General features: G+C 37.1%; 95 protein-coding genes, 3 tRNA genes and 1 riboswitch. Of the genes, 57 read left to right on the forward strand and 41 right to left on the reverse strand.

Annotated elements, in window-relative coordinates; translation table 11 throughout:
• From N9Y32_03655 to N9Y32_03665, 3 genes are all read left to right on the forward strand, one after another.
• The coding region (locus N9Y32_03655) for an FMN-binding glutamate synthase family protein (GenBank protein ID MDB2590108.1) at positions 1 to 1,435 on the forward strand (1,435 nt) is incomplete at its 5' end.
• Positions 1,432 to 3,069, forward strand: a complete 1,638-nt coding sequence (locus N9Y32_03660) for an acetolactate synthase large subunit (GenBank protein ID MDB2590109.1) — start codon at positions 1,432 to 1,434, stop codon at positions 3,067 to 3,069. The genes N9Y32_03655 and N9Y32_03660, both read left to right, overlap by 4 nt.
• A gap of 7 nt (positions 3,070 to 3,076) precedes the next feature.
• On the forward strand, positions 3,077 to 4,456 hold the full coding sequence (locus N9Y32_03665) for an aldehyde dehydrogenase family protein (protein MDB2590110.1): 1,380 nt from the start codon (positions 3,077 to 3,079) through the stop codon (positions 4,454 to 4,456).
• Here N9Y32_03665 and msbA read toward each other — a convergent pair.
• Complete coding sequence (gene msbA / locus N9Y32_03670; GenBank protein MDB2590111.1) at positions 4,453 to 6,174, reverse strand: lipid A export permease/ATP-binding protein MsbA; 1,722 nt, start codon at positions 6,172 to 6,174, stop codon at positions 4,453 to 4,455. The two genes, N9Y32_03665 and msbA, sit on opposite strands and share 4 nt — an antisense overlap.
• A 78-nt stretch (positions 6,175 to 6,252) precedes the next feature.
• Between msbA and N9Y32_03675 the strand changes: the two genes are divergently transcribed.
• Complete coding sequence (locus tag N9Y32_03675; protein MDB2590112.1) at positions 6,253 to 7,893, forward strand: CTP synthase; 1,641 nt, start codon at positions 6,253 to 6,255, stop codon at positions 7,891 to 7,893.
• A complete protein-coding gene (locus N9Y32_03680; protein MDB2590113.1) occupies positions 7,894 to 8,223 on the forward strand; it encodes a hypothetical protein in 330 nt (109 codons plus the stop codon).
• A gap of 5 nt (positions 8,224 to 8,228) precedes the next feature.
• On the opposite strand, the gene der is transcribed toward N9Y32_03680, so the two are convergent.
• From der to rpsF, 12 genes are all read right to left on the reverse strand, one after another.
• On the reverse strand, positions 8,229 to 9,638 hold the full coding sequence (gene der, locus N9Y32_03685) for a ribosome biogenesis GTPase Der (GenBank protein MDB2590114.1): 1,410 nt from the start codon (positions 9,636 to 9,638) through the stop codon (positions 8,229 to 8,231).
• Positions 9,639 to 9,651: 13 nt separating this feature from the next.
• Positions 9,652 to 10,266, reverse strand: coding sequence for a tetratricopeptide repeat protein (locus N9Y32_03690; GenBank protein ID MDB2590115.1), 615 nt, complete (start codon positions 10,264 to 10,266; stop codon positions 9,652 to 9,654).
• A complete protein-coding gene (gene hisS, locus N9Y32_03695) occupies positions 10,263 to 11,531 on the reverse strand; it encodes a histidine--tRNA ligase (protein MDB2590116.1) in 1,269 nt (422 codons plus the stop codon). The genes N9Y32_03690 and hisS overlap by 4 nt, the downstream gene beginning before the upstream one ends.
• 62 nt (positions 11,532 to 11,593) lie before the next feature.
• On the reverse strand, positions 11,594 to 12,481 hold the full coding sequence (locus tag N9Y32_03700) for a nucleoside recognition protein (protein ID MDB2590117.1): 888 nt from the start codon (positions 12,479 to 12,481) through the stop codon (positions 11,594 to 11,596).
• Positions 12,478 to 13,380: a 5'-nucleotidase gene (locus N9Y32_03705; protein ID MDB2590118.1), complete on the reverse strand. Its 903-nt coding sequence runs from the start codon at positions 13,378 to 13,380 to the stop codon at positions 12,478 to 12,480. The genes N9Y32_03700 and N9Y32_03705 overlap by 4 nt, the downstream gene beginning before the upstream one ends.
• On the reverse strand, positions 13,365 to 13,820 hold the full coding sequence (locus tag N9Y32_03710) for a DUF1249 domain-containing protein (GenBank protein ID MDB2590119.1): 456 nt from the start codon (positions 13,818 to 13,820) through the stop codon (positions 13,365 to 13,367). The genes N9Y32_03705 and N9Y32_03710 overlap by 16 nt, the downstream gene beginning before the upstream one ends.
• Entirely contained in the window at positions 13,811 to 14,509 is a 699-nt protein-coding gene (locus N9Y32_03715) for a metallophosphoesterase (protein MDB2590120.1), read from the reverse strand. The genes N9Y32_03710 and N9Y32_03715 overlap by 10 nt, the downstream gene beginning before the upstream one ends.
• Positions 14,502 to 15,548: an alanine racemase gene (gene alr / locus N9Y32_03720; GenBank protein MDB2590121.1), complete on the reverse strand. Its 1,047-nt coding sequence runs from the start codon at positions 15,546 to 15,548 to the stop codon at positions 14,502 to 14,504. Before alr ends, N9Y32_03715 begins: the two co-directional genes overlap by 8 nt.
• A gap of 6 nt (positions 15,549 to 15,554) precedes the next feature.
• Entirely contained in the window at positions 15,555 to 17,000 is a 1,446-nt protein-coding gene (dnaB, locus tag N9Y32_03725; protein MDB2590122.1) for a replicative DNA helicase, read from the reverse strand.
• A gap of 70 nt (positions 17,001 to 17,070) precedes the next feature.
• Positions 17,071 to 17,523, reverse strand: a complete 453-nt coding sequence (rplI, locus tag N9Y32_03730) for a 50S ribosomal protein L9 (protein MDB2590123.1) — start codon at positions 17,521 to 17,523, stop codon at positions 17,071 to 17,073.
• A gap of 11 nt (positions 17,524 to 17,534) precedes the next feature.
• Positions 17,535 to 17,789, reverse strand: a complete 255-nt coding sequence (gene rpsR / locus N9Y32_03735; protein MDB2590124.1) for a 30S ribosomal protein S18 — start codon at positions 17,787 to 17,789, stop codon at positions 17,535 to 17,537.
• 9 nt (positions 17,790 to 17,798) lie between these two features.
• A complete protein-coding gene (gene rpsF / locus N9Y32_03740) occupies positions 17,799 to 18,146 on the reverse strand; it encodes a 30S ribosomal protein S6 (protein ID MDB2590125.1) in 348 nt (115 codons plus the stop codon).
• A gap of 268 nt (positions 18,147 to 18,414) precedes the next feature.
• On the opposite strand from rpsF, the gene N9Y32_03745 reads away from it, so the two are divergent.
• From N9Y32_03745 to N9Y32_03790, 10 genes are all read left to right on the forward strand, one after another.
• Positions 18,415 to 18,993: a transglycosylase domain-containing protein gene (locus N9Y32_03745; protein ID MDB2590126.1), complete on the forward strand. Its 579-nt coding sequence runs from the start codon at positions 18,415 to 18,417 to the stop codon at positions 18,991 to 18,993.
• 4 nt (positions 18,994 to 18,997) lie between these two features.
• Entirely contained in the window at positions 18,998 to 19,657 is a 660-nt protein-coding gene (tsaB, locus tag N9Y32_03750; GenBank protein MDB2590127.1) for a tRNA (adenosine(37)-N6)-threonylcarbamoyltransferase complex dimerization subunit type 1 TsaB, read from the forward strand.
• 26 nt (positions 19,658 to 19,683) lie between these two features.
• Positions 19,684 to 20,424 (forward strand): heme ABC transporter permease, encoded by a 741-nt coding sequence (locus N9Y32_03755; protein ID MDB2590128.1) that lies wholly within the window; start codon positions 19,684 to 19,686, stop codon positions 20,422 to 20,424.
• The gene (gene ccmD, locus N9Y32_03760) at positions 20,424 to 20,585 is read left to right on the forward strand and encodes a heme exporter protein CcmD (GenBank protein MDB2590129.1); all 162 of its coding nucleotides are present in this window, start codon (positions 20,424 to 20,426) and stop codon (positions 20,583 to 20,585) included. The genes N9Y32_03755 and ccmD overlap by 1 nt, the downstream gene beginning before the upstream one ends.
• 1 nt (position 20,586) lies before the next feature.
• The gene (gene ccmE, locus N9Y32_03765) at positions 20,587 to 21,003 is read left to right on the forward strand and encodes a cytochrome c maturation protein CcmE (GenBank protein ID MDB2590130.1); all 417 of its coding nucleotides are present in this window, start codon (positions 20,587 to 20,589) and stop codon (positions 21,001 to 21,003) included.
• A 2-nt stretch (positions 21,004 to 21,005) separates the two neighbouring features.
• On the forward strand, positions 21,006 to 21,545 hold the full coding sequence (locus N9Y32_03770; protein ID MDB2590131.1) for a DsbE family thiol:disulfide interchange protein: 540 nt from the start codon (positions 21,006 to 21,008) through the stop codon (positions 21,543 to 21,545).
• A 131-nt stretch (positions 21,546 to 21,676) separates the two neighbouring features.
• A complete protein-coding gene (locus tag N9Y32_03775; GenBank protein ID MDB2590132.1) occupies positions 21,677 to 21,952 on the forward strand; it encodes an HU family DNA-binding protein in 276 nt (91 codons plus the stop codon).
• 59 nt (positions 21,953 to 22,011) lie between these two features.
• A tRNA-Val gene (locus N9Y32_03780) sits at positions 22,012 to 22,087 on the forward strand.
• Between the two features lie 12 nt (positions 22,088 to 22,099).
• Positions 22,100 to 22,176: transfer RNA gene (locus N9Y32_03785), tRNA-Asp, on the forward strand.
• A 154-nt stretch (positions 22,177 to 22,330) separates the two neighbouring features.
• Entirely contained in the window at positions 22,331 to 24,175 is a 1,845-nt protein-coding gene (locus N9Y32_03790; GenBank protein MDB2590133.1) for a SurA N-terminal domain-containing protein, read from the forward strand.
• A 103-nt stretch (positions 24,176 to 24,278) separates the two neighbouring features.
• Here N9Y32_03790 and N9Y32_03795 read toward each other — a convergent pair whose 3' ends face one another.
• Positions 24,279 to 25,061 (reverse strand): enoyl-ACP reductase, encoded by a 783-nt coding sequence (locus N9Y32_03795; protein MDB2590134.1) that lies wholly within the window; start codon positions 25,059 to 25,061, stop codon positions 24,279 to 24,281.
• An 83-nt stretch (positions 25,062 to 25,144) separates the two neighbouring features.
• Here N9Y32_03795 and N9Y32_03800 point away from each other — a divergent pair, with 83 nt between their 5' ends.
• The 13 genes from N9Y32_03800 to N9Y32_03860 all read left to right on the forward strand — a co-directional run bounded on the left by N9Y32_03800 (position 25,145) and on the right by N9Y32_03860 (position 39,670).
• Positions 25,145 to 26,611, forward strand: coding sequence for a hypothetical protein (locus tag N9Y32_03800; GenBank protein ID MDB2590135.1), 1,467 nt, complete (start codon positions 25,145 to 25,147; stop codon positions 26,609 to 26,611).
• Positions 26,608 to 27,081 (forward strand): signal peptidase II, encoded by a 474-nt coding sequence (gene lspA, locus N9Y32_03805; GenBank protein MDB2590136.1) that lies wholly within the window; start codon positions 26,608 to 26,610, stop codon positions 27,079 to 27,081. The genes N9Y32_03800 and lspA overlap by 4 nt, the downstream gene beginning before the upstream one ends.
• Positions 27,078 to 28,067 (forward strand): FAD-dependent oxidoreductase, encoded by a 990-nt coding sequence (locus tag N9Y32_03810; protein MDB2590137.1) that lies wholly within the window; start codon positions 27,078 to 27,080, stop codon positions 28,065 to 28,067. Before lspA ends, N9Y32_03810 begins: the two co-directional genes overlap by 4 nt.
• Complete coding sequence (locus N9Y32_03815) at positions 28,057 to 28,608, forward strand: DUF1566 domain-containing protein (GenBank protein ID MDB2590138.1); 552 nt, start codon at positions 28,057 to 28,059, stop codon at positions 28,606 to 28,608. The genes N9Y32_03810 and N9Y32_03815 overlap by 11 nt, the downstream gene beginning before the upstream one ends.
• A complete protein-coding gene (recJ, locus tag N9Y32_03820; protein MDB2590139.1) occupies positions 28,598 to 30,292 on the forward strand; it encodes a single-stranded-DNA-specific exonuclease RecJ in 1,695 nt (564 codons plus the stop codon). The genes N9Y32_03815 and recJ overlap by 11 nt, the downstream gene beginning before the upstream one ends.
• A 295-nt stretch (positions 30,293 to 30,587) precedes the next feature.
• On the forward strand, positions 30,588 to 32,651 hold the full coding sequence (locus N9Y32_03825; GenBank protein ID MDB2590140.1) for a BspA family leucine-rich repeat surface protein: 2,064 nt from the start codon (positions 30,588 to 30,590) through the stop codon (positions 32,649 to 32,651).
• A gap of 71 nt (positions 32,652 to 32,722) precedes the next feature.
• Positions 32,723 to 34,627, forward strand: a complete 1,905-nt coding sequence (gene thrS, locus N9Y32_03830) for a threonine--tRNA ligase (protein MDB2590141.1) — start codon at positions 32,723 to 32,725, stop codon at positions 34,625 to 34,627.
• On the forward strand, positions 34,624 to 35,160 hold the full coding sequence (gene infC, locus N9Y32_03835; GenBank protein ID MDB2590142.1) for a translation initiation factor IF-3: 537 nt from the start codon (positions 34,624 to 34,626) through the stop codon (positions 35,158 to 35,160). Before thrS ends, infC begins: the two co-directional genes overlap by 4 nt.
• A gap of 121 nt (positions 35,161 to 35,281) precedes the next feature.
• Positions 35,282 to 35,479 carry a 50S ribosomal protein L35 gene (gene rpmI, locus N9Y32_03840; GenBank protein MDB2590143.1) on the forward strand — a complete coding sequence of 66 codons (198 nt, stop codon included), beginning with the start codon at positions 35,282 to 35,284 and terminating at the stop codon, positions 35,477 to 35,479.
• A gap of 13 nt (positions 35,480 to 35,492) precedes the next feature.
• The gene (rplT, locus tag N9Y32_03845) at positions 35,493 to 35,870 is read left to right on the forward strand and encodes a 50S ribosomal protein L20 (protein MDB2590144.1); all 378 of its coding nucleotides are present in this window, start codon (positions 35,493 to 35,495) and stop codon (positions 35,868 to 35,870) included.
• A 134-nt stretch (positions 35,871 to 36,004) separates the two neighbouring features.
• On the forward strand, positions 36,005 to 37,018 hold the full coding sequence (gene pheS / locus N9Y32_03850; GenBank protein MDB2590145.1) for a phenylalanine--tRNA ligase subunit alpha: 1,014 nt from the start codon (positions 36,005 to 36,007) through the stop codon (positions 37,016 to 37,018).
• Between the two features lie 4 nt (positions 37,019 to 37,022).
• Entirely contained in the window at positions 37,023 to 39,386 is a 2,364-nt protein-coding gene (gene pheT / locus N9Y32_03855; GenBank protein ID MDB2590146.1) for a phenylalanine--tRNA ligase subunit beta, read from the forward strand.
• A complete protein-coding gene (locus N9Y32_03860) occupies positions 39,386 to 39,670 on the forward strand; it encodes an integration host factor subunit alpha (GenBank protein MDB2590147.1) in 285 nt (94 codons plus the stop codon). Before pheT ends, N9Y32_03860 begins: the two co-directional genes overlap by 1 nt.
• A 103-nt stretch (positions 39,671 to 39,773) precedes the next feature.
• Here N9Y32_03860 and N9Y32_03865 read toward each other — a convergent pair whose 3' ends face one another.
• The 3 genes from N9Y32_03865 to N9Y32_03875 form a co-directional block, all read right to left on the reverse strand.
• On the reverse strand, positions 39,774 to 40,244 hold the full coding sequence (locus tag N9Y32_03865) for a hypothetical protein (protein MDB2590148.1): 471 nt from the start codon (positions 40,242 to 40,244) through the stop codon (positions 39,774 to 39,776).
• A gap of 93 nt (positions 40,245 to 40,337) precedes the next feature.
• A complete protein-coding gene (locus N9Y32_03870) occupies positions 40,338 to 41,414 on the reverse strand; it encodes an AI-2E family transporter (GenBank protein ID MDB2590149.1) in 1,077 nt (358 codons plus the stop codon).
• A gap of 1 nt (position 41,415) precedes the next feature.
• The gene (locus tag N9Y32_03875) at positions 41,416 to 42,120 is read right to left on the reverse strand and encodes a DNA alkylation repair protein (GenBank protein ID MDB2590150.1); all 705 of its coding nucleotides are present in this window, start codon (positions 42,118 to 42,120) and stop codon (positions 41,416 to 41,418) included.
• Positions 42,121 to 42,161: 41 nt separating this feature from the next.
• On the opposite strand from N9Y32_03875, the gene msrA (N9Y32_03880) reads away from it, so the two are divergent.
• From msrA (N9Y32_03880) to radA, 6 genes are all read left to right on the forward strand, one after another.
• Positions 42,162 to 42,677, forward strand: coding sequence for a peptide-methionine (S)-S-oxide reductase MsrA (gene msrA / locus N9Y32_03880; protein ID MDB2590151.1), 516 nt, complete (start codon positions 42,162 to 42,164; stop codon positions 42,675 to 42,677).
• Entirely contained in the window at positions 42,670 to 43,413 is a 744-nt protein-coding gene (gene moeB, locus N9Y32_03885; GenBank protein ID MDB2590152.1) for a molybdopterin-synthase adenylyltransferase MoeB, read from the forward strand. The genes msrA (N9Y32_03880) and moeB overlap by 8 nt, the downstream gene beginning before the upstream one ends.
• A gap of 179 nt (positions 43,414 to 43,592) precedes the next feature.
• Positions 43,593 to 43,775 (forward strand): hypothetical protein, encoded by a 183-nt coding sequence (locus N9Y32_03890; protein ID MDB2590153.1) that lies wholly within the window; start codon positions 43,593 to 43,595, stop codon positions 43,773 to 43,775.
• Positions 43,776 to 44,123: 348 nt separating this feature from the next.
• Positions 44,124 to 45,380: a serine hydroxymethyltransferase gene (locus tag N9Y32_03895; protein ID MDB2590154.1), complete on the forward strand. Its 1,257-nt coding sequence runs from the start codon at positions 44,124 to 44,126 to the stop codon at positions 45,378 to 45,380.
• Positions 45,381 to 45,422: 42 nt separating this feature from the next.
• Complete coding sequence (nrdR, locus tag N9Y32_03900) at positions 45,423 to 45,875, forward strand: transcriptional regulator NrdR (protein ID MDB2590155.1); 453 nt, start codon at positions 45,423 to 45,425, stop codon at positions 45,873 to 45,875.
• 13 nt (positions 45,876 to 45,888) lie between these two features.
• Positions 45,889 to 47,250, forward strand: coding sequence for a DNA repair protein RadA (gene radA, locus N9Y32_03905; GenBank protein MDB2590156.1), 1,362 nt, complete (start codon positions 45,889 to 45,891; stop codon positions 47,248 to 47,250).
• 20 nt (positions 47,251 to 47,270) lie between these two features.
• Here radA and N9Y32_03910 read toward each other — a convergent pair whose 3' ends face one another.
• Genes N9Y32_03910 through N9Y32_03920 form a run of 3 tightly spaced genes read right to left on the reverse strand, consistent with a single transcriptional unit; the run spans position 47,271 to position 51,111 of the window.
• Entirely contained in the window at positions 47,271 to 49,835 is a 2,565-nt protein-coding gene (locus tag N9Y32_03910; GenBank protein MDB2590157.1) for a hypothetical protein, read from the reverse strand.
• Positions 49,825 to 50,490: an ABC transporter ATP-binding protein gene (locus tag N9Y32_03915; GenBank protein ID MDB2590158.1), complete on the reverse strand. Its 666-nt coding sequence runs from the start codon at positions 50,488 to 50,490 to the stop codon at positions 49,825 to 49,827. Before N9Y32_03915 ends, N9Y32_03910 begins: the two co-directional genes overlap by 11 nt.
• On the reverse strand, positions 50,491 to 51,111 hold the full coding sequence (locus N9Y32_03920; protein MDB2590159.1) for an arylesterase: 621 nt from the start codon (positions 51,109 to 51,111) through the stop codon (positions 50,491 to 50,493). It abuts the gene before it with no gap.
• 206 nt (positions 51,112 to 51,317) lie between these two features.
• On the opposite strand from N9Y32_03920, the gene msrA (N9Y32_03925) reads away from it, so the two are divergent.
• Together msrA (N9Y32_03925) and N9Y32_03930 are read left to right on the forward strand one after the other, a co-directional pair.
• Positions 51,318 to 52,568, forward strand: coding sequence for a peptide-methionine (S)-S-oxide reductase MsrA (gene msrA, locus N9Y32_03925; GenBank protein MDB2590160.1), 1,251 nt, complete (start codon positions 51,318 to 51,320; stop codon positions 52,566 to 52,568).
• Positions 52,569 to 52,737: 169 nt separating this feature from the next.
• Positions 52,738 to 53,133, forward strand: coding sequence for a hypothetical protein (locus tag N9Y32_03930; GenBank protein ID MDB2590161.1), 396 nt, complete (start codon positions 52,738 to 52,740; stop codon positions 53,131 to 53,133).
• Positions 53,134 to 53,204: 71 nt separating this feature from the next.
• Here N9Y32_03930 and cobO read toward each other — a convergent pair whose 3' ends face one another.
• From cobO to N9Y32_03945, 3 genes are all read right to left on the reverse strand, one after another.
• On the reverse strand, positions 53,205 to 53,813 hold the full coding sequence (cobO, locus tag N9Y32_03935; GenBank protein ID MDB2590162.1) for a cob(I)yrinic acid a,c-diamide adenosyltransferase: 609 nt from the start codon (positions 53,811 to 53,813) through the stop codon (positions 53,205 to 53,207).
• A gap of 8 nt (positions 53,814 to 53,821) precedes the next feature.
• Positions 53,822 to 54,403, reverse strand: coding sequence for a hypothetical protein (locus N9Y32_03940; protein ID MDB2590163.1), 582 nt, complete (start codon positions 54,401 to 54,403; stop codon positions 53,822 to 53,824).
• An 88-nt stretch (positions 54,404 to 54,491) separates the two neighbouring features.
• On the reverse strand, positions 54,492 to 56,258 hold the full coding sequence (locus N9Y32_03945; GenBank protein MDB2590164.1) for a TonB-dependent receptor: 1,767 nt from the start codon (positions 56,256 to 56,258) through the stop codon (positions 54,492 to 54,494).
• A 12-nt stretch (positions 56,259 to 56,270) separates the two neighbouring features.
• A riboswitch (cobalamin riboswitch) is annotated at positions 56,271 to 56,407 on the reverse strand.
• A gap of 130 nt (positions 56,408 to 56,537) precedes the next feature.
• Between N9Y32_03945 and serC the strand changes: the two genes are divergently transcribed.
• Genes serC through aroA form a run of 5 tightly spaced genes read left to right on the forward strand, consistent with a single transcriptional unit; the run spans position 56,538 to position 61,905 of the window.
• Complete coding sequence (gene serC, locus N9Y32_03950) at positions 56,538 to 57,617, forward strand: 3-phosphoserine/phosphohydroxythreonine transaminase (GenBank protein MDB2590165.1); 1,080 nt, start codon at positions 56,538 to 56,540, stop codon at positions 57,615 to 57,617.
• Complete coding sequence (gene pheA / locus N9Y32_03955) at positions 57,610 to 58,689, forward strand: prephenate dehydratase (GenBank protein ID MDB2590166.1); 1,080 nt, start codon at positions 57,610 to 57,612, stop codon at positions 58,687 to 58,689. The genes serC and pheA overlap by 8 nt, the downstream gene beginning before the upstream one ends.
• Positions 58,686 to 59,750, forward strand: a complete 1,065-nt coding sequence (gene hisC, locus N9Y32_03960; GenBank protein ID MDB2590167.1) for a histidinol-phosphate transaminase — start codon at positions 58,686 to 58,688, stop codon at positions 59,748 to 59,750. The genes pheA and hisC overlap by 4 nt, the downstream gene beginning before the upstream one ends.
• Positions 59,747 to 60,598, forward strand: coding sequence for a prephenate dehydrogenase/arogenate dehydrogenase family protein (locus tag N9Y32_03965; protein ID MDB2590168.1), 852 nt, complete (start codon positions 59,747 to 59,749; stop codon positions 60,596 to 60,598). Before hisC ends, N9Y32_03965 begins: the two co-directional genes overlap by 4 nt.
• 5 nt (positions 60,599 to 60,603) lie before the next feature.
• Positions 60,604 to 61,905: a 3-phosphoshikimate 1-carboxyvinyltransferase gene (gene aroA / locus N9Y32_03970; GenBank protein MDB2590169.1), complete on the forward strand. Its 1,302-nt coding sequence runs from the start codon at positions 60,604 to 60,606 to the stop codon at positions 61,903 to 61,905.
• 68 nt (positions 61,906 to 61,973) lie between these two features.
• On the opposite strand, the gene N9Y32_03975 is transcribed toward aroA, so the two are convergent.
• On the reverse strand, positions 61,974 to 62,300 hold the full coding sequence (locus N9Y32_03975; GenBank protein ID MDB2590170.1) for a TusE/DsrC/DsvC family sulfur relay protein: 327 nt from the start codon (positions 62,298 to 62,300) through the stop codon (positions 61,974 to 61,976).
• A gap of 89 nt (positions 62,301 to 62,389) precedes the next feature.
• On the opposite strand from N9Y32_03975, the gene lepB reads away from it, so the two are divergent.
• Positions 62,390 to 63,274: a signal peptidase I gene (gene lepB / locus N9Y32_03980; protein ID MDB2590171.1), complete on the forward strand. Its 885-nt coding sequence runs from the start codon at positions 62,390 to 62,392 to the stop codon at positions 63,272 to 63,274.
• A gap of 22 nt (positions 63,275 to 63,296) precedes the next feature.
• Here lepB and N9Y32_03985 read toward each other — a convergent pair whose 3' ends face one another.
• Genes N9Y32_03985 through N9Y32_03995 form a run of 3 tightly spaced genes read right to left on the reverse strand, consistent with a single transcriptional unit; the run spans position 63,297 to position 66,259 of the window.
• Positions 63,297 to 64,145: a ParB/RepB/Spo0J family partition protein gene (locus tag N9Y32_03985; protein ID MDB2590172.1), complete on the reverse strand. Its 849-nt coding sequence runs from the start codon at positions 64,143 to 64,145 to the stop codon at positions 63,297 to 63,299.
• A 5-nt stretch (positions 64,146 to 64,150) separates the two neighbouring features.
• Positions 64,151 to 64,921, reverse strand: a complete 771-nt coding sequence (locus N9Y32_03990; GenBank protein MDB2590173.1) for an AAA family ATPase — start codon at positions 64,919 to 64,921, stop codon at positions 64,151 to 64,153.
• 3 nt (positions 64,922 to 64,924) lie between these two features.
• Positions 64,925 to 66,259, reverse strand: a complete 1,335-nt coding sequence (locus tag N9Y32_03995) for a S41 family peptidase (GenBank protein MDB2590174.1) — start codon at positions 66,257 to 66,259, stop codon at positions 64,925 to 64,927.
• A gap of 97 nt (positions 66,260 to 66,356) precedes the next feature.
• Here N9Y32_03995 and N9Y32_04000 point away from each other — a divergent pair, with 97 nt between their 5' ends.
• Together N9Y32_04000 and N9Y32_04005 are read left to right on the forward strand one after the other, a co-directional pair.
• On the forward strand, positions 66,357 to 67,007 hold the full coding sequence (locus tag N9Y32_04000; GenBank protein ID MDB2590175.1) for an ABC transporter substrate-binding protein: 651 nt from the start codon (positions 66,357 to 66,359) through the stop codon (positions 67,005 to 67,007).
• A 32-nt stretch (positions 67,008 to 67,039) separates the two neighbouring features.
• Positions 67,040 to 67,354 (forward strand): metalloregulator ArsR/SmtB family transcription factor, encoded by a 315-nt coding sequence (locus N9Y32_04005; protein ID MDB2590176.1) that lies wholly within the window; start codon positions 67,040 to 67,042, stop codon positions 67,352 to 67,354.
• Between the two features lie 241 nt (positions 67,355 to 67,595).
• Here the strand turns inward: N9Y32_04005 and N9Y32_04010 are convergent, their stop codons facing one another.
• The 3 genes from N9Y32_04010 to N9Y32_04020 form a co-directional block, all read right to left on the reverse strand.
• Positions 67,596 to 67,772 carry a hypothetical protein gene (locus tag N9Y32_04010; protein MDB2590177.1) on the reverse strand — a complete coding sequence of 59 codons (177 nt, stop codon included), beginning with the start codon at positions 67,770 to 67,772 and terminating at the stop codon, positions 67,596 to 67,598.
• 133 nt (positions 67,773 to 67,905) lie between these two features.
• On the reverse strand, positions 67,906 to 68,082 hold the full coding sequence (locus tag N9Y32_04015; GenBank protein ID MDB2590178.1) for a hypothetical protein: 177 nt from the start codon (positions 68,080 to 68,082) through the stop codon (positions 67,906 to 67,908).
• Positions 68,083 to 68,102: 20 nt separating this feature from the next.
• Positions 68,103 to 68,291, reverse strand: coding sequence for a hypothetical protein (locus N9Y32_04020; GenBank protein MDB2590179.1), 189 nt, complete (start codon positions 68,289 to 68,291; stop codon positions 68,103 to 68,105).
• A gap of 288 nt (positions 68,292 to 68,579) precedes the next feature.
• Between N9Y32_04020 and N9Y32_04025 the strand changes: the two genes are divergently transcribed.
• The 5 genes from N9Y32_04025 to N9Y32_04045 all read left to right on the forward strand — a co-directional run bounded on the left by N9Y32_04025 (position 68,580) and on the right by N9Y32_04045 (position 71,122).
• Positions 68,580 to 68,912: a hypothetical protein gene (locus tag N9Y32_04025; GenBank protein MDB2590180.1), complete on the forward strand. Its 333-nt coding sequence runs from the start codon at positions 68,580 to 68,582 to the stop codon at positions 68,910 to 68,912.
• A gap of 163 nt (positions 68,913 to 69,075) precedes the next feature.
• Positions 69,076 to 69,152: transfer RNA gene (locus N9Y32_04030), tRNA-Arg, on the forward strand.
• Positions 69,153 to 69,164: 12 nt separating this feature from the next.
• Positions 69,165 to 69,938 carry a prolipoprotein diacylglyceryl transferase gene (lgt, locus tag N9Y32_04035; GenBank protein ID MDB2590181.1) on the forward strand — a complete coding sequence of 258 codons (774 nt, stop codon included), beginning with the start codon at positions 69,165 to 69,167 and terminating at the stop codon, positions 69,936 to 69,938.
• Positions 69,935 to 70,789 (forward strand): thymidylate synthase, encoded by an 855-nt coding sequence (gene thyA / locus N9Y32_04040; GenBank protein ID MDB2590182.1) that lies wholly within the window; start codon positions 69,935 to 69,937, stop codon positions 70,787 to 70,789. Before lgt ends, thyA begins: the two co-directional genes overlap by 4 nt.
• Before the next feature lie 3 nt (positions 70,790 to 70,792).
• On the forward strand, positions 70,793 to 71,122 hold the full coding sequence (locus tag N9Y32_04045; GenBank protein ID MDB2590183.1) for a zinc ribbon domain-containing protein YjdM: 330 nt from the start codon (positions 70,793 to 70,795) through the stop codon (positions 71,120 to 71,122).
• Between the two features lie 66 nt (positions 71,123 to 71,188).
• Here N9Y32_04045 and N9Y32_04050 read toward each other — a convergent pair whose 3' ends face one another.
• Together N9Y32_04050 and cas6 are read right to left on the reverse strand one after the other, a co-directional pair.
• Positions 71,189 to 72,220 carry a thioredoxin fold domain-containing protein gene (locus N9Y32_04050; GenBank protein MDB2590184.1) on the reverse strand — a complete coding sequence of 344 codons (1,032 nt, stop codon included), beginning with the start codon at positions 72,218 to 72,220 and terminating at the stop codon, positions 71,189 to 71,191.
• Positions 72,221 to 72,287: 67 nt separating this feature from the next.
• On the reverse strand, positions 72,288 to 72,956 hold the full coding sequence (gene cas6, locus N9Y32_04055) for a type I-MYXAN CRISPR-associated protein Cas6/Cmx6 (protein MDB2590185.1): 669 nt from the start codon (positions 72,954 to 72,956) through the stop codon (positions 72,288 to 72,290).
• 37 nt (positions 72,957 to 72,993) lie between these two features.
• Here cas6 and rnc point away from each other — a divergent pair, with 37 nt between their 5' ends.
• Genes rnc through acpS form a run of 6 tightly spaced genes read left to right on the forward strand, consistent with a single transcriptional unit; the run spans position 72,994 to position 77,319 of the window.
• On the forward strand, positions 72,994 to 73,662 hold the full coding sequence (rnc, locus tag N9Y32_04060) for a ribonuclease III (protein MDB2590186.1): 669 nt from the start codon (positions 72,994 to 72,996) through the stop codon (positions 73,660 to 73,662).
• Positions 73,662 to 74,546 carry a GTPase Era gene (era, locus tag N9Y32_04065; protein ID MDB2590187.1) on the forward strand — a complete coding sequence of 295 codons (885 nt, stop codon included), beginning with the start codon at positions 73,662 to 73,664 and terminating at the stop codon, positions 74,544 to 74,546. The genes rnc and era overlap by 1 nt, the downstream gene beginning before the upstream one ends.
• A 9-nt stretch (positions 74,547 to 74,555) precedes the next feature.
• The gene (locus tag N9Y32_04070) at positions 74,556 to 75,476 is read left to right on the forward strand and encodes a metal-dependent hydrolase (protein MDB2590188.1); all 921 of its coding nucleotides are present in this window, start codon (positions 74,556 to 74,558) and stop codon (positions 75,474 to 75,476) included.
• Positions 75,477 to 75,478: 2 nt separating this feature from the next.
• Positions 75,479 to 76,168 carry a DNA repair protein RecO gene (recO, locus tag N9Y32_04075; GenBank protein MDB2590189.1) on the forward strand — a complete coding sequence of 230 codons (690 nt, stop codon included), beginning with the start codon at positions 75,479 to 75,481 and terminating at the stop codon, positions 76,166 to 76,168.
• A 6-nt stretch (positions 76,169 to 76,174) separates the two neighbouring features.
• Complete coding sequence (gene pdxJ, locus N9Y32_04080; protein MDB2590190.1) at positions 76,175 to 76,900, forward strand: pyridoxine 5'-phosphate synthase; 726 nt, start codon at positions 76,175 to 76,177, stop codon at positions 76,898 to 76,900.
• Positions 76,897 to 77,319: a holo-ACP synthase gene (acpS, locus tag N9Y32_04085; GenBank protein ID MDB2590191.1), complete on the forward strand. Its 423-nt coding sequence runs from the start codon at positions 76,897 to 76,899 to the stop codon at positions 77,317 to 77,319. The genes pdxJ and acpS overlap by 4 nt, the downstream gene beginning before the upstream one ends.
• Here acpS and N9Y32_04090 read toward each other — a convergent pair.
• The 4 genes from N9Y32_04090 to N9Y32_04105 all read right to left on the reverse strand — a co-directional run bounded on the left by N9Y32_04090 (position 77,316) and on the right by N9Y32_04105 (position 79,327).
• Positions 77,316 to 77,621 carry a hypothetical protein gene (locus N9Y32_04090; GenBank protein MDB2590192.1) on the reverse strand — a complete coding sequence of 102 codons (306 nt, stop codon included), beginning with the start codon at positions 77,619 to 77,621 and terminating at the stop codon, positions 77,316 to 77,318. The two genes, acpS and N9Y32_04090, sit on opposite strands and share 4 nt — an antisense overlap.
• A 75-nt stretch (positions 77,622 to 77,696) precedes the next feature.
• The gene (ubiG, locus tag N9Y32_04095) at positions 77,697 to 78,395 is read right to left on the reverse strand and encodes a bifunctional 2-polyprenyl-6-hydroxyphenol methylase/3-demethylubiquinol 3-O-methyltransferase UbiG (protein ID MDB2590193.1); all 699 of its coding nucleotides are present in this window, start codon (positions 78,393 to 78,395) and stop codon (positions 77,697 to 77,699) included.
• Positions 78,392 to 78,841, reverse strand: a complete 450-nt coding sequence (locus tag N9Y32_04100) for a peroxiredoxin (GenBank protein ID MDB2590194.1) — start codon at positions 78,839 to 78,841, stop codon at positions 78,392 to 78,394. The genes ubiG and N9Y32_04100 overlap by 4 nt, the downstream gene beginning before the upstream one ends.
• A 36-nt stretch (positions 78,842 to 78,877) precedes the next feature.
• A complete protein-coding gene (locus N9Y32_04105; protein ID MDB2590195.1) occupies positions 78,878 to 79,327 on the reverse strand; it encodes a peroxiredoxin in 450 nt (149 codons plus the stop codon).
• A 44-nt stretch (positions 79,328 to 79,371) separates the two neighbouring features.
• Here N9Y32_04105 and lepA point away from each other — a divergent pair, with 44 nt between their 5' ends.
• Positions 79,372 to 81,159 carry a translation elongation factor 4 gene (gene lepA / locus N9Y32_04110; protein MDB2590196.1) on the forward strand — a complete coding sequence of 596 codons (1,788 nt, stop codon included), beginning with the start codon at positions 79,372 to 79,374 and terminating at the stop codon, positions 81,157 to 81,159.
• A gap of 13 nt (positions 81,160 to 81,172) precedes the next feature.
• Here the strand turns inward: lepA and ccsA are convergent, their stop codons facing one another.
• Positions 81,173 to 81,958: a cytochrome c biogenesis protein CcsA gene (ccsA, locus tag N9Y32_04115; GenBank protein ID MDB2590197.1), complete on the reverse strand. Its 786-nt coding sequence runs from the start codon at positions 81,956 to 81,958 to the stop codon at positions 81,173 to 81,175.
• Positions 81,959 to 82,021: 63 nt separating this feature from the next.
• On the opposite strand from ccsA, the gene ffh reads away from it, so the two are divergent.
• Entirely contained in the window at positions 82,022 to 83,443 is a 1,422-nt protein-coding gene (gene ffh, locus N9Y32_04120) for a signal recognition particle protein (protein ID MDB2590198.1), read from the forward strand.
• A gap of 321 nt (positions 83,444 to 83,764) precedes the next feature.
• Here the strand turns inward: ffh and hisD are convergent, their stop codons facing one another.
• The 4 genes from hisD to N9Y32_04140 all read right to left on the reverse strand — a co-directional run.
• Complete coding sequence (gene hisD, locus N9Y32_04125; protein MDB2590199.1) at positions 83,765 to 85,057, reverse strand: histidinol dehydrogenase; 1,293 nt, start codon at positions 85,055 to 85,057, stop codon at positions 83,765 to 83,767.
• Positions 85,054 to 85,671 (reverse strand): ATP phosphoribosyltransferase, encoded by a 618-nt coding sequence (gene hisG / locus N9Y32_04130; protein MDB2590200.1) that lies wholly within the window; start codon positions 85,669 to 85,671, stop codon positions 85,054 to 85,056. The genes hisD and hisG overlap by 4 nt, the downstream gene beginning before the upstream one ends.
• An 11-nt stretch (positions 85,672 to 85,682) precedes the next feature.
• Positions 85,683 to 86,942, reverse strand: coding sequence for a UDP-N-acetylglucosamine 1-carboxyvinyltransferase (murA, locus tag N9Y32_04135; GenBank protein ID MDB2590201.1), 1,260 nt, complete (start codon positions 86,940 to 86,942; stop codon positions 85,683 to 85,685).
• Positions 86,942 to 87,144, reverse strand: a 203-nt coding sequence (locus N9Y32_04140; protein MDB2590202.1) for an ABC transporter substrate-binding protein, incomplete at its 5' end; no start/stop codon positions are given. The genes murA and N9Y32_04140, both read right to left, overlap by 1 nt.

Raw genomic sequence — 87,144 nt, forward strand, 5'->3', positions numbered from 1 at the left:
TGTATTTGCTATTATCTTAGTAACCTTTGTATTTGACATAAGTCAAAGTAAGAATGCCATTTTAAGAAACTATCCTGTTGTCGGGCATTTTCGCTATTTATTCAGTAATTTAGGAGAGTTTTTTCGTCAATATTTCTTTGCGATGGATCGTGAAGAGATGCCATTTAATCGAGCTGAGCGTCAGTGGGTTAATCGAGCCTCAAGTGATAAAGATAATACGATTGCCTTTGGATCCACTAAAAATCTCAATATACCAGGTTCGATTATTTTCATTAACTGCCCATTTCCAATGCTTGATAGTGATGCCGTTCAAACTAGAGCTATAACAATTGGTGAAGGTTATAGTAAGAATCCTTATAAAGCTAGTTCAATCTTCAATATCTCAGGCATGAGTTATGGCGCTATTTCTAAACCTGCAGTGTTGGCTTTGTCTGGCGGTGCAAAAAAAGCAAATTGCTGGATGAATACAGGCGAGGGCGGGCTAAGTCCTTATCATCTTAAAAGTGGTGCAGATCTTGTGTTTCAAATTGGTACCGCCAAATATGGCGTAAGAAATGATGATGGTAGTTTGAATGATCAAAAATTAGCTGATATCGCTCAATATGATCAAGTAAAAATGTTTGAAATTAAAATATCACAAGGTGCCAAGCCAGGCAAGGGTGGAATTTTGCCAGGTATTAAGGTTAACACCGAAATTTCAAAAATTCGAGGCATACCAAAAGGAGAAGATTCTATTTCTCCAAATCGTCATATTGAAGTTTCCAATACTATTGAATTGCTCGATATGATTAACCATGTTCGAGATGTTACCGACAAACCTGTCGGCTTTAAAACAGTTATTGGTGACATCAAATGGTTAGAAGCTTTATTGTCTGAAGTCAATAAGCGCGGCGCGGCATCAGCACCTGATTTTATTACGATTGATGGTGGTGATGGTGGAACCGGTGCAGCACCTATGGCACTAATGGATAATGTAGGCTTACCACTAAAAGAAGCTTTACCGCTAGTGGTAGACAAAATTATTCAGCATGGTTTGGAGGATAGAATTAAAGTCATTGCTTCTGGCAAGATGATCACACCTTCAGATGTGGCTTGGGCAATTTGTGCTGGTGCCGATTTTGTGACGTCAGCACGCGGCTTTATGTTTGCAATTGGTTGTATTCAATCACTAAAATGCAATAAAAACACTTGTCCAACTGGTATTACCACGAACAATAAGCGTTTACAAAAAGGCTTAAATCCCAAAAATAAGGCAGCTAAAGTTGCAAATTATGTTGATAATATGACTAAAACAGTTGAAATTATTGCCCATTCTTGCGGCGTTAAAGAGGTACATCTCTTAAATCGAACGCATGTTAGAATTGTACAACCTGATGGTAAATCCATCTCTATGAACGAACTATGTCCACTATGTGTTGAAGGAGAAGCAGAATGAAAGCGTCAGACTTATTTATAAAAGCTTTAGAGAATGAAGGAGTAGAGTATATATTTGGTATTCCAGGTGAGGAAAATCTTGATTTCTTAGAGTCGTTACGTGATTCAAAAATAAAGTTTATTCTAACGCGTCATGAGCAGGCAGCAGCATTTATGGCCGCAACATATGGTCGTCTAACTGGTAGAGCCGGTGTATGTTTATCAACCCTGGGTCCAGGTGCTACTAATTTTGTAACTGCTATTGCTTTTGCTCAATTAGGCGGTATGCCACTTGTAGTTATTACAGGACAAAAACCAATTAAAGCAGGCTTGCAAGGAAAATTTCAAATCTTAGATATTGTTAGGATGATGGAGCCTTTGGTTAAAAATTCAGAACAGATTATTTATGGAAGGCAAATTCCTTCATTGGTTCGTAATGCATTTCGTATTGCAGAAACAGAGCGACCTGGTGCAGTGCATTTAGAATTACCAGAAGATATTGCTGGTGAAGAAGTGGCAGATGATAGGGTTTTTCCTAGGCAGACCATTCACCGTGTGTTTGCTAGTGATCGTGCCATTGAAAAGGCAGTAAATGTGATTAAAGCTGCTAAAAGACCTTTATTATTAGTGGGTGCAGGCGCCAATCGTAAACGGATAAGGCAGCCGTTGTCTGATTTTGTTAAAAAGACAGGCATTATGTTTTTTAACACTCAAATGGGTAAAGGTGTATTAAGTGGCGATGAGTCTAATTTTATTGGAACCGCAGCATTTTCTTCAAAAGATTATGTACATGAAGCTATTAAAAAAGCAGACTTAATTATTAATGTGGGTCATGATATTATTGAAAAGCCACCATTTATTATGAAAGGTGACGAACAAAAAGTAATCCATATTAACTTTCATGCCGCACAAATCAATGATATCTATTATCCACAGGTTGATGTGGTTGGTAATATTTCCAATTCAATAGACCGAATTAATGAATCCCTTGACGAATGCCATGCTTGTGATCGTGAATGGGTAGAGTCCATTCGTGAAAAAACTCGCAAAGCTATTCATTCTTTAGATAACGATACATCATTTCCAATGTTGCCACAACGTGTCGTTGCAGATGTTAGAAAGGTACTTAAAGATGATGGTATTGTAGCATTAGATAACGGCATGTTTAAACTTTGGTTTGCCAGGCATTATCATGCATATCAACCTAATACTTTGCTACTAGATAATGCATTGGCAACTATGGGGGCTGGACTTCCATCTGCGATGGCCTGCGCCCTTATGTATCCAGATCGTCAAGTAGTAGCAGTATGTGGGGATGGTGGTTTTATGATGAATTCCCAAGAGTTAGAGACAGCAGTAAGGCTTAAGCTTAATTTGATTACTGTTATTTTTAATGATAGTGGTTATGGCATGATTAAATGGAAGCAAAAAGGGCAAGATCTGCCTGATTTTGCTCTTGATTTTAACAATCCAGATTTTGTTATGTATGCAAATAGTTATGGTGCCATTGGGCATAGAATCTCTTCTAGTGAAGAGCTTATTCCCACTATGGAAAAAGCATTTGCCGATGGCGGTGTGCATGTGATTGATTTACCGATTGATTACTCTCAAAATACCAAAACTCTATTGGATGATTTAAAACAATTTCAAAACTAGGCTAAATATGTCAAATTTATTACAGGTTAAACAGGCTTATACAGGTGAAGTATTAAAAGAACTTCAAATGCATGATGGCCCCCAAGTAGATCAAATGCTGTCTATTGGGCAAAAGAAACATCTTGAAGGTGCGTTGCCGATTTATGAGCGTATCAACATTCTAAGAAATTTAGCAGATTTAGTGGCTAATGAGCATGAACAATTTTCACAACTGATTGCCAATGAAGGTGGTAAGCCAATTCGTGATGCACGAGTTGAAGTGACGCGCGCAGTTTGCGGTATTCATATCGCTATTACTGAAATTCAAAGTATTCAAGGCTTTGAAGTACCTATGGATTTGAGTGCTGCAGGGAGTGGACGCAAAGCCTTTACAATTTTAGAGCCAATTGGTCTAGTGGTGGCGGTGAGCGCTTTTAATCATCCGTTGAATTTAGCCATTCATCAGGTTATTCCTGCAATCGCAGCAGGTTGTCCTGTCATTATTAAGCCAGCTGCAGTCACTCCTTTGTCGACATTACGACTAGCAGAGCTTATTTTACAAGCTGGCCTGCCAGAGGGTTGGGTGCAAGTTGCTCTGACTGATAGAAAAAATTCTGAAAAATTGGTGACAGATCCACGTGTTGCTTTTTTTAGCTTTATTGGCTCTGCTAAAGTAGGCTGGTATCTTAAATCAAAACTTGCACCTGGTACTCGTTGTGCTTTAGAGCATGGTGGCGTAGCGCCACTTATTTTTGATCAGTGTTCAGATGAAGAGGCATTTGCTAATGGTGTTGTTAAAGCTAGTATGTATCACTCAGGACAAGTTTGTGTATCTGTTCAACGTGTGTATGTGCCACAAAGCCGAGCAATTGAACTAGCTCAGAAAATTGCTGATATTGCTGCCAAGCAAGTAGTTGGCGATGCAATCAATGAAGATAGTGACTTAGGCCCTCTTATCCTACCTAAAGAGACTGATAGAATAGAATCCTGGGTTAATGAGGCAGTTGAACAGGGTGCGCAAGTGATAACAGGTGGGAAGCGAATTAACGATGTAAGCTATGAACCGACTGTTTTACTTAATCCCTCTAAAACATCTAAGGTATCGACCAGTGAAATTTTTGGCCCTGTTGTTTGTATATATGGCTATAAAGATATTAAAAATGCAATCTCAGATGCTAATAGCTTAGATGTTTCATTCCAAGCATCTGTGTTTAGTGACGATATATCTAAAGCAATGGATATTGCTAAGAGCTTAGAGGCTTCCGCAGTGATGATTAATGATTACACAACTTTCAGAGTAGATTGGATGCCATTTGCAGGTCGCAAACATTCAGGCTATGGAATCGGTGGTATTGGCTATAGTATGAAAGATATGCTTGAACACAAAATGCTGGTAATTAAAGGCTAGCTTTTAAATTGGTGATTATAGAGCGAAGCATATTCACCTTTTTGATCTAGTAATTCTTGATGAGAGCCTTGCTCAATAATATTACCTTGACGTAAAACAATAATTCTATCGGCCTTTTGAATAGTGCTTAGCCTATGTGCTATGATAATAGTAGTTCGATCTTTTTGCATTTCATCAATAGCTTCTTGAACTTGTTTTTCAGTGGCAGAGTCTAGTGCGGAAGTTGCCTCATCTAAAATTAAAATGGGACTGTCTTTAGCGATTGCTCTGGCAATAGCCAAACGTTGGCGCTGTCCACCAGAAAGTTTAGTGCCATCCTCACCAATTTCAGTATCAAAACCGTCTTCCATTTGCTCAATAAATACAGATGCATTGGAAACATCAGCAGCATGCTTAATCTTTTTATCACTCATTACTTGAGTTTGTCCCAGTGCAATATTACCTTTGACAGTGTCATTAAATAAACGTACATTTTGATCAACAAAAGAGATTTGAGAGCGTAATGAATCAATATCAAACTTTTTAATATCAACACCATCAATACTAATAGATCCCTGTGTTGGACTGTAAAAACGAGTTATTAATTGAATAATAGTAGTTTTCCCGCTACCAGTTGAGCCAACCAATGCAATGGTTTCACCAGGAGTGATATCTAAGTTGATTTTATTAAGAACAGTTTTTCCACTCTGATAGCCAAACGAAACATCGCTAAATTTAATACCACCTTTTGAATTCGATAAAACTTTCGATCCTTGATTTGGCTCTTCTTGTTCATCAAGAAGTTCAAACACACTTTCACCAGCAGCCATAGCAGTTTGCAAAGGTTTGTTAATATTTACCAAACTTTTAGCTGGCTTGTTTAACATAGCCATGGCAGTAAAGAACGATAAGAATTCACCAGCAGTCATCTGCAAAGAGGTTGATGAAAAATATACAACACTGGCCAAAGATAGCCCCAATAAAGTATTGACAAAACTTGTATTAGAAGCACTTGACATGTCTACTTTAAATCGCTGTTGGCGAATATTTTTAATTAGATTACTAAATTTATTACTCTCCTGATTTTGCGCATGATAAATTTTAACCAATGAAGAGCCTGAAATATTTTCATCCAAAAGGTGCGTCATGTTACCCATGGATTTTTGTACTTTGATGCTCGCTCCTCGCATACGATCTGATGATAATTTAACAATAAAATACACCAAAGGTAAAACTATAATTAAGCTTAAGCTAAGTTGCAAATTTTTATAAAATAAGTAGCTAATGAGAATAATTACTGTTATTGATGATTTAATAAACTCTAGCCAAATAGTGGAGGCAGTAGCAGCAATTTGTTCTACATCAAAAGTAAGCTTTGATAAAGTTTTTCCTGTGGGGTGCTGGTCAAAATAGGAATTAGGCAATTTAAGTAATTTAGCAAACATATCTATTCTTAAATCAGCGATAACCTTGTTGGATACCCATGAGCTAGTTGCTATTGATATTAGTGAAAAAATAGAGCTTAAAGCGAAAATACCAAATAATACTAATGCATAAATAAATGCTAAACTTTCGCTTCTCTCGCTGACAAATAGCTCGTCAACAATTTGTCCAGTAATTTCTGGAATCGAGGTCTCTAGAGCAGTTGCCAAAATCATCACAACAGAAGTAAAGATGAGCTTGCCAATGTGCTGTTTTAAGTAGAAAAATAGGCGGGAGACAAACTGTTTATATTGCATTGATAATAAATTGATTTCGACAGCTCCATATTCTACACAGTTTTGTGTATCATAACCATTTCAACTTTGCTACTTTTCATGGCAACAAAATACATCTTTATTACAGGCGGCGTTGTCTCTTCTTTGGGCAAGGGAATCGCTTCAGCCTCATTGGCTACTATCTTAGAATCTCGCGGTCTTAATGTGACCATGCTTAAACTTGATCCTTATATTAATGTTGATCCTGGTACCATGAGTCCGTTTCAACATGGTGAGGTTTTTGTTACCAATGATGGTGCTGAAACCGACCTTGACTTAGGTCATTACGAGCGTTTTATTCGTCAACAGCTAGGTAAGAAAAACAACTTTACAGCAGGACGTGTTTATCAAAATGTAATTGAGCGAGAGCGTCGTGGTGATTACCTTGGCGCTACTGTTCAAATTATTCCACATATTACCAATGAAATAAAAGCCTTAGCTCAAGCGGGTGCTCAAGATGCTGACGTTGCTCTTGTTGAGATTGGTGGAACTGCAGGTGACATTGAGTCCCTACCTTTCTTAGAAGCAATTAGACAAATGAGCCTTGAGTTGGGCCGTGAAAATACGCTGTTTATTCATTTAACCTTGTTGCCTTATATTAAAGTAGCAGGCGAGTTGAAAACTAAACCAACTCAGCATTCAGTTAAAGAGTTGCGTGGAATTGGTATTCAGCCTGATATCCTAATTTGTCGTTCAGAATACCCACTCCCTGATGCAGAGCGTGAAAAAATTGCACTTTTTACTAATGTGCCAGCTAATTCAGTATTTACTTCTTTAGATGTTGATACGATTTATAAAGTTCCTGGAGCTTTGCATGAGCAAGGCTTAGATGAGGTAGTGATTAAAAAATTGCAGATTAATTGCAAGCCAACTGATCTTAGTGAATGGGATAGGGTTATTGAAAAACTAAACACCCCTAAATCTAGTGTTGATATTGCCATGGTAGGTAAATACATCGATCTAACAGAGGCGTATAAATCTCTTTCTGAGGCATTATTGCACGCAGGTATTAATACCAGTACAAAAGTATGTATTCATTATTTTGATTCTGAAGAAATTGAAAAAAATGGCGCTGGCTGTTTAAGTGAAATGAGTGCTATATTAGTGCCAGGTGGCTTTGGTAATCGAGGCGTTGAAGGTAAGATTGCAACAGCTCAATATGCTCGTGAAAACAAAATTCCTTATTTGGGGATTTGTTTGGGTATGCAAGTTGCAGTTATTGAATACGCACGAAACGTGGCTGGAATGAAAGAAGCTAATAGTACTGAATTTAATGAAAATACGCCTTACCCGGTTGTTGGTCTTATTACCGAATGGCAAGATGAAGATGGCAGTTTTCAAACTCGTGATGAAGATTCTGATTTAGGCGGCACTATGCGTCTTGGCGGTCAAGAATGTGCTATGGTTAGTGGCACTAAATCTAGAAATATTTATGGCCAAGATGTTATTATAGAGCGCCATCGCCATCGTTATGAAGTTAATAACACATTAATAAAAAAAGTTGAAGAGGCAGGTTTGATTATTTCTGGAAAATCTATTGATGGTAGCTTGGTTGAGATGGTTGAAGTTAAAGACCATCCTTGGTTTGTTGCGTGCCAGTTCCATCCAGAATTTACATCAACCCCTAGAGATGGTCATCCATTGTTTGAGAGCTTTATTCAAGCAGCTAATGAAGCGCATAATTTAATTCTTTCTTCTTAAATGTTTAAAGAGGCGCTAGAGCACTGGGATGATGATTTTTCTCAGTATTTTAAGCATACCTTTGACACTTTAAACCTCGACGATATACCTCTTTCTCAGCACTGCTCTCACAGTGGCGTTATTTATAAAGAAAGTATCGAGATCACCATTCTGTCCAAAACAATGAATGAGCAGTTTGCTAGCCTGACAATAGGTGTATTCTTTTGTGAAATAGTATCAGGTTGTGCTTGTAGTGATGACCCTTCACAAGCGATGATTCATGAAAATTCGTATGCAGAGCTCCACATTACGATCGAGCTTGCCGATGCACGTATAAAGTTTTTAGATTAAGCGCTTTAGCGCTTTTTTCTTTTCTTAATAAATTGCATTAAGCGACGCCTTTTAGTTAGCTGTCGTGCGTTTAATTCATTCTTATTATCTTTAAAAGGGTTCTCGCCACTCTTATATTCGATTCTTAAAGGTGTATTAGTTAACTTTAAGGCATTGATAAAGAAATTCTTTAAGTAACGATCATACGCATTTGGGACGCTTTGAAGGTGGTTCCCATGAAAGGTAAGTGTCGGCGGAAAGACATCTGTCTGATTAACGTATTTAATTTTTAAACGTCTGCCTTTAACAGGTGGCGGCTGATGACCATGATTAGCCGCTTCCAAAATTTTGTTCAAGGTTGAAGTTGAATGCTTAGTACCTGCATTTGTATATGCTCTAACAATAGGTGCAAATAGTTTTCCAACACCTGATCCATGAAGGGCAGAAATATAATGCACACTGGCATAATTAACAAACGAGAGTTTAACGTCTAATTTTCGTTTAACTTCTAATTTTTGATACTCATCTAAGCCATCCCATTTATTCAGCACAATAAGTAATGCTCGGCCTTTATCAGAAATCATGCCTAGTAACGTTGCATCTTGTTCAGTGACACCTTCACGAGCATCTAGTACTAAAATAACCACATGTGATCGATCTAATGCATCAATGGCCTTAATAATTGAGAAGATTTCTATTTTTTCATGAGTAGAACGCTTTCGTCGAATACCAGCGGTATCTATTAAAGTATATTTTTGATTTTCACGCTCAAATGGAATATAAATACTATCACGCGTAGTACCCGGCATGTCAACTGCCATTACTCTCTCTTCACCTAAAATTCGGTTGATAAGTGTTGATTTCCCAACATTAGGCCTACCAAGAACAGCAACAGCAATACCATCAACCTCCACTTCCTCTTCATCGATTTGTGACTTAGGCAGAAGGGGTAAGGTGTGCTCAATTAATTCTGCAATACCTTGGCCATGCTCTGCTGAAATCAGCCTAGGGGTTCCAAGACCTAATTCATAAAATTCAGCTGCTTTGACTTCATCTAAACCTTCAGATTTATTACAGACAAGAATTATTTCTTTTTTGAGTCGTCGTAAGCGTGAAGCAATTTCTAGGTCTAAACCAATGACACCATCACGACTACTGACAATAAAGTAGATAACATCAGACTCTTCAAGTGCATTTAAAACCTGACCCTCGATACCACTATCAATGATATTATCTTCGTTAGTTAGGCCGCCAGTGTCAATAATAGTGGCAAATGTTTCACTATCATCATCTAGCAAAACTTCTGCATATTGTCGATCACGAGTTAAACCCTCAAAGTCAGATACTAGTGCCTGACGAGAGTGACTTAAGCGATTAAATAAGGTTGACTTGCCGACATTTGGGCGTCCAACAAGAGAAATAGTGGGTAGGCCCATGGTATTTTTATAATTAGTTAAGGTCGGCTAGTTTAATGCTAATTAAACTTTGTAATTCTGAATCTCTAGAAATTTGACTCAAAGCAAGTTTGTATTGCTCTTTGGCTTTATCAATCTGATTATCAGCAACATAAATGTCACCTTTTAATTGACTATATAAGCCGTTAAATTCACCGGGTGATTTACTATCGAGTGTACTAATCGCCTCTTTAAACTTGCCCATCTCAAGTTGAATGCTAGCTATTCTCATGTTGGCGACGATAGCAATTAAATCATTATCAGCATTTACTAGGGTTGATAGATGTTGTAAAGCTGATTCATAGTCTTGTTTTTTAACAGCATTTTTTGCTAGTATTAAGCCAGCTTGTTGCGTGTATCCACTGTCAGAATGACTAGAACTTAGCGCTTCAAAAGCAGCCTCACTATCTGATGAGGCAGTATTTAGATACAAAGACCTTGCTTGAATAGATTGTTCATTCTGGTATGTTTTATAAGCGCCTAGCCCCCAAATTCCACCCAGTCCAAGAGAGATGCCAACAACAATTTGAAGACCATTTTCTTTAATCCATTTTTTGATTTGTTGAGCTTGCTCGTCTTCCGTCTTACCTACTTCAATAAAATTTTTCATGTGTAATCCTTAAAATACTTAATCGCCTCATCTAGGCTTAGGGCTTGTTGTGACTCATGAGATTTTAATGGTTTAATGCTAACTTGACCATTATTTAGCTCTTCTTCACCCAAAATTAGAGCAAAGTCGGCATCGGCTTTATCTGCTTTTTTAAATTGACTCTTGAAACTGCCCAAAGAGATATCATTATAGATAATTACATCTGCAATAGCATCATGAAGTGAGCTGGCTATTTGCATAGACTTAAGTTGAGCATCATCACTTGGCGTTATGATGTAAATAGAAATCTGCTTTGTTTTAATAGCTATTGCCTGCTCTTCTATTAATAAAATAAGGCGCTCTAAACCAATGGCAAGTCCAGCAGCTGTTGTTGGTTTGCCACCCATTTTTTCAACCAAACCATCATAGCGACCACCGGCACATATTGTTCCTTGTGCGCCAAGATCATCTGTGGTCCATTCAAAAACTGTACGATTGTAATAATCAAGGCCTCGGACTAAACGAGTGTTAATGACAAAATCAATATCTAAGGCTTTTAAATAGGCTTTGAATTGTTCAAAATGCTGTGCAGATTCAACATCTAGGTGTTCCATGAGTTTAGGTGCGTCATTAATTAAAGACTGCATATCTTTATTTTTACTATCAAGAATTCTTAATGGATTGGTTTCAAGGCGTCTAAGACTGTCTTCGTCTAGCTGGTCTTTATGCGCAGAAAAATACGCCACTAAAATCTCTCTAAAGCTTTTTCTTGCCTCATTAGAGCCTAGAGTATTAATTTCAAGAGTGACATTTTTCAAACCTAATTTTTGCCACAGGCTATGTGTCATCATCATTAGTTCAGCATCTACTTTCGCATCTGAGGCGCCAAACACTTCAAGACCAGCTTGATGAAATTGGCGGTAACGTCCTTTTTGTGGACGCTCATGTCTAAACATAGCGCCTTGATAAAAAATTTTCTGAATGCCTTCGCGAGGAAGATTATGTTCAATCATCATACGCACACAACCAGCAGTACCTTCTGGGCGTAAGCTCAAAGAATCACCATTAGCTTCATTCCAAGAGTACATTTCTTTTTCAACAATGTCAGTTGCTTGACCAATCGCACGACAAAAGGTGTCAGTTTTTTCAACCACAGGAGTGCGAATATTCTTATAGCCATAAGAAATAAATAAATCAGCAATTGTACGTTCTACAAACGTCCAAAGATCAGAGTCTTTGGGTAGTAGATCGTTCATGCCACGAATGGCCTGGATTTTTTTGCTCATTTTATTATTTGAGATAATATTAAAGGGTTATTTTACCGATAATTACTTGGACTCACTCTGTATTAAGTGTTACTTGGTTTGTAATAAATTGAGATCGCAAAAAATACCAAAATAGCAAAAAATAAGCGAATTCCTATGAGCAAGAAAATATCAGCGCCAAAAAATACAAACAGTAGGGTGTCTTCAATAATAGCGTGCGCCACCATCAAAAAATAACACACTGAGATCACTTGTTTTTTACTCATATAGCGAGCTTCTTTGAGAAGCACCCCTGCACCATAAGTAATGCCAATTAGTAGACCGGTAACTAGCGCCATAACTGTGCTAAGATGGTGATCAAATTTTTGTAAAATTTTTAAACCTTTGATAATCGTTACAACAAAAATAACCAAACTGACTAAGATAATAATCTCAACCGCCAGTAAAGCGGCCTCATAACTTTTTTGCAATATAAAGTCGGTGAAATTATCCGCCACTACTAATGTAGGCTGATATAGGGCACTGGCAATTTGATCTGGATTGTCAAATAAAAGCTCTGTTGGGATAATGATTAGCGGCGTCAGCACAACAAAGGCCATGGCCAGTCTAAAACCAACTGAGTGTAGCCAATCAATACCCAATTTCTTCATAATTGCTGATTCGACAGGAATAGAATGAAGTACGCCTAAAAATAAACCCAGTACCGTCCAATCGTAAACACTTAATCCCAATGGTGCGGCAAAAGCTATGGCGGCATATAAATTTAGAAAAACACCAGATGCTAACGCTAGCGCAGCCTCTGGTGGTAGATTAAGCAAAGTGGTAAAAGGCTCAAACACTTGAGCAATAATGGGCATTAACTCAAAATACATGAGCAATTCAGCCAGTAAAAAATAAGGAATAACTGTAAATACAATAATTTTAGCAGTAGATAGGGAGCTACTTAAAAAAGCTTTAGTATCAAAATTCATGAATTACTAATACCATTAGGGACGTGCCCAGTAGGGACATATTGAGAAGCAGATTTACAATGCGAGTGTTGATCATCAAAAAAAATATCTGCACTAAATTCTTTCAAGAAAACGCCCTTATCCAGCCCACCTAAAAAGAAAGACTCATCAATACGTATCCCCCATTCACGCATGGTATGAATAACACGCTTATGAGAGGGTGCAGAGCGCGCAGTAACTAGCGCCGTTCGAATCGGGTTATTTTCAACAGGAAAGGCCGATTGAATTTTGTGCAATGACTTTAAAAAACATTTAAAAGGGCCAGCCTTTAATTCAACATTAGCAGATTTTCTTTCATTCTCTTCAAAGGCATCAATACCTTTTTCCCGAAATATCTTTTCAGATTCATCAGAAAAGATAACTGCATCACCATCAAAAGCAATTCTAAGTTGAGTTTCGTGAGAATCTTTAGAGCTTGAGCCAACAATAGAGGCAGCTGCAAAACCAGATTCCAATGCCTTTTGTACATCTTGATAGTTGCTTGATAAAAATAGATCAGCTTCAAAAGCGCCTACTAAGTTATGAGTACTTTCACCACGTGTAAAAGCTGCGCGAGAAATATTTAAACCATAATGCTCAATAGAATTAAAAATACGCAAACCTGTATCTGCGCTATTTCTAGACAGTAAGATGACATCAATTGGATTTTTCTTAGTATTAAGGGAGAGTAATTTCTTGACTAAAGAAAACCCTACACCACGAGGCAAAACAACCTCTTCATTCTCCTCTTGATGCTTGGCATAAGCTTCAACACCTTGTTGCTTGAAAATTTGGTGTGATTCGTCTAAATCAAACAAGGCTCTAGATGAAATAGCAACCACTAATTTTTCTTTTGCTTTTGGATCTACAGCGTCTGCCACGATTCTCCCTGATATTTGTCTAAACAATAATCTAGCCACCTTTCGATGAATAGATTTAACTCCCATTGTATATCCATATCTCCACATCGTGCTAAATATGGATGATCATTATTTAAAACGCTCTCATTGCAAACTGAGAGCACCTCAACAAGCTGCGCATCAAAATATACTTTAAATTTAATATCTGGCTTTTGAACGTTATCACCAAGAATGTGGGTTAAGGTAAAAATACCAGTATAAGCAAAGCGTTCTTCCACAATTAAGTGAAGGTCTGGATACTTAGCATGTTTAATAATACTATTATGTGCAGTTTGTTTAATAAGCGGAATAAGCTTTGTGAGTTTTTGATAATTTAGTTCAAATAATTGCGATACGTCACTGTAAGTCTTTGATTGACGCAAATTGTATAAATTATTTAAATACTGAGATTCTAAATCCATTGTGTTTTTAAGTTAATCGTTCCGTTTTTGTGTAGCTCAAACTCATTAAAGCCAATTCTTGTTTCTTGGTTAAATTGTAAGGCGGTAGAGGGACATGAGATGATTCTTTTTCCAAGTCGAAAAAATTCACTTGCTTCATGTGCATGGCCAAATACAATGCTACGTATTTTAGAGTGTTTGTCTAATACTTTAAATAAATCTTGAGAATTTTCAAGTGACAATTCGTCATCCCAGCTACTATTCATTGGCACAATAGGATGGTGTAGAACCACCATAACATGATCTGCATTAGAATTTAAACAAGTATCATCAAGCTCTAGTAAAGCAGCTTCACTCGCTAAGCCACTAGTTTTTCCTGTTTGTACAGAGTCAATACTAATAACTTCCCAATTATCCAATCTAAAAGTTTTAAATAAGTTATCTTTAAAAACTTGCCCTAGATTTTCCGCATCATCATGATTGCCTTTAATGACAAAAATTGACCGCTTAATAGGTGACAGTATTTTTTTCAAAATTCGATAAGAATTCAATGTGCCATGATGAGTTAAATCGCCACTAATTAATAAAGCATCAGACTTAACAGTTTGAATATACTCAATAATAGATTGAAGATTTTTTTGAGAATCAACCCCCATGGCTAAACGCTGATCATCAATATGACAATCACTAATTTGAATAAGTTTAGGCACGTTGGATAAAGGATACTCGTGAACTTACACCCGTTAAAAGCTCATAACTAATGGTATCACTATAAGAAGCAACAGTTTCGACACGAAGTTTACTATTACCCCACAAGATAGCGATATCACCGACATTAACCTCTAAATCTCCAATATCAGCACAAATAAGATCCATGGACACGCGCCCTGCTAATGTACATAAAGTGTTGTTGATCATTACCGGCGTACCAGTTTTAGCATGGCGAGGGTAGCCATCACCATAGCCAATACCAATAGTAACTATACGTGAGTCTTTTTTGGCTGTCCAAGTTGCGCCATATCCAACACTCTCACCAGCTTTAATTGTTTTCAAACTAAGAATCGGAGCGGATAGCTCCATGGCAGGCATTAGTTGTTCATTAATGTTTGAAAATGGTGAAGCGCCATAAAGCATAATGCCGGGGCGCACATAGTCAAAGTGCGATTTATCTAGGCTCATAATCGCTGCTGAATTTGCCATAGAACGAGAATAATGCTGAATATTTAGATTACTAAAGGCTTCAAATTGCTGAGAATTTTTAATATGAGCAGGTTCGTCAGCACAAGCAAAATGAGTCATAACACATTCAATATGAATATTTGAATTATTCTTCAGCTGATTTAAAGTCAGGTCTAATTCGTTAATTGGAAGACCCAATCGATGCATACCCGTATCAACTTTAATCCATAGATTAATGGGATCTTTGCTGTTCTTGATAACTGTTAGTTGAGATAAATCATGAAAAACAAGATGGCAATTCAGCTTAATAGCTTCTTGTAGGTCAACTTCATTAAAAATACCAGGTAATAGCAAGATAGGCTTATTAGTCAGTTTTCTAAGTGAACGCACTTCACTAAGCTCGCTTACTGCAAGAATGTCAGCTTGCAGTAAAGGCTTTACTAAATCAAGATGATGGCCATAAGCATTAGACTTAACCATACTAATAATTTTTGAGTTAGGTGCATATGAGCGAACAACCGATAAGTTGTGGGCAAGTGCTGATTGTGAAATAGCTGCTACAGCGTGCATAAAAAACTAGAAGGGCTCTTGGTCAAAGTTAGATAAATTGTTGTTATAAGCTGCATTTATTTGGTCATCAGGCATTCCTTGGAACTGATCTTCATTGGCTAGATTTTCAAAGCGTGCATACTCACCAATAAAGGCAAGTTTAAGTCTACCAGTTGAACCATTTCTGTGTTTTGCAATTTGCAGATCTGCCTTGCCAATTTCCTCAGGATTTGAATAAGAATCATCATGATATTGTTGATCACGATAGATAAAAGCAATAATATCTGCATCTTGCTCAATAGAGCCAGATTCACGCAAATCAGACATCTGTGGCATGCGACCTTTGCCTGCTTTAGGTCGAGATTCTACACCGCGATTGAGCTGAGATAATGCAATAACAGGTACGTTAATTTCTTTAGCTAGCGCCTTGAGGGATCGAGAAATTTCTGAAATTTCTTGTACTCTGTTTTCACCCTTACCATTTACAACCATAAGTTGTAAGTAGTCCACCATAATCAGAGCTAAATCAGGATACTGACGTTTAAGGCGACGACATTTTGCGCGAATTTCGGTTGGGGTGATAGAAGGTGTTTCATCAATTAAAACAGTTGATTTTTCTAACGCTAAAACTGCATGATTAAAACTATTCCAATCTGTTTCAGTCATGGTGTCTTTAAGGTTTTCACCTTTAATATGACCAAAAGAAGTAATCATTCGCATCACTAAAGCTTCTGTCGGCATCTCCAAGCTAAAGACCGCTACAGGTTTAGGCTCTTTAGCAGTAATAGCGACATGCTCAACAATGTTCATTGAAAAAGCAGTTTTACCCATGGAAGGGCGACCGGCAACAATGATAAGATCACCATTTTGAAGTCCTGAGGTGAGTTTATCTAGCTCGCTAAAGCCAGTTTCCAAACCGGTAACACCTTCAGTTTCTTGCATTTCATGAACACGATTAACAACATCCTTGATGATATCTTTAACATTAACAATATCTTTTTTACCACGAGTTACTTGCTCGGCAATTTCAAAAATTTTCTTTTCAGAAAGATCAATAAGTTGTTGAACTTCCATTTCTTTTGGATTATAGGCAGTATCTGCAATCTCATGACTGGCAACAATAAGTTGACGATAGACACTTAGTTCACGAACATGTTTGGCATAAGCTTCAATGTTTGAAATACTGGGCGTGTTTTCAGCAATTTGAGCCAAATAAACAAAACCACCAATGGTTTCCTCATTGCCTGTTTTTTTAACATGTTCTTTAACGGTAAGAATATCTGCTGGACGATCATGATGAAGTAGGGTGGAGATAGCCTCAAAGATAATTCGATGAGAGGCATTGTAGAAATCAACCTCAGTTAAAATGTCGGCGACCTGATCCCAAGCGTCATTATGCAACAGAAGTCCACCTAAAACAGCCTGCTCTGAGTCGAGTGAGTTAGGTGGAATTTTTATGTTTTCGATGTTCATAGGTTTGCCTAAAAAATAAAAAACCCTCTTACGAGGGTTCTTAATTTTAACTCAATTTTAAGCTAAATTTTTACTCTTCTTCTTGCGCTTCAACGACTACTTTAATAGCAACTGAAATTGAAGAATGTAGAGTAACACTAATATCATACTCACCTGTGTGGCGAATAGCCTCAGGCATGTTTACGTTACGCTTCTCAACTTCAAAACCCGCACTAGCCAAACTAGCTGAAATATCAGCTGTTGTGATAGAGCCGAACAATTTACCTTCGTCTCCTGCATTAGCGCTAATCGTACAAACTGTACCAACCATTTTAGTTTCAATAGCCTTTGCATCCTTAAGTGAAGCAGCTTCTTTAGCTTCTAAACCTGCTTTTAATACTTCAAATTCAGCTAAGTTAGCTTTTGTTGCTGGCTTAGCCTTACCTTGAGGGATTAAAAAATTACGTGCATAACCTGCTTTAACGTTAGCTAGCTGGCCTAAAGTGCCTAATTTTTGAATTGTTTCTAATAAAATTACTTGCATGATCAGGTCTCCTATTTCTTGTGCTTATCAGTGTAAGGAATAAGAGCTAAAAATCTAGCTCTCTTAATGGCAGTCGTTAACTGACGCTGAAATTTAGCGGCCGTACCTGTCATTCTTGATGGAGTGATCTTACCACTTTCATCAATATTCTTTAATAATGTATCAACATCTTTATAGTCAATCTTAGTAACACCTGCCGCTGTAAAACGACAAAAAGAATTAACTTTAATTAGAGGTCTACGCTTTCTCTTTTGTTGCTTAGCCATAATATTCTCCTATTTTCTAACTGGTTTTTTATCTTCGTCTTTAGCAGTCATCATAATTGAAGGCTCAGTGATCGCTTTATCTTCAGAAAGGATTAAGTTTCTAAGGATTGCATCGTTAAAACGGAAGTTATAGTTAAGCTTATCTAGCGTATCTTGATCACATTCAATGTTCATTGATAAGTAATGCGCTTTATAAATTTTGTTGATTGGGTAAGCTAGGTGCTTACGGCCCCAGTCTTCTTCTCTATGAATTTGCCCACCACCTGTTGTGATGATTTCTTTGTAGTTATCCATCATTGTACTTACCTGAGCCGATTGGTCAGGGTGCACAATAAGTGTAATCTCATAATGTCTCATGAGTTGTATCTCCTTATGGTTATTAATAATAGCCTGCCACACCATGTGATCAAGCAAGGGAACTGCGTATTTTATACTAGTTAGGTGTTTTCCACAATTATTAAGTCTATTTTTATTAATACTCGTAAAGTGACTACAATCAAGAGTTTTTGTTAAAATTCAATGAATATATCAAAAAAGAATAATGCAATTGTTTAATAATTTCAATTTTAGCCGATGGATTAAGTATTTGATATTCATAGGAGGTTTTTTATTTTCTGGGTATTTGTTGTATCTTAATAACTTGGTTAATGATCATTTTTCTAACTTTAATAAAGCTGATGAAATTAGTTATGAGCAGCAATCTAGGGTGGCGATTAATATGCTTTTATTAACGGAAGATCAGTCATTTTTTGAACATTCAGGTGTAGATTTTCAAGAAATTGCAAGGGTATTGCGTGATTACTGGATGTACGACAAGCCGCTTCGAGGTGCCAGCACATTAACTCAGCAGTTGATTAAAAATTCTCTATTAACTCGAGAGCAAACTATCGAGCGTAAGCTTAAAGAAGGTTTAATGGCGATATTATTAGAGGTTTCTTTCGATAAGGAGTTTATTCTTAATCGCTATATGAACAGTGTTTATCTAGGGCAAAAGGGTTCTCAGCCAGTCTATGGGTTTAGGGATGCGGCGCAATTTTATTTTAATAAAAAAATAGCTTTATTAAGTCCAGAAGAGATAGCAACATTAGTGGCTTTGGTGAAAGGGCCAAGCTATTATCATCCAGTTAAACATCCACAAAGATTAGCCAAGCGAAGAGAGTTGGTTTTGCACTTATACAATAAGTATAAAAAGATTGTAAAATAAGCCTATGAAAAATATTCTCGCTATTGATACTTGTACGGAAGTTTGCTCGGTTAGTTTGTATAGTCAATCAAATAAAACATCAAGATTCTTAAAGGATTTGTCTAAAAGTTCAGGTTTAATCCTGCCTTTATGTGATGAAGTGCTTGATGAAACGGGGTTGAGTGTTTCGGACATTGATTTGATTGTTTATACGAAAGGTCCAGGCGCATTTACCGGTGTTCGAATGTGTGTGAGCGTAGTACAGGGAATGTCTTTAGCTTTTGATATTCCTACTTTAGGTGTTTCTACACTTGAGCTGGTTGGTTATGGCGCCAGCAAAAAATACCAAGTTAATAAAGTCGCTGTGGCACTTGACGCTCGCATGAACGAGGTTTATTGGGGGCTTTATGATCAAGGTATCTTTGCTAATGAAGCGCTAAGCAAGCCTAGTGAGGTTTCACAGCTTGACTCTAGCTATATTGGGGTGGGAACTGGTTGGGGTGCTTATGAGCAAGAGTTAACCGATGCAACAGGAGTGGATACTTATTATGCTGATTTTTATCCTAAAGCAGAAAATTTAATTGATTTAGCATTGGCACACATTAAAAGTGGAGGATCGTTGGATAGTAATTTACCATTACCGACTTATTTACGCAACAATGTAGCTAAAAAATCCTTAAAATAATTCGCAACTTTTAATTATTAATTATTATGTGGAAATGGATTCAGGCATTTGCCTCCCCTAAAAATTTCTATCAAACTAGCGCCAAGATTATTTCTTGGTTTCTGTATCCTTTTATCGGCTTAACGTTAGTCGGTTTATATTGGGCTTTGATTGCTTCTCCTGCAGATTATCAACAAGGTGAAAGTGTCCGAATAATGTATGTACATGTACCCGCTGCGTGGATGAGTTTATTTATTTATATCGTGATGGCAATTGCTGGCGCTATTGGCCTTATTTGGCAAATTAAACTGGCTAATATTGTGGCTAAAGTTTCTGCTCCGATTGGTGCTGTTTTTACATTTTTGGCACTGGTAACAGGCGCTGTATGGGGTAAGCCTATGTGGGGCACTTGGTGGGTTTGGGATGCGCGTTTAACTTCAGAGCTTATTTTGTTGTTTTTATACCTAGCCTTTATCTCTCTTAATAATGCCTTTGACAACCCAAAAACCGCCTCTAAAGCCAGTTCTGTTTTAGCGATTGTAGGTTTGGTTAATATTCCTATTATTTATTATTCAGTCGAGTGGTGGAATAGCCTACATCAAGGCGCCTCCATTGGCGTTAATAAAGTATCAATGCAAATAGATATGTTTATTGCATTAATGCTTATTAGTTTTGCCTTTAAATTTTTGTACGGTGCTTTGGTATTAATGCGAGCACGAGATGAAATATTAACCACAGAGCAAAACTCAACCTGGGTAAAGAAGTTAATTATGAAAGGTGAGAAATGATGGAAATATTTACACTTTTAGCCTTTGACAAATACGCTAGTTATATTTGGTTTTCATACGGAATCACATTTATTGCGATTGCACTGCTTTTTATAAGAACTAAAAGTATTCATCGTGATACGATCAAACAATTACGTTCTAAATATTTAAGGGATTTATAGTATGACTAAAAGACAAAATAGAATGGTATTAGTGGCTTTACTGTTGGCAGGTGCTGTGTTGGCTATCACTTTGTTGCTTCAAGCATTGGGCAGTAATACGAATTATTTTTATTCACCTACTGAAGTAGCCGAAGGAAAAGCACCAATTGGTAAGACTTTTCGTTTAGGTGGTCTGGTTGCTAAAGGCAGCGTGATACGAAAAGATATGATGGTTAGTTTTGATGTAACAGATAATAAGAATAAATTTACAATCGAATATACGGGCATCTTGCCAGATTTATTTAGAGAGGGTCAGGGTATTATTACAACAGGCTCACTAGTAGGTGAAATCTTTATAGCAACTGAGGTTTTAGCGAAGCATGATGAAAACTATATGCCGCCAGAAGTGGCTGATGCATTAGAGAAAAGTAAAAAGTAGTTATGGGTAAATTTCTGCCACTAGCCATCTTTGTTATCCTTGCTTGGTTTTTGTATGATGGACTAGGTCGTGATACCAAAAAACTACCTTCACCTTTAATTGGAAAAGCCTTTCCAGATTTAATCGTAGAAGACTTTAACTCAGATGAAAAATACTCCACTCAATCCCAATTAACAGGCAAAATTACGCTGGTTAATGTTTGGGCTTCATGGTGTGTAACCTGTCGAGCTGAACACCAAACTTTGATGAATATTGCCCAATCTAAATCTGTATATATGATTGGTATTAATTACAAAGATACACGTAAAGAAGGTCAAGTTTTCTTAGATAGATTGAAAAACCCTTATGACCAAATTATTTTTGACGAACAGGGGAAGCTAGGATTGGAGCTCGGTGTTTATGCAACACCTGAAACTTTTGTAGTCGATAGCCAGGGAATTATTCGATTTAAGCGCATCGGGCAATTAACCCCAGAGATCTGGGATATGCAAATTTTACCGTTAATTCAACAGCTTAAAATATCAGCAAAAACTAATACATAAAGTTTTTTGTTTTTTTTTAAAAATCCGTTGACAGTATGGGTATTTAATGGATAATTCATCCAAAGCAGTGTTATAAATGCTTAGCAAATTTTAATAATGAAACATGATTTACGAAATAGGAGAATAGAGTAATGAATAAGTCAGATTTAGTAGCAGCAATTGCTGAGAATTCAGGTTTAACAAAAGCTGATGCAGCTCGCGCATTAGACGCAACAACAGGTGCAATCACTACAGCATTGTCATCAGGCGATAGCGTAGCAATTACAGGTTTTGGTAGTTTCTTAGTAAGAGACCGTGCAGCACGCACTGGCCGTAACCCACAAACAGGCGCAGCGATTCAAATCAAAGCATCTAAAGTACCTGCATTTAAAGCAGGTAAATTACTTAAAGAATCAGTTAACTCTTAAGATTTTTTCAGTATAATATGCCCGGTGCTTAATCTTAAGTGTTGGGCATATGTTTTTTTGGGCGATTAGCTCAGTTGGTAGAGCGTCGCCCTTACAAGGCGAATGTCACAAGTTCAAGTCTTGTATCGCCCACCAAAAAAACATTTCGGAGTGGTAGCTCAGCTGGTTAGAGTGCCTGCCTGTCACGCAGGACGTCGCGGGTTCGAATCCCGTCCGCTCCGCCATTACTTTTTCAAGTATTGGCCCCCTAATTCAAATCAAATTTAAATAATCTAAAAACACCCTTTTTTTTTATAAACTTTTTCGTTTATAATCTTTGTTTTTCATGATTTAAATTTTGACGCTTGTTTTTCAAGCATCAATCCCCCTCTTATTATTATGCTTAGTTCTATTAAAAACAAAACCAAAGGCTGGGTAGCCTATTTAATTGTCGGTTTAATCACTGTTCCTTTTGCCTTATTTGGTGTTAATGAATATTTTACTGGTGCCTCTAATATCGTCGTTGCTTCGATTGATGATGATGAAATTTCAAAAGAAGAGTTTTTAGCTGAATTTAATCCACAAAAAAGACGGCTTCAGCAAAAATTAGCTGAAAAATACGATACAGATTTCGATACGGTTTTAAAGCAATCAATTGTTAATCAAATGATTGATAAGCGCCTACTTAATCAGTTGGCTGAAGATATGTCGCATGCGACGAGTGGTTCAGAGTTAAACGCTATTATTCAAACTAACGACTTGTTTCAAGAGCAGGGTCGTTTTTCACTAGAAAAATATAAAAATTTATTAAGGCTAAATGGTTATACAGCTGCTGAGTACGAATCTGTTAGATCGAAAGAGTTGACACAAAATCAAATTAAATATAACTTACTAGACTCTGCTTTTATGTTGCCTTCACAACTAGAAAGATTGCAAAACCTTAATGATCAGCAGCGCGAGTTTGCTTATATAAAACTTAATGCTGATGATTACACAGCCAAAGTGAATGTGAATGAAAAAAGTATTGAGGATTATTTCAATAATCAAAAAGAATCATTCTTTGCACCTGAGCAGGCCAAAATTGAATTTGTTGAGCTTTCTTTAGCTCAAGTCGCCAAAACTATCAAAGTCACAGAAGATGAGTTATTTAACTTCTATGAGGATGAGCAAGCTCGATTCACAACAGAAGAAGAGCGTCAAGCGCAGCATATCCTATTAGCAACTGAAGAAACTGCTAACAAGGTATTAGACTTACTTAACCAAGGTGGTGATTTTTCAAAGTTAGCAGCTCAATATTCTCAGGATACAGGCTCAAAAGATACTGGCGGTGATTTAGGCCTGTTCGGCCGTGGTGTGATGGTTGGTGCTTTTGAAGAGAGTGCATTTTCTATGCAAGAAGGCGATCTAAGTGGCTTGGTCAAATCTGAGTTCGGATATCATATTATTAAATTAAACAAAATTAAGGCCGGCATCGTCAAGTCTTTTGATAGTGTTAAATCAGAGTTAACACAACTTTATACAGAATCTCAAGCACAGAAAGATCTATACAACTTAAGAGAGCAATTGGCCAATCTTTCTTATGAAGCCAACCTGGAAGAAGTATCTAGTCAAATGTCACTTAAGATAAATACGAGTGATTTCTTTGATAGAGAGGACACAAAGCTCGACGCTAAAATTGTTGCAGCAGCATTTAGCGATGTTGTCCTTAATAAGGGTGAAAATTCAGAAGTTTTAGAGTTAGATAAAAATCGTTTTGTTGTGGTTCACTTGAAACAAAAACTACCTCAGCGTCAAAAAACATTTAAAGAGGTTAAGGGTGAAATTAACACCCATTTAACACGTCTTTTAGCTAAAACTTTTGTTGATAATATTGCTACTCAAATTGTTACTTCTTCTAAAGTTGGTGATATGAAGTCTGTAGATCAGTTAATGAGTAAAAACTCACTTAAGTGGGAAACTATTGGCTGGGTTAAGCGCGATACCACTAAAGCTAATACCTCAATTGTCAACAAGGTATTTGCATTACCAAAACCAAAAACTGATCCGGTCTTCAGCGCTCAGAGTCTAGATAAAAGAAATGCACTTGTTATTAATTTAACCGGTGTAAAGGTTTCTAAGTCTAAAGCTTCAAAAGCTAATCTTGAAAAGATATTGCTAGGTTTTGAATCTAATGAAGTTTTTGTGAATATCTTGCAAGCACTTAGATCTAAAGCTGAAATCAAAGTGTTTAATTCAAAACTATAAATTGCTTGGAGTTATAAAGGGCTTAAGATAAAAAGATACAAATAGACACAAAAAAGCCTTGAATTTTCAAGGCTTTTTTTGTTTAATAAAATTTTTTCTATCTTTATTCTGGACCTTTATCATAAAAACTGTAACCAGAGTCGATATAGGTTACTTCACCTGTAATACCAGAAGCTAAATCAGAACATAAGAAGGCTGCTGCATTACCTACTTCTTCAGTAGTTACGGTACGCTTAAGTGCTGAAGAGTCTGCTGCATAGTCAAGTAGCTTGCCAAAGTCTTTAATACCAGAAGCAGCCAATGTCTTAATCGGACCAGCAGATACAGCATTAACACGAATACCGCGCTCAGGTCCAAGTGCAGCAGCCATATAACGCACATTTGCCTCAAGTGATGCCTTAGCAACACCCATGACGTTGTAGTTAGGGATGGCGCGAATAGCACCTAGATAGCTAACAGTTAGCAGAGCACCATTATCATTTAGCATGGATGAAGCATATTTAGCAAGGGCTGTAAAGCTGTATGAACTAACGTCATGCGCTGCTGCAAAATTTTCACGGGTAGTCACTTCGACATAATTTCCATTCAGTGCTTCACGAGGAGCAAATGCCACTGAGTGCACGATAATGTCAAAATTATCCCAGTGGCTTTTAAGCTCTGTAAAGGTTTGCTGAATGCCTTCATCTGTGGCGACGTCACATTCAATAACAATATTGGAGTTACATACTTCAGCACATTTATCAACACGTTTTTTTAATTTTTCGTTTTGATAAGTAAGCGCAATCTCACATCCTTGTTTAGCCATCGCTTCAGCAATACCCCAAGCAATCGAGCGATTAGAAGCAACACCAACAATCAATGCCTTTTTTCCAGTCATGAAACCCATAAAATCTCCAATTTGTCATTAATAAAAAACAAATTATAACCTACACAGCACCTATAATAACGATCTGTTCTTGTAATTATTAAATGTCAATGTTAGATATCTTCTTAACCCCAATTCGTGCATTTAGACTTAGATACATCCCTTTACTGTTGATTTATTTTTCATATGGTAGTGGTGTTTTTACAGCGATTGCTGAAAACTTTTGGGTCAAAGACACGTTGGATATGACGGCAGCAGATTTAGCCGAGCTAGGTATTTGGCTAACTGTCCCGTGGACGGTTAAAATGATTTTTGGCTCATTGGTTGATAGTGTTAATATTTTTGGATCTAATCGAAAATCCTATGTTTATATAGGCGCAGTTCTTATTACAATTAGCTCGTTGATGATGATAGCCGTGGTGGGTGACTACTCAATTATCCAAGATTTCTCTAAAAAATCTGTCTATGTTTTTGCCAGCGTAATTGCGGTGACGGGCTTTGTCATGCAAGATGTTGTAGCTGACACAATGACTACAGAGGTGGTTGATAAAAATCAGTCTCAAGAAAAAATAAACCAAGAGTTGGCTACCATTCAAGTTTTAGCTCGCCTATCTTTGGGTTTTGCAATTTTTATTACCGGTTGGATTGGTGGAGAACTGGCAGATGTATTTCATGATAATCGTGAGATTGTATTTCAGATTGCCTTATTTGTACCTTTACTTTCTATTTTGGGTGTGAGCTTAGTCAAGCTTAATCCTGTGCCCATTTCTCCAATTAATAAGCAAGTGCTATTTGGAGGCCTGATCTTTGCAGTATTTATTGTTCTTATGGGTTATAACGACGTACCTTATTCACAAGAAATTATTTTTGTTATTTCATTATCGGTCGTTCTATATCTACTTTCTGATCTAATTAATGACTTAGATGCACGCACTATTCGTCATATCAAAATGGCGATGATTATCATCTTTGTCTATCGCGCCATGCCATCAGTTGGTGCGGGTTTGAGCTGGTGGGAGATTGACGTTTTGGGTTTTGATGAATCCTTCTTTGCTAAGCTATCTGCTATTGGCGGTGGTATTGCTCTGGCGGGTATGTGGTTCTCAGCTAAGTTTATTATCAAGCGAGATATCGCCGAAGTGCTCATCTTTTTAACCATTATTGGCACATTGCTATCATTGCCAATTGTGGCTATGTATTACGATGTTCATACTATGTTAGGCTTTGATGCACGAACTGTGGCTTTGGTTGATACCGCCATGGCTTCTCCGTTCGATTATATCGCCCAAGTGCTGATGCTAACCCTGGTGGCTATTTATGCACCCGAAGGTAAAAAGGGCACTTGGTTTGCATTGATGGCAAGTTTAATGAATATAGCACTGAGTGCTGGCGGTTTGTTCACCAAATACTTAAATCAAATATTTGTTGTTAGTCGTGAAATAGTAACAGATGGCGTCGTTACCACTGCTCAAGATTATTCAGCTCTGGGAGATTTATTGTGGATTGTGGTTGTCATTGGTTTTGTGGTACCTATAGTCACCATTATTAAATACAATCCTAATAAAGCATGAGCCAATACAAGTATTACTTCCTGTCTTTAATATTGGTGATAGCAGATCAGCTTACTAAGTTAATGGTGTTCAACTCTTTAGAGTTATATGAATCAATTGAAATAACGAATTTTTTCAGTTTAACCCATGTGCATAATTATGGTGCTGCATTTAGTTTTTTGGCTGATGAAGATGGTTGGCAGCAATATTTCTTGGTAAGTGTCTCTGCAATAGCCAGTATTGTGATCATCCTATGGATGAGAAAAATTAGCACAAAGCAGCCTTATAAACTTATAGCGCTTAGTCTTATTTTATCTGGGGCTATCGGTAATTTAATTGATCGAGCAGTGTTTGGATTTGTAATAGATTTTATTAATCTTCACTATCAAGACTTTTATTGGCCAGTATTTAATGTGGCCGATATGGCTATTACTTTGGGCGTTATATTGCTATTATTAGTTGATTTTAAAAAAGACAGGGCTAAATCATGAGTGATTGTTTAATCATCGGTGGTGGTGTAATCGGCATGATGAGCGCTCGCTCTCTTGCGCTGTCTGGCGCAAAAGTTACCTTGATCGATCAACAAGCCTGTGCTCAAGAATCTTCTTGGGCAGGTGGCGGTATTATTTCAACGCTTTACCCTTGGAAATACAATGACTTAACTAACGAACTAAGTTTGGCTTCTCAGGTTGTATATGAGCAATTGTGCGCTCAAATACTAGAAGATACTGGGCTTGATCCACAGTATATAAAATCTGGATTATTGATGATGGATGAGTATGATTCAGACGAGGCAATAGCATGGTTGAAGCGCCATGGCTTAAAGTATCAGCCTCATCAGCAAGGCGCTTTATTTAGTGAGATTGCTCAAGTGCGTAATCCCCGCTTACTCAAAGCACTCAAAGCCGATATCATCAATAAAGGCGTTAAGATTATTGAGCATGTCAAAATTGAAAAATTATTAATTAAAAATGATAAAGCATTAGGTGTGGTGAGTGATAATCAAACCTATTTGGCAGATTATGTTGTAGCTTGTTCAGGCGCTTGGAGTTCTCAGTGGTTGGATTTAAAAGAAGAAATATTTCCTATGAAAGGTCAAATGATTGTGCTCAAATCCAAACCAGATACTGTTGAGAACATAGTTTTGGATCAAGGACGATATATCATTCCTCGTCAAGATGGGCATATTCTAGTAGGATCAACCATGCAAAATGTTGGTTTTGACCGTTCAACTGATGATCAAACGTGCAAAGAATTGCATGAGTTTGCTAGCAAAAGATTTAGCGCACTTGCCGATGCCCAAGTCGAGCATCATTGGTCAGGTTTTAGGCCAGCAAGTAAATCCGCCAAAGTCATGCTCGGCAAACACGCCGAGTTTGATAATGTATTTATAAATACCGGTCATTTTCGCAATGGCCTTAATATGGCGCCAGAAAGTGCCAAAAGAATTACACAATTAATCAATCATGAAATTTAGCCTTATATTTTTATTTCTAACCTCAATCATAAGTGCTGCTAATGCTCAGCTTTTTAAAGTATCTGATCGAGGTGGCATATTAAAGAACACCTCTTCAGAGCAAAGATGCGTCCTAGACGATCGGTCAAAATTGGTATGGGAAGTTAAGCTAACCACCAAAGGTTTGCAAAATACCCAAAATACCTATACTTGGTTTAACACTAAAAGCGGCATCCAAAATGGCGACTACTCGCATAATTGCCATTGGTCTGAATCTTGTAATACTCAGGCGTATGTCAAAGCACTTAAAGATATTAAGCTTTGTCAGCAGTTAAATTGGCGCTTACCAACGCAAGCTGAGCTTAAAACACTTTTGGTATACGGAGATAATGATTTATTAATTAATCAAAATTTTTTCCCAAATACCCAGCTTAAGTCTTACTGGAGTTCTGATGAATTAAGTACTAATATCGCCATTGATGTGCCGTTTTATTATGGCGGCAGTCAAGGTTCAGATAAATCATTTGATGCCTATGTTCGCCTGGTGAGTGATGCTAACTAGAGAACTCGATCAGACCTTACTCGCAAGCTATTCGGATGATATTCCCAATTTTTTAAAACATATTTATGCAGCTCGCGGCGTTAGCGAATCTCAATTATCATTAGGCTTATCAAATTTACTCACGCCTAATTTTGACCATCTAGATCGAGCCCTAGATTTATTAGAGCAAGCTTTATTAGAGCAAAGACGTATTTTAATCATTGGTGATTTTGACTGTGACGGCGCAACTGCCTCGGTGGTGGCGGTTAAATCATTACGCATGATGGGTGCTAAATATATTGATTTTTTAGTACCAAATCGATTTGAGCATGGTTACGGGCTTTCGCCAGAAATTGTAAAGCTTGCTATTAAAGAAAAACAGCCTGATTTAATCATTACGGTTGATAACGGCGTCTCAAGTTTTGATGGCGCCAAGCTGGCTAAAGAATCAGGTATTAATGTCATTATCACCGATCATCATCTGCCTAGTGACTCACTGCCAGAAGCTGATGCCATTATTAATCCAAATCTTAAGGGTTGTGAATTTTTAAGTAAAAATCTAGCCGGTGTTGGTGTCTGTTTTTATTTGTTTTCAGCGCTTAGAACTCACTTACAAAAAATTCAATATTTCACTAATAATAATATCTCATCGCCAGATCTACGCATTGTGCTTGATTTAGTTGCACTTGGAACGGTGGCTGACGTGGTGAAGCTTGATCAGAACAATCGTATTTTGATTGACCAAGGCATTAAGCGCATTCGCGAAAAACAATGTTCACCTGGTATTTTGGCACTGTTAGAAATTGCTAATAGACCCCCAGAAACCTTGCAAGCCAGTGATTTGGGATTTGCAGTTGGACCTCGACTGAATGCAGCAGGGCGCCTGAGTGATATTTCCCGCGGTATTAAATGCCTGCTAACAGATGATATGAATGATGCTAGACGCTATGCCAAAGAGCTAGAAGAATTTAACCAAAAGCGTAAAGAAGAGCAAGCGCGTATTCAAGATGAGGCGCAAGTCATTGTCGATATGCAAGAGCTGTCCGAAGGTAAATTTGCCCTCAGCCTATTTGATCCGTCTTGGCATGAAGGTATTGTTGGTATTGTTGCGGGTAAGCTTAAAGAGGATTATCACTGTCCAGTGGCGGTATTCGCTAAATCTGGAGATTTCTTAAAAGGCTCTATTCGCTCAATCCCCGATGTACATATTAAAGATTTACTTGATTTAGTTGATCGAAAAAATCCAGGCTTAATTCTTAAATTTGGTGGTCACGCTATGGCGGCAGGGTTAAGCATAAAGCTAGAAGGATTTTCATCTTTTAAACAAGAGTTTAACAAAGCAATTAAAGCTCACCTTAACAACGAAATACCTAAAGTCGAATTATTAACAGACGGCAAACTTGAGCCGCGTGATATTTCACTAGACAATGCACAAATTTTGCAACAAGCAGGGCCTTGGGGGCAAAGCTTTGAGGAGCCTATCTTTTTTGGTGATTTTGAAATTGTTGAGCAAAGAATCGTGGGTGAAAAGCACTTAAAATGCCGATTAAAAGCTATTAATAGCAATCAAGTGTTTGATGCCATTGCATTTTTCCAAGCCCCACTGGATTCAACACAAGTGAGTGTTGCTTATAAACTCTCAATTAACATTTGGCGTGGAAGTACTTCTTTACAACTCATGGTTGAACAGATAAACCCTATTTAATTAGAGTTTAAAATTTCTCAAATTATGTGAATGGCACTTATTTTTGATTTTTTGTCATATTTTTAGCTAAAAAACCACGAATAAGCGCCTTATTTCTCCTAAAGCACCCCTATTTATATTGATTTAAGCCTTAATATTGCTATTTTTTAGCCGATTTATCATAGTTAGGTAATTTTAAATAAAAATTTGGCGAAATATTAAAATTAATTTTTTTTTAAACTGTTTTTTTGACTTATATCAATAATATACAAATACTTATATAATTTGACCATATTATTTTCAGTAGGGACTTTTAATGAATTTTAAGCATCAAGCTATCCGCACTTTTATTCAATTTTTTTTGTTATTTTTAGTTGCAAATAATGTTTATGCAGGGGCGATACCAAGCAATAGTGCCTTTACAACTGCTATAGCTAGCTGCCTAGCTGAACAGCCTGTGACTGGTGCCTGTACAACATATGGCTCTTCATCTGGATATGGCACAATGTCTAATTGGGATACGAGTCTAGTTACAGATATGTCTGCAGCTTTTTATGGTAAAGACACTTTCAACGGTGATATTAGTAATTGGGATACGAGTAAGGTCACGGATATGAATTCTATGCTCTATGGAGCCAGGGAATTCAACCAAGATATAAGTTTATGGGATACGAGTTTGGTCCAGGACATGGAGTGGATGTTTGGTGAAGCCTGGGAATTCAACCAAGCTATTAGGAGTTGGGATGTATCAGATGTATCTAATTTCTATGGCATGTTCCACAACGCAACTGCTATGATATCTAACTACAGTGCACCATATACTCCAACTAATGCATGGTTTGACTCTACCGCCCCAACAAACCAAAACACCGTTTTTGCCACAGCAGCTAGTGCGTCAGGCGGTGATACAGTAACTATTGTCTCATCAGGCGATTCAACTAACGATGTCTGGTTTGCACCAGCTGGCACAACCACATTTACTGCTGGCGCTACAATGACTAAAGCAACTAATGGTGTGGCAACCTCAATACTTGCACCAGCAACAGATGGTACTTACTACCTATACGTATTAGACTCTATAGGCAACATATCAACTGCGTCAACTGCTGCTTTAACGGTATCTTCTGCATTACCATCACCCCTTAACAAAACCGACGTCACCGACAGCATCAAAGCAATGAGTGGTATCGCTATTGACACCGTACAAATGAACTTCACTGCTGTTGATAGTAGAATCGCTTGGTTAAGCTCTAACATCAGTAGCAATAAACTCTCTCATCAAGGCGTTAGACTTAGTTTTGCCAATCCTACTATTGATAAACTAATGAACACTGCTTATGTTGAACCTGGCAAGCTTAGTCCTACCAATAAACTATTAGAGTTACTACGTAACAACCTAGCTGATGACACACCAGATACTATGGCTATGACTGAAGACACTAAAGCCCAACTTAATAGTGCTGCCTTTAATGAAGCGGCTAAGCTTAGAGAAGAGACAATTGGCAAAGTACTTAACGCCACTGGTGGCTCAGTAATGGGTGACTGGAACGTCTGGACAGAGGGACGTATTACCGTGGGTAAGACTTACTCAACTGACACCACATCAGAGCAAGACTCACAAACCCAAAACATCTCATTAGGCTTTGATAGAATCATCAAAGATGATAATCAATCTTTAGAGAGTGCTGGACATATTGTTGGTGTGGTTCTAGGTATTGGTAAGAGTGATGCTGATACCACTAATAACTCCACCGTAGATGCTGACAGTTACTCTATATCAACGTATGGCGTTATTAGACAAGATGATAAAGAACTAGTCCAAGCCCAAATAGGCTATGGTCATATTAAAGTAGACAAGACTCGTATTGATGGTTCAGACACCCTAACAGGCTCTCACAATGCCAATCAGTTCTTTACCTCGCTAATGGTTAAAAGAGAAACAATGAGTGTTGGTAGCTTCTCCCTCTCGCCTTATGGCAAGATACAAGCCTCACGCACTTGGTATGATGGCTATAGTGAATCAGGTGGTGCAACTGCACTCACCTATGGTGAGCAAACCATTGACTCAACCGTTCTCTCAGCAGGTGTTGATGTTGATTATATGATTCCAATACACAAAGGCAACATAAGACCTTTTGCTAAGTTTGAGTATGGTGCAGATGTGTCAGGCTCATCAACCGTTAATATGCATTACAACAATGAAGTCACTAACTACCAACTACAACTAGACAACAAAGCAGACAGTAATTGGAAGTTTGTTTTAGGCGCAGATATGTATACCAGGGAAGAATGGGACTCATCAATCAGCTATGAGAGAACTGAGGCAGTTAATGCTGGATATTCGGATAGCTTGGCGGTTAAGGTTGGGTTGAAGTTTTAGGTCTTACAACAACTGCCAAATAAGCGCCACATCAAGGTAAAATACAGCCTTTTATTTTTAACAAAATTAACATGCCGGTAATCACTCTACCTGATGGGTCTGAAAAATCTTTTGATCAAGCGCTAAGCGTTTTTGAAGTTGCAAAATCTATCGGTTCTGGTTTGGCCAAAGCAACCCTTGCAGGTAAAGTAAATGGTGAGATGGTTGACGCCTCTTATTTAATCGAATCTGATGCCAGTGTATCAATTATTACCGCTAAAGACGATGAAGGGCTTGAAGTAATTCGCCATTCTACTGCACATCTTTTAGCGCAAGCTACCCAAATGCTTTATCCTGAAGCTCAAGTAACCATTGGCCCGGTGATTGATAATGGCTTTTTCTACGACTTCGCTTATAAAGATGGATTTTCAGAAGGTGATTTAGCCAAGATTGAAAAAAACATGAAAAAGCTGGTCAAGCAAAGCCTTAAGATTGAGCGCTCTGAGATGAGTCGTGATGAGGCTATTGAGTTCTTTAAGGCGAAAGGCGAGCATTATAAAGCAGAGATTATTGAATCAATCCCAGCTGACCAAACATTGTCTTTGTATAAGCAGGGCGATTTTATTGATTTATGTCGTGGTCCGCACGTACCCTCTACTTCAAGACTTAAAGCTTTTAAACTGATGAAGCTTGCAGGTGCCTATTGGCGTGGTGATAGCAAAAATGAAATGCTACAGCGTGTTTATGGCACAGCTTGGGCAACTAAAGAAGATCTTGAGGCACACTTACACAGAATAGAAGAAGCTGAAAAGCGTGATCATCGTAAAATTGGAAAAACTCAAGATTTATTTCACATGCAAGAAGAAGCGCCTGGCATGGTGTTTTGGCATGAGAAAGGCTGGACTTTGTATCAAATCGTTGAGCAATACATGCGCTCAGTATTTAAAGATAATGACTATAAAGAGGTGCATACGCCACAGCTAATTGACAGAACACTTTGGGAAAAATCAGGCCATTGGGATAAGTTTGGCGATGCGATGTTTACCACGAGTAGTGAAAATCGTGATTACGCAGTAAAGCCGATGAATTGTCCGGCGCATATTCAGATTTTTAACCAAGGCCTTAAGTCTTACCGTGATTTACCATTGCGTTTGGCAGAGTTTGGCTCTTGTCATCGTAATGAGCCATCAGGTACGTTGCACGGTATTATGCGTGTGCGTAATTTTGTACAAGACGATGGGCATATTTTTTGTGCTCCTGAGCAAATTCAATCAGAAGTATCTAATTTTATTGATTTAACCTTTGATGTTTACAAGCACTTCGGCTTTGAAAATGTTGATATTAAGCTTTCAACCCGTCCTGAAAATCGTGTGGGTTCTGACGAAGTTTGGGATAAGGCCGAAGCAGCACTTGCACAGGCGCTAGATGCTAAAGGTATTAAGTGGGACTTACAAGAGGGTGAGGGTGCATTCTACGGCCCTAAGATTGAATTTGTACTTAAGGATTGTTTAGATAGAGAATGGCAGTGTGGCACATTGCAAGTAGATTTCTCCATGCCAGAGCGCTTAGATGCACACTTTATTGCTCAAGATAATTCAAAGCAAACACCGGTTATGTTGCATCGTGCTATTGTTGGATCGATCGAACGATTTGTTGGAATTTTGATCGAACATTATGAAGGTGCATTCCCTTCTTGGTTGGCACCAATTCAAGCAGTAATTATAAATATTTCTGAAAAACAGCTGGATTTTGTTAAAGAAGCTAACAAAAAGTTAAAAAAACAAGGACTTAGAGTGATTTCAGACTTGCGTAATGAGAAGATAGGCTTTAAAATACGCGAGCATTCCATGCAACGTTATCCGTATATTTTAGTAGTCGGCCAACGTGAAATGGAAAATAACGAAATTTCAGTACGTAAACGCGGTGGTGAGGACTTAGGTTCTATGTCAATTGAAGCGTTTGTAGAAATGACACAAAAAGAAGAAATAGAGGAATAATTATTAAAAAACCAAATAAGATAAAAATCCGAGTTAATGACTATATTAAAGCTTCAGAAGTTCGATTAATTGATGCAGAAGGTGGACAAGTTGGTATTGTTGATACCAGCGAAGCAAAACAAAGGGCAAAAGAAGTTAACTTAGATTTGGTAGAGGTATCTCCAAATGCCGTACCACCTGTTTGTAAGATCATGGATTTTGGTAAATATATTTATGAATTAAAGCAACAGCAGAAAGAAGCTAAAAAGAAACAAAAGAAAACCCAAGTTAAAACCATTAAATATCGTCCAGGCACAGAAGAAGGCGATTACCAAATTAAATTTAGGAATTTGGTCAAATTTTTAGACAATGGTGACAAGGTTAAAGTAAGTATTTGGTTCCGTGGTCGCGAGATGCAACACAGAGAGCTAGGCATGGAAATGCTCGACAGAATTGAGAAAGATACAGAAGAATTTGCTAATGTAGAACAAAAAGCAAAGATGGAGGGTCGTCAGCTAGGCATGATGCTGGCACCCAAATCGAAAAAGAGGTAATGAAACATTAAATTAGACTTTGTTGTTCAGTCTTGTCTAATTTACACTTCATTGCTTCTTTGAAATATAACAAACTATTCATAAGAATAGTTAAATATGTCCAAAGGACAAGGAGAAAATTATGCCGAAGTTAAAAACCAATAGAGGTGCTGCAAAGCGCTTCAAAAAAACCGCGAGTGGCGGTTATAAGTGTAAACACTCTCACTTACGTCATATCTTGACTAAAAAGAGTACTTCTAGAAAACGTAGCTTACGTTCACCGGATACTGTAGAAAAAGCAGATGTACCGATGGTTCGTAGAATGTTACCGTATAGTTAAGGGAGTATAGAAAATGGCAAGAGTATCAAGAGGTGTGCAAGCGCACGCAAGACACAAGAAAATTTTAAAGAAAGCTAAAGGCTATTACGGCGCTAGATCAAAAGTCTACCGTGTTGCTAAGCAAGCAGTTATTAAGGCTGGTCAATATGCCTACCGTGACCGTCGTCAAAAGCGTCGTCAGTTCCGTAGACTTTGGATTGTCCGTATTAACGCAGAAGCGCGTAACTGTGGTTTAAGCTACTCAAGATTGATTGATGGCTTAAATAAAGCAGAGATCGTCATTGATCGTAAAGTTTTATCAGATATTGCAATTTTTGATAAACCTGCTTTCGCCAAGATTGCAGATCAAGCAAAAGAGGCAATAGCGAAAGCGGCTAAAGCAGCCAAATAGCTAAAACTAAAGCCATGATTTATCATGGCTTTTTTCATACCAAACTACAATAAACATCTTTAAAAATTCATGATAACTTGTAAAAAGCGATTATATAAATTATCATGCATTCTTAAAGATGTCTTAAAAACTTAATGATTAAACCAATTCTTGAAAAAGCAAAATTAGCAATTGCTGATGCGCAAGACTTAAAAGCACTTGATGAGATTCGAGTTACCTTTTTGGGTAAAAAAGGCGAGTTAACTGCTTTATTGAAAAGCCTAGGAACACTCTCAAAAGAAGAGCGTCCAAAAATGGGTGAAGCAATTAATCAGGCTAAGACAAATGTCCAAACGTGGCTTACTGATAGAAAAAATCATTTAGAAACCATTGAATTAGAAAAGCGTCTATTAGAAGAGCAGGTTGATGTTTCTCTTCCAGGCCGTCATAGTGAAATGGGTGGATTACACCCGGTCACAATTACTTTAAAACGCATTCAATCATTGTTTGCAAAAAATGGATTTGAAGTGGCAACGGGCCCTGAAATTGAAGATGATTTTCATAATTTCACAGCGCTTAACATTCCAGAACATCATCCTGCTCGTGCTATGCATGATACTTTTTACTTTAATGAAAGTACCGTTCTTAGAACGCACACCTCTCCTGTGCAAATTCGTACACTTGAAAAGCAAAAACCACCTGTTCGTGTTATTGCGCCGGGTCGCGTATATCGTTGTGACTCTGATATTACACACACACCTATGTTTCATCAGGTTGAAGGCTTAATCGTTGATAAAAATGCAAATTTTGCACAGCTAAAAGGCTTATTGATTGACTTCTTGCGTGCTTACTTTGAAAAAGAAGATTTACAAGTGCGTTTTCGCCCCTCTTACTTTCCATTTACCGAGCCTTCTGCTGAAGCAGATATCGAGTGTGTGATTTGTGGTGGTGAAGGTTGTCGTGTTTGTAAAAAAACTGGCTGGCTAGAAGTTCTAGGTTGTGGCGTTGTACATCCAAACGTGCTTAATTCTGTTGATATTGATTCAGAAGAGTTTACTGGCCTAGCGTTTGGTATGGGTGTTGAGCGTTTAGCAATGTTGCGTTACGGCGTTAATGACTTAAGATTATTCTTTGAAAACGATATACGTTTTCTAAAACAATTTAAATAAACATATGAATATTTCAACATCATGGTTACGTGAATGGATCTCACCTGTTGTTACGGATGAGATATTGGCCGAACAATTAACAATGGCTGGCCTAGAAGTCGACGGTATTGAAACTGTTGCACCGGCTTTTAGTAAAGTTGTTGTTGGGCATGTTGTATCTTGTGAAAAGCATCCAGATGCAGACAAGCTAAACCTTTGCCAAGTTGATGTTGGTGAAGCTGAGACTGTTCAAATTATTTGTGGTGCTAAAAATGTACGTACAGGTCTTAAAGTCATGGCTGCTTTGGTCGGTGCTAAGCTACCAGGCGATTTTAAAATTAAAAAAGCTAAGCTTCGTGGCGTTGAATCATTTGGCATGATTTGTTCTGAATCAGAGCTGGGCATTAGTGATTCCTCTGAAGGTATTGCTGAGCTAGATTCACAAGCAATAATTGGCCAAAATGTTAGAGAATATTTAGATCTTGATGATCATATTATTGAGCTTGATATCACTCCTAATCGTGGTGATTGCTTTTCAGTATTAGGTGTGGCTCGTGAAGTGAGTGCTAATTACAATATGGCATTTGTTATGCCAGATATTGAAATAAGCGCTTTGGGCAAATCTAGTGTTGCGACCAGTGTCAGTAATACTAGCGCTTGCCCTAAATACCTTACAAGATCAATCAAAGGTATTGACAACTCTGTGCAAACACCACAATGGATGGCTGATAAACTAAAACGCTCAGGTCAGGCTACACATTCGCCAGTCGTTGACGTGACTAACTATGTTTTGATGGAGTTAGGTCAACCTATGCATGCGTTTGATTTAGACAAGATTCAGGGCGATATTCAAGTTAGAAATGCTAAGTCAGGTGAAACAGTGGACTTGTTAAATGATTCAACCGTTGAGCTAACAGACAATACATTGGTAATTACTGATGCAAAATCTATCCTTGCTATTGCAGGCGTTATGGGTGGCGAGGCTAGCTCCACTCAAACGTCAACAACAGACATCTTACTAGAAAGTGCATTTTTTGAGCCAGTCTCAATTGCCGGAAAAGCAAGAAATTATGGACTACATACAGAGTCATCGCTTCGTTTTGAGCGTGGTGTAGATTTTAATATTACTGAGCTAGCACTTGATCGTGCTGCTCAATTGGTCTTAGAAATTTGTGGCGGTGAAGCAAGTGAAATAACAAAAAGTGTTGATGAATCAACCTTGCCAAAGCTAGAGCCTATCACTATTACACAAGAAAAAATTCAGAAAATATTAGGTTTTGAATTAGACAGTAGCTGGATTGAGGAAAAATTCATCAATTTAGATTTTGAGATTAGCGACAAAACTAGTAATTCATGGACAATTATTCCACCAAGTTTTAGATTTGATATTCGTATTCCTGCTGATCTTATTGAAGAATTAGCAAGATTATATGGCTATGACAAACTCCCTGTTCAAAAATTATCATTAGATGCTAATATCAATGTGATTAAAGAAGCGCAGGTTGATAAGTATGACATTATGCAATCTTTGATTAGTCGTGGCTATCAAGAAGTTATTACTTATAGTTTTATATCTGAAAAGTATCAAGATTTAATCGATCCGCTGGCTCAAAAAATTACACTAACAAATCCAATTTCAGCAGATATGTCCACCATGCGTTCTTCGCTTTGGGCAGGCTTATTGCAAACGGTAGAGTCTAATCAAAGACGCGGTCATACAGATGCACGATTCTTTGAAATTGGCTTGTGTTTTGGCGGTGTAAAAGCTGACGAGCAATCAAACAAGTTGGCTGGTATTGTTTCGGGCAATCGATTTGATTCCCAGTGGTCAAGTGAGCTTCAGCCACTTGATTTCTTTGATGCAAAAGCTGATCTTGAATCATTGTTAAGCTTTACTTCTGCAACGTTTGATTTTGAAGCTGCAGAGCATCCTGCATTACAAAAAGGACAAAGTGCTAAAATCAGCCTAAATGGTGAGCAAGTAGGTTGGATTGGCGCATTATCTCCAGCGGTTCAAAAAGAATTATCACTGTCTAAGTGTTATTTATATGAGGTTGATTTAAACGCAATCTTAACTGGAAAAATTGCCAAATATGAGGCTTTCTCGTCTTATCAGCAAGCACAAAGAGATATTGCACTTGTGGTTGATCAAGCTACGCCAGTTGCCGCCTTAACTAAAAGTATTAATGAGTTAAAACAAGCCCATTTTGTGGGTGTTAGCTTGTTTGATGTATATGCCGGTGAGCATATTGAGACTGGAAAAAAGAGCATTGCATTAAGTTTAACTTATCAATCATTAGAAGCAACTTTGGCTGACGATGAAGTGAATGCAAAAGTAGATGAAGTATTAGTTCTAATGAAAGATAAATTTTCAGCCACACTAAGATAATGTCGCTAAGTAAAAAAAATATCGCTGATGAACTTGTACGTGAGTTGGAAATGACTCATGCACAAGCTTTGCAATTAACCAATGATTTCTTTGACCAGATTCAGGCAACTCTAGCCACGGGCGAAGAAGTTAAGCTATCTAGTTTTGGTAATTTTGTTATTAGAGAAAAAGCCGCACGCCCTGGAAGAAATCCAAAAACAGGTGAATCTGTAGAAATATCAGCTCGAAAAGTTGTTAGCTTTAAGGCCGGGCCAAAACTTAAAAAATTGACCCAAATAGGCTAGCTTTATAATTAGTTAATCGCTAATAGTATTCACACCCCACAAGGAGGTACAAGTGATAGGGTTGGATGCTAACAGGTATTGTTAAGAACAATAGGGTTGTCTTTTAGTCACTTACAGCATTCATAAAACCCTTTAATACCGGCATAACCTTGTCAACGATTTGCTGATTCTTTTCAGCATTATGAACATGGCCATCAATAATTTTATGAGTTTCCACTAACGATGTTTGATAATCATCGTCAATTTCAAAATTAATAAAGTAGAAGCCTTTAGCTTTATCTCTAACCGATCTTACTGATAAGAAGTCAGTTTCCCAAGCAAGTTCAGCGGTATAGACGGCATTAGATTCTGTTGTATCTTTTTGCAATAAGATAATAGTACTGCCAAAATGAAAAATAAAATGATTAGCGCCACAGCTTGAAGAAGGTGTGCTTTTCAGCTCACCACTCTCTAGTGCATCAGCAATCTGCTTTAATTGGGCATTGTTAAGTTGGATGTATTTAGCATCTAGATAGGCGTCAACATTCGTATCTGGATGATTGTTTTTAATATATTCAACTAATTTATTTAACATATGAATTCTTTTGTAAATTAAAAAGAGAGATTATACCTGATTACGATTTTATCGCTAGAGCGCTCTTTAGTGCTTGTCCGTCTGGACTGTAGTTTATCGCTTGTCTAGCGAGTCTGCGTATTTAATAGCATAAACATCAAAAATACTGATAGCCATAGCAGCAATAATTGGACCAATAAACAAACCTAAGACACCAAATTGAATGATGCCAGCCAATGTTGATAATACGGTAATTAAAGTATTGTCTAGCGCACTAGATTGGTGACTGGTCTTGGTAAATTTTTGGATAATTAAAGGTCTGACAAAGTTATCAATAATAATGCCAATAAAAATAGCGCCAAATAAAACAATGATGAGTGCATCACTAGTTTGACCTTGTGCATAAAGATATATACTGAGTGGTAGCCAGATAATCAAACCACCAAGCACCGGAATAAAGCTCGATAGTGCCATTGCGATACCAAAATACAAAGCAGGCAAGCCTACTATCGTTACAGCGATAGAGAATATTACCCCTTGTAAAATAGCAATACTAAATACACTTCCAACCAACGTAACAGAGAGACTTGAAAATTGATTTAGTAGGATGTCGTCTAAGCGATTTTCTAAAGGTGAAAGATCTTTAATGCGCTGAATGATGCTCTTACCATCAATATAGAAGTAGTAAAGTGCAAAAACACTAATCACCAAGAAAAATACAAAATGAGAAGATAAAGACAGAATACTACTCAAAATCACCACTGAGAAGTCTTTAACACTTAACAGTAAGCCTTCTAGATTATTGTTAATAGTGGCAATTAGTGTTGTTTTTATGGATTCAGAAAAAGGCAGGCCTAAAATGGTTTGTTCGAGAATTTGATGGCTTTTTTCAATACTAAAATCCGTATTAATAGTTTGAATAAGGGTAGATACTTCCAGACCACTTACAAGCAAAATATAGCTTAATGGTAAGATCAAAATTGTCGTCACTAATAGTGTCATCGACAGCGCTGCATAAGAAGCCGATAATCTATTTTTGAGTTTACTGTATTGATCAAAAGTTGCGATAGCGATTAACAATGCTAAAAATAAAGCGGGAATAAAGGGTGTAAATAACCAGATTAATCCAGCGATAGCGATGAGCAATAAACTCAGCATATATCCATGTTCGTACGGGGCTTTTTGGGTCATTTTAAAAAGTTCCTTTTAAATAAGCTTTTCTATCGATCTCAGGCATGCGTTCAATCGCATATCTTAAAGTAGTTCTGGGTAGTTGTACATAGTTTTCTCTTAAGAAGGCTGTGCAAATGTTTAAGTCTTTTTTATAAACTTCTCTTAACATCCAGCCAACCGCTTTATGTATTAAATCTTCTTTGTCTTTTAGTAGTATTTTGCTGATAGACAAAGTAAGTTTAAATTGATTTTGTCTAATAAAAGCAAACGTAGCGACAATAGCAATCCGTCTTTTCCATAAATCATCTGAGTTAGCCCATTTAAAAAGAAGTGCAGTTTTTGTTGAGTGATTAAGCAAGTAATCGCCAATAATAGCAGGCACAGTAGTGTCAACCAAATCCCAATTATTAACAGAGCTAATATTTTCTAAATAATAGTTAAAAACGATTTCTTGATTATTTGTTTGATACAGATTCATTAATATAATCAGTGCGCAAAAACGTACTTCATGAATAGGGTGAATGATCAATTGATCAATTTCACTAAATTCAATTCGCTTGAAATGTTGTTTTGCAATAAGGCGAATTTGCGGAACTCGAACACCTATAAATTGGTCATGCTCTGAATACTGCCCAGGACCTGTTTTAAAAAATCTTTCATTGATTTTCTTACGTTCCAGGTTCGCGAAAGATTGAAGTTGTACTATTACTTCTTTGGCACTCATCGACTATACTATCATTTTTTGAATTAATAATTTAATCATACATGCAAACAGCTTATTTTGCCGGCGGATGTTTTTGGTGTGTTGAAGCCGTCTTTCAACGAATTCAAGGTGTGTTAAGTGTTGAGTCTGGATATTGTAACGGCTTAACCCAAAACCCAACCTATGCAGATATATGTACTGGGTCATCGGGACATGCTGAAGTGGTCAAAATTAATTTTGATGAATCTCGAGTAAACTTTGAGCAATTACTTGTTGTCTTTTTTGCAACGCACAACGCGACTACACTAAATCAACAGGGTAATGACAGAGGTACGCAATATCGCTCTGGCGTTTTCTACACTAATGATGCACACAAAAATCTAGCCAATGCTTACATCCAAACCCTGGGTGATAATATTGTGACTGAAGTCAGTGCGCTGGATGTATTTTATCCAGCAGAAGCATATCATCAAAACTACTTTAATAACAACTCTAATCAGCCTTATTGCCAATTATTAATTGCACCAAAGCTTGACAAATACTTTAATCAAAATACGAAAGAAGATAATAATGAATGACCAGGAGCTGCTTAGGTATTCTCGTCAAATTATGCTGCCACAGGTTGGCATTGAAGGTCAGCAGTGTTTGTTAGATTCTACCATGTTGTTAATCGGCTTAGGTGGGTTGGGCTCGCCAAGCGCTCTTTATTTGGCAGCAGCAGGTGTGGGGCATATCATTATTGCAGATTTTGACAAGGTTGAATTGTCAAATCTTCAGCGCCAAGTTGTTCACCATACTCAAGATATCGACGAATACAAAGTAGACTCCGCACAAAATAAAATGCTGGCCATTAATCCGAATATTAAAGTAACCACACTTAAAGATCTGAGCGAAGACAACCTTAAGACTTGGGTGAGCAAAGCAGATGTCGTCTTAGATGGTACGGATAATTTCGAGACACGTTTTAAGATAAACGCAGCTTGTGTGCAAGAGAAAGTAGCCTTAGTATCTGCTGCTGTTGTTCGCTTTGAAGGTCAGTTGTCAGTATTTAAAGGCCATGAGTCAGACCAGCCGTGTTATCAGTGCTTATATCCTAAGGAGGGTGAGAATAATGAAAATTGCTCAGAAAATGGCATCCTTGCACCAGTTGCAGGTGTTATGGGGACATTGCAAGCACTACAAGCTATTAAGGTTGTTTTAAATCTAGGTGATCAGCTGATTGGAAAGCTGATGATAATGGATGCTCTAAATCTTGATTTTAGAACGGTTAAGATTAGCAAAGATACTCATTGCTCAGTTTGTAACGCTTTATAAATATTGCTAATTATTAAGATGATATTTAAATCTATTTAATAAGATAATTTTTTGATAAAAATTGAACTATTGACATCCATCACTGTATAATAATATTAGATTATAAATTTTATTGATTAAAGTATTTTTTAGCTGTAGTTTCTTACAGTGGATGCTTTAAGTTTTTTTAGGAGTAGAATATGAGCGGACAAATGCAAAGACCTGCAGTTCCTACAGGTGTAGTTGGTAAAGAAGGTTTCAGAGTTACAACAACTCAAAAAACTGTAGATGGTAAAGTACCTGCAGGTTTTCACGTTGGTTACACAACTGAATGGGATTCAGTACAAACAGAAGTGCCATACCAAACACCTAAGAAGCCATAATTTATAACTAAATTATTGGAATAAAAAAAGCCGCAAACTGAGCAATTAGTTTGCGGCTTTTTTATGTTTAGTCACTTTTGGCTTTCAATTCTTAAAATTTCCTAAATTTTTTATCAAATTGTCATTAAGTGGATATTTTTAACTATAAAACAGCGTTTAATACTTATAAATGGCAATTTATAAGTATTTTTTAGCCAAAACTAAGCTTTAAAGTTGCATATTTTGATTGATTTTCATAATTCCCTTATTTTTACAACATAGGCAATTACTTTTATCGTTATATTTATAATTATGAGTTAAAATTATTAAATTAAAAACCAAAAAAAATATTAAAAAAAGGAGAGGCCTATGTTCAATAAATCCCAAACTTTAGCCGTTGTTGATTCTGAGATTTATGATGCAGTGATTGCAGAGACAGCTCGTCAAGAAGCGCACATTGAGCTCATTGCCAGTGAAAACTACACATCACCTGCAGTGATGGAAGTACAAGGCTCGCAGTTGACCAATAAGTATGCTGAAGGTTATCCTGGAAAGCGTTACTATGGTGGTTGTGAGCATGTGGATGTGGCTGAACAATTAGCTATTGATCGTGCTAAAGCTTTATTTAATGCAGACTATGCTAACGTTCAGCCTCACTCAGGCTCGCAAGCGAATGCAGCTGTTTTCCAGGCGCTATTAGTACCGGGCGATACTATCTTAGGTATGAGCCTTGCAGATGGCGGGCACTTAACTCACGGCGCAAAACCTTCTTTTTCTGGCAAAAATTTTAATGCTATCCAATATGGCTTAGTTGACGAGACAGGCGAGATTGACTATGACCAAGTTGAAGCTTTAGCACAAGAGCATAAGCCAAAAATGGTTATCGCAGGTTTTTCTGCTTATTCACGTGTAGTTGATTGGCAGCGTTTTAGAGACATTGCTGATTCGATCGGTGCTTATTTACTAGTCGATATGGCGCATGTTGCAGGTTTGGTTGCAGCGGGTGAATATCCGTCTCCAGTAGGTATTGCAGATGTAACCACCACTACAACGCATAAAACACTTCGAGGCCCTCGTGGTGGCTTGATTCTTGCTAAGTCTAATCTTGACATTGAGAAAAAATTAAATTCAGCAATTTTTCCAGGTATTCAGGGCGGACCTTTGATGCACGTTATTGCTGCTAAAGCAGTGTGTTTTAAAGAAGCAATGAGCGATGAATATAAAATCTATCAAAAGCAAGTTAAGATTAATGCACAAGCAATGGCGAATGCATTTATTGAGCGAGGATATGATGTTGTTTCTGGCGGTACAGATGACCATTTATTTTTAGTCAGTTTTATCGATCAAGGTTTAACCGGTAAGGCAGTTGATGCAGCATTAGGCAGTGCACATATTACAGTGAATATGAATGCCGTACCAAACGACCCTCAGTCTCCATTTGTGACTAGTGGTATTCGCGTTGGTACACCGGCAGTTACTACTCGTGGATTTGGCGAGCAAGAGTGCCGTGATCTTGCAGGTTGGATATGTGATATTTGTGACGATCTTGGCAATGAATCAGTGATTGATGAAGTTAAAGTAAAGGTTGCTGAAGTTTGCGCTAAGCATCCGGTTTACTCTTTTTAGTATCCACTTGATGGGTGCAAATAACTAGCATTAAGGGGGAGAATGCGCTGTCCATTTTGTCAGTCTGACGATACCAAAGTATTAGATACACGTTTAATTGATGACGGCTCGCAAGTTCGTCGACGTCGTGAGTGCACGTCTTGTAGTGAGCGCTATTCAACCCGTGAAACGGTAGATCTTAACCTTCCAAGGTTGATTAAAAGTGACGAATCTAGAGAATCTTTTAGTGAGGGAAAGCTGCGTTCTGGCTTGTTAAAAGCGCTAGAAAAACGCCCTGTTAAAACCTCACAAATTGAAACTTCAATTCAGCGCATTGGGCACAAACTCATGACTCAAGCTGAGCGCGAAGTGCCTTCTAAAAAAATTGGTGAATGGGTTATGCAAGAGCTTAAAGAGCTTGACGAGGTGGCTTATATTCGTTTTGCTTCGGTTTATCGACAATTTCAAGATATTGAAGCTTTTAAAAATGAGATTGATAAACTCATGAATAAATAGCGATAGTATAAAAATGGCAAAAACAAAAATTGAATTCGTTTGTCGGGAATGTGGCGCTTCTCACCATCAATGGGCTGGCCAATGTCTTGATTGTAAAGCTTGGAATTCTTTAGAAGAAGTTGTTTTGTCTCAAGCGACTTCTTCGAAACCTGAAAGTTTAAAAGATCTTCCACCTTCTAAAGTTCAAAATTTATCAGCTATTAAATCTGAAAATAGGACTAGGCTCAGCTCTGGACTTAGTGAGCTTGATCGGACTTTGGGCGGTGGCTTAGTAGATGGCTCTGTGGTGTTAATCGGTGGTGATCCCGGTATTGGAAAATCCACATTAATTTTGCAAGTGATGGCGGCTATTAACAAAACTGACACCACTTTGTATGTCAGTGGTGAAGAGTCAGCTGAGCAAATTGGTGATCGAGCAATTCGCTTAAGCATTAAAGAAGATATCTTACTTTTGAGTGAAACTCATTTAGAAAAAATTATTAAGCTGGCTAAAGAGGTTCGACCTAAGGTTATTGTGATTGATTCAATCCAAACCATGGTCACTGACGGTTCATCTTCTGCACCAGGTTCAGTTACGCAAGTGCGTGATTGTGCAGCGCAACTGACCCAATATGCCAAACAAACCAACACAATATTACTAATGATTGGTCATGTAACCAAAGGCGGCGCTTTAGCGGGCCCCAGAATACTTGAACATATGGTAGATACAGTGCTTTATTTTGAGGGCGATGCAGGCGGGCGCTATCGTATTATTCGCGCGGTAAAAAATCGCTTTGGTGCTGTTAATGAAATTAGTGTTTTCGCAATGGGTGAAACAGGCTTAAAACAAGTTGAAAATCCGTCGGCTATCTTCTTGTCTAATCAGGCTAAGCCATCACCAGGGTCTATGGTAATGGTAACGCGAGAGGCAACTCGCCCGCTAATGATCGAAATACAAGCTTTAGTTGATCAAGCAAGTGGCAATCCCAAGCGTGTTTGTGTAGGATTGGAGCAAAATCGTCTAGCTTTGCAGCTTGCTGTGTTACATAAACATGGTGGCGTTGCCACTCATGATCAAGATGTATTTGTAAATGTAGTTGGCGGCATTAAAGTGAATGAAACTGCCTCTGATTTGGTAGTGATGCTGGCGATTATGTCGAGTCTTAGGGATAAGGTAATCCCTAATGATTGGATTGCTTTTGGTGAAGTAGGCTTAACAGGAGAGATTCGTCCTGTTTATAATGCGATTGAGCGTCTATCAGAGGCTCAAAAACACGGTTTCAAGGTGGCTATCATACCAAAGGGTAATTTACCTAAAAAAGCCCCTAAAGGCTTAAAAATAGTCCCCGTGGAATATTTATACCAAGCTTTGCAATACATGAGCGAGAACACCTAATTTTTAAGAGTAATTCTAAGTCAAGACTGATCATCACGTAAATTTTTTAAAGGTTTAATTCTAGATACATAGCCACCAACCAGCCAAGCCATCATCATAATTAAGATGGTAGCCAAGAGCAAAACAATTGTTAGTGCATCGAAATGAACTTCAAAAATTCGTTCAAATGTTAAGTATGAAAAGGCAAACGAAACTACAATGCTTAACATTACTCCAATAAATACCGCAATAATTGCAGGTAAAGAAAACTCAATTAGCACAAGTTTTTGTAAAGATGATGAAGACATTCCAAGAGTTTTTAGTAGCGACAACTCTGTTTTTTTCTCATAAGCACGCATAATAGAAATTGAAAAAACCACCATCATTCCAGACAGGAAGGTAATAGTTGCTAAAAATAGAATTAACTCTAAAGCTTTTGCACCAATACTTAAAGTAGAGTCAATTAATTTTTGAATGTCAATTGCTGAAATATTTGGATACATTTCTATTAATTCTTTTCTAAACTGAAACTTGTTTTCACCTTTAATATTAGGAATATTGGCAATATAGGTTTTTGGTGCCAATATCAATGCTTGAGTTTGAAATAACACAAAAAAATTAGGCTGAAAACTATTCCATTTAACGCTGCGTAAATTTTGAATGACACCTTTTAGGGAAACACCCTGAATATCAAAAACTAAACGGTCACCAATTTTTAGACCATTACGTTTAGCAAATTTTTCTTCAATTGAAACTTGAAAAGGAGCTTCAGGGGAGTATTCATCAAAGGACTCACCTGTAACAATTTTTTCAGAAGGGAGTAGCTTTTGACGGTAACTAAGATTAAACGCTCTTAGGAGTCCTTGTTTTTTTTGTTCATGGTTTACATAGCGTCGTCCAACAGGCTCATCATTAACATGAGTTAACCGACCACGAACTAATGGTGAAACATAATCTAGCTTTAATCCATATTCAATAATTAGTTTCTCCAAACCTTCAAGTTGTTCCTCTTGAATATCGATGAGAAAATAATTAGGTAATAATGCACCTTTTGGTTGCTTAATTTCATTACTGATACCCATAGAAATTTGTGGGATCATCGAAATCAGGAACACACCTAAAGCTATTGCTGTAGCAGATGAAATAGTCGCATTTCTATGTCGTGCAATTTGCCGTAATGCCATTTTATAAGTGCCTTTGTGTCTTTTGCTAAGCCACATTGAAAAATGACAAATAAGTGAAACGCAGCCAATTAAAATTAATAGAACAAAGCAAAATACCAGTATAAAAAAACTACCTTGCATCCAATTCGTTAAGTAGGTTGCCACTAACCAAAAAAAGGTTAACCCAGGCAGATAAAAAATCCACTGCTTTTTACTTTGACCAACCACTGGAACACCTTCGCTTTTGAGCAGAATAATGGGCTTAATATTCCTAACTTGTAGCCAGGTAGGTAAAGAAAATAATATGGCTGAAAAAATAGCGATTAAAAGTCCAGCTAATGCGGTTGTAAAATCGAATAAGACAAATTTAAAATCTCCAATAAAATCCGAAAAGTAAATACTAAAGATATAACTTAATAATCCACCAAAGAACACAGCCAATATCCCAGCAACCGATGCTAATAACAATAATTGTATTAGCATAATAATGTTAGATTGCTTGCTAGACAAGCCTAAGCAAGCTGCGATGGCTGAGCTTTTAAGGCGTTTTAAAGCATAATTTCTAAATAAAAAAGCCGTGCCAATGCCAGATAAAAACAAAGCAACTAAGGAAACTAAATTTAAAAAACCAGCAATATATTCTAATAATACATCTAATCGCTCACTGGCATCTTTTAAACTGCGTACGCGTAGATCGCCAGCATTTGGATAATACTGATAGATTAACGCAATGAGCTCTTGCTTTAAGTTGTCGATTGATTGAACGTTTTGCAACTTGATGTTAATACTAGAAGATGCCCGACTTCCCAGCATTAATAAACCAGTATCTTTAATATATTGGCGATGGATATATACAGTAGGAACAAAAGCACTAAAGGCGCTCCCCATTTGAGGTAAGCGACTAATTGTTTGATTAATTGTAAATGAAGTGTTTCCAATTTTGAGCTTATCACCAACTTTAACCTGTAATAATTGCATGCTCTCTTTGTCAAGCCAAACCCCTTGCTGTTTCAATAAGCTATCACTAATAGATGCACTATTAACTTCACCATTTTGAATGGCAAAATCACTATATAAGTTAAATTTTTTATCAATACCCCGAACATTAAACAAGACTGTTTGTTTAGTGCTGTTAACCATAGAGAAAAGACTAGTGGTTTGCGTTATTTCAAAATTAGAGTTATTTTTAGATAAGAGGTCTTCTACTTTTTTTAAAAGATCTTGCGGTAATGATTGGCGGCTGGAAATTTGCAAATCGCCATTAAGAATTTTTTTTAAATTATGATTAAAGTACTTATCAACACCTACACCAATATTTCCAATAAAAACAAAGCCTACTAGCCCAAGCCAAAGGTTAACGGCAAAAAAAATCGAAAAAAATCGATTATTGAATAATTCTTTAAGAGCGTAGCGACTTAAAAAAGAAAGACGGTTAAACGTCATCTAATTGACCATTTGTTAGTTTTAATTCCCTGTCGCAACGATCAGCTAATGCTAAGTCATGTGTTACAAGAAGTAAGGTTAAGTTTTTTGATTGCACTAAATCAAACAGAAGGTTTGTAATAATTTGCCCCGTTTCTACATCTAAATTACCAGTAGGTTCATCTGCAAAAATAACTTTTGGCTCGTTGATTAAAGCTCTAGCAATTGCCACTCGTTGCTTTTCTCCACCGCTCAGTTTATTGGGTAAAGCATCTTGTCGGCTAGATAAACCTACTAGTTTCAATAGCTCTTTAGCTTTATCATTGGCATCATCTTTTGCAACAATATCAAGTGGTAAGGCGACATTTTCTAATACATTTAAGTGAGGCAGCAAATAAAAACTTTGAAAAATAAATCCAAGTTTTTGAGAGCGAAATTTTGTCAACTGATTTTCACTCATGCAGGTTATTTCTTCTTTATCAATAACAATATTGCCTGAGGTAACATTATCAATCCCTGCTAATAAAGATAACAGTGTTGTTTTGCCACTTCCTGAAGTTCCTGTAATAGCTACTGATTGACCTGTTTTAATAGTGAAGTTGACGTTACGCAATACAGGTAAATCATCACCCGATGGTAATTTATAAGTTTTGAGTAACTGGTTAACTGTAATCATTTAATTTAGTAATTGTACTTTAAGAAATGGGTAGATATTTTCCGCCATAATACTATGTCCTTTTGCATTAGGATGAATTCCGTCTGCTAAGTTTAAATTGGACTTGCCCGCAATGTTTTTCAGCAAGAAGGGCAATAGAGAAACCCCTGTTAAATCTGCAACTATTTGATAGCTTTCAAAAAAGTCTTTAGAATACTGCAATCCATAATTTGGCGGAATGCGCATACCTAGCAATAGCACTTTTAAATCTTGTGATTTTGCTAAAACAATAGCCTTCTTTAGGTTTTCACGTAAAGCTTTGATAGACTGACCACGCAAGCCATCATTCGCTCCTAAGGCCAAAACCAAATGAGTGGGTTTTGTTTGTAAAAGCCATCGCAGTCTAGAAACAGCGCTGGCCGAGGTAGAGCCACTGACACCTGAATTAATGACCTTAATTGAAAAGCCATTTTCCTGTAATTTTTTTTGCAATAACTGTGGATATGACTGGCCAGGATTTATTCCAAATCCTTCAGTTAGGGAGTCTCCTAAAAACAATACTCGATTTTTTACTTCAGCACTTACATAAGTTGGCAAGTGAAATAAAAATAATAGTATGAAGAGGCGTATAAATGAAATCATAAGGGCTAATTTTATTATGTTTTAATACTTTAGATGACTTAAAGTTTGAGCGTGATTTATCTATTAAATATTACTCATAAAATGCTTGTATTGCGCTCTAATTATGTAAATGAAAACACCTAGTTTAATTGTAAGCATTTGATATTTATTACTAACTTGATCCGTAATATAATCACAAGAGTCATTTATTATTAAAGAGAGCAAGAATGGTATTGGAAATTGTATTTGCAGCAGGGTGTTTTTGGGGTGTGGAAAAAAACTTTGAAAAAATCGATGGTGTCACTCAAGTAGTTTCTGGCTATGCTGGAGGTAATTATGACAATCCGACTTATGATGAAGTATTAAAAAATAAAAATCTGAAAAGTTCAGGTTTTATAAGTTTTTTAAAAAATATTGGCATCACTGATGATGACGAGTTAGCGCCAGAGCAGGGGCTAATTAATCATACTGAAGTTGTCAAGGTTTCTTACAATTCTGATATTGTTTCTACAGAAAAATTGATTAATAATTTTTGGGAAATACATGACCCAACTCAAGTCAATGGTCAGGGTAATGATATAGGTGATAATTATCGATCAGCGCTTTACTGGACAACAAAAGATCAGGAGGCAATCGCCTTGAGCACTGGGCAAAAATTTCAAAAGCTATTAACTGCTAAAGGTTATGGCAAAATTGTGACAGAAATTAAAAAATTAGATAAATTTTGGCCTGCAGAAAATTATCATCAAGATTATCTATTAAAAAATCCAAATGGATACTGCCCTGATCATTCCACTGGTGTGAAATTTGATTCATCAGTTAAAGCACAGATCGCTCATGAAGTGATTATGCCGCTGGGTGGTATGGAGATATTAGTCATTGAAGCTGAAGAAAAAGGCTCTTGTTTGTATTGTTTGCAATTTGAGAAAGAGATTAGTTCTAAATATAAAGGTAATATACCCCTTAGGAGTTCACCTTCATCAGCCCTAAAAGGCTTTGATTTAAAAACAAAAACCTGGGCGACTCCCACCATTTTTTTTATTAAAGATGGTAAAGAGGTTTGGGCTAAACAAGGTTATATGATGCCTAGTGAATTTTATAAGGCATTGGGAGAATTTAAATTAGGCAAAGAATCTGAAGCATTTAATGTAGCTTTTAATGACGGTACAGATGGTAGATTTTGCAAGCAGTATGACATCTTTAAGGACACACCTGATGGTGTGTTTATTGATAAATTATCTGGCAGACCTTTATTTGACACCCGTGATCGATTTAATTCAAAAACTGGCTGGCTGTCTTTTACAAAGCCAGTTAATGGTGAGACATATGAAAAAGCAGATAATAGCTATGGTATGAAGCGCACAGAAATTCGTTCGAAAAGTTCAGACATTCATTTGGGACATGTATTTAATGATGGACCTAATGGAAAGCCACGCTACTGCATTAATGCGACTGTCTTGGAATTTGTAGCTAGGTGAGTCATCTATTTTAATAAAGAACATGAAAATATTACCAAGTCTCAAGGTATATTCTGAATATCAAAAATATAAACTATAAAAAATGCAAATCTCTTTTATTAAATTAATATACATTTTGTTTCTTTCTTCTTTTATTGGTTCTTGTGCCAGCGTCAAGGACTTTCAAAAGATGAATAAAGATCAACGGGCTGTTAAACTATGTAAAGGGAGTTCTGTTGTATCATCTTATAATATTAAGATTCGCAACTCAAGAGATAGGCTTAATAATATTGAATCATTACTGACCAAGGGTTATCGTATTGTCGAGAATTGTAATACTAAGGTTGTGAATACTGGCAAGAAAGACAAAAAAGGTGTCGAGATAATAAGAACATCAAAACACTGTAGTAACAACTTGATCCCTTTAACTTTTTATGCTGTAGAGTCTTTATCTGCTGAAATGCTTAACCTTAAAGCAGTTATCCCGGGTATGGTTGAGATGAGAGATAAGAAATATGACTCTTGTAAGTTAAAATATGGGCGTTTGAGCGCTGAAGAGGCATTCAGTATTTATGAAAGCCAGTAGTTAATTCTTAAAGTTGTAAAAACAAACAAATATTTAAAAAAGCTTATACTTTCTTTTCTCTTGATTGAAGTTTAAAGGTCAATGCCTTTTTGTGCCTTTATATTTTCTCTAAAAGCATGCTTAATGTCTTTTACTTCACTGACGGTGTCAGCAATTTGAATAAGATTTTCTGATGCAGCTCGTCCAGTAATGACGACATGCTGATCTTTTGGTCGGTTATTAAGTGCATTAAGAATTTCTGATTCGTCTAAGTACTTATAGCTGATCATATAAGTGAGCTCGTCTAGTACCACCAAATCAATTGATTCATCTTTTAGATATACCTGAGCTTCAGACCAAGTTTCAGCCGCCATGGCTATATCGTAGGCCTTATCTTGAGTGTCCCAAGTAAAGCCAGTTTTCATGCGAGATATTTGCACATTTGGTTGCTTAGCAAGAAAGACATCTTCCCCTGTATCTTGATCACCTTTTAAAAACTTGGCAATGCCAATCTTCATATCATAACCTAGAGCGCGACAAATCATACCTAGTGCTGAAGAGGATTTACCTTTGCCGTTACCAGTTAACAGTACGATAATACCTTTGTCGATATTGGCATCATCTATGCGGGCATCAATATATTCCTTCTTGCGCTGCATACGTTCTTTATAAGAAGCCTCTTTAGATTGATCTTCAGACATAATTTTATCTAGCTTTTCTGTGAAGAGAAATATCGAACAAATGAGTAACGATGATTAAGTGTAAACACAATAGATATCACTACCATCCAATATAAAACAGGCAGAATTTCAGCTATCGACCATTGTGCTAAGTAGGCAGGGAAGTTAGCCCAGCCAGTTTTTGCATAAGTGGCAGTAAAGAAATAATAGCTTGAAGTAGCCACTAGCCATTGAGCACTCGTTGCTGCAATAATAATCAATGCATTTTTAACTATGCTGGTATTTATATTTAAACTTTTCATGTATTTACCAACCCAGAAAATTGCATAGTAAGTAAATGGCAGTATGCTATAAGCGGGTGTAATACAATTAGCACTAATACCTTCATGAACAATTGCATAATTATCAATCGCAACAGCGCTCAAAATAATCACAAATGCAACCCAAAACTTTCTCAAGTAAACGCCAGCAATAAATAGTGCAGGGATAGTAAAGTCTGGCAAATGAACAATGCTTGACAGCCAATTAGCATGACCACGAGTAGCAATCATTAAAAGCACCATGATAAACACAGCAAACAGCGCTCTAGTTTTGTTGATTTGATCTGTCATCTTATTTCCTTTTTAATTCTTGATTAGTGTTTTTTATTATAGTCAATCTTGCTGCCAATCGGTAAAGCTCTAGTATCAAAGTGTTTTTTTAGAAGTTAAAGTCTAGTCCCAATTCAATCGACCTACCAAGTTGATTGTATTTATTTGCAACTGAATAGTTTTTGTTAGCTGCATTCTTAATTCTAAGTGCTACTTTGGTCCTGTCACTAATATCATAATTAGTTGATAAGTTCATCAATGTATAGCCATCTAATCTAATATCACCATTATCCAAGCTAGATGATTTTTTAATAACCTGAGTTTTTGAGTTAAATTTACCATACTGCTTACCAATTGTCAGATGCATAGTATTTTTTGGCCTTCTAATGCTTTGTAAAACTCTATCATTCTCTTTACTTATATTGTAGTTATGACCAAAGTCGATATCATAGCCAGCAATGTTGGTTTTTAGAGATAGCTCAATGCCTTTTGTTTTCAATTTTCCTACATTTTCATAGACCCAACCTGTTGTGCCATCACTACGAAATGCGTTATTACTTGAGTTATTGTAAATTTTAATACTAGAGAATCCCCAAATGTGCTGCTTTTCCAGACCTAACTCGATATTTTTTGATGTTTCTGGTCTAAGATTAGAATTACCAGCTAATTGGCCTAAAGTTGGAGTATTGAAGGATGTTCCATAAATACCAGTTAGTTTAAGGTTGTTTTCGAAGTGCTTAGATGTTCCTAAATTGTAAATTATTTCATTACCAGCTTTGCTATGATTAATATAGCGAACGCCTATGTTAATGTTAATATTATTAAAAGTTTGCTGCCAATTTGTATACAAATCTTTACTAGTAATCTTTGAACTAGATTTGATATTTTTATCTTCAGATTGGGATAAGCCAATATTTAATAAGGCGTTACCAATGTTAATATCACTAATAGCAGTTATAGTTGTATTTCTAAAATCGTCACCATCACCACCCCAAGCGAAAATACCATCTTTGTACGCTTTTCTCACTGTATCTATTTGCGAGAAATGCAACTTTGTTTTCCAGGTATCAGTATTCTTTTTCTGAGCGTTGATTGATATTTTGGATGAGTCTCTAGTAAGATACTGATCATTTGAGCCGCCAAATTGATCATCATATTCAATTCTAGTTCCATTCTTTGAGTAACTAATATCAAACTTTTTAGTGCCAAATTTAATTTGTGTGGAATGGTTACTACTAGCATCTTTTTCGTTAGTAGAATCATCTGAACGGGCATTAATACCATCTGTTGAATGATTATTATGAGTAAATCTAACAAAGCCATTTTTACTGCCATTACTTACTGATAGTGCATAAGTTTTAGCATTATTTGTGCCAAATTTAGTACTCACTGTTGCATGTCTTCCTTTTGCACCTTTTTTAGTAGTAATAGCAATAACACCTGATGTTGCAGAAGAGCCATATAAAACAGAGCCCGAACCTTTAACAATTTCTATTTTTTCAATATCATTCAGTATGATGTCTGTAAGTCCATACTCAATCGCACCATTTGTAGAATTTGGTGGATTCATTCTGGCGCCATCAACGATAATCAAAGTATGATTTGAAGGTCCGCCACGCATAAAAATAGTTGGGACATTTCCTGTCCACATCTCAACACTTGGAACGGTTCCTAAGAATTCTATGAATGAATTAGCGCCTGTTGCTTTAATATCATCAGCATTAAAGCTAAGTGTCGATGCAATGGATCCAATAACTGGATTTTCAGTTCGATATTCAGTATTTAGATAAATAGGGATTGGGCCTAATACCGCATTGGTTGCTGTAGTAAAAGTTAGTAACGATACGGCAACAACAGAGAGCTGTTTAAATTTCATGATAGTCATCCTTCGTGAGATTAAAAAAAGATTATGTATCGGACTGATTTCGTAAAGAAAAATACCGTTGCGAGGACAGTGTGGGATTGGCACCCACTTCCATAATCAAGTGAGCGAGATTATAGACTATTGTTAATATGATTTAAAATTAATAAAAACTAGGTGTTAGTTATGATTGATCTAGAACAGATTACTAAGGCTGGATCATTGAAAAATATAGACAATATTGACGTAAAATAAGGGCTAATTTTTTACATAATTATTTGGAAAATAATATCAATGAGTGAAATCTATAATTTTAGTGCTGGTCCTGCAGCACTTCCTAAATCAGTATTACGCCAGATTCAAGAAGAATTATTGGAGTATGGTAATGCTAAGGCCTCGGTGATGGAGATATCTCATCGCGGAGTTGATTTTATGCAAGTAGCTCAAAAAGCTGAACAAGATTTGCGCGATTTGATGAATATTCCCAATAATTACAAAGTTTTGTTTTTACAAGGTGGCGCATCAGCTCAATTTTCTATGGTGCCAATTAATTTATTGCGAGGCAAAACTAAAGCTAATTATGCTAATACTGGACATTGGTCAGTTAAGGCGATTGCGGAAGCAAAGCGCTATTGCGATGTAAATATTTGTACAGACAGTAGCGTGAATAAATTTACCGATATTGAAGACTATTCAAACTGGAATATCGACGAGTCTGCTGCATATTTACACTTCACACCGAATGAAACCATTGCTGGTTTGGAGTTTGATTTTGTTCCAGAAGTGGATATGCCAGTTGTGGCGGACATGTCATCTACGATATTATCACGTGAAATTGATGTATCAAAGTATGGTGTTATTTATGCAGGTGCACAAAAAAATATTGGCGTAGCAGGTGTAACTACTGTTATCGTGCGAGAAGACTTAATTGGCGATGTGGTGGCTAAACAGCCTATATTGTTTGACTATGCGACACAAGCTGATAACGACTCCATGTTTAACACGCCAACTACCTTTGCCTGGTATACAGCTGGTCTAGTATTTGAATGGCTAAAAGTTCAGGGAGGCGTTAAAGCCATGGCACAAATTAATAATCGTAAGGCTAGTAAGCTTTATCGAGCAATTGACAACTCTGATTTTTACTCGAATCCTGTTAATCCTAAATATCGCTCATGGATGAATGTACCATTTATATTGGCCGACGACACTCTTGATAAACTGTTCTTAGAAAAGTCTTATAATGCTAACTTATTAGCACTAAAGGGTCACAAGTCTGTGGGTGGAATGCGTGCCAGTATTTACAATGCAATGCCTGAAAGTGGGGTGGATGCACTAATTGAATTTATGACTGATTTTGAAAGGCAATATGGGTAAGAAAACATTAGCAGAGTTACGAGTTGAAATTGATGCGCTTGATCAACAATTGCAAATGCTTATCGGTGAGCGAGCTGATTTAGCGGGCGAAGTGGCGAAAGTTAAAAGAGCAGATGATATCAATAGCGTGTTCTATCGACCTGAGCGCGAAGCTCAAGTGTTACGCTCTATCATTGAGCGCAATAAAAGCCAATTAAAAGACAAAGATATGGCGCATATTTTTCGTGAAATTATGTCAGCCTGCCTTGCTCTAGAGCAACCCCTTAATATTGCTTATCTAGGTCCTGAAGGAACCTTCACTCAAGAGGCTGCTTTAAAACATTTTGGTCATGCTGTTTCTACATTGGATTGTGCCAGTATTGACGAGATTTTTCATCAAGTTGAAAAGGGCAATGCACATTATGGTGTGGTGCCGATTGAAAATTCATCAAATGGCGTTATTGGTGGAACTGTAGATATGCTTTATTCACAAGATCTTAAGATTTGTGGTGAAGTAGAAATTTCTATTCAGCATCAGCTCATGAGTGCTGATCAATCAATTGAAATCAAAACAATTTACGCACATCAACAAGCACTTGATCAATGTCAGCGATGGTTGGCGAATCATTATCCTAATGCGCAATTAAAAGCGGTCGCTTCTAATGCTTTAGCTGCTCGAATGGTTAAAGATGAAGTGGGCGCTGCTGCCATTGCTTCAGAAGCTGCTTTAAGTTTGTATGATCTAGAGCGAGTGGCTAAAAATATTGAAGACAAGGCTGGTAATACGACTCGATTCTTGATACTCAGTAAAGAATCTATAGAGCCTTCAGGTAATGATAAAACCTCTATTTTGGTTGTTACTAAACATGAATCTGGTGCGTTGTTTGATTTGCTTGAACCTTTTAAAGAACAAGGTATTAATATGATGCAGCTAGCACGCCACCCAATTCCTGGTGTGAAGTGGGAATACTTATTTCTGATCGATATTGAAGGTCATCAAGATGATGACAAGGTAAAAATCGCCTTGGCTGAAGTGGAAAAAAGAGTGCTTAAAGTGAGCATTTTAGGTTCATATCCTATTGCTGTATTATGAGTGTTTGTAAGACAGTTAAAGGCTTAAAGCCTTATCAAGGCGGCAAGCCAATTAGTGAATTACAACGCGAGTTAGGGCTTAAGCACATCGTCAAGTTAGCTAGTAACGAAAACCCGCTGGGCGTTGGTCAAAAAGCCCTCGAAGCAATGCAAAAAGCCGTGAGTGAAGTGGATCGCTATCCAGATGGAAGTGGCTTTGAGTTAAAGCGAGCAATTAGCGATCATCTTGTTGTTTCAACAGACATGGTCACATTAGGTAATGGCTCAAATGATATTCTAGAGTTAGTTGCTAAAGCTTATGTTTGCTCTTCAACTGATGAGGTTATTTTTTCAGAGTATGCTTTTGTCGTATATCCATTAGCCACCCAAGCTTTAGGTGCAACTGCTGTTGTTACAAAATCTAAAGATTTTGGCCATGATCTCGAAGCTATGCTGTTAGCAATTACTGATAAAACTAAGCTTATTTTCGTTGCTAATCCTAATAATCCAACAGGCACTTTACTTTCTGATGAAGCAGTCCATGCTTTTTTATCACGCGTTCCAAATTCTATTTCAGTTGTATTAGACCAGGCATATTTTGAATATCTTGATCATGCTGATAGGGCTATTGGTTGGCTTGCAGAATTTGAAAATTTAATTATCACCCGTACATTTTCTAAGGCTTATGGCTTGGCAGGTTTAAGAGTGGGCTATTGTGTCTCAAGTGGAAAAATTGCAGATTATCTTAATCGTATTCGCCAACCGTTTAATGTTAATCATGTTGCTCAAGTAGCAGCTATTGCAGCCTTGGGCGACCAATCTTATTTAGTACGATCAGTGATAGCTAACAATAACGGACTTAAACAATTAGAGCAAGGGTTTGATAAACTGGGACTATCCTATATTCCCTCATCAGCCAATTTTATTTCCGTTAAAGTTGACGATGCAGCTAAACTTTATCAGCAATTACTAGAACTTGGATTTATCGTCCGCCCCGTTGAAATGAAAAACTACTTGCGAGTTTCAATAGGCACTTCAAGAGAAATTTCAGATTTTCTAGATGCGTTAAAATCATTATTATGAATAAGATTTGTATTATTGGTGTCGGGCTGATTGGTGGTTCATTTGCTGCAGGCTTAAAAAAAGCTAATAAGGTTGCTAGCATTGTTGGCTTTGGTAGGAATGAGGCTAATCTGGCCAAAGCAAAAGAATTAAATATTATTGACGAGTACACACTTGATCTTGCCAAGGCACTTAAAGGTGCAGATTTGGTAATGATTGCCACTCCGGTTAATAGTTTTAAAGCAATATTAGAAATGATCAAGCCACATCTTGACGAAAAAATGATTATTACTGATGTGGGTAGCACCAAAGCAAGTGTTATTCAAATTGCTAAGCAAGTATTTGGGCATATGCCTGAAAATTTTATTCCTGCACATCCGATTGCTGGCAAAGAGCGCAGTGGTGTTAAAGCTGCTGACGCAACTTTATTTAATCATAGGCGTGTCATTATTACCCCTGGCAAAAATTCCAATACTCAATCTGTAGTTACAGTAAGTGATCTATGGGAAAGTGTGGGCGCAAAAATAGAAATTATGAATGAAATTAAACACGATGATTTATTAGCTATGACTTCACATTTACCTCATATGCTCGCTTTTTCATTGATGGATTATTTGATATCAAGTAATCCAGAAGCATGTAAATATGCAGCAGGCGGATTTAAGGACTTTTCTCGTATCGCTTCAAGTGATGCAGTTATGTGGCGAGACATTTGTATTAATAATCCAGATCAAATAGTTAAGCACATTGAGGGCTATCAAAAAAGCCTAGATAAGGTTGCTAATCTAATTAAAAACCAACAACCAGAAGAACTAGAAAAACTATTTCTTGATGCAAAATCTGCAAGAGATAGCTGGTTAAAAGACTAAATATTATGAGTAAGTTTATTGTAAAACCGGTAACAACCTTGTCGGGTGAGTTAAAAATTCCAGGAGATAAGTCTATCTCTCATCGATCAATCATGCTCGGTTCTTTAAGCGAAGGTGTGACAAAAATTTCAGGATTTTTAGAAGGTGAAGATGCACTATCGACTCTTAAGGCTTTTCAAGCTATGGGGGTTAAAATTGAGCGTGAAGATGATAATGTTACTATTCATGGTGTTGGTATTCATGGCTTAAAAAAACCGGATAAACAACTAGATTTAGGAAACTCAGGTACCTCTATGCGCTTAATGTCAGGAATTCTTGCCGCTCAAGCATTTGATTGTGAATTAATTGGTGATGAGTCGCTTTCTAAAAGACCGATGGGTAGAGTGATAAATCCGTTAAAAGATATGGGTGCAGTTATTGAAAGTAACGATGGTAAGCCGCCTCTAAAAATTACCGGCGGGCAAAAACTTAAAGGTATTCAGTATGATTTACCGGTGGCATCTGCCCAAGTAAAGTCATGTGTTTTATTAGCGGGTCTATATGCTGATGGCGATACTTGTGTGACAGAACCGGCGCCAACACGTGACCACACTGAGCGTATGCTAAAAGGCCTAGGCTATAATGTGCGCGTTAATAATAATCAGATGTGCCTTACAGGCGGTGGCAAGCTTAGTGCAACTGCAATTCAAGTGCCGAGTGATATTTCTTCTGCCGCATTTTTCATGGTGGCAGCTTGTATCTCGCCAAAAGCAGACATCATCCTAATGGGAGTTAATATCAATCCAACCCGAACAGGTGTGATTGATATTTTAAAGTTAATGGGTGCAAACCTAAAACTTTCTAATGAGCGCGAAATCGGCGGTGAATTATTAGCAGACATCCGCATTCAATCATCTGAGTTAAAAGGTATTGAAATCCCTAAAGCTTTAGTGCCATTAGCAATTGATGAATTTCCAGCAGTGTTTATTGCCGCTAGTTGTGCCCAAGGCGAAACAATCTTAACAGGTGCTAAAGAGCTCAGAGTTAAAGAATCAGACCGCATACAAGTAATGGCTGATGGTTTAGATGTTTTAGGTATTAAAAACGAAGTGCTAGACGACGGCATTAAAATTCAAGGCGGTGAATTTAAAAAGCCAACATCAATCATTGAATCTCATCATGATCATCGTATCTCCATGTCATTTGCAATAGCCTCTTTAAGATGTGCTTATCCTATTGAAATTAATGGGGTAGATAATGTTATGACTTCTTTTCCTAATTTTGTTGATTTATCTAATTCAGCAGGTATGGATATTACTGAAGTTTAAGTAAATAAATAGACCAATAAAAAAGGCGCTCAATGGGCGCCTTTTTATTAAGTTAAAAAGCTTAATGCTTAGTAACCACCTTTACGTCTAGTTTCTGGAAGACCAGCAACTTTACCAGCTTGTTTAGCAGGACCTTTAGGAAATAAGTTATACAACTCTTTAGTGCCTAATTTACCATCCCAATCATCTTTCAAACCTTTAACCATGTTGCGTTCGTTAGGCTGATTGGCGTTGTTGTTGATGTATTCATTACGCAGGAAATTAATCAATTTAAAGCTATCATCGGTTAATTCGACACCTTCTTCTGCTGCAATTTCATGAGCAATGTCTTCGTTCCAAGTGTTAAGATCAACTAAGTAACCGTGAGCGTCTCTTTCTAAATCTGATAATGCCATTGTATTTCCTCCAATGTGAAAAATTATAAAAAGAACTTATTATATAATAACCGAGTTTTGCTTTACCTTTTTTTTGTACGGATATTATTATGACACTTGAAAACGCATCACCTTTCTTTGCATGGGATGTTTCATCGTATTTAGCTTTATTTTTAATTGTAGCCTTTGTAGTGGTTAGTTTGGATAACTTATTTTTTAATAAGACTCCAAATGCAGAACTCTCAACACCTGATAAAACAGGCCTCCCAAAATTAATATATTTTGTCTTATTTTTGAGATTTAATAAAAATGAAAAATACATTAACCGCCCAAAAATTGTTCAATGGTCTGCAGAATTTTTCCCAGTATTGCTTTTAGTGTTTGTATTGCGTGGTTTTGTTGTGGAGCCTTTTAGAATTCCATCTAATTCTATGATGCCAACTTTGTTAACGGGAGATTTTATTTTGGTATCTAAGTTTGATTACGGCGTTAGCATTCCAGTAATAAATAAAAAAATAATTGAATTTAAAAAGCCTGAAAGAGGGGATGTGATTGTTTTTAGGTATCCTAATTATGAGAAAAATGATAAGTATCAAGGTGCTGATTTTATTAAAAGAATTGTTGGTATTCCTGGCGATAGCATCGTTCATTATGCAGATCGCTTGTCAATTAATGGCAAGGAGATTGCTTATGAAGATATTGAAGATTACCAGGGTGTAGAATCTGGTTCAGAGATGACAGGGTTTAAGCGTAAGCGAGAGTTGTTAGGTAATAATCTTCATGACATCTTGCTAGACCCAAATCAAAATTCTCAACGTGCTAGGGCTGTTGTTCCAGAAGGACATTATTTTGTCATGGGCGATAATCGATCTCGCAGTAGCGATTCTCGTTTTTGGGGTTTTGTGCCAGAAAAATATATCATCGGTAAAGCCTTTGGCATCTGGATGCACTATGATGATTCGCTTAAGCTAGATAGGGTTGGTGGTTTTAATTAAGATAAAACTAAGGTTTAAAGAGTTAATTGATATGTTTTAAGATATTACTAAGCTCGTCTTCTGATTTGTAATGGATGATGATTTTGCCTTTGTCACCCGTAGCTTTAATTTCAGTTTTAGAGTTTAGTGTTTTTGACAAAGCACTAACAAGTTCCGAAATATGCGGCTCAATAGTTGTGATGGATTTTGTTTTTGGATTTAAAACACGTTTAACCAGCTCTTCTGTTTGACGCACAGATAAAGATTTTGAAATGACTCGATTGGCCACCATTAGCTGATTTTCTTCAGTTAAAGGTAGTAGTGCACGAGCATGGCCCATTTCTATTTTTCCTTGACCAAGAAGTTTTTTTGATTCTTCACCAAGTTGCAATAAGCGAATCAGATTACTCACACTAGAGCGTGAGCGACCCACTACATTAGAAATCTCTTCATGCGTCATCTTAAAATCTTCAATCAGTTGCTGTAAAGCTTTTGCCTCTTCAAGCGGCGTTAGTGATTCACGCTGGATATTTTCAATCAGACCAATCGCAAGAGCTACTTGGTCGTTAATTTCACGCACAATTACAGGCACTTCTTTTAGCCCCGCAATTTGAGCAGCATGCCACCGACGCTCACCTGCGATAATTTCGTACTTATCATAAGTGATCTTTCTAACAACCAATGGCTGGATAACACCCTGAGAAGTTATTGATGCAGCTAGTTCATTGAGTGTTTCTGTATCTATATCATCTCTAGGCTGAAATTTGCCCCGCTGAAGGTTATTAACACTTAGCATTCTCATGCTATTATTCGTTTCTGAATTATCAGTGTTGGTACCAACTTGTCCTAATAAAATATCTAGTCCGCGACCTAATTTTGAGATTTTTGTCATAATAGTTAATTCATTGATGTTTTTCTTAGCACTTCACTGGCTAAAGAGATATATGAAATTGCACCTTTAGATGATCTGGCGTAGCTAATCGCATCTTGACCAAAACTAGGTGCCTCTGCTAATTTTACATTTCTAGGAACAATAGTTTTAAAAACTTTGTGTGAGAAATATTGCTGTAATTGTAAAGATACTTCATTTGACAAATTATTTCGATTGTCATACATGGTTCTCACCAATCCAGTAATTTCGAGCTCTGGATTAGTGGTAGCTTTAATCTTATCAATAGTTTGTATTAGGGCACTCAAGCCTTCTAATGCGTAATATTCGCACTGCATAGGGATGATAATCCCATCAGATGCAGTAAAGGCATTAATGGTTAGCATGTTCAAAGAGGGCGGGCAATCGATAATTACATAGTCATATTGACTAGCCACTGAATTAATAGCGTTTTTAAGCCTATATTCAGAATTCTGTCCACGTAATAGGGCTATTTCTGCCGCAATCAAATCTGTGTTTGAGCCCAATACATCAATACCTGATTCATCAACATGAACAATGGCTTTGTTAATACTGCATTCATCTAGAAGTAGCTCACAAACCGTATTTTCAAGCGTGTATTTATCCACACCACAACCCATTGTGGCATTGCCTTGTGGGTCAATATCAATTAATAAAACTCGTTTCTTAACTGCTTTTAATGCAGCACTCAAATTAACAGCTGTTGTCGTCTTACCAACGCCGCCTTTTTGATTTGCAATTGAAAGCGTTATCGCCACTAATTACTTTCCTAAAACCGTCAGCGCTTTAAGCAAATTACTAGCCTCATGCACAAAATAATCTTTCTTTAATTTTTCAATGGTTTTTTTGTCAGCAGTAGCTTGATTTTTTTCTTGCGACTTAACAATCTCAGACTCAGACATTTTGCTTGGATCTTCTTGTTCTAAGCGACCACTTAGATCGTTCTCTTTAATATCAACAATTGATTCCTCCTCTTCATTTTCTAAACTGATATTTTTTAGTTTAATATCTGGTTCAATGCCTTTAGCTTGAATTGATCGACCGTTAGGTGTGTAATATCGAGCAGTGGTTACTTTAAGGCCATACCCCTTATCTAATTCAATAATAGTCTGAACCGAGCCTTTACCAAAAGAGGTTTTACCCATAATAATAGCACGCTTATGATCTTGCAAAGCACCTGCAACGATTTCTGATGCAGAAGCCGAGCCTTCATTAATTAACACAACAATTGGAGAGCCCAGCATAATATCACCAGGCTCGGTTTTAAACTTTAAGTTTGAACTAGGAATTCTACCTTTGGTATAAACCACTAAGCCAACTTCATCAATGAACAAGTTGGAAACATCAACAGCACCATTTAAAACGCCACCTGGGTTGTTGCGTAGATCAAGAATTAACGACTTAAGATAGCCATCATTTTGATCTACCAAATCAGCAACTGTTTCTTTAAGAAGATTTGCAGTAGGTCCCTGGAAGCTAGAAACACGCACATAGCCAATATCCTTTTCAAGTAAATAACCTTTGACACTAACAATAGTAATAATTTCACGAGTTATATCAACCACGAAAGGTTTTTGATTATTACGCAAAACAGTAATTTGTATATCAGTGCCAGGCTCACCACGCATTAGCTCCACACCATCTTCTAAGCTCATGCCACGAACTAGCTTCTCACCAATTTTAATAATTATGTCACCAGCCTGAATGCCAGCTTTATAAGCGGGAGTATCGTCAATAGGAGAGATAACTTGAATGCCATCATCTTTTTTACTAATCACGATGCCTAGACCACCAAATTTTCCCGAAGAGCTTTCCATTAAACTTTTTTGCTCTTTAGGCTCTAGATAAACAGAATGAGGATCAAGACCGCTAACCATTCCTTTAATAGCATTATCAAACAACTCTTTGTTCTCGACATCATCAACATACAATTGTTTGATATCACTAAAAACCACAGTAAAGGCTTCAAGATCTGAGAAAAAAGCCTCAACTCTTTGCTCTTCTTCAGTAGTTTTAGCGCTTAAAACAGGCGCAAAAAATAGCGCAGTAAGTAGTGAAAAAAGTAAGGAAAACCTAGAAAAATTAAATAAAGTCATAATATAGTTATTTACTTATGCGAAGATTAAATATAATACTGTGAAAACGAGATACATTTTTTTAATTTTTTGCTTGTTTTTGCCAAATGGAGAAAAAATGAGTAAATTGAATGTCATATTATTAACATTATTATTATCTTTATCCACGTTTAGCTTTGCACAAGAAGCTTTGGAAAACATTCAAAATCCAGTAGATACTCAAAATGAAGCTCCTGCTGAAGGATCCGTTTCAGAATCTCAAAAATCCGCTGGCCCTGTTAAAACAATCCAAACTGCCATTGTTAAATTGAACCAATTAACAACAGTTGTAAATTATTCTCCGCAGCTTGCAAGCACTTTAATTCAAACTCAAATAGCGCCATTATTTGATTTTGATCATATTGCTAGTGAGATCTTACTAGTAACTAATTTAAATTTAGGCGCTGATGAGCAGTTATATTTTTCCAATAAAATTAAGAAAAACATTATTACTTCATTATTATCAAGATTGACCCAAACTCGATCTACATCTTTCCAATTTATTTCAGCACGACCAGTTATTGGTGGTTCAATTGCTGTTAAACTTAAAGTTAATGGCTATTATTCATATGGTATGTTTCTAGATATAATCTTCCATCAAACAGCTGATCAAGCTTGGAAAATCTCAGATATCGTATTAAACAATGATAGTTTAGTGAATTATTATCAAAAAATGGTCTTAATTAAATTAAGAAGATACGGTATGTACGGTATGCTGGGTCGACTTTAAATTTACCATTCAAATAACCCCGAGAAGACAATATGAGTGATATGACATTATTAGAAAAAGATGAAGATATTGAAAAGGCAACTAAAGCTTTAAAAGCGATGGCTCACCCATTGCGACTAAAGATTTTATGTGCCCTTAAAAATGACGAGCTACCGGTATTAGAAATTGTTCAGCAGGTAGGATCTTCACAATCAAATATCTCACAACATATTGATATCCTAAGAACTAAAGGTATTGTTGAGTCAAGGCGCGATGGTAATAAGATTTTATGTAAAGTAAAAGATGCAAAAATTCTTAAATTAGTGGCTAATATGCAAGCAGTATTTTGTTCATCTGAAGATAATTAATTTAATTTTTAGTTTATATATGTTTAAAAAAAAACCACCGTAAGGTGGTTTTTTTTAAACTTCTATTTCAAGGCAAATAAATAATTACACTTTAAGGCAACAATCTAGCCTGTGAAATTTTTATAACCCTAAACTATTTGCTATTTTTTTACTTCTTGAACGGTAATTATTACAGCTATGATAGTAAGTGTAAAGCAAAATAAACCAAAGAAAAATACTACTGAATCTGTACCATTCATAGTTAGCCTCTCCTGGTTATTATTTTAAAATAAATAGCAAAAGTTAAAATTGAAGGAATCCAAGTTGCAGTAAACAAGGCTTCTTGTTTTGTATCAGCACCTTGGAACCAAAGAAAAGCGGTTGTCATAAAAGCAACAGCTACAGCTATCAAGATAAGTACATCTGAGGTTTTAATCATAATTACACTCCTTATAGCTATTTTTTCTCTTCTGTCTCGATTTTTTTAAACTCTTGAGCAGTCAAAACAGCAGCAACTATTGTCAGTGAAAAGCAAAAGAAGCCAGCATAAAATATCATTGAGTTATCCATAATTAATCCTTCCTTGCTATTATTTTAAAATAAATAGCAAAAGTTAAAATTGATGGAATCCAAGTTGCAGTAAACAAAGCTTCTTGCTTTGTATCAGCACCTTGGAACCAAAGAAAAGCGGTTGTCATAAAAGCAACTGCTACGGCTATTAAAATAAGTACATCTGACGTTTTAATCATAATTACATCCTTTTTAAAAGTTATTCTTCATTCCAAAAAGCCCAAGAACCTATTAGTAAGAAAATTACCGCTACTGAAGCATGCGCTCTTACACTTGATTCATTAGGCAACTCTATTAAAAGCGGGAGAACATTAGCCATTCCTAGCAAAAGCCAAATTACTGATAATAATGCTAATAATAGTGCAGCTTTCCCGATTTTTTTTTTCATTCGACTTTTCTTCATACTTAAATATTTAATTATTCAACAAACAATAAAAAATTAATAATTAAATTTCTATTTTTGAATATACCTGTTTTTTTAATCCTTGTTATACAATTTATTTATTTTTGTACAATTTTATTTTAAAAGCAGTTTTAAACAATTAAAGTAACTGCTTAGTCATTACTAATAATATAAGGCCTGTCGAATGTATACTGTCAATAAAAGTGATTGTGAAAATATGTCTAAAGTCAGGCGCTTTAAAATAATTTTAGTTGATGCGGGGTAAGGCTAGTTATGATGATTAATAATTTTACAATGAGCTTAACAGTGGCGAGTCTTTTCATCTCAACCTCTGTGCTTTCTAATAGCTGGGTGCTTGATAAGAGTAATTTTGAATATACTCAACCCACTTTGAATAAATGCATTGAGATCATGAAACAAGGTGTTTTAGTGGATTCCGAACCAATTAATAGGAATCAGCCGCTAGTTACCTACATTTATGACAACAACATGTACAGTGTTCGTTGGAATAAAATTGATGAAATGCTGGTATGTTATTTCAATGGAAAACTGGTTAACTCTAAAAGTAATGAAGCCCAGAATAGAGATCAAATACTCCCAAGGTAGTTGAATATTGAATACACCTTTTATAGAGATTTTTTAGTACATATTTCGTGCATTAATAGCTATTTTGTGCATATAATTGTAGAGTAGTAATAACTCAAAACGAATTAATGAAAGCTTTAGAATGCCTTGATACAAAAGACTTTTCCAAGGCGAACCCCTTATTGTGCTCGTAGCTCAGCTGGATAGAGTGTTGGCCTCCGAAGCCAAATGTCGGGTGTTCGAATCACCTCGAGCACACCATTTTAATAACCTATGACTTACCCCAGTATTAATCCCGTTGCACTAGACTTAGGTTTTGCTCAAATCTATTGGTATGGATTGATGTATCTCGGCGCTTTTTTAGCGGCTTATTTTTTAGCTAATTATCGTGCCAAACAGGATGAAAATTGGAGCGCCCAACAAATTGAAGATCTAATTTTTTATGGCGCCATTGGTGTCATTGTTGGTGGACGCTTGGGCTATATGTTGTTTTACAACTTACCTAATTTCTTATCTGATCCACTCTCAATCTTTTCCATTCAAGGTGGCGGTATGTCTTTTCATGGTGGATTTTTAGGTGTTTTATTGGCCATGGTTATATTCAACCGAAAATACAACAAAAGCTTTTTCTCCACCATGGATTTTGTTGCACCTCTAGTGCCACTCGGGCTGGGTTTTGGACGAATAGGTAATTTTATTAATGGTGAGCTTTGGGGAAAGGTTACCACCAGTCCATTAGGAATGTACATTCAAGAGCAGGGCATTAGCCGCTATCCATCACAACTATACGAGGCTTTTTTAGAAGGTTTGGTGCTGTTTATTATTCTTTGGCTTTATAGTAATAAACCTCGCCCTTTAATGTCGGTTTCAGCATTATTCTTAATTTTCTATGGACTCTTTAGATTTATAATTGAGTTTGTTAGAGTGCCAGATGCGCAATTAGGTTACTTAGCATTTGAGTGGCTAACCATGGGACAATTGTTAAGCCTTCCAATGATAATATTAGGTTTTTACCTACTTTACAAACCAAACAAGCGACAAGCATGAAAGCATACATAGATATTGGAAAACGAATTTTAGACGAGGGTGTGTGGCTGGAAAATGCACGTACTGGTCAAAAAACATTAGCCATTGTTGGCGCCACTTTTGAACACGATCTTAGCAATGGTACAGTGCCAGTTGTTACCACCAAAAAACTCTTTTGGAAATCAGCCATTGCTGAGATGTTGGGCTATATCCGTGGTTACAGCTCTGCAGCTCAATTTAGAGCAATAGGATGTAATACTTGGAATGCTAATGCTAATGATAATCAGGCTTGGTTAGATAATCCACATCGAAAAGGTGAGGACGATATGGGTATGTGCTACGGCGTAATTGGGCGAGCATTCCCAGGTATCGAAGATGATGAGCCACTAGATCAATATCAAAAAATCGTTACAGATTTATCTCAAGGTATAGATGATAGGCGTGAAATCATGACTTTTAATCACCCAAATCTCATTCATAGGGCCTGTTTGCCAGCCTGTATGCACACCCATCATTTTAATTTACTCGGGGATGATTTGTATTTAGAAAGCTATCAGCGTAGCAGCGACTATGCCCTAGGTCAGCCATTTAATCATTTTCAAGTGGCATTTTTATTATTAATTACCGCACAAATTACTGGCAAAAAAGCCAAGAAAATGCGCCATCATTTATCCAATGTCCACTTGTATGAAAATCAAGTAGAGATTTTTAAAAACGAGCAAGTAGATCGTGAGCCATTAGCCTTACCAAGCCTGAAGATCAATCCTGAAATTAAAACCCTGGAAGATTTAGAAACTTGGGTGACCATGGATGATTTTGAATTGGTTGATTATAATCATCATGATCCAGTTAAATACCCATTTACGGTATAACCCATGAGCTTGCCCAACTGTCCAAAATGTAATTCTGAATATGCTTATGAAGATGGCAATCTATTAGTTTGTCCTGAATGTGCTTATGAATTTTCAGTAGATGATTTGATTGAGCAAGAAGAGGTGGTTAAAGATTCAAACAATAATATTTTGAATGATGGTGATACAGTGACTGTCATTAAAGATCTTAAGATTAAAGGCACCTCAAACTCGGTTAAAGTCGGCACCAAGGTTAAGAGTATACGTTTGTGTGATGGTGATCATAATATTGACTGCAAAGTTCCTGGACACGGCGCTATGAAACTTAAGTCTGAGTTTGTAAAGAAAGTCTAATCACTCTAAAAATTTACTAAATTTCACAAATCGACCTTAAAGGCCGGATTAGCTTAAAACTTTATCCTACTTCCAAATATCAACTGTAATACCTTGCGCTCTTAACAAGTCCGACTTATGCTCAAGATAACGTTGGAAATTTGGCTGAGTTTTGTATTCACCTGAGAGTACATAAGTCATAATTCCGTGGGTGTGATAAGACTTGAAAAAAGCATCTCTGCGGATAATCTCTTCGCCTGTTTTATCAAAAAATACGATGGCTGGTTTGTAAGTAAGATTCAGCTCATTGTACCAATCTTTAGCGGTGGTGCGCTTACCAGCAGGGGTGATAAGTTTTTCATCAGAGAGTGCATTAAAGCGCACAACTTGCATTTGTTTTAGATGTTTTTGAGTTTCTTCGAGTGGCATAAGTTGCTGATGAAAATCATTACATTCTAGACAATTTGGTTCTTCAAAAAATACTGCCAAGTATTTTTGTGCAGGCAAGGTTTTGTTTCGAGTCAACATATGTGGACCTTGCTCGAAAATGGCATGGGCATTCAGTGTGCCCGAGGTGTCCTTTTTAAGACTGTTAAGGTAGCTTGCATATGATTGATTTAAATAGGCTTTATTAGAAACATAATCAAGCGTGGCATGCATTTTATCAACTGATTGATAGCCATTTAGTCTAAGAACATTTTCACCTTTTGCGTTTAAAAAGACAAGGGTGGGGGTGAATTGAATTTTCATTTTGGCTGAAAATTCTTTTTCTATGTAGTCATTACCTTGCCAATCGGTAAGCTCTCTATCGCCCCACATATTGGTTTCAATCGTATCGAAATTTTTTTGTAATTTAGCAACTAGAGCGTTATCATGAAAATTGTCCTGAACCAGTTTGGCACAATAAGGGCAACCATCTTGATGAAAATAAATCATCACATGCTTACCTTGGTCATCAGCCTCTTCTAGGTCTTCGGAAAAATCCATAAAACTTACTTTAAACCAATTTGGCAAATCATCAACGACTTGACTGCCTAAAAATTCAGCCTCTTTTACCGGCTCAACAGCCAGAGTTGGTTGAAATATAAGTAGTGAAAATAATAGAACTAAAGCGCGCATAATCTCTCTCCAGAGTTGATGACAGTTACTAAGAATTGTAGACCCAAAACGACGCCAATGCAAATGCTTAGCTTTCTATGGTTTCAATACCTTTTTGCGCAATGAATAATCCACAGCCTAGTAGGCGATGATCGCCCAATCCTTTTTCTTGTAATAATACAGACTCATCTTTTTTAAGATCAGCCAGCATTAAAGAGCGAGTGTGAATAGTACCATCATTAGTTTGAATAGTGCGTTCGAGACCGGCCATCATTTTTTTGACTTTAATACCTAAATCAGATAACTCCTCAAAGCACTGTTGCAAAAAAGCCTCTTCGCTAATACTTTGATCACAAACTACTTGCTTAGCAAATAAAACCGGCATCTCACTTAATAATTTATTGTTAATAAATTTAACAACCTTGATTTTGTATTCACCAAGATTTAGGGTTTGACCAACAATTGTCTTTGCACTATCTAGATATTTATGTTGAATACGAATCGTAAGCTTAGAGCGTTTAGATGGATAGTAAAAGCCACCTTCTTTACTTTGCTCCCATCCATTTCCATCTGCTATACCAATAGTGTGAATGCCAGCGTTAGAATCGCTTAACCAGGGTAAATGCTCGAGCATTGCTTGCGCGAGTAAAAAACCATGATCCATTGGTAATATTTTCGATTGGATTTTAAAGCTAACCTCTTGAATACTCTCAGGAAGCGTAAAATGTTCTACATTGGTGTCTTCTTGCCAAAACATACAAAATAATTGTTAAATGAATATTGCGTAATTATAGATGGAAAAATTACAACAAAAACTGAACTATCAATTTAAAGACTTGTCTTTGCTCGAGCTTGCGTTAACGCACCGAAGTATGGGCAAAAAGAATAACGAGCGTCTAGAGTTCTTGGGTGATAGTATTTTAGGCTTAGTGATTTCAAGGGAGCTTTATAAGCGTTTTACGCAGATTGAAGAGGGTAAGTTGTCTCGATTAAGGTCGCACTTGGTAAGAGGTCAAACACTGGCTAAATTTGGCCTTTCTTTGGAGTTGGCTGATGTGCTAATTTTAGGTTCTGGTGAGTTAAAAAGTGGTGGCTATCGTCGTGAATCTATTCAGGCAGATGCGGTTGAAGCAATTTTTGGTGCAATTTTGCTTGATTCTGATTTAGAAACGATTAACACTGTTATTTTGGATTTATATCAAGAGCGTTTAAATGCAATTGACCCAAATGATTCCCTTAAAGATCCTAAAACTCAGCTTCAAGAATATTTGCAAAAGCGTAATAATGCACTGCCAAAGTATGAGCTAACCAAAACAGTGGGCAAAGACCATAATGCTGTTTTTACAGTGAACTGTTTTTTGCAAGATCAGAATATTCAAACCAGTCAAAATGCTAAAAGTCTCAAGCGCGCCGAGCAGTCTTGTGCCCAAGTGCTATTAGCAAAATTAAAGGAGAGTAAGTAATGGGATTTCAAGCAGGATTTATCGCCGTGGTTGGTCGACCTAATGTTGGCAAATCCACATTAGTTAATGAGCTGATTGGGCAAAAGCTTTCTATTACTTCTCATCGTCCTCAAACAACTCGCCATCGTATTCATGCGATTGAAACGACTGATGATTATCAAATGGTATTTGTGGATACGCCAGGTGTACATATTGGTAATAAAAAAGCCATTAATGCTTACATGAATCGTGCTGCGAGTTCGAGCATTAAGGACGTAGACATGATTTTGTGGCTAGTGGAAGTGGGTAAGTGGACAAAAGAGGATGCTCGTGTTTTGGAGCATGTGTCCCAAGTTGATGTACCTGTGATTATGTGTATTAATAAGATCGATAAATTGCCATCGCCTCAAGCTGCATTGCCTTTCTTAGAGAAAATTGGCCAAATATACCAGCCTACCGACATGTTTCCTTTGTCTGCTTTTCAGAAAAAAGACACTAAAGCATTAAGAGAACTTGTTTTAAAGCATCTGCCCGAGCAAGACATGATTTTTGATGCAGACTTTATAACTGACAGATCAGAAAAATTTGTCGTTGCAGAGTTTATTCGTGAGAAGTTAATGCGCCATTTAGAAGAAGAGCTACCCTATGAGCTCACCGTAGAAATTGAGCAATACGAGCTTGACGGCAACATGCAGCGCATTGCTGCACGTATTTTTGTTGAAAAAGAATCTCAAAAAAATATCGTGATTGGTAGTAAAGGTGAAATGCTAAAAATCATCGGTACTGAAGCACGTCAAAGTATTGAAGGATTTTTAGATCGCAAAGTGTTTTTAAAGCTTTGGGTTAAAGTATCAACGGGTTGGTCTGATTCTAAACGTTCACTTGCATCATTAGGTTACGACTAGTCATTATTAATGGATTCAATTACTCAATTTAGTCTGGGTGCTGTTATTGGAATAGCCGTTTCGCCAAAGAAAACCCCAAAAGTCGCGCTGATTTCAGGACTTGTGGCAACCATACCAGATCTAGATGTTTTATTTAGTTATCCAGATGCTTTGACAAGTACCATTGAGCATAGAGGCTTCTCACATTCCTTGTTTTATCTCACTCTAATTTCGCCATTAATAGCGGCTTTACTGTACAAACTTTTTGATCTACTTAGCTATTTTCGTTGGCTAATTTTGGTCTTTTTGGTTTTAACAACTCACCCAATTCTAGATAGTTTTACAAGCTATGGCACTTCTTTGCTATTGCCTTTTAGTGATTTTAAAATTATGATTGGATCGATTTTTATCATCGATCCGATTTATACAATACCACTAAGTGTTAGCATTGGTTATATTTTCATCAAGAAGAAAGTGCTGATGATTAATAATTTTTCGTTTAATACAATTGCACTTATATTTTCACAACTTTATTTGTTGTCTACATTTGTCATCCAACAATCAATACTACCAAGCGGAAAGGCTTATGCCACACCAACGCCATTTAACAGTATATTGTGGCGAGTTGTTGTTGTTGAGGATGATTTTATTAAGCAATATTTTGTTGATGTTTTTGGCAGCAAGGGTATAGAAATTAAAGTTGAAAATCGACACTATTTAAAAAATATTAACCAACAAGTTGTTGATAAATATGCCAATTTCTCAAGTGGTTTTTACAACTTAGAAGTTACTGATAACAAGCTAATATTGAAAGATTTTAGAATGGGTAGTATTACAAATCCAGTTTTTAGTTTTATCATTGCTGAACTTATAAATGATCAGTGGATAGCAGTATTGCCCTCCAGAATTTCTACGAAGTTTAATGCAGATAATATGTATGGGAATGAATAGTTATGGCAAAAGTGGATTTAACCCCAGCTTTTTTGATACATCGAAGAACCTTTAAAGACACCTCTTTATTGCTAGATTTTCTTACCCTCGAACACGGCAGAATTAGATTGGTAGGTAGAGGTTTGCGCAACTCAAAAACCCAAATTCAAGTGTTTCAACACCTCAAAATTTCTTATAGTGGTAAGGGAGATTTAAAGAGCTTAAGTAACTGGGAGGCAGATGATATCCCTAGACAGCTTAAGGGTGATAGTCTTATTCTTGGTATGTATGTCAATGAGCTTATTTCAAGACTATTGCATGAGCAAGATCCTCATTTTGAACTGTTTGAGATTTACAAAAGCTTTGTTCAAAATTTAGCAACAATTAATCCGTTATCTAGCCATTGGTTGCTTCGTTTATTTGAACACAACTTATTACAAGAGCTGGGCTATGGTGTAGATTTTTCACAAGATATAATAGGTGAACCCATTGATTTAAATGCTCATTATGAATATCAACATCAAGGTGGATTTGTGAGAAGTGTTGCAGGTAAAATAATAGGAAAATCTATTAATCAATTATTGATTGATGATATTAACAACATGCCAGATCCACAGCAATTAAAGGCATGTAGAGATTTAAATCGCATGCGATTAAAACCTTTGCTGGGTGATAAGCCCTTACAAAGTCGATCATTATTTTTTAGCAAATAGCACATTATGAGTATTTATTTAGGCGTTAACATTGATCACATTGCCACTCTTAGGCAAGCGCGTGGTACCAACTATCCGTGTCCAATTGAAGGAGCCTTGTTGTGTGAACAATCTGGTGCTGATAGTATTACTCTGCATTTGCGTGAGGATAGGCGTCATATTCAAGATTCTGATGTAGAAATTTTACGAAATAAGCTCACGACTAAGATGAATTTAGAAATGGCAACGACAGATGAGATGATCGCCATTGCCACTAAAATTAAACCTGAAGACTGTTGTTTGGTACCTGAAAAGCGCGAAGAACTAACAACAGAGGGTGGGCTTGAAGTTGCTAGCCAAATTCCAAGAATGACACAAGTTTGCGCTCAATTAGCTGAAGCTAGTATTATTGTTTCACTATTTATTGATGCCCAAAAAGATCAGATTGATGCGGCAAAAGAATGCGGCGCGCCAGTTATTGAGCTTCATACAGGCCATTATGCTAATGCAACGGGCGATGAGCAAAAACAAGAGTTTGAGCATATAAAAGCAATGGCGGCATACGCACATTCTATTGGCCTACAGGTTAATGCCGGACACGGGCTTACTTTAGAAAATACTTCGGCAATTGCTGAATTGCCTGAAATTGTAGAGCTAAATATTGGTCATTCGATTATTGCAAGGGCTATATTTGTCGGTCTTGAGCAAGCTACTCGTGAAATGAAAGCGTTAATGCTTAAAGTTAGAGCATGATTTATGGCGTAGGCACGGATATCATCAATATTGAGCGTGTTGAACATATCTTAAGTAAAAATAAAGATGGTTTTGTTAGGCGAGTATTGTCGGATCATGAGCAATCATTATTTGCCAATAAAGGTGATAGCGCCTCTTATTGTGCTAAACGATTTGCTGCTAAAGAGGCTTTTGCTAAAGCATTGGGTACAGGAATTGGTAAGATTGTAAGCTTTCAAGATTTAACCATTCGTAATAACGATAATGGCAAACCTTATTTCATTCCAAGTGAAAAATTACGCCTATATTTAGTCGGTAAAAATATTAAACAGGCGCATTTAAGCTTGTCGGATGAAAAATTTAATGCGGTGGCGTTTGTCGTGTTGGAGTTGGGTGAAGAAAAAGCGGAACAATCGAAGGATTACGGCACAACTTTTTAATTAATATATTCGCCATATCCTGCTTTTTGGGCTTCATTTTTAGTTCCAATGCAACCAAATTTTTGAGCAGTTTGATATCCAGAAACAGCCATCGAATTTCTCTCTAAAATTCTAATTGGTGTTTTATCCATGTCAAAATACTTTAGAGATTTATTCATCTTTTTCATACCTTGAAGGGTTAGTCCGCCACAATTTTCATTGTAGTATTTAACCGCACCAATCACTATAAACATTTCATTAGGCGTTATAGCGTGTGAATTAATGTTTAGAGTTAATAAAATTAAGGTGATTATCTTCTTCATAAATCGCAATAAATTTTAGGACGTGATGACCTAAAGTTTACTACTTTTCTTTAAGAAAATTAAAGATTTATTGGATTATTTTGAATAATGACATAGGTAATTAACACTGACGTCATGCCCTAACTTGTAGGTTTTCTTAAATGGATTATAAGTCATGCCAATCATGCCTTTTAACGACATATCAGCTTGTCTTGACCATTCATCCATTTCACTTGGTTTAATGAAATTGTCCCAATCATGCGTGCCCTGAGGTAGAAGTTTTAAGACATACTCAGCACCAATGATCGCAAACAAGTATGACTTGGCATTACGATTAAGGGTTGATAAAAACACTTGACCACCTGGCTTGACCAAAGTAGCACAAGCTTTAATAACAGAACTTGGATCAGGAACGTGTTCAAGCATTTCTAGACAAGTTACTACGTCAAATTGTCCAGCGTGAGTTTTGGCTAATTCTTCTACTGGAATCTTTTGATAATCAACTTCTAATCCGGATTCCAATAAGTGCAGCTTGGCTACTTCGAGTCCAGCTTCTGCCATATCAATGCCAGTTACTTTTGCACCTTGCTCGCACATAGCTTCAGTAAGAATGCCACCGCCACAACCTACATCTAGAATATTTAAGTTCTCTAGAGAGTTGTTGCAACGCTCTTTAATATAATCAAGGCGCAAAGGGTTAATGTCATGAAGTGGTTTAAATTCCGAATTTTTGTCCCACCAGCGAGAGGCTAGCGCGGCAAACTTATCAACTTCATTAAAATCTACATTACTCATAGTGATTGAACCTCTGCTAATACTGCTTCGACATGACCGCCTACTGCAACCTTATCCCAAGATTTTAAGATGTCACCATTTGCATTAATGATAAAAGTTGAGCGCACAATACCTATTTTTTGTTCGCCATTTCCAGGTTTTAATTGCCATATACCGAATGCCTCACATAGTGTGCCGTCTTCATCAGCAATTAGTTCAAATGGAAATGATTGATCTTTTTTGAATTGTTCATGGCTAGCCATGCTATCTTTTGACACGCCATAGATCACGCAATTTGCATCGACAAAAGCTTGATGGTTATCCCTAAAATCTTGACCTTCAAGCGTGCAGCCTGAAGTAGCATCTTTAGGATAGAAATACAACACAATGTTGCGTCTTTTTGCATCAGGAATACTAATATCTAAATTGCTGGTTGCTTTGCAGTTGATTGATTTAACTTTGTTCATAATGGTTAATACTTAAATTGATAAAAGCTTATTTTATCATAGAGATTCAAGCGCATCCAAGACCTCATTAACATGACCTTTAACTCTAGCCTTATCCCAAGATTTAAGGATATCACCTTCAGGGCTAATGATAAAAGTGGAGCGCACGATTCCCATATACTCTTTGCCCATGAATTTTTTTAACTGCCATACTTTGAAGGCTTCGCATAACTCACCTTCTTCATCAGAGATTAGCTCAAATGGAAATACTTGTTTGGCTTTAAATTTCTCATGTTTCGCCAAAGTGTCTTTTGATACACCATAAATGACGGCATTCGCATCGACAAAGGCTTGATGGTTATCCCTAAAATCTTGACCTTCAGTGGTACAGCCTGGGGTAGCATCTTTGGGGTAGAAGTACAAAATAATATTGCGCCCTTGTGGGTCAGGAATGTTAACGTCTAAATTACTAGTTGCAGAGCAGGTAATGGATTGAACTTTATTCATTGCTTGTATAATGAGATGTTTAAAACCTTGATTTTATCACTCTCATGAAGAACATCCGTAATTTTTCAATTATTGCCCATATTGATCATGGTAAATCTACTATTGCTGATCGGTTTATCCAGTTTTGTGGCGGCCTGAGTGATCGCGAAATGTCCGCGCAAGTGCTTGATTCAATGGATATTGAGAAAGAGCGCGGTATCACAATCAAATCTCAAAGTGTGACGCTAGACTACAAGGCAAATAATGGTGAAATTTACCAGCTAAACTTTATTGATACGCCGGGCCATGTTGATTTCTCTTATGAAGTTTCTCGTTCTTTATCTGCTTGTGAAGGTGCGTTATTAATTGTTGATGCTTCACAAGGAGTCGAAGCTCAAACAGTGGCTAATTGTTATACCGCTCTTGAGCAAGGTCTGGAAGTGGTTGCAGTTTTGAATAAGATTGATCTTCCTGCTGCAGAGCCAGAACGTGTTATTGAAGAAATTGAAGATGTTATTGGCATCGAAGCAACTGATGCGGTACATGCTAGTGCGAAATCCGGTATTGGAATACAAGATATTTTAGAACAAATTGTTGAAAAAATACCTGCGCCTGAAGGTGAAATCGATGCCCCTATTAAGGCACTTATTATCGACTCTTGGTTTGATAATTACTTAGGCGTTGTATCGTTAATTCGTGTGATTGATGGTGAAATTAAAGCTAAAACGAAGATCAAAATTTTCTCTAATGGTGACGAACATTCAGTTGATGAAGTTGGTGTATTTACACCTAAACGCGTAAAGACTGATAGCTTGAAAGCTGGTGAAGTTGGATTTTTAATTGCCAACATTAAAAATATTGATGGTGCGCCAGTGGGTGATACCATTACCAGTGCTAAAAATTCGGTAGTTGAAGCGTTAGAAGGTTTTAAACCAGTGCAACCTAGAGTATTCGCAGGAATATTTCCTATCTCTGGCGAAGACTATGAAAAATTCCGTGATGCATTAGCAAAACTTCGACTTAACGATGCAGCTTTACAATACGAGCCTGAAAGTTCTGATGCATTAGGATTCGGTTTTAGAATCGGATTTTTGGGCTTGTTGCACATGGAGATTGTGCAGGAGCGACTTGAGCGCGAATATGATCTTGATCTTATTACTACAGCACCAACAGTTATTTACGAAATCTTAGACACTAAAGGCATTATTCATCATGTTGATAGCCCTTCTAAAATGCCTGAAAATCAAGCGATTGCAGAGTTTAGAGAGCCGATTATCACTGCTAATATTTTAGTAACGGACGAGTATGTAGGTGCGGTTATTAGTTTGTGCATTGAAAAACGTGGCATGCAAAAATCTATTACTTACATGGGTAGACAAGTGCAGTTGGTCTATGAGCTACCACTTAATGAAGTTGTGCTTGATTTCTTTGATCGTCTAAAGTCTGTATCTCGTGGCTTTGCCTCTATGGATTATCAATTTACACGCTATCAAGAATCGGATCTTATTCGCCTAGATATCATGATTAATCAAGAGCCTGTAGATGCTTTAGCACTTATTATTCATCGTGATGATTCTATACGTAAAGGTAGGGAGTTAGCCGAGAAAATGAAAGAACTAATTCCGCGTCAAATGTTTGATGTCGCTATTCAGGCTTGTATTGGTGTGAAGATTATTTCTCGTGCGAACGTGAAAGCGCTTAGGAAAAATGTAACAGCGAAATGTTATGGTGGCGATGTCTCACGTAAGCGTAAATTACTTGATAAGCAGAAAAAAGGTAAAAAACGTATGCGTAGTGTAGGTCGAGTAGATATCCCTCAAGAGGCGTTCTTAGCAGTGCTTCATATCGACTAAAAGCCTTACGATCTTAAGATAATAAGCGCTCTATGACAAACTTAGAGCCGAAATAGGCAACGACTAATAACCCAAATCCAATTTGAGTAGCGGTAATCGCTTGTTTTCCACGCCAACCAAAAGTGCTTCGTCCAATCACTAGTATTGCAAAAATACCCCAAGCAATGATCGACAAAATAGTCTTATGCATCAGTTGCTGTGCAAAGAAATTATCAATAAAAATAAAGCCACTAATTAAAGATAAAGTTAGCAGATAAAAACCAATTCTTAAATTTTGGAACAGTAATCTTTCCATGGTTTGCAGAGGCGGCAACTTATTAATAAAAACGTTAATACTACGATCATGAAGATGGCGCTCTTGAACTTTCAATAAGATTGATTGACATACAGCTAAAGCCAATAGGGCGTAAGCAGTTATTGATAAAAAAACATGTGAAGCGATACTTAAAGGAATGAGGTTATCGCCAGTATCTGGAAATAAAATACCAAACACCAATGACAAAGCTGCTAATGGATAAACCAAAATTCCCAGCGCATGTACAGGTTTAGAAATAGAAGAAAGGAATAGCAAAATAGCCACCAACCAGCCAACGAAAGACGTGCTATTTGCTAGTCCAAATACAACACCATCAGGCGTCCAAAAATTAGTAAAGGTAAGTGTTTGAGCAATAATAGCAAAACTAATGAGTAATGAGGTAGTTTGTTGGCGAGGATGCTTAAGTTCATTCTGGCTAAAAAAACGCATCAGCAAAAGGGCTGCAGCAAGGTAAGCTGATATTGCGAAATAAGATAAAAACATATTTAACTTGTTGGATTAATACAAGCTATTATAATACGATACTTTGATTCAATAATTGTAATAATGTTTGATAATTTAACCGAGCGCCTATCCAATAGTTTTAAAACCCTTCAGGGTAAAAGTAAACTTTCCCAGTCTAATATTAAAGAGGCTATTCGCGAAGTTCGTCGAGCTTTATTAGAAGCCGATGTAGCGCTTGAGGTTATCAAAGCCTTTTTGGATCGTGTACAAGAAAAAGCATTAGGTTTAAAAGTTGGCGAAGGACTCAACCCTTCCCAGGCTTTTATCAAGTTAGTTGAAACTGAATTAACCGACATTATCGGCGGTGAAAACAAAACCCTAGATCTTAAAACTCAACCGCCAGCAGTGGTTATGGTGGCAGGTCTTCAAGGTGCAGGTAAAACAACTTCTATCGCTAAGCTGGCGCACTATCTAAAAGAACGTGAAAACAAAAAAGTATTGGTCGTTAGTGCGGATGTTTATCGTCCAGCTGCTATTGAGCAGTTAGAGGTTTTAGCCAAACAGGTTGGAATAGATTTCTTCCCATCAAGTATTGATCAAAAGCCAGAAAAAATAGTTGCCGATGCTAAAAGACATGCGCAAAAACAATTTCATGACGTGCTTTTGGTTGATACTGCTGGCCGTTTGCATGTAGATAGTGAGATGATGGATGAAATTCAAATCTTGCAAAAACAAGTCAATCCTATTGAAACCTTATTCGTAGTTGACTCAATGACTGGCCAAGATGCAGCGCATACAGCCAAATCTTTTGCAGATGCATTGCCATTAACGGGTGTTATCTTAACTAAAACTGATGGTGATGCACGTGGCGGTGCTGCACTGTCTGTGCGCTATATTACTGGTAAGCCAATTAAGTTTTTGGGTGTTGGTGAAAAAATTGATGCGCTAGAACCTTTTCATCCAGATCGTATTGTTTCAAGATTATTGGGCATGGGTGATGTGTTATCTTTGGTGGAAGAAATTTCACGAAAAGTTGACCATAAAAAGGCAGAAAAATCCGTTAAAAAAATGGCCAAAGGTCAGTTTGATTTATCCGATATGCGTGATCAGCTCTTACAAATGGAGCAAATGGGTGGCATGGAAGCCTTGATGGATAAAATGCCTGGCATGGGGCAAATTCCTCAAAGTGTTAAAAATCAGATGATGGGTGGGGTGGATACCAAGCGTATGGTAGCCATTATTAATTCCATGACGCCCAAAGAGCGATCACATACCAAACTCATTAAAGGCTCTCGCAAAAACCGTATTGCCAAAGGCTCTGGCACCGGCCCACAAGACGTTAACAAGTTGTTAAAGCAATTTGAGAAAATGCAAAAACAAATGAAGAAAATGGGCGGCGGAAAAATGCAAAAAATGATGGCAAAAATGGCGGGTGCTCAAGGTGGAGAAATGCCAACGGGTATGCCAGATCTATCCAAGATGAAATTACCTGGTATCGGTGGTGGAAACAAATTTCCTTTTTAGAAAACACTTATAAAAATTTCGAAAATAATGCGAATTGCAATATTTCTAGATTTAAAAGACATTAATCACCCTTAAAAAGACTAATTTAAAGCCAAAAAAAGCATTTTTGAGTGGTTTTTATCTGAAATATTGCTGTTATAGTAAAGACTTATAATGCAATGACCATAATTTCGGAAATAATCGAAATGACTGGTTTCATCCCTAAATAACAAGTATTTTTTTATTCTGCAAGGCGAAGTTTGTAAAGTTTGATTGAGCATAATCAATCTATGCGATTGAAAATTTTAAAAATCTAACAAAACAGAAGGGAAAAATAAGAAGCTATTTTATTCGGTATCTGGCAGATTGAGCATGCGCTTGCAACCCTTCACCATCAGCAAGTGTTGCAGCAATTTCGCCTAAGACATTAGCGCCTTCATCAGATACCATGATTAAGCTTGATTTCTTTTGGAAGTCATAAACACCTAGGGGCGATGAAAAACGTGCTGTGCCAGATGTCGGTAAAACATGATTTGGACCTGCGCAATAGTCACCTAAAGATTCACACGTGTGACGACCCATAAATATTGCACCCGCATGTTTAATGCCGTCGAGCATGCTTTGTGGATCTTCAACTGACAACTCTAAATGCTCAGGAGCGATCTGATTAGAGATCTCAACTGCCTCATCCATGTCTTTGGTTAGAATAAGAGCGCCACGGTCTTTTAAAGCAGTGGCAATAATAGCCTTACGCTCCATTGTTGGTAATAATTTAGCGATACTCGCTTGAACTTGATCGATAAAATCTGCATCTGGACATAACAAGATAGATTGCGCATCTTCATCATGCTCAGCTTGAGAAAACAAATCCATAGCAATCCAATCAGGGTTGGTTTTACCATCACAAATAATCAAAATTTCACTCGGTCCAGCGATCATATCGATGCCAACTTGACCAAATACTGCGCGCTTAGCCGTGGCGACATAGATATTACCTGGGCCAACAATCTTATCAACTTTAGGAATAGTTTGCGTACCATAAGCAAGGGCTGCAACAGCTTGTGCGCCACCAACAGTAAAGACAGTGTCTACACCTGAAATATAAGCCGCAGCAAGTACTAATTGGTTAACAACGCCATCTGGGGTTGGAACCACCATAATAAGTTCTTCAACACCCGCTACCTTTGCAGGAATGGCATTCATAAGTACTGAAGATGGATAAGCAGCCTTTCCACCAGGAACATAAAGACCAACGCGATCAAGTGGTGTTATTTTTTGACCCAACATAGTACCGTTATCTTCAGTGTAAGTCCAAGTGGCTTGCTTTTGCTTTTGATGATAATTATTAACCCGATCAGCTGCTGTTTTTAATGCAGTTTTTTGTTTATCATCAAGTGTGTCATATGCCTCTTTTAAGGTTGATACTTTGATAGTTAGCTCACCTATATTACTAACACTCATTCTGTCAAACTGATTAGTATAGTCAACTAAGGCTTTGTCGCCATCAGTGCGAATATTAGCAATAATATCATCCACAGTTTTTGCAACATTTTTGTTAGATACAGCTTCCCAGGCGAGAAGCTTATTTAAATTATCTTGAAAATCTGACTGGGCTGATGAAAGCTTAGCGATCATAGACTTTTCTCAATAGCATCAACCCAAGATTTAATCGCTGTATTTTGAGTTTTAAACGAAGCACTATTAACTACCAGTCTTGAACTAATGTCTTCAATATGATCCAGCGGAATAAGGCCATTAGCTTTAAGTGTATTGCCTGTATCTACGATATCTACAATACAATGTGATAAACCAACCACAGGTGCTAATTCCATCGCACCATAAAGTTTGATGATTTCACAAGGCTGATCTTTTTGTTCAAAATATTTTTTTGCAGATTTAACATACTTAGTTGCTACTTTTAAAATATTACCTTGCTGGTAGTTTTCAGATTTAGCAGCCACCATAAGTCTACATTTAGCAATGCCTAAATCTAGCATTTCAAATAATCCATTAGCACCATGTTCAAGTAGTATATCTTTGCCAGTAATACCCATATCAGCAGCACCATGCTGAACAAAAACAGGTACGTCAGTGCCACGGATAATAACAACTTTAACATCATCAAGATTGGTATCTAGAATTAGCTTACGAGAGTTTAGTTCTTCGGCAGCAATTTCCAACCCGGCTTTTTTTAATAAAGGTAGGGTTTGTTCTAAAATTCTACCTTTAGATAGTGCAATGGTTAACATGATATTTCTCTCTAATCTTGTATGCGCTCAATTTGAGCACCTAATAATTTTAATTTTTCTTCAATGGTTTCATATCCGCGATCAAGGTGATAAACACGTTCGATTGTGGTTGTGCCTTTTGCTACCAAACCTGCAAGCACCAAAGAAGCTGAAGCTCGCAGGTCAGTTGCCATCAAATTTGCACCCGTGAGCAATTTTACACCTTTACAAATAACCGTGTTACCTTCTAAAGTTAGGTCTGCTCCCATACGAGATAGCTCTGGAATGTGCATAAAGCGATTCTCAAATATGGTCTCAGTGATAGCTGACTGACCATCTGCAATACAATTAAGCGCGCAAAACTGCGCTTGCATATCAGTTGGGAAATTTGGATAAACACTGGTTTTAACATTAACCGCTTTAGGGCGTTTCCCCTTCATATCCAGTGTAATTGTATTGTCGCTACAATCAATTTCAGCGCCGGTTTCTTTAAGTTTATCAAGTACAGATTGCATGGATTGGTGGCGAACGTTTTTGAGTGTTACTTTGCCACCAGTAATAGTCGCTGCAATTAAATATGTTCCCGCTTCGATACGATCAGGGCAAACGCTATGACTAGCGCCAGATAAACTAGAAACACCTTCAATAGAAATTATAGAGGTGCCTGCGCCTGTTATTTTGGCGCCCATCTTAATTAAACAATTAACCAGATCAATAATTTCTGGCTCTTGAGCAGCGTTATCAATAGTGGTTAAGCCTTTTGCTAAGGTTGCTGCCATTAGAATATTTTCAGTGGCAGTGACGCTGACTTGTTCAAAATGTATATCAGTGCCAATAAGCTGATCCGTGGTTGCATATATATAACCATTTTTGACATGAATTTTAGCGCCCAGATCTTCTAGAGCTTTTAAATGTAGGTTAACAGGTCGGGTACCGATAGCACAACCACCTGGTAAAGAGATTTTAGCTTCTTTGTATTTTGCCAACATTGGCCCAAGCGCCAAGATTGATGCACGCATAGTTTTAACTAAATCATATTCGCCAGTAAACTTTGTTAGTTTTGAAGAATCTATATATAAAGAATTATCAGACTCAAGAATAAATTCTGCACCCATGTCCATTAATAATCTAAGTGTGGTTGAAACATCACTTAAATGCGGGGTGTTTTTAAGATTTATGGGACCATCTGCTAAAATTGAAGCAAATAAGATTGGCAAAGCAGCATTTTTAGAACCGGCAATCTTAACGGTACCGTTAAGAGGTTTGCCACCCTTAATAACCAGTTTATACATTATTTTTTATTTAGTCTTTGGATAGTTTTTTTAATCAAACTATCCAAGCCTTTACGTTTAATATGTGAGTTAAATTGTGCGCTGTAATTTTGCACAACACTGACGCCAGCAAATACAACGTCATATATCCTCCAGCGATCATTTCGAATCATTTTTAAGGTAACTACAGAAGGTTTAGCACCTGCATTTGGCTTAATTTCTA

This window comes from Candidatus Thioglobus sp., from assembly GCA_028228555.1.
Taxonomy (GTDB): Bacteria; Pseudomonadota; Gammaproteobacteria; order PS1; family Pseudothioglobaceae; genus Thioglobus_A.

Excerpts from the sequence above, each read along its gene's own strand:
- N9Y32_03660 (MDB2590109.1), top strand. The coding sequence starts at position 1,432 with ATGAAAGCGTCAGACTTATTTATAAAAGCTTTAGAGAATGAAGGAGTA.
- N9Y32_03665 (MDB2590110.1), top strand. The coding sequence starts at position 3,077 with ATGTCAAATTTATTACAGGTTAAACAGGCTTATACAGGTGAAGTATTA.
- msbA (MDB2590111.1), bottom strand. The coding sequence starts at position 6,174 with ATGCAATATAAACAGTTTGTCTCCCGCCTATTTTTCTACTTAAAACAG.
- N9Y32_03675 (MDB2590112.1), top strand. The coding sequence starts at position 6,253 with ATGGCAACAAAATACATCTTTATTACAGGCGGCGTTGTCTCTTCTTTG.
- N9Y32_03680 (MDB2590113.1), top strand. The coding sequence starts at position 7,894 with ATGTTTAAAGAGGCGCTAGAGCACTGGGATGATGATTTTTCTCAGTAT.
- der (MDB2590114.1), bottom strand. The coding sequence starts at position 9,638 with ATGGGCCTACCCACTATTTCTCTTGTTGGACGCCCAAATGTCGGCAAG.
- N9Y32_03690 (MDB2590115.1), bottom strand. The coding sequence starts at position 10,266 with ATGAAAAATTTTATTGAAGTAGGTAAGACGGAAGACGAGCAAGCTCAA.
- hisS (MDB2590116.1), bottom strand. The coding sequence starts at position 11,531 with ATGAGCAAAAAAATCCAGGCCATTCGTGGCATGAACGATCTACTACCC.
- N9Y32_03700 (MDB2590117.1), bottom strand. The coding sequence starts at position 12,481 with ATGAATTTTGATACTAAAGCTTTTTTAAGTAGCTCCCTATCTACTGCT.
- N9Y32_03710 (MDB2590119.1), bottom strand. The coding sequence starts at position 13,820 with ATGGATTTAGAATCTCAGTATTTAAATAATTTATACAATTTGCGTCAA.
- alr (MDB2590121.1), bottom strand. The coding sequence starts at position 15,548 with ATGCACGCTGTAGCAGCTATTTCACAATCAGCACTTGCCCACAACTTA.
- dnaB (MDB2590122.1), bottom strand. The coding sequence starts at position 17,000 with ATGAACATCGAAAACATAAAAATTCCACCTAACTCACTCGACTCAGAG.
- rplI (MDB2590123.1), bottom strand. The coding sequence starts at position 17,523 with ATGCAAGTAATTTTATTAGAAACAATTCAAAAATTAGGCACTTTAGGC.
- rpsR (MDB2590124.1), bottom strand. The coding sequence starts at position 17,789 with ATGGCTAAGCAACAAAAGAGAAAGCGTAGACCTCTAATTAAAGTTAAT.
- rpsF (MDB2590125.1), bottom strand. The coding sequence starts at position 18,146 with ATGAGACATTATGAGATTACACTTATTGTGCACCCTGACCAATCGGCT.
- tsaB (MDB2590127.1), top strand. The coding sequence starts at position 18,998 with ATGAAAAATATTCTCGCTATTGATACTTGTACGGAAGTTTGCTCGGTT.
- N9Y32_03755 (MDB2590128.1), top strand. The coding sequence starts at position 19,684 with ATGTGGAAATGGATTCAGGCATTTGCCTCCCCTAAAAATTTCTATCAA.
- ccmD (MDB2590129.1), top strand. The coding sequence starts at position 20,424 with ATGGAAATATTTACACTTTTAGCCTTTGACAAATACGCTAGTTATATT.
- ccmE (MDB2590130.1), top strand. The coding sequence starts at position 20,587 with ATGACTAAAAGACAAAATAGAATGGTATTAGTGGCTTTACTGTTGGCA.
- N9Y32_03770 (MDB2590131.1), top strand. The coding sequence starts at position 21,006 with ATGGGTAAATTTCTGCCACTAGCCATCTTTGTTATCCTTGCTTGGTTT.
- N9Y32_03775 (MDB2590132.1), top strand. The coding sequence starts at position 21,677 with ATGAATAAGTCAGATTTAGTAGCAGCAATTGCTGAGAATTCAGGTTTA.
- N9Y32_03790 (MDB2590133.1), top strand. The coding sequence starts at position 22,331 with ATGCTTAGTTCTATTAAAAACAAAACCAAAGGCTGGGTAGCCTATTTA.
- N9Y32_03795 (MDB2590134.1), bottom strand. The coding sequence starts at position 25,061 with ATGGGTTTCATGACTGGAAAAAAGGCATTGATTGTTGGTGTTGCTTCT.
- N9Y32_03800 (MDB2590135.1), top strand. The coding sequence starts at position 25,145 with ATGTCAATGTTAGATATCTTCTTAACCCCAATTCGTGCATTTAGACTT.
- lspA (MDB2590136.1), top strand. The coding sequence starts at position 26,608 with ATGAGCCAATACAAGTATTACTTCCTGTCTTTAATATTGGTGATAGCA.
- N9Y32_03810 (MDB2590137.1), top strand. The coding sequence starts at position 27,078 with ATGAGTGATTGTTTAATCATCGGTGGTGGTGTAATCGGCATGATGAGC.
- N9Y32_03815 (MDB2590138.1), top strand. The coding sequence starts at position 28,057 with ATGAAATTTAGCCTTATATTTTTATTTCTAACCTCAATCATAAGTGCT.
- recJ (MDB2590139.1), top strand. The coding sequence starts at position 28,598 with ATGCTAACTAGAGAACTCGATCAGACCTTACTCGCAAGCTATTCGGAT.
- N9Y32_03825 (MDB2590140.1), top strand. The coding sequence starts at position 30,588 with ATGAATTTTAAGCATCAAGCTATCCGCACTTTTATTCAATTTTTTTTG.
- thrS (MDB2590141.1), top strand. The coding sequence starts at position 32,723 with ATGCCGGTAATCACTCTACCTGATGGGTCTGAAAAATCTTTTGATCAA.
- rpmI (MDB2590143.1), top strand. The coding sequence starts at position 35,282 with ATGCCGAAGTTAAAAACCAATAGAGGTGCTGCAAAGCGCTTCAAAAAA.
- rplT (MDB2590144.1), top strand. The coding sequence starts at position 35,493 with ATGGCAAGAGTATCAAGAGGTGTGCAAGCGCACGCAAGACACAAGAAA.
- pheS (MDB2590145.1), top strand. The coding sequence starts at position 36,005 with ATGATTAAACCAATTCTTGAAAAAGCAAAATTAGCAATTGCTGATGCG.
- pheT (MDB2590146.1), top strand. The coding sequence starts at position 37,023 with ATGAATATTTCAACATCATGGTTACGTGAATGGATCTCACCTGTTGTT.
- N9Y32_03860 (MDB2590147.1), top strand. The coding sequence starts at position 39,386 with ATGTCGCTAAGTAAAAAAAATATCGCTGATGAACTTGTACGTGAGTTG.
- N9Y32_03865 (MDB2590148.1), bottom strand. The coding sequence starts at position 40,244 with ATGTTAAATAAATTAGTTGAATATATTAAAAACAATCATCCAGATACG.
- N9Y32_03870 (MDB2590149.1), bottom strand. The coding sequence starts at position 41,414 with ATGACCCAAAAAGCCCCGTACGAACATGGATATATGCTGAGTTTATTG.
- N9Y32_03875 (MDB2590150.1), bottom strand. The coding sequence starts at position 42,120 with ATGAGTGCCAAAGAAGTAATAGTACAACTTCAATCTTTCGCGAACCTG.
- msrA (MDB2590151.1), top strand. The coding sequence starts at position 42,162 with ATGCAAACAGCTTATTTTGCCGGCGGATGTTTTTGGTGTGTTGAAGCC.
- moeB (MDB2590152.1), top strand. The coding sequence starts at position 42,670 with ATGAATGACCAGGAGCTGCTTAGGTATTCTCGTCAAATTATGCTGCCA.
- N9Y32_03890 (MDB2590153.1), top strand. The coding sequence starts at position 43,593 with ATGAGCGGACAAATGCAAAGACCTGCAGTTCCTACAGGTGTAGTTGGT.
- N9Y32_03895 (MDB2590154.1), top strand. The coding sequence starts at position 44,124 with ATGTTCAATAAATCCCAAACTTTAGCCGTTGTTGATTCTGAGATTTAT.
- nrdR (MDB2590155.1), top strand. The coding sequence starts at position 45,423 with ATGCGCTGTCCATTTTGTCAGTCTGACGATACCAAAGTATTAGATACA.
- radA (MDB2590156.1), top strand. The coding sequence starts at position 45,889 with ATGGCAAAAACAAAAATTGAATTCGTTTGTCGGGAATGTGGCGCTTCT.
- N9Y32_03910 (MDB2590157.1), bottom strand. The coding sequence starts at position 49,835 with ATGACGTTTAACCGTCTTTCTTTTTTAAGTCGCTACGCTCTTAAAGAA.
- N9Y32_03915 (MDB2590158.1), bottom strand. The coding sequence starts at position 50,490 with ATGATTACAGTTAACCAGTTACTCAAAACTTATAAATTACCATCGGGT.
- N9Y32_03920 (MDB2590159.1), bottom strand. The coding sequence starts at position 51,111 with ATGATTTCATTTATACGCCTCTTCATACTATTATTTTTATTTCACTTG.
- msrA (MDB2590160.1), top strand. The coding sequence starts at position 51,318 with ATGGTATTGGAAATTGTATTTGCAGCAGGGTGTTTTTGGGGTGTGGAA.
- N9Y32_03930 (MDB2590161.1), top strand. The coding sequence starts at position 52,738 with ATGAATAAAGATCAACGGGCTGTTAAACTATGTAAAGGGAGTTCTGTT.
- cobO (MDB2590162.1), bottom strand. The coding sequence starts at position 53,813 with ATGTCTGAAGATCAATCTAAAGAGGCTTCTTATAAAGAACGTATGCAG.
- N9Y32_03940 (MDB2590163.1), bottom strand. The coding sequence starts at position 54,403 with ATGACAGATCAAATCAACAAAACTAGAGCGCTGTTTGCTGTGTTTATC.
- N9Y32_03945 (MDB2590164.1), bottom strand. The coding sequence starts at position 56,258 with ATGAAATTTAAACAGCTCTCTGTTGTTGCCGTATCGTTACTAACTTTT.
- serC (MDB2590165.1), top strand. The coding sequence starts at position 56,538 with ATGAGTGAAATCTATAATTTTAGTGCTGGTCCTGCAGCACTTCCTAAA.
- pheA (MDB2590166.1), top strand. The coding sequence starts at position 57,610 with ATGGGTAAGAAAACATTAGCAGAGTTACGAGTTGAAATTGATGCGCTT.
- hisC (MDB2590167.1), top strand. The coding sequence starts at position 58,686 with ATGAGTGTTTGTAAGACAGTTAAAGGCTTAAAGCCTTATCAAGGCGGC.
- N9Y32_03965 (MDB2590168.1), top strand. The coding sequence starts at position 59,747 with ATGAATAAGATTTGTATTATTGGTGTCGGGCTGATTGGTGGTTCATTT.
- aroA (MDB2590169.1), top strand. The coding sequence starts at position 60,604 with ATGAGTAAGTTTATTGTAAAACCGGTAACAACCTTGTCGGGTGAGTTA.
- N9Y32_03975 (MDB2590170.1), bottom strand. The coding sequence starts at position 62,300 with ATGGCATTATCAGATTTAGAAAGAGACGCTCACGGTTACTTAGTTGAT.
- lepB (MDB2590171.1), top strand. The coding sequence starts at position 62,390 with ATGACACTTGAAAACGCATCACCTTTCTTTGCATGGGATGTTTCATCG.
- N9Y32_03985 (MDB2590172.1), bottom strand. The coding sequence starts at position 64,145 with ATGACAAAAATCTCAAAATTAGGTCGCGGACTAGATATTTTATTAGGA.
- N9Y32_03995 (MDB2590174.1), bottom strand. The coding sequence starts at position 66,259 with ATGACTTTATTTAATTTTTCTAGGTTTTCCTTACTTTTTTCACTACTT.
- N9Y32_04000 (MDB2590175.1), top strand. The coding sequence starts at position 66,357 with ATGAGTAAATTGAATGTCATATTATTAACATTATTATTATCTTTATCC.
- N9Y32_04005 (MDB2590176.1), top strand. The coding sequence starts at position 67,040 with ATGAGTGATATGACATTATTAGAAAAAGATGAAGATATTGAAAAGGCA.
- N9Y32_04010 (MDB2590177.1), bottom strand. The coding sequence starts at position 67,772 with ATGATTAAAACCTCAGATGTACTTATCTTGATAGCTGTAGCTGTTGCT.
- N9Y32_04015 (MDB2590178.1), bottom strand. The coding sequence starts at position 68,082 with ATGATTAAAACGTCAGATGTACTTATTTTAATAGCCGTAGCAGTTGCT.
- N9Y32_04020 (MDB2590179.1), bottom strand. The coding sequence starts at position 68,291 with ATGAAAAAAAAAATCGGGAAAGCTGCACTATTATTAGCATTATTATCA.
- N9Y32_04025 (MDB2590180.1), top strand. The coding sequence starts at position 68,580 with ATGATGATTAATAATTTTACAATGAGCTTAACAGTGGCGAGTCTTTTC.
- lgt (MDB2590181.1), top strand. The coding sequence starts at position 69,165 with ATGACTTACCCCAGTATTAATCCCGTTGCACTAGACTTAGGTTTTGCT.
- thyA (MDB2590182.1), top strand. The coding sequence starts at position 69,935 with ATGAAAGCATACATAGATATTGGAAAACGAATTTTAGACGAGGGTGTG.
- N9Y32_04045 (MDB2590183.1), top strand. The coding sequence starts at position 70,793 with ATGAGCTTGCCCAACTGTCCAAAATGTAATTCTGAATATGCTTATGAA.
- N9Y32_04050 (MDB2590184.1), bottom strand. The coding sequence starts at position 72,220 with ATGCGCGCTTTAGTTCTATTATTTTCACTACTTATATTTCAACCAACT.
- cas6 (MDB2590185.1), bottom strand. The coding sequence starts at position 72,956 with ATGTTTTGGCAAGAAGACACCAATGTAGAACATTTTACGCTTCCTGAG.
- rnc (MDB2590186.1), top strand. The coding sequence starts at position 72,994 with ATGGAAAAATTACAACAAAAACTGAACTATCAATTTAAAGACTTGTCT.
- era (MDB2590187.1), top strand. The coding sequence starts at position 73,662 with ATGGGATTTCAAGCAGGATTTATCGCCGTGGTTGGTCGACCTAATGTT.
- N9Y32_04070 (MDB2590188.1), top strand. The coding sequence starts at position 74,556 with ATGGATTCAATTACTCAATTTAGTCTGGGTGCTGTTATTGGAATAGCC.
- recO (MDB2590189.1), top strand. The coding sequence starts at position 75,479 with ATGGCAAAAGTGGATTTAACCCCAGCTTTTTTGATACATCGAAGAACC.
- pdxJ (MDB2590190.1), top strand. The coding sequence starts at position 76,175 with ATGAGTATTTATTTAGGCGTTAACATTGATCACATTGCCACTCTTAGG.
- acpS (MDB2590191.1), top strand. The coding sequence starts at position 76,897 with ATGATTTATGGCGTAGGCACGGATATCATCAATATTGAGCGTGTTGAA.
- N9Y32_04090 (MDB2590192.1), bottom strand. The coding sequence starts at position 77,621 with ATGAAGAAGATAATCACCTTAATTTTATTAACTCTAAACATTAATTCA.
- ubiG (MDB2590193.1), bottom strand. The coding sequence starts at position 78,395 with ATGAGTAATGTAGATTTTAATGAAGTTGATAAGTTTGCCGCGCTAGCC.
- N9Y32_04100 (MDB2590194.1), bottom strand. The coding sequence starts at position 78,841 with ATGAACAAAGTTAAATCAATCAACTGCAAAGCAACCAGCAATTTAGAT.
- N9Y32_04105 (MDB2590195.1), bottom strand. The coding sequence starts at position 79,327 with ATGAATAAAGTTCAATCCATTACCTGCTCTGCAACTAGTAATTTAGAC.
- lepA (MDB2590196.1), top strand. The coding sequence starts at position 79,372 with ATGAAGAACATCCGTAATTTTTCAATTATTGCCCATATTGATCATGGT.
- ccsA (MDB2590197.1), bottom strand. The coding sequence starts at position 81,958 with ATGTTTTTATCTTATTTCGCAATATCAGCTTACCTTGCTGCAGCCCTT.
- ffh (MDB2590198.1), top strand. The coding sequence starts at position 82,022 with ATGTTTGATAATTTAACCGAGCGCCTATCCAATAGTTTTAAAACCCTT.
- hisD (MDB2590199.1), bottom strand. The coding sequence starts at position 85,057 with ATGATCGCTAAGCTTTCATCAGCCCAGTCAGATTTTCAAGATAATTTA.
- hisG (MDB2590200.1), bottom strand. The coding sequence starts at position 85,671 with ATGTTAACCATTGCACTATCTAAAGGTAGAATTTTAGAACAAACCCTA.
- murA (MDB2590201.1), bottom strand. The coding sequence starts at position 86,942 with ATGTATAAACTGGTTATTAAGGGTGGCAAACCTCTTAACGGTACCGTT.